Raw genomic sequence first — 113,823 nt, 5'->3', positions numbered from 1 at the left:
GCGCGGCATCTGCAAGGGTCGTGGCGTCGCGACGGTCGACGGCGAGATTGCTTGCGAAGCCGACATGCTGATCACCATTCCGCAAATCCTCGAACAATATCTGCCGAAGAAAAAAACGCCGGTATGAAAGACGTCGCGGACATTGTGATCATTGGTTCCGGCGCGAGCGGTGCTGCCGCCGCCTGGAGCCTGAGCCTCGACCGCTCGTTGCGCATTGTGTGCCTCGAGCAGGGCTCGGTCGCGCAACCGTCCGATTACCCGTCGACGTCCGTCGATTGGGAACTGAGCCGTTCCGCAGCGTATAGCTCCAACCCGTCCGTGCGGCGCAACCCCGCCGACTATCCGATCGACGACTCGGCCTCGCCGATTTCCATCGCCAATTTCAATGGCTTCGGCGGCAGCACGATTCTGTATTCGGCGCACTTTCCGCGCTTTCATCCGTCCGACTTTCGTACCCGCAGCCTGGATGGCGTGGGCGACGACTGGCCCCTCGGCTACGACGAACTGAAGCCGTTCTTCGCCGAGAACGAACGCATGATGGGCGTGGCCGGATTGGTGGGCGATCCCGCCAATCCCGACTACGAGAGCTTGTTGCCGCCCGTGCCGCTCGGCCCCATGGGACGCACGATGGCGACGGCGTTCAACGAATTGGGCTGGCACTGGTGGCCCTCGTATAGCGCGATCAATACCCACAAGCATGGCAACCGTGGCACGTGCATCAATCTCGGTCCTTGCAATACGGGTTGCGCGCAGAGCGCCAAAGGCAGCGTGGATGTCACCTATTGGCCGGTTGCGCGCCGCCAGGGCGTCGAGGTCATGACGGAATGCCGCGTCCGTGAAATCACGCTCGATGGGCGCGGTCTTGCAAACGGCGTGATCTATCTGGATGCGAAAGGCGCGCAGCATCGTCTCGATGCGCGCGTCGTGGTGGTGGCGTGTAGCGGCATCGGTACGCCGCGGTTGCTGTTGAACTCCAGGTCGAGCGCGTTTCCCGACGGCCTGCTGAACGAGCAGGGACTGGTCGGCCGTAATCTGATGCTGCATCCGCTCGCGTACACCGAAGGCGTATTCGAACAGGATTTGCGCTCCAGCATCGGGCCGCATGGTTGCAGCATCCTCAGCCAGCAGTTCTACGAGACGGCAAAGGAGCGCGACTTCGTACGCGGTTACACGATGCAGGTGTTACGCGGTGCGCCTCCGGTCGAGACGGCGGTGTCCGGCTACTTCATGCGCCAGGTGTCGATCGGTGCGGACCATCACCAGAAATTCAATCGCCTCTTCAACCGGACAGCCGGCATCGCGGTGATTTCTGAAGATCTGCCGGAGCTGGACAATCGCGTCGAGCTTGATACCGAGCACTGCGATTCGAGCGGCATGCCGGGCGTCAAGGTTTTCTACAAGCTCAGCGACAACACGAGCCGCATGCTCAAGCACGGTCTGGAAATGAGCAAGCAGGTATTTGCCGCAGCGGGCGCGAATGTCACGGCGTCGTTCGCTCCGGTGAAACATACCGGCTGGCATCTGATGGGGACGGCCCGCATGGGCAACGATCCGGCCAGTTCGGTGGTCAACAGATTCGGTCAGGCACACGCGGTGAAAAATCTGTTCATCGTCGACAGCAGTATTTTCGTGACCTCGGGTGCGGTCAATCCGGTGGCGACGGCCCAGGCGCTGACGCTGATGGCGTGTGATCATCTGCGCCGCAATCTGCCTCAACTGGTGAGTTGATCATGCTCGAACTCATTCTCGACACGATGCTGCCGGGCGACGCCGCCCTGGATATGCCGCCGGCTTCGGCGCTGGATTTCGAGGCCTACCAGTTGCGTCATCATGCGTTCGACCAGGTCGAGGCCTTCGTGACGATGCTTGGCGGTGTGGCCCAGGAGAGGTTCGGTCAGCGGTTCGATCAACTCGACGCAACACAGCGGCTTGCCGCGATCAACGCTTGCAAGGTGGTGAACGTGCGTGTCTTTTCGAGTTTCCTCACCCACGTGATGCGGGCCTATTACACCGACCGGCGCGTCCTGAAGCAGGCCTCGGCGGGCGCCGTGCCGCCGTTTCCCGCCGGCAATGAACTCGACACCGACGACTGGACGATACTCGAACCGGTCTACCTGCGCGGCACGATCTGGCGCAGCACCGATTCGCTGTGAAAGCGGATCAACGTACGACAAGCAGGGATTTGCAATGTTGCTAAAAGACAAGGTGGCTGTGATTACCGGTGCGAACCGGGGCATCGGCCGGGCGATTACCGAAACCTTCGCGGCTCAGGGCGCGGGTGTGATCGCTTGCGTGCGTGAGACGAAACCCGAGACGCTCGACTGGTTGGGCTCGCTTGAACAGGAACATGGCGTCACTGCGCAAGCGGTGAGCGTGGACCTCGCCGATGAAGCTTCGGTGAAAACCGCGGTCCGGCAAATCATGGCCGTCGCGCCGCGCGTCGACGTGCTGGTGAACAACGCCGGAGTGGCGAGCGGTGCGATCTTCCAGATGACCTCGATGACGGAATTGCGGCGTCTCTTCGAGATCAACTTCTTCAGCCAGATCCTGTTGACCCAGGGGCTCGCTCGTTCGATGGCGCGCAACAAGGCCGGTTCGATCATCAATATCGCGTCGACCGCCGCGATGGTCGCCGATCCTGGCACGTTGGCTTACGGCTCCAGCAAGGCCGCTTTCGCGCGGGCCACCCAAAGCATGGCGACTGAACTCGGCGCGTCGGGTATCCGCGTCAACGCCATTGCGCCCGGCGTGACCCGCACCGACATGTTCGACCAGATGTCGGAGGCGGCGCGCGACAAGTTGATCGCATCGGCCGCGCTCAAGCGCGCGGCCGAACCCCAGGACATTGCCAACATGGCGCTGTTCCTCGCATCGGATCTCTCCTCCTTCGTCACCGGACAGATCATGCGAGTGGACGGCGGCATGGTTTGAATCAAGGACACGACACTATGAATTATTCCGACATCGAAAATATGGCGCTCGTCATGCGCCAGAAAATCCTTGAGGTCAGCCATCACTGCAATCTGAGCGCTCACCTGGGCGGCGGCTTGTCGATGGTCGAAATCATGGCGACGCTGTACGCGCGTCAATTGCGCTATGACAAAACGAATCCGCGCTGGGTGGAACGCGATCGCTTCATCCTGAGCAAGGGACATGGCGTGCTCGGCTATTTTTCGGCGCTGCGGGCGGCGGGCGTCATCGATGAAACCGTGTTCAGTAGTTTTCAAACGAACGACAGCGACCTGATCGCTCATCCGGTCATGAACATGGATCTGGGTATCGAGTCTTCGAACGGCAGCCTCGGGCAGGGCCTGTCGATGGCGATCGGCATCGCGTTGGCAGCGAAGAAGAAGCAGCGTCCGTACAAGACTTACGTGCTGCTCGGCGACGGCGAGTGCAACGAGGGCTCGGTGTGGGAAGCGGTGATGTCGGCCGCGCAACTGCGCCTCGACAACCTCGTCGCGATGATCGACTACAACAAACTCCAGAGCGATGGCGACGCGACCCAGATCATGGATCTGCAAGACCTCGCCGGGAAATTCCGCAGTTTCATGTGGGACGTGCACGAAGTGGACGGCCATGACATCGGCCAACTGCTGGCCGCTTTCGAAGCGCCGCCGGTGCCGGGCCGTCCGCGCGTGCTGGTTGCGCATACCGTGAAGGGCAAGGGCATCTCGTTCATGGAAAACAATAACGAGTGGCATCACAACCGGCTGACGAAGGCGAATTACGACCTGGCGCTCGCCGAGTTGACGGCCACGGTGGAATGAACGGAGACGCGAAAATGCTGGAAATCAACGCAAGCAATGCACGTCAGTGGTCGCGGCTCGGTTCGCGCGGCGTGTTCGGTATGGCCGCTCTGTCGGTCGGCGAGAAGTACGACGATCTGATGGTGATGTCGGCCGATCTGGGTAACTCTTCGGGTCTGGATCGCTTCAAGAAGGCCTACCCCGAGAAATTCCTGAACATCGGCATCGCCGAGCAGAACATGATCGGTGTCGCCGCCGGCCTCGCTAAAGAAGGCTACAACGTGTTCGCGACGTCGTTCGCGCCGTTCATCTCGATGCGCGCGGCCGAACAGATCCGCATGAATCTCGGCTACATGGAAATGAACGTCAAGGCGGTGGCGATCGGTAGCGGCGTGTCGATGGCCTTCCTCGGCAACTCGCACTACGGCATCGAGGACGCGGCGGTGATGCGGTCGATTCCGAACATGACGGTGGTCTGCCCGGCCGACTGCGTGGAGATCGTCAAGACCGTGCAGGCCGCGGCCGAATTCAAAGGCCCGATGTACATCCGCCTGACGGGCGCGGTAAATAACCCGTCGGTCTATACCGAAGACTACGACTTCCAGATCGGCCGCGCGATCACGCTGCGCACCGGCTCGGATGTGACCATCATCGCCAACGGCACGATGGTGCACGAGTCGCTCGAAGCCGCGAAGTTGCTGGAAGCCGAGGGCAAGTCCGTCGGCGTGATCAATATGCACACGCTCAAGCCGCTCGACACGGCGGCGATCGATGCAGCGATGGCATCGTCGAAGGTGCTGGTCACGGTAGAAGAGCATTCGGTGATCGGCGGCCTCGGCAGTGCGGTCGCCGAATACAAGGCGGCAAAGAAATCGGCGCCGCCGCAACTCCTGCTCGGCTTGCCGGACCGGTTCGACAAGGCCGGTGAGTATCGGTATCTGCTGGAAAAGAATGGCCTCGTCGCGGCGAAGATTGCTGCGCGTGTTACCGGCTTCATGAACGAGTGCGCGGAGTAAAGCATGAACGTTGTTACATCGGACGACAGCATCGGCGTTTTGCCCTTACATCCTCTCTCGAAGCAGTTCATTGTGATCGGCTACAAGGACGGTGCGTTTTCGACGATCCCCAACAACTTCTTCAAAACCTGGCTTGACGAAGAGGCCACGGTGGGCACCTTTCATATCGGCCGTTGCTCAGGATTAGGCGTCGGCTCGGTCGTCAAGTACGACAGCGAGGCCCAGAAACTGATCGTGGGAAAAAACGTTGCGGGTGGCCAGCGGCTGAAGTTCGTGCTGAACGGCCAGCACGAGATGCGGTCGATATCGACGACCATGTTCAGCATATACGGCAACGGTCTGCTGAATCCCGGCAGTCCGCAATACGGCGATACGGTGATTCACAACGATGTGTGGATCGGCGACGAGGCCATGTTGCTGGGTGGTAGCGTCATTGAAAGTGGATGTGTTATCGGTGCGCGTTCCTTGATACCGCCCAACTTCCGCAGCGAACCCTACGGCATTTATGTCGGCTCACCGGCAAGGTTGGTGCGATTCCGCTTCCCCGAGAAAGTACGGGAGCAGTTGCTGAAGCTCGCGTGGTGGGACATGCCGCTGTCGTGGATCAAGGTCAACAACGAGGCTTTTCTCGTCGACCTCGCGGCTGACGAGGGCCGCGCACTCGAAATACTTGCAGAGCTTCAACACGCAAAAAACAACGCGAAAGCGGACGCCCGCGCGGATGCCGCGCAGCCGTCGTGACATTCGAATCACGCTATTCACTCAATTGATTATTTGCCGTGCCAACGGCACAGGTAGGAATGACCATGGAAAAGACACAGCAAACTTCGCGCCCTTCGATCGTCCCGCAAAATCAGGCCCAGCCCAAGCGCATCAGCGCGATGACAGCGTTGATCCAGACGGCGTTTGCCGGCAAGATCAAAGCGCTGGAAATCGGCGTGTGGTATGGCATCGGCTCGACCAACATCTGGTTGAACAATTTGCAAGCGGGCTCGGAACTGACGCTGGTCGACGCGTGGCGGCCTTATGCTTCGCAAGCCGATGTGAGTGGCGTGGATTTTCGGCCCTCGCACTGGGATTACGCGAAAATGGACAGCCTGTCGACCGAAGCTTTTTTGTCGGCCTTTTTGAACGTCAAGAAATTCGAGAACGAATGCGGTGACCGTGATATCGACGTTTCTCTGATCCGCGGAAACTCGGGCAAGTTGCTCTCGAGATTCAAGGACGAATCGTTCGACTTCATCTACATCGACGCCGATCACAAGTACGATTCGGTCAAGCGTGACATCGTCAACGCCAAGCGGTTGATCAACAAGGAATACGGGATCATCTGTGGGGATGATCTGGAAAAGCTGCCGACGCCGGGATTGGTCGAGCTTGCCAGGCAATACAAGGATCGCGACTTCATCAAGGGTGACTATGGTTACCACCCAGGCGTGTGCCTGGCGGTTGCCGAAGAGTTCGAGCAGGTCAGCATGATCGACGGCTTCTGGTGGGTGGTGTGCAAGAACGGAAGCTATAGTCACGATGCGCTGGATCTGGGTGCCGCGCAACTTTGATAGTCCGGCAGTCTGGGGTTAGGCGTACGGTTTAGCCCCGGAAATCAGGCGAGCGGCGTGAGACGAATACCGCTCACGCTTCTGGCATCGATAAAAAAAGCACTTAACCGACCCCGCCTGTGCGAGGAGCGTTAAGTGCTTTTGTTGATGAGCGCGCGAATCTGGCGTGCCAGATTTTTTAGCAGGTCCGGATGATATCCACGATCCGTTCGACGTTGTCCGCCGACAGCGCTGGATAAATGGGGAGGCACAGCACTTTCCTCGCGGCGTCGGCGGCGACCGGCAGGTTGGACGGATTGGCGCTGACGAGGCCACGGTACATCGGGAAGTCCGAAATCAGCGGGTAGAAATAGCGACGCACGATGACGTTGTGCTGGCGGAATTTCTCGTACAACGCATCACGGCTACACGGAAAGTTCTCGTCGACCAGAATCGGGAAGTAGGCGTGATTTGAAATCGGGCCTTCGCAGGCGGGCAGACAGCGGATTCCCGGCACGTCGGCCAGCAGGGCGCACAATTGCGTGGCGATCTCACGGCGGCGGGCCAGCGCTTCGTCGATATGTTTCAGCTGGAGAAGCCCGAACGCCGCATTGACTTCGCTCATCTTGCCGTTGATGCCGGGCGCTACGACCGTTGTTTCATCCACGAATCCGAAATTTTTCAGATGATTGACGCGCTGTTTGGTCTTCGCGTCTGGGCAGATGATTGCGCCGCCCTCGAAGGTATTGAAGACCTTGGTCGCGTGAAAACTCAGAACCGAAAGGTCGCCATGGCGCAAGACGCTGGTGCCGCCGGTGCGTACGCCGAAGGCATGCGCGGCGTCGTAGATGACCTTCAGGTTGTAGTTGTCGGCGATCTTCTGGATCGCGTCGATGTCGCAAGGGTAGCCGTAGCAATGTACCGGCAGAATGGCCGTAGTCTGCGGCGTAATCGCGGCTTCGATCCTGGCCGGATCCATATTGAGCGTGCGCGGATCGACGTCGACAAAGACCGGCTTGATGCCGTTCCACAGCAACGAGTGCGCGGTTGCGACGAACGAGTACGGCGTCGTGATCACTTCACCGGTCACACGCAATGCCTGCAATGCGGTGACGAGCGCCAGCGTGCCGTTGGAGAGCAGCGCCAGGTGTTCGACGCCCAGATACTCTTCAAGCGCGGCTTCGAGGCGCTGGTGAAACGGACCGCCGTTCGTCAGAATCTTGCTTTCCCATATCTCCCGAAGATACGGAATGAAGTCGTCAAGCGGCGACAGGTGAGGCTGCGTGACAAAGATGGTTTCCTCAGTCAGCGCCGAAACTGCTTCTGCAGGTAGGCTCGCGTTCATGATCTGTTCTTCGGTAGTTATCGCAGTGTGCAGACGGCCGTTCAGGCTGCAACGGGTACAACCGGCGGCGGACACCAGTCGGCCGGCAATGTCGCTTCAAAGGCCGTCGGCGCTTCATCGCCGCACCAACGCTTCCACATGGTGCGCAGTGCGATCGAGAGGCCGCCCGCTACCTTTTCAGGCTGGAATGGAACGGAGTCGAGGCAGCGCTCGCGCATGCCGATGCGAAGGCGATTCAACTCATCCAGATCGCGCGTCAGTTCGAGACTTTTCCGAACAAATTCGTCCTTGTCCTGCGCGATGAACTGTTGGAGTCCGACGTGTTCGAGCCAGCAAGCGCCGCAGCGGCTCGGCATGGACGTGCCGGGCATGGTAATGGTCGGCACACCCATCCACAGCGCATTGAGCGTGGTGGTCGAACCCGTGTATGGGAACGTATCCAGACAGAGATCGACCTGATAGTGCTGCTGCATATAGACGGGCAGCGACGCACGCTTACAGAACGTTAGCCGATCCGCGGAAATGCCCTGCGCGCTGAACCACTCGAGATAGGTTTCTTCGTCCAGCTTGCTCGAGACCGCGCCAATCACCATGCGTGAAGTTGGCTCCGCTCGCAGAATCTCACTCCAGACCGCGATGACTTCCTGGCTGAGTTTGTTGAGCCGGTTGAAGCTGCCGTAGGTGATGTAGCCTTTGTGAAGTGCAGGCAGCGCATTGACCGGCGGACAATTCGGCGGCGGCATGTAAGGCGTTGCCGACGGCAACAACGCGAGTTTTTCGACGAACTGATCTTCGAACTGCGCGAGCGGAGTCACGTAGCGGTCCGAGATGTAGTAATCGAATGCGGTCATCCCGGTCGTGGCCGGATAGCCGATCCACGATACCTGGATGGGGGCCGGCTTGCGCGCCAGTCCTACGATCCGCGAATGCGCCGTATGTCCCGACAGGTCGACGACGATATCAATCTGATCTTCGACGATCTGCTTGTCGAGCAACGCGTCGCTCATATTCGCCACGACTTGCCAGGAGCTGGCATGTGAGCGAAGCTGCTCCGTGATGTGGTCGTTCATCTCGAAGTTGTAGTAGAAATGGAGCGACAGGCTGGGGTCACGGCTCAAATTCCGCACAACCGGCAGCAGGTAGTAAGACGCTGCGTGGTTGCAAAAGTCACCGGATATGAATGCGATGCGCAGCTTGCGCTCCGGGTCACGCGCGTTGGTGTAGCGTCGGCTTGCCGCCGCGGCGGGAGCGTCGTGCAATTCGCCGAACCGGCGGTGCTCCTTGAAGAGCGCGGCCTTGTCGATCTTGCTGCTGTGCATGAGACAGAACAGCAGATTGGTTCGCGAGTTGATGTCTACCGGGTCGATTTCCAGGGCGGTGCGCAAGGCGTGTTCCGCCTCCGCGATTGCGCCTATGCCGAGATAGACATTGCCGAGCGCACTATGTACGGCGGAAGAGCGCGGCGCGAGTTCTGCGGCACGCTTGCACGAAGCGATTGCCTCTGCGCGTCGCCCAAGCGCGATCAGCGTGAGGCCCAGAACCCGATGCGTTTCCGGGTGATCAGGGGCATACATGAGCAGTTGCCGCGATTGGCTTTCAGCTTCCTGCAGGGCGCCAGCATGGCGCAACGTATCGGCGAGCAACAGTCGGCAGATCACGTCGCTCGGATCCACTTCTACGCCCGCGCGCGCCACTTCGATTACCTCAGTGAACTGATTGTTTTTTTGAAGTGAGATCGCGAGTGCGCGCCAGCTCTGAATGTCTTTCGGATAGCGCGCGGTCAGCTTGCGCGCGAGGGCAATCGCCTCTTTGAAGTGGCGCTTGTGCAGCAGCGCGTTCTGCTTTTGAATCTCCGGCGCCGGAGCCTGGCGGTGTTGGACCGTCTTCAGCGATACCGTGGCTTTATTGGCGGGCGCTGTGACAGGCTGCGCTTCGATTGTCTCGACGGTGATCAGATTGATATCGCGCGAGCCTTCCGGACCGGCATTCAATTTGACTTCTAGTCGCCTCTCGGGCTGGGCCAGCTGATGAATCAAGCTGTTCAACGCAGGGCCTTGAACACCCTGTTGCTGGGCCAACTCGACAGCAGTCCATCCAGCGGCCATCTGGCCGCTTTCAAAGAGAGCATTGATATAGCTTACCCAATACTGGCCGTTAGCCGGGCTATTGCCCAAGGCCACTTCGAAGTGCGGCAGCGCTTCGGCCGGGTGTCCGGTCTGCACCTTGACAACGGCAAGGTTGTAGTTGGCATCCGCATGCATCGGCATCGTCTCGAGAATCGCCTCGAAAAGGGCCTGGGCATCGGCGAACTCACCCTTGTGGTACTGCTCGATGGCGCTCTGCATGACGAGCGCAATGTCCTGAGCGAGTTGCTGTTCAGGTGAGAGAGCCCGCGGGGCCGATAAATCGATTTGTGTAGACATGATGCTCGCACGAGGAAGCTGTACGTTGGATTATCAAGTCGGAGTTCGCAGCCTTAAGGGTGGAAGTGACGCCAAAATGACGGCTAATTCATCTGATCGCGCGTCCCGTCGGCGTTAGGGCAAAAAAATGCCCGCACAAGGCGGGCATGAGTTAAACGAGCACACCCTGACTTCGGTGCGTATGTTGTTGTTGGTTATACGGCCGGCACGCTTAGCGCGCGGCCATCAGTGCTGTCTTGTGATACTGACCGACTGCATTCACACGGCGAATCGCAGAGTTGAACTCGCTCTGCAACTCGGCTTGAGTAGATTGCGCGTCGGCAAAGATCACGGCGTCGCGCGCGACGACCGAGCGGATCGCGTCAAGCGACCCTTGCACCTGCTGCGCGTCCAGCGACATGATCATCGGCGAACGGACTTCCACCAGACGAGCGGCTTCGGGCCAGTCGGCCAGCGCCGCTGCATGCTCGATTTCGCGCGTGAGTGCGAGGATTTGTTCAACTTGGGTAGCTTGTTCCACGAGAGGATCTCCGTGCGTTAGCTCTTGTTCGTCGCCAGTGCACCGGCGCTATCGGTACCGCCGAACAGTTGCGTCAGATAGGCCGCGTTGTTGGACGTCGTCGCCATCAGCGTGTTGAGCGCGGTGAATTGCGCCGAGTACTGGCTCGTCAATTCGGCGGTGTAATCGCTCAGGTTCGATTGCTGCGTCGTGATGCTCGTCAGATCGCTGTTCAGTGCGGTGGTCCGCACGTCGATCATGCCGCCGGTTTCGGTGAAGTTGTTGACGCTGGCGTTGAGCTGCTCGCCGATACCGTTGGTCGAATTGAACAGCGAGGCAACCGTCGACGAGTTATTCTGCAGCGCCGAAGTGAGCGTCGTGCTGTCCACCGACAACGTGCCGTCCGCGCCGAGCGTAATGCCGATCGACGCCAGGCTTTGCGACGCGCTGCCGTTCTTCACGCCGCCTGCAACGATCGAAGCGAGCGTGTTGTTGATCGTATTGAGCGTGGAGTCGCCGAGCAGTGGCCCTTGCGTTGTCGAAGTGGAGCTGTACTGCGTGAGCGTGCCCATCGTCGTCACGAGCGTGTTGTACAGCGTGACGAAGTTGTTGATCGCAGCGGCCTGCGCAGTCGTGTCCGCGGCGATCGTGAGCGTTTGCGTGCTGGCCGGCGTGGTGACGGCGGCGGAGGTCAGGTTCAGCGTTACGCCCGAAATCGCGCTCGTGACCGTATTGGTCGAACTCGACGCGGCAATACCGTTGATGGTGAATTCCGCGTCTTGCGCCGCAGTGCTCTGCGTCCAGCCGGTACTCGTGCCCGGCACCGCCGAGGTGATGCTCGATTGACCGCCCGTCGTGCTGGGGGTCGTAGAAACGCCCAGGTCCGAGAGGCCGTTGTCGCCGCTCAGGTCGTTGACCGCGACGCCGATCGTGTTGGACGCGCCGGTTGTCGTGGAAGCCAGCACGAGGTGAGCGCCGGTGCTGCCGTTGACGACAGTTGCGGTCACGCCCGGATTACCGGTTGCGCCGTTGATGGCTGCGGCGATGCCCGCAATCGTGTTGTTGCTGCTGTCGATCGATACGTTGAACGACTGGCTACCCAGCGAGATGGCCAGCGTGCCGCTGCCGAGTTGCTGGGTCGAGTTGAATGCCGCCGACGACAGCGCCTGCGCGGTAGCGACCTGCGAAACCTGCACGCTGTAGCTACCTGCCACCGCGCCGCTGGCCGCCGTTGCGGTGATGCCGGTGCCGCTCATCGTGGCGCTGAAGGTCGACTGCAGCGTGCCGTCCGACAGCGAGCCCAAGCCGGTCTGCAAGGCGCTCAGGGCGGCGGAAAGCGCGCCGTAGGCCGAGATCTCGGTGGTGTCGCTGCTTTGCTGGTTCGCGAGCGCTGCAACCTGTCCGGCCGTCTTCGAATTCACGAGCGCCGTGACGAGGGAATTGACATCCAGCGACGAGTTGCCGGTCGCACCGCTGACGACCGACTGCATCGCCTCCTGGAGGGCTGTCTTGTCGGCTGCGACACTGGCTGCTGCTGCGCTCGATGCGGATGAAGACGATACCGTTGACATCGAAATGCTCCGTGCTTTTGTGATGATGCTTGAAGGGCGTAACGATACTGCAAGATGTCAGACGAAGCTGTCATCCAAAGCCAAAAAACCGGACAACGCGCGATGACGCGCGCTGTCCGGTCAAACTCCGCTAACTATTACTGCAGGAGCTTCAGAACTTGCTGCGGCTGCGAGTTTGCTTGAGCCAGAACCGAAATACCAGCTTGTTGCAGCACTTGCGCCTTGCTCAGGTTCGCCGTTTCCTCTGCGAAGTTCGCGTCGGTGATTTGCGACTGGGCCGACGACAGGTCGGTCGACTCAGCTTGCTGCGACGTTGCAATCGCGGTGAAGCGGTTTTGTGCCGCACCGAGGCTTGCTTGCAGGTTGTTGACAGCGGTCAGCGCGTTGTTGATTGCGACCATTGCCACGTTTGCGCCGGACACCGTGCTGATGTTCAGGTTCGAGACCGTGGTGTTCGATGCGTTGACCGCACCGATTTGCGCCGTTGCTGCAGCAACCGCCGAATCCAGAGCAGCGTTCGTCTGGTCGAATGCAGCCGTGTTCATCGTCAGCGTGGTAACCGGTGCGCCCGTCGTTGCGGTCGTTTGCGCGCCTGCCGAGAAGATCGTGCCGGCAGCTGCCGAGCTCAGAGCCGTGCCGTTCTGGTCGGTGAACGTGAAGCCACCATGACCATCCGACAACACGTTGATCGACGTGACGAGGTTGGAAGCCGATGCAGCCGAAGTTGCAATCGCGCCAGTCGACTTGTCGATGTTCAGGCCGCTGATCGTGCCAGCCAGCGTGCCAGTCGTCAGCGAGCCGTTACCCAGCTTGGCAGCGGACATCGAGCTGCTCAGGTCGAGGTTGATCGTCTGACCGACGTTCGCGCCAACCTGGAAGCCGACGATGCCAGCCGAACCGTCCAGAATGTTCGTGCCGTTGTACGTCGTTTGCGACGCGATACGGTTCACTTCCTGGATTTGCTGTGCAACTTCTTTTTGCAGAGCGGCCTGGTCCGACGACGACATCGTGCCGGTCGAAGCTTGCACTGCCAGTTGGCGAATACGTTGCAGGCTCGAGGTCAGCGACGACAGTGCGCTCGATGCCGTTTGGATCAGCGAAACGCCGTCGTTTGCGTTCGACACGCCTTGGTCCAGACCGTTGATCTGGGTTTGCATACGCGTCGAGATTGCCAGACCTGCTGCATCGTCCGCTGCGCTGTTGATGCGCTTGCCCGACGACAGGCGCGTGATGGCTTGCGAGAGGGCGCTTTGCGAGCCATTAAGGTTTTGCTGTGCAACCAGCGAGTTGATGTTGCTATTGATTCCGAGCATGAAAATCTCCTAAATAAGCCTTGAGCCCAATACGCCACGTTGGCATCGGCGGAAGCACTCGTTCATTGCTGGCCGCCTCAGTGAAGGTTGACGGCGGGCCTGAAAAAAACTTGAGGGACTTTGTGCAATGTCTTCCCAATTGTTTTTCGCGGATTACGGTCGGCAACCTGTCTGGAAGCCTTTCGCAGCCTTGATCGGCGGACTCGCTGCAGCTATTGAACGGACGGCGTATTCTGTTTTCTCCCGTAATAAAACCGTGGGGAAATCATGCAGAAACGCCGGATTGGACGTTCGGAATTGGAAGTGGCGCCGCTAATGTTCGGCGGCAATGTATTCGGCTGGACAGCGGATGAAGCCACCTCGTTTTCGATTCTGGACGCGTTCGTGGACGCCGGTCTGGACTTTATCGATACCGCCGACGTCTATTCCGCATGGGTACCGGGCAACCAGGGCGGCGAGTCGGAAAGCATCATCGGCAAGTGGTTTCGTCGCAGCGGCAAGCGCGACAAGATCGTGCTGGCCACCAAGGTCGCGAAGCATCCGCAGCGCAAGGGGTTGTCGGAGGCGAACATTCTCGCGGCGGCCGAGGATTCGCTGCGGCGCTTGCAAACCGATTACATCGACGTCTACTTTTCTCACGACGATGAAGACACAGCGACACCGCTGGCTGAAACGCTCGGCGCCTATCAGAAGCTGATCGACGCGGGCAAGGTGCGGATCATCGGCGCCTCGAACTATAGCGGTGCGCGGATTGAGGAGGCGCTGGCGGTTTCGCGTCGGCATGGACTGCCCGAATATCAGGTCCTGCAGCCCGAATACAACCTGTATGATCGCGCCGAGTATGAGCGCGATATCGAACCGGTCGCGCTTGCCAACCAGCTTGGCGTCGTCGTGTATTGGAGCCTCGCGAGCGGCTTTCTGTCCGGGAAATATCGCTCCAAGGCGGATCTTGCCGGCAAGGCGCGTGGCAGCCGGGTCGAGAAGTATCTGAACGAGCGTGGTTTGCGCATTCTGGACGCACTCGATCAGGTCGCGGAGCGCCATGGCAGCACACCGGCCACCGTCGCTCTGGCATGGCTGATTGCGCGGCCCAGCGTGACGGCTCCGATCGCGAGCGCGACTTCGGTCGATCAGCTGAAAAGCCTTGCTGCCGCAGTCCATTTGATGCTGACTGGCGCCGATATTCGCGAACTCGATGAAGCGAGCGCGTGAAGCCCCAGCGACCTGGTGTTTTCGCCAAACCCCTGGTAGGATGGGGAGTTTCCTGATATCATCGGGAGTGAATTGAGATCTTTGCCTGTTTCGTCAATGTTTTTCATTGATGAAAGGTTGGCGAAACGGCAACAGGCGCGGCTTTTTTACTCTGCGTCTGTCCGCGTTCCGCGGTGAACTCCCCACCTCTCTTTTCCGGCCTCCGTGGCCGTTGAGCCTTCGTTTCGTTCGTGGTTTGGCCGGGTTCTGCCCGCGTTTGCCTGTTACTGGCCATGAATTGAAACGACCGGAGGGCCGGCGCGTGAGCGGTTTCCCGCCACGAAATTAACCCGTATCAAGTGATTGAGTTAGGAATTACATGACGACGATTCTTCTGAAGGAAAACGAGCCGTTCGAAGTGGCGATTCGCCGCTTTCGTCGCGCAATCGAAAAGAATGGCCTGATCGCTGAACTGCGTGAGCGCCAATCGTACGAAAAGCCGACTACGGCACGTAAGCGCAAGAAGGCTGCTGCTGTGAAGCGCCTGCACAAGCGCCTGCGCAGCCAGATGCTGCCGAAAAAGCTGCACTAAGCAGGCGTTTTCAGCACGGCCGAACGGCGGTGTGAGCTTCGAAAGAAGCCACACCGCCGTTTTGCTTTTGGGTCAAGCGGCGCTTTTTAGCCGCTCTATCGACAGATCGAATTGACGTGCAATCGATTTCAGCCGTTCGTGCCACTCCCATGTGCCGAAGACATCGTGCACATTTTGCAGGCAACTGAGCAGATCGACGGTCGCGGAATCATAGACATTGATGCGGGCGCGCAGTAGCGCCTTCTTGAGTGCGGATACACCGACATCCATATACGCCGGCACCGCGAGCGGCGTTTTGCCGATGTAGCGCACGGGAATGCCTTCCATCGCCGTCATGTAATCGCGCGGTTTGATGAAGTTGCCGATCGGGCAGCCGCCACAATAGCCCCGATAGGCGCCGCCTCCGCGCGGCAGCAACGCAGCGCGCTTCTGGCCGAGCAGATGAGCGACTGCCTGGTCGAAAATGTCCTGATGCGTCAGGAAGCTAAGTGTTTTCATGGTTGGTCTCCCATGCGTTACGCAGCGGTTATTCGTTGTTTGAGCGCATGACACCTAGTATCGACCGCGAGTCGGAGGATGAAGCCCGGACTAGCGCCGCGAAACGCCTTCAATTCCGCGCTTTAAAGGTTTTGGCAGGTCGACAGTTGCTGCGCCTCTTTCTCTATAACGACCGATTTGAGCGAGAAGTGAAGCCGGCCGTCACCGGCTTGCCGCGACCAACGCGCGAGCGTCTCAACTCGCCTTGCGATTACGTTCCTTCTTGCCGAGCGCCGCGCAGCGCGCACGGCACATGCAACTTGCCTCGTGGTCGTTGACCATGCCGACCGCCTGCATGAACGCATAGCAGATCGTCGAGCCGACAAACTTGCAGCCATACCGCTTCAGGCCTTTGCTTAGCGCATCCGAGATGTCGGTGGAGGCAGGCGCCTGCTTGTATGAGGTCCAATCGTTCTGGATCGGTGTCTGGTCGACGAAAGACCAGACGAAGTTGGCCAACGATCCGTGCTCGGCCTGGATCTGCTGCACAGCGCGGGCATTCGTAATGGCGGCCTCGATTTTGCCGCGATGGCGCACGATGCTTTCGTCCGTGACTAGCGCTTCCACGTGCTTCGGCGTGAAGCGCGCGACCTTGTCGATCTCGAAGCCGGCAAACGCCTTGCAGTAGCCGGCCCGTTTGTTGAGAATCGTCGACCACGACAAGCCCGCCTGCGCGCCTTCCAGCACCAGCATTTCGAACAGATGCTGGTCGTCGCGCGAGGGCACGCCCCATTCGCTGTCGTGATAGTGTGCGAGCGCTTCGCTCGATACCCAGTTGCACCGCTGTGTCACTGTCGCGCTCCCGCGTTGTCATGTCGCCCGTCAGAATAGCCGATGCGCGGCGCGCCGCAAGCTGGCCATTCAGCCGATTGCGGGATTGAAACTGACCTGCCACGCTATGGCTTATTCACCCACGAAACTCACCGGACTCGATGAACCACGACTTCTTTCTGATCGGTATTGACGGCGGCGGCAGCGGCACGCGTGTCGTGCTGGGCGACGCGCACGGACGCGAGTTGGCGTTGGCCGCGAGTGGGCCGTCCGGCTTGGGCCTCGGCATCGCGAACGCCTGGCAGTCCATCGCGGCAGGCTGCGCGGACGCCTTTGCGCGCGCGGGTCTCGCGCTGGACTGGTCCCGTTGCGTGCTCGGCTGCGGGTTGGCGGGCGTGAACAACCGCGACTGGTTGGCAGACTTTCAAGCGAAAGCGCCCGCTCTGGCCGGGCTGGCCGTGGAAAGCGACGCCTACACCACCTTGCTCGGGGCTCACGGCGGGGCGCATGGCGTCATCGTCGCGCTAGGCACGGGCAGCGTGGCGGCCGTGCTCGATGGCGCCGATCAATGGCGCCTGGCGAGCGGCTACGGCTTCCCATCCGGTGACGAAGCGAGCGGCGCATGGCTGGGTCTGCGTGGCATTGTCCACGCGCAGCAGGCGCTGGACGGCCGCGAGCCGCACGACGCGTTCGCGCAGGCGTTGCTCGATCACACCGGCGCGCACGACCGCGACAGCCTCGTCGTGTGGCTGTGCGAAGCCAATCAGACCGCTTACGCGAAGCTCGCGCCGATCGTCATCGAACACCGCGCTCATCCTTTCGCGGCCCGTCTGCTTGGCGAGGCCGGCGTACAAGTGGGTAAGATGATCGCCGCGCTCGATCCTACGGCCGCCTTGCCGGTTGCCTTGTGTGGCGGCCTCGGCGTGCCGCTGCGCGACTACGTGCCACAGAGCTTTCAGGGTCGACTGCGCGAGCCGCTGGCGGGTTCGGCGCACGGTGGCTTGCAGTTGGCCCAGCGGGAAGCGACGCGTATCGCCGGCTGAACGGGGCGCGGACCTACGTGGCAAAAACTCGACGCGGCGGCGCCAGGACGTCGCCCGCCAGCATGCAGCCGAGCGTGCCGCAAGTGATCGCGCGGTAAAATACGCGCTTTGACGCTGCTAACACGCCTACACCATGTACAAAGTCATTGCCACGGACCTCGACGGCACGCTGCTGAACGCCAACCACCAGGTGGACCCGTTCACGATCGCCACCGTGCGCAAACTGGAAAGCGACGGGCTGCAGTTCGTGATCGCCACGGGCCGTCACTATTGCGACGTCGCGGGTATCCGCGACGTACTCGGCATCAGCCCGTACCTGATCACGTCGAACGGCGCGCGCATTCATGCGCCCGACCATACCGTGATCCATGCCGACGACCTGCCTCCCGCCATCGCGCAACGGCTGGTTCTGCCGGAGATCGTCGGCACGCACGGTCGCGTGATCGTCAACCTGTTCGAGGACCAAGCCTGGTTGATCGACCGTGATGCACCGGAACTGCTGAAGTTTCACCAGGATTCGGGCTTCACCTACGCAGTGACCGATCTGCCGGCGCACAGCGGCGCCAACGTCGCGAAAGTGCTTTATATCGGCGAGCCTGCCGATCTCGCGCAGATCGCAGCGAATCTGGAGCGTGAATTCGGTGATGCGCTTTACGTGACCTATTCGCTGCCCGACTGTCTGGAAGTGATGACGTCGACTGTGTCGAAGGGACGCGCATTGCGCGTTGTACTGGATCTGCTTGGCGTCGATGCCTCGCAGTGTGTCGCGTTCGGCGACAACATGAACGATATCGACCTGCTGGAGACGGCCGGCCATCCATTCATGATGAATAACGCGAATCCCGATCTGATGACTCGCTTGCCTAACGTGCCGCGCATCGGCAATAACTTTGAAGCAGGCGTCGCGCATCATTTGCGCAAGCTGTTCTCGCTCGACGACGAACTCACTTCCTGAGTCCAAACTGAACTGGCCCGCGTCCATTCCGGTGGACGCGGGCCAGTGTCTGCGGATATCTCGAGCACGCGGTACCCGAGTTACGTATTAGCCGTGCCATCCGCCTCGACGGTCGCCGTGATCGTCGTGACCCCCGCGATGATCGTCGTGGTTCCAGCCGCGATCGTAGCGATGGTCATTGCGATAGTAGCCGCCGCGGTCGTCGCGATGGCCCCAGCCGCCGTACCCGTAATACACCGGCTGAGGCGCCGCATAGACGGGCGCCGGTGCGCCGAGCGACAGGCCGATGTTCAGATCCGTATGTGCTTGCGCGACGCCGCATGCGCCTGCTGCGAGTCCTGCGGCAACCAGCAAGTGAGTGACGATGCGTTTCATGTTGTTCTCCTGTGAAGCGACGTTGGGTGTCGCACAGGATCAATTTACGCATTCCATACGGCGGCGACTGCGACGAAGTGTTACGGACTGCAAGCATCGTCGCAGTGAATTGAAAGCGTTAGAGTCGCGCTTCAATTTTTGGCTTTGTCCGGCCGACACCCCGCTGTGAAAGGGTTTCAGGAATTCTAGCCGTCACTATGGCGTGAGCTGTTTCGCAAATTCCTTAGTTCGGGCAACACGGCAAGTAATCACGCCTTACATCTGTATTGCCGAATTAATTCGCCGGCGTGGCTAAAGCACCCGAGGCACCTGCCGCCGATGCACCCGGCAGCGCCGCGCAAGGGCAATCGCTCGCGCGTCCATCCAGTCCTTGGCGATCATGCTTGAAGCTGGCATGCGCCGCGCCGTTCTGCCAGTCAAGTCGAACGATATAAATGCTGTCGAAATCGTCGCTCTGCCATTTCGGGATATCCGCCGCGTTGCCGCCATGCGCGGTCATCATCTGGCGCAGTAATTTCTCGATCAGCTTGTGTTCCCACGCAATCACAATGAGCTTGCCGCGATTGGCGGGATTGACAAGCGCGGCGCTCAGCTGATCGATTTGCGCAAAGCCGTAGGGCGTTTGCACCGGCATTCCGAATTGGATCGCGGTCGGTTCGATCGTTGCCAGTGGCCGGATGTAGTAATAGGGATGGCCGCTGTCGTTTTTCTGCTGTCCAGGGTCGGGCGCGTAAATCGCATCCGGTTTGCCGAACTTGGCTGCGATCACGGCAGGCAACGCCAGCGCGCGGTTGAGCCCTTGGCAATTGAGCTGGCCGTAGCCCTGCGCCGGCTTCTCGCCATGCCGCACGAAGACGAGTGTTTCGGTCTGGCCGTCGGCCGCCTGCGCGGCAGGTAACGCCACCAGGCCCGCACACAGGATAGCGGCGCCGGGTGCGACGCGCCGTAGAAATCCGCGAAGACGGTTCATCGCTGGCACCTGTGCGAGTTGGGAAAGTCGCACGATTCTAGCAGCGGACCCTCGGGGCTCGGCGCGCCACTCGCACGTTCCCTGCGCATCGCATCAAATCGGAGTGGGCGCCACGGCGCCCACCTGAACGACGGAGCAACCGCGTCAGCCAATCAGTCCAGCGCCAGCTTCTGCGCGCCCATACGGTTTTCAGCGAGGAGCGGATACAGCACGCCCGCGATCACGGCGCCGAGAAGGGGCGCGACCCAGAACATCCACAACTGATCCATCGCCGCGCCGCCGACGAACAACGCCGGCCCGGTCGAGCGCGCCGGATTGACCGAGGTGTTCGTGACCGGAATCGAAACGAGGTGAATGAGCGTGAGGCAGAAGCCAATGGCGATCGGCGCAAAACCGGCCGGAGCGCGCTTGTCCGTCGCGCCAAGAATGACGAACAGAAAAAAGCCGGTCATGACGACTTCGCAGAGAAACGCCGCGCCCAACGAGTAATGACCCGGCGAGCGTTCACCGTAGCCGTTGCTGGCGAAACCGCTGGCGACCAGGTCGAAGCCGGGTTTGCCCGATGCAATCAGCGACAGCACCAGCGCACCGAGCACCGCGCCGATCACCTGAGCGACGATGTACGGCAGCAGGTCGCGAGCCGGAAAGCGCCCGGCGACGGTGAGTCCGACGCTCACCGCAGGATTCAGATGGCAGCCGGAAATGTGGCCGATGGCAAAGGCCATGGTCAGCACAGTCAGGCCGAACGCGAGCGACACCCCCACGAAGCCGATGCCCAGACCGTGAGCCGGGCCGGCGAAGCTGGCGGCGAGGACGGCACTGCCGCAGCCCCCGAGCACGAGCCAGAACGTGCCGAATAGTTCGGCGGCGAAGCGCTTTGATAAACGCATGGTTGGTAATCCTAAAAAAGTTGACGCTTTGCGTAGCACGCACGGCTAAGTACCGGGCTGCCTTGAGCGCGCAATTCTAGGGAAAGAATGTCAAAACGGGTGTCAAGAATTGTCATCGACGAGCGGCCTTTACCTATTATTTCCAGATAAAGATGCGGCTTTGAATTTCACCGTTGCTTAATAATTATCAGAGGATATCCTCCTAAATCGGTATTATTGGCCATTGCGAATTTTTATAATTGCAGTTAGTCTGCGAGCCAATGAGTTCTAGAAAAGGGGAGAACCGGAATGTCTCAATATGCAGACCTCAAGGCGCAGATCGCCAAATTGCAGGCACAAGCAGAAGAAGCCCGGCGTACTGAAATTGACAATGTGATCGCCGACATCCGCCAAAAGATCGCTGAATACGGTCTGAGCGCGCAGGACCTCGGTTTTGCCGTGGCCGCCAAGCGCGGACGCCCGCCGAAGAAGGCGCCGCTGCCCGCGAAATATCAGGATCCGAAATCGGGTAATACGTGGAGCGGGCGTGGCAAGCCGCCTAAGTGGATTGTCGGCAAGAATCGCGAACGCTTTCTTATCGGCGCCGCGTGATCCGGCGGCGCGAATGGCGAAAGCGAACTGAAGGTTTTATCGCACCAGGCGTTATTCGCCATCTACTTGGCCGTTATGGAAGCGTAACCACCCCGGCAATGAAAAAGCCGCCTTTGAAAGGCGGCTTTTTCATTTGATGCGCGGGGAAAGTCTGATTCGAAGCTTGCGCAAACGATTCACGTGGAAAATTTACCGCTCATTGCCAGGCAAATCGGCCCGCGCGTTGCCATCGAGGTACACCACTTAAACGGCCGAATGAAAAATCTCCAGCCGTTTAAGCGTGCCCTTTAGCCGACGGCGACCTGGCGCAATACCGGACGACGCGTGGCTTCGATCAGCGTCGAGTAACCGTCGACGTAATTCTGTGCCATCGTCTTCGAGCTGAAACGGCGTTCGAATTGTGCGCGGATCTCGGTGCGCGACAACTCGTCAAGGCGCTGCAGCGCGGCGACCGCGCCTTGCACGTCTTCGACGATGTAGCCGGTCACGCCGTGGTCGATCACTTCCGGTACCGAGCCGCGGTTGAACGCGATCACCGGTGTGCCGCAAGCCATTGCCTCGATCATCACCAGACCGAACGGCTCCGACCAGTCGATCGGGAACAGCAGCGCCTTGGCGCCCGACAGGAACTCCGACTTCTGCGCCTCATTGATCTCGCCGACGAACTCCACGTGCGCCATCGACAGCAACGGCTCGATTTCGCGCTTGAAGTATTCCTGGTCGACCTTGTCCACCTTGGCGGCGATCTTCAGCGGCAAACCGCTCTGTGCAGCGATCTTGATAGCTGTATCGACGCGCTTCTCCGGGCAAATGCGACCGAGGAACGCCAGATATTCCGGCTTCTTGTGCGTCTGCGGCGTGAGTAGCTGCTCCGGCAGGCCGTGGTAAATCGTGTTGAGCCAATTTGCCTGCGGCAGCGGCAAGCGTTGCGAGTCCGAAATCGACACGACCGGTACATTGGAAAACGCGTCGAATACCGGTTGCAGTTCCGGCAAGTCGAGACGGCCGTGCAGCGTCGTCACAAAGGGCGTGTCCATCGTCGTGAAGAGCGGGAACGGCATGTAGTCGAGGTGAAAGTGCAGCACGTCGAACTCGTGAGCGACTTTGCGCACTTTTTCCATCATCAGGACGTGCGGCGCCAGTGCGTCGCGAATCGTCGGATCGAGGCGCAGCGCACGCGGCCAGCACGCGTCGAGGTTGGCCGAGGTGACCGAGTCGCCGCTCGCGAACAGCGTGACATCGTGGCCCAGATCGACCAGCGCTTCGGTCAGATACGACACGACGCGTTCGGTGCCACCATAGAGTTTGGGCGGGACGGCTTCGTATAACGGCGCAATTTGTGCGATTCGCATGCGGTTTCTCCTATTCATAACGGCTTCGCACAACGGCGCTCGAGTAGAGCGAGGAGCGAATGCCTGTCGGACGGTTGGGCGCGGTAGGCCGCCGCCCGGGGGTGTTCCGAACCTGCATCGGGTAATCCCTTAGCGTTCATTATCGGGATCGGCCGGGCTAATTCGAGTTATTTTTCAAACGCTTAATGTTGTTACAGCGCGAAACATGGTGCGTTACAGGTCGTCTGGACGGCCGTCCCGATAGTCGGGAAAGCCGGAGAACCGCATATCCAAACGCGCACAGCCCTTCAGCAAGACATGCGCCCGACCTGCCGAGGGAGGTTCCTAATCGCCAAGTGTTACGTAGAAGTGAAAACGTCTTATAATTCTTTCTCACCGCAGCGAAGGTGCGGATCGTGAGGCAACTCAAGCTCACCGTTTGCCCTGCTGGCGCGTCAATTGGCATTCAAGCCGTATAGCGAGGCCTTCTCGCCGGTCTCCGTCGGCGACATTTCAGGCCTCTCTCCAATCGCTCTTGTAGGAAAAATTCCTACACAAATGACGGATTTATCCGTCAGACAGGCTGGGTGTCTGTCCGATTTTCGTCCGCTCCCCCTTTCGACACAATGCAGCAAGACCAGAAACGAGCCGATTCGTGCGGTTTAAGCGCGCGCGTTCGAGCAAACGTTTTCGCAACGGCCTGACCAGCCAGATATACCCGGGGGAATCATGAGCGCGACAAGCGAAATGCTCAATGAGATCAGAGAAGTCAATCTGTCGTATCTCCTGCTAGCGCAGCGTCTGCTGCGCGAAGACAAGCCGATGGGCATGTTCCGCATGGGGATTTCGGACCAGTTAGCCGATGTGCTCGCCAACCTGTCGTTGGCGCAGACCGTCAAGCTGGCGGCGTCCAATCAGGTGTTGTGCCGTTTCCGTTTCGACGACCATGCCGTGCTGTCCGCTCTGGCGGACAAAGGCAAATCCAGCGCTGTGGCTCAGGCGCATTCCGCGATCCTGATGGCAAGCCAACCGGTCGAGCAACTCGGCTGAGAAGGGCAGGCTGTACCTTTAAATAAAGCGATCAGGACCGGGGAAAGCCAAACGGATGGCCTATAAAAGTGTGGTGCTAGAAGTCAGGGAAATCACTCTGGCCATCGAACTGATCGAACTTGGCGCGCGTTTGCAACTGCTGGAAGCTGAAACCAGCCTGTCGCGCGACCGGCTCATCAGGCTGTACAAGGAGCTGAAAGGGGTGTCGCCGCCCAAGGGCATGCTGCCGTTTTCGACCGACTGGTTCATGACCTGGCAGCCGAACTTTCACTCTTCGCTGTTCTACAACATCTACCGTTTCATGGCCGGCCACGGCGGCTGCCTGACCATCCAGTCGATCGTGAAGAGCTACCGGCTCTATCTCGAACACGTCCAGTTGCACGACGACGAACCCGTGCTCAGCCTGACGCGCGCGTGGACGCTGGTGCGCTTTTTCGACTCCGGCATGCTGCAGATGACCACCTGCGTGCGCTGCGGCGGGCATTTCGTTGCGCATGCGCACGATCCTCAGCATTCGTTCGTCTGCGGGCTTTGCCAGCCGCCATCGCGCGCCGGTAAGACCCGGAAAGTCGCCGACGCCCGGGCTCGCGAGAGTCTCGCCGCGCTCGCCGTCTGAACTGCGCGCCACCCGCGCCGTGCGGGCCGCCGTCCTTATTTGCCAATCGGCCGCCTTGGCGGCCATGCCGGTTATATCCACCTCTGGTTTACGAGCCGCCTTTTCCGCCAAAGTTTTCTGCTCCGTTGCCGTAAACCAGATTAACGACGGTCACCGTCGCTTCTTTGTGAGGGCTCGGCAGTGCTGATTTTCGTGGGAACACTCGTGACGCTCTTGTCCGTTTTCGGCGGTTACGCGCTGGAAGGCGGCCATCTCGGCGCGCTGCTGCAGCCCGTTGAAGTGCTGATGATCGTCGGCGCGGGCGTCGGCGCGTTCATTCTCGGTAACGGGATGAAGACGATCAAGGCGACGCTGCGCGTCATTCCAACCCTGTTCAAGGGCGCGAAGTACAACAAGGATGTCTACATGGAGCTGATGGCGCTCCTGTACGTTCTCCTCGCCAAGGCGCGTAAGGAAGGCACGCTGACGCTGGAGGCCGACATCGACGACCCGTCGAAGAGCCCGATCTTCACGCAATACCCGAAGATCCTCGCCGACCATCACATCATCGAATTCCTGACCGACTACCTGCGTTTGATGGTGGGCGGCAACATGAATGCGTTCGAGATCGAAAGTCTGATGGACGAGGAAATCGAGACGCATCACCACGAAGGCGAAGCGCCCGCGCATGCGCTGAACAAGGTCGGCGACGCGATGCCGGCGTTCGGTATCGTGGCCGCGGTGATGGGCGTGGTGCACACCATGGCCTCCGCCGACAAGCCGCCCGCCGTGCTCGGCGAGATGATCGCCCAGGCGCTGGTCGGCACCTTCCTCGGCATTCTGCTTTCGTATGGCCTCATCGGGCCGCTCGCGAGCGTCGCCGAACAGCGCGTGACCGAGTCGACCAAGATGTTTCAGTGCATCAAGGTGACGATTCTGGCCAGCCTGAACGGTTATGCACCGGCGATCGCCGTCGAATTCGGCCGCAAGGTGCTCTTCTCGACCGAGCGCCCGTCGTTCGCCGAGCTCGAAGAGCACGTGCGCCGCGTCAAGGCCAAGTAAAGGGCGCCGGGAACCGAACCGATGAGCAAGGATAAAGACCGCGCCATTATCGTCAAGCGCGCCGCGCCGAAGAAGGCCGGCCACCATGGCGGCGCGTGGAAGCTCGCGTATGCGGACTTCATGACCGCGATGATGGCGTTCTTCCTGCTGATGTGGCTGCTGAGTTCGGCGTCTACGGTGCAGTTGAAGGGCATCGCCGACTACTTCAACCAGCCGTTGAAGGTCACGCTGTGGGGCGGCGATCGCAGCGCCGAGGATTCGAGCATTCTGAAGGGCGGCGGCCGCGATATCTCGACCGACGCGCAAGGCATCACGCGCACCACCGACGGCACGAACAGCCGCTCCGAGCGCACCGCCGCGCGCAACGACGAGCAGTCGGTGAAGCAGATGCAGGGTGAGCTGGAGCGCCGCGAACAGGTTCGCCTGCACGACCTGCAGGTCAAGCTGATGGCGGCGATCGAAGCCAATCCGGTGCTGCGCCAGTTCAAGCAGCAGATCCGTATCGATTCGACGCTGACCGGCTTGCGCATCGAGATCGTCGATTCGCAGAAGCGGCCGATGTTCGCAACCGCCAAAGATCAGGTCGAGCCGTACATGCGCGACATTCTGCGCGAAATCGGCCACACGCTGAACGACGTGCCGAACCGCATCATCGTTCAGGGACACACCGACGCCGCGCAGTACGCGGGCGGCGAGAAGGGTTACAGCAACTGGGAACTGTCCGCTGACCGCGCCAACGCGTCGCGTCGCGAGCTGATCGGCGGCGGCATGGACGAAGCGAAGGTGATGCGCGTGCTCGGCCTCGCCTCGACGCAGAACCTGAACAAGGCGGACCCGATGGATCCGGAAAACCGCCGCATCAGCATCATCGTGCTGAACAAGAAGTCGGAGGAGGCGCTGGACCATGACGACTCCACCACGACCACCTTGTCGGACGACGCAGCGGGTTCGAAGCCGCTGCTGCAAAAGATTGCGCCGTCGGTGACGGTGGCGCCGAAGTTGCCGGCGGCAGTGCCGCCGGCCCAGTAACAGACAGCGGTCGCCAGGCCGACGCCTGCGCCTTGGTGGCGCGCGCGGCCCAGCGATCCATAGCGTAAGTGCAGCGAGGTTTTCATGATCAGGCACATCCTGGCAGTCGACGATTCGGCATCGATGCGGCAAATTCTTGCCGCGACGCTGACGACGGCCGGCTATGAGGTGACGCTCGCGGCGGACGGCGACGAAGGGCTCGAAAACGCCCTCGCGATGTCGTTCGACCTCGTGCTGACCGACCAGCACATGCCGGGCAAGACCGGCCTCGATCTGATCACCGCGCTGCGCGGCAATCCGGCCTATCAGGCGACGCCCATCCTCGTCCTCACGACGGAATCGGGCGAGCCGTTCAAGGCCGCGGCACGGGCGGCAGGCGCGACCGGCTGGATCGAAAAGCCGCTCGACCCCGACATGCTGACCGAACTGGTGGCGGCGCTGGCCGAGCCGGATCACGCTTAAGCACGACCCATAGACAAGTTATAGAAGCTCTCGACGCGGCGGCACGGCAGCCCAAGCCTAGACAGGAACTCTCGCGGTGACCCAGGCATGACACTCGACATCACTCAGTTCTATCAGACGTTCTTCGACGAAGCGGATGAACTGCTCGCGCAGATGGAGCAGTTGCTGCTCAATCTGGATATCGCCCATCCGGACCCGGAAGACCTCGCGGCCATTTTCCGCGCGGCGCATTCGATCAAGGGCGGCGCGGCGACTTTCGGCTTCACCGCGCTGACAGAGACGACTCACATTCTGGAGTCGCTGCTCGATCGCGCGCGCAACAACGAACTCGTGCTCCGCAAGGACATGATCGACACGTTCCTCGAAACCAAGGACGTGTTGTCCGGCCAGCTCGCCGACTATCGGGCGAGTGCCGAGCCGGATGCAGCCGTCGCCAAGGCGATCTGCGCGAAGCTCGAACGCCTGCATGCGGAAAGCCTGGCCGGCGGAGCGCCGGCGCCGGCCGCCGCAGCGCCGGCCGCGGCACCTGCAGCACAAGTTACTCAAGTAGTACAAGGCGGTACCCCGCCCGAGCACGTCGTCGAACAGGCGGTGCAGGCGGCGGGTGAATGGACTGACGGCGACCCGGCACAGACCGGGCAGGCCGCGGGTGACAGCGGTGCCGATGGCACCGGTCCCCATCTGAAAATTACGCTACGGGGCGTGGGTGAGAAGGACCAGGAACTGCTGGCCGAAGAGCTCGGCAACCTGGGCAGCATCGTCGGGCAGGTCAAGAGTGGCGGCGACTTTACGCTGTGGCTCCAGACCGATGTGACCGCCGACGACATTATCGCCGTGTGCTGTTTCGTGATCGACGAAAGTCAGATCTCGATCGGTCGCGGCACCGCACCGGTGGACGACACGCAGCAAGGCGAACCTGGAACGCCCGACGCTGCCGAGTCGACCCCGGCGCAAGCAGTACCGGCCGCTCAGGCGGAGCAGGCAGCATCGTCGGCAACGGCCGACCCCGCTGCTTCCGCCAGCACGGCCAAACACGGCCTGTTCGACGCACCGGCGGCAACGCCGGCTGCGCCGCAAGCCGCGTCGCAACCTGCCGCGGCGGCCAGCGCACCGGCCGCCAGCCCGGCACCGGCAGCCAACGCTGCCGCGCCGGCCGAGCAGGATCGCAAGGCAGCGCGTCCGGCGGCCGCCGCCGGCGGCGCGGAAGGCAGTTCGATTCGCGTCGGCGTGGAAAAGGTCGATCAGTTGATCAACCTGGTCGGCGAACTGGTGATCACGCAGGCCATGCTTGCGGAAACCACCAGCACGTTCGATCCGGCGCTGCACGATCGCCTGTTCAACGGTATGGCTCAGCTCGAGCGCAACGCGCGCGATCTGCAGGAAGCGGTGATGTCGATCCGCATGATGCCGATGGATTACGTCTTCAGCCGCTTCCCGCGTCTGGTGCGCGATCTGGCGGCCAAGCTCGGCAAGGAAGTGGAACTCGTCACCTTCGGTCAGGCGACCGAACTCGACAAGAGCCTCATCGAACGGATCATCGATCCGTTGACCCACCTCGTGCGCAACAGTCTCGACCACGGCATCGAAACCGTGGAAGCGCGACGCGCGGCGGGCAAGGATTCGACCGGCCAGCTGGTGCTGTCGGCGGCCCACCATGGCGGCAACATCGTCATCGAGGTGAGCGACGACGGTGCCGGTCTGCGGCGCGACAAGATTCTCGCGAAAGCGGCCAAGCAGGGCATGTCGGTCAGCGACACGATGACCGATGAAGAAGTCTGGAACCTGATTTTCCTGCCGGGCTTCTCGACGGCGGAACAGGTCACGGACGTCTCCGGCCGTGGCGTCGGCATGGACGTGGTGAAGCGGAACATCCAGTCGATGGGTGGTCACGTGGAAATCACCTCGCACGCCGGCAAGGGCAGCACGACACGCATCGTTTTGCCGCTCACGCTGGCGATTCTCGACGGCATGTCGGTCAAGGTCGGCAGCGAGATCTTCATTCTGCCGCTGAACTTCGTGATGGAGTCGCTGCAGCCGCAAGCCGAGGACATCTACACGGTCGCCAACGGCGAGCGCGTGGTGCGCGTGCGCGGCGAATACCTGCCGCTGGTGGCGCTGCACGAAGTCTTCAACGTCGAAGATGCGAAGCAGGAACCGACGCAGGGCATCGTCACCATCATGCAGACCGAGGGGCGCCGCTTTGCGATGCTGATCGACGAGCTGGTGGGCCAGCAGCAAGTGGTGGTGAAGAATCTCGAAACGAATTACCGCAAGGTGCACGGCATTTCCGCCGCGACCATTCTGGGCGACGGCAGCGTCGCACTGATCGTGGACGTGGCGGCACTGAACCGCGAAACGCGCCACGCGCATGGCGCGATGAGCCTTGCATGAAACGCGTAACACTTACTCTTACTCAATCTGAATCATCCCAACCGTTTGGGGGCTAATGTGGCAGAAGTCCAATCCAACAATTCGAGCGTCGCGAACGCAAGCGGCACGAGTGGCCGCCGCGCTGCGCAGCAGGCAGACGCCGGCGGTCAGGAGTTCCTCGTCTTCACGCTCGGCGCCGAAGAGTACGGCATCGACATTCTCAAGGTGCAGGAAATCCGCGGCTACGACAACGTCACGCGGATCGCCAATGCGCCGGAGTTCATCAAGGGTGTGATCAATCTGCGCGGCATCATCGTGCCGATCGTGGATATGCGCATCAAGTTCCATCTGGGCCGGGTCGAATACGACCACCAGACGGTGGTGATCATCCTGAACGTCGCGCATCGCGTGGTCGGGATGGTGGTGGACGGCGTGTCGGACGTGCTGACGCTGGCCACCGACCAGATCATGCCGGCACCGGAATTCGGCGCCACGCTCACGACCGAGTACCTCACGGGTCTGGGCACCGTCGACGGCCGCATGCTGATCCTGATGGACATCGAGAAGCTCATGACCAGCCGCGAAATGGCGCTGATCGAAACGCTCGGCGCCTAAGGGCAACGGCTTTAACGCAAGACTGGGACAGGGAGCATCGAGATGCTGAGCAGGTGGTCGATTCGCACGTCGCTGACGATGGTGGGGATCATTCTGGTCGCGCTGACCATCGTGGTCGGCGCGCTTGGGCTTACCGCGCTGAATGGCGCGAGCCAGTCGCTCGAGCGCATTGCGCGCGGCGACCTGGTCGCCATTCACGCAATCGACGATGCGTCCGCCTACCTGTTGCGTTCGCGCCTCGCGGTGGACCGCTTCAATACGCTCTCGGCCGCGGGCAATGCGGACGAAGCGAAGAAGGCGATCGACCGTGCGCAGGAGTTGCTCACCAAGGGCAACCAGAGCTGGCAGGCGTATCTCGATGCACCGAAGAGCGGCATCGATCAGGCGCTGCTCGACGACGCGCTCGCCAGGCACACGGCGGTGATGCGTGACGGCGTCGATCCGGAGTTCGCAGCGCTGAACGCTAACGACATGGCCGCCTATCATGCGGTCGCCGATACGAAGATCAGCCCGATGTTCATCGCCTACGACGGCGCGGCATCGGCGGTCATCAAGGCGTTGCAGCAGCACGCCGTGGATCAGCAGGCGAGTGCGCAAGCGAATATTTCGCTGATGACTACGCTCATCATCGGGGTCTCGGCGATCGCGTTGCTGCTGGTGGTCGGCATCCGCTTCGCGCTGCGTGGCCTGATCGTGCAGCCGCTCGCCGACGCGACCGCCTGTTTCGAACGCATCGCGGCGGGCGATCTGTCCGAACAGATTCAGGTATTCAGCACCAACGAGATTGGACGACTTTTCGGCGGCATCAAGCACATGCAGGAGAGCATGTCGACGATGGTCAAGGCCGTACACAGCAGCGCCGAGTCGATCGACACCGGCGCGCGTGAAATCGCCATGGGCAACACCGATCTCTCGCAACGCACCGAGCAACAGGCCGCTTCGCTGCAGGAAACCGCATCGAGCATGGAGCAGCTCACCGGCACCGTGCGGCAAAACGCCGAGAACGCGCGTCAGGCGAGCCAGCTGGCCGTCAACGCGTCCGACATCGCCACACGCGGCGGCGACGTCGTGAGCCAGGTGGTCACGACGATGCAGGGTATCGCGACCAGTTCGAACAAGGTCGTCGACATCATTGGAGTGATCGAAGGCATTGCCTTCCAGACGAACATTCTCGCGCTCAACGCGGCGGTCGAAGCCGCGCGCGCCGGCGAACAGGGTCGCGGTTTCGCGGTCGTGGCCGGCGAAGTGCGCAGTCTCGCGCAACGCAGTGCGAGCGCCGCGAAGGAAATCAAGGAACTGATCGGCGACTCCGTCGACAAGGTGCAAAGCGGCTCGACGCTGGTAGGCCGCGCCGGCACGACGATGGACGAGATCGTGCAGGCCGTGCGTCGCGTGACCGACATCATGGGCGAAATCAGCGCGGCTTCCGAAGAGCAATCGGGCGGCATCGAACAGGTGAATCGCGCGGTCGTGCAGATGGACGAAGTCACGCAGCAGAACGCTGCGCTTGTCGAGCAGGCAGCTGCAGCCGCGGCGTCGCTCGAAGATCAGACACGTCAGTTGCAAGAGGTGGTGGGTGGCTGGAAAGTAGCCGGTGCCCAAGGGCGTGGCAACGCGTCCGCCGCCCCTCGCGTGACGGGCAGCAAGAGCAAGCCGGCAGCGAAGGCCGCGCCGCAGGCGGCGGTGAAGGGCGTAGCGCACGCAGCCGGCAGCCAGGCGGCGGCAACGAATGCCGCGCCGGCTTCGGCCAATTACGACGCAGGCGCAGGACGCGCCGAACCGGCGCTCAGGCCGAAACCGGCCCGCGCGGCAACCGATTCCGCAGCAGCACGTCCGGCCGCGCCAGTCGCGATCCCGGCGGGCTCCGAGGCGGATTGGGAAACGTTTTAAGGCAGTGGCACAGAGACATGCAGTCATTCGGCATCTCGCTCCATGAGGAGCGAATCATCGAAGCACGCTTACCAGGCGTGTCGCGGGCCGACTGCAGGTTGGCAGAACTCGCGGGCGGGCGCGACCCCGCGAAAAGAATCCCTTCTGTTCAAGGAAACCCCTTGCGCGGAAAGCGGGATGGCTCGTATTGCAGGCAGGAACCTTGATGATGGCAACGCGCGCACAGCAACGGCCCGAACGGGCAAGTCCCGAGAGGGCGGAACCGGCTAGATCCGGCGAACAGGGACGGGATTTCGAATTCACGTCCGCGGATTTCGCTCGCATTCGCGATCTGATTCATCGCAGCGCCGGTATTTCGCTGTCGGATCACAAGCGCGATATGGCCTACAGCCGCCTCGCGCGGCGCTTGCGGGCACGCAGCCTCGACACGTTCAAACAGTATCTCGATCTGCTCGAAGCGGAAAACGATCCGGCCGAGTGGGAAGCCTTCACCAACGCGCTGACCACCAACCTGACCGCGTTCTTTCGCGAAGCCCATCACTTTCCGATCCTCGCCGATTTCGTGCCGCGCCGTGCGCAGCCGGTTTCGGTGTGGTGCTCGGCGGCTTCGACCGGCGAGGAGCCGTATTCGATCGCGATGACGCTTATCGAAGCCCTCGGCGACAGCGGGGCGCGCCAGGCGTCGGTGCTCGCCACCGACATCGACACCCAGGTGCTCGCCAAGGCGGCCGCGGGCATGTATCAGTTCGACCAGGTGAAACATCTCTCGCCGGAACGCCTGAAGCGCTTCTTCCTGAAGGGCACCGGCGCGCATGCGGGCATGGTGAAGATTCGCCCGGAAGTGCGCGCGCTGGTGCGCTTCGAGCAATTGAATCTCACCGATCGCGATTACCAGTTGCGCACGCAGTTCGACGCGATCTTCTGCCGTAACGTCATGATCTATTTCGACAAGCCGACGCAGGCGCAAGTGCTCGCGCGTTTCGAGCCGCTGATGAAGTCGGGCGGCCTGCTGTTCGCCGGCCACTCGGAAAACTTCACCTACGTGACGCAGGCATTCAAGCTGCGCGGCCAGACCGTCTACGAACTGACGCGCGACGCAACCGGCGTGCGTACGCCGGCGACGCGCACTTCTGCATCGGCCGCGCATCACACCACGAATGGGGTGACGGCATGAGCACGAGACTACCGATCGCCACCAATCTGTATTTCGACAACCACTTCCAACGCCCCGGCGTGAAGCTGTTGCCGAACGAGTTTTACACCACGCACGAGGACATGGTGCTGGTCACTGTGCTCGGGTCCTGCGTGGCCGCCTGCATTCAGGATCGCACGGCCGGCATCGGCGGCATGAATCACTTCATGCTTCCCGACGACGGCGCGGACGCCGGCCACGCGGCGTCGGATTCGATGCGCTATGGCGCCTATGCGATGGAAGTGCTGATCAACGAGTTGATCAAGGCGGGCGGCCGCCGCGAGCGTTTCGAAGCCAAGGTGTTTGGCGGCGGCGCAGTGCTCGCGGGTATGACCACGATGAACATCGGCGACCGTAATTCGGAGTTCGTGCGGCGCTATCTCGCGCTCGAAAAAATCCGTATCGTCGCCGAAGATTTGCAGGGCTCGCATCCGCGCAAGGTCGCCTTCATGCCGCGCACCGGCCAGGTGATGGTCAAGAAACTGCGTCTGCAGCAGGAAGCCGGCGTGGCCGAGCGCGAACAGGCGCTGGTGAGTCAGAACGCCGAAGCACGCGCCGAGCGTCTCGCGGCGGCGCGCAAGCGCGTCGAACTGTTCTCGACTCCGGCTGCGTCCAGACCCAAAGTGGAACTGTTTTCGTCGCCGGGCGCCGCGCGTCCGAAGATCGAATTGTTCGGCTCGAATGGCGGCGCAGCAGCGGGCACGGGCACCGGCGCAGCGGCAACGAAGCCGCGCATCGAACTGTTCGGCGCGAGCGCCCGCCCGATTAATTCAAACAACGCCAGAACTACAGAGGAGGCGTGAGCGCTGTGCAAAAGATCAAAGTACTGTGCGTCGACGATTCGGCGCTGATCCGCAGCCTGATGACGGAAATCATCAACGGCCAGCCGGACATGACGGTCGTGGCGACCGCACCCGACCCGCTGGTCGCGCGCGACCTCATCAAGCAGCACAATCCCGACGTGCTGACGCTCGACGTCGAAATGCCGCGCATGGACGGCCTCGACTTCCTCGAGAAGTTGATGCGTCTGCGGCCGATGCCGGTCGTGATGGTGTCGTCGCTGACCGAGCGTGGTAACGAAATCACGCTGCGTGCGCTGGAACTGGGCGCGGTCGACTTCGTCACCAAACCGAAGGTCGGCATTCGCGACGGCATGCTCGACTACTCGGAAAAGCTTGCCGACAAGATTCGCGCGGCAGCCCGCGCGCGCGTGCGCCAGGCTGCGCCCGCGCAACATGCCGCGGCCCACGCCGCGCATGCGCCGGTCGGCGCCGCGCCGCTGTTCAACAATCCGCTGCTCAGTACCGAGAAGCTGATCATCGTCGGTGCCTCGACGGGCGGCACCGAAGCGATCCGCGAAGTGCTGGTGCCGCTGCCGCCGGATGCACCCGCCGTGCTGATCGCGCAGCATATGCCGCCGGGTTTCACAAAATCTTTTGCACAACGCCTCAATGGTTTGTGCCGGATTACCGTTAAAGAGGCAGAGCACGGCGAACGCGTGCTGCCGGGCCATGCTTATATCGCGCCGGGCCACGCTCATCTGTTGCTCGCGCGTAGCGGGGCGAACTATATTGCTCACCTGTCGGATGAACCGCCGGTGAACCGGCATCGCCCGTCGGTAGATGTGCTGTTCCGTTCGGCCGCGCAGCATGCGGGTAAGAACGCGGTCGGGGTAATTCTGACCGGGATGGGGCGCGACGGCGCCGCCGGACTGCTGGACATGAAAAAAGCAGGGGCGTACACCCTTGCGCAGGACGAAGCGAGCTGTATCGTATTCGGCATGCCGCGTGAAGCCATTGCGCTGGGCGCGGCCGACGAAATCGCATCGTTGCCGGAAATGAGCCGACGCGTCATGGCGCGTCTCTCGTCGATGGGCGATCGCGTTCAGCGGGTATGATGCTGGCCGGACAGAATTGAGGCGCAAATTCGAGGCGATTGAGCGCCGCACCGTGGATCAAGCAAAGGGAATGAAATGGATAAGGGAATGAAGATTCTGGTAGTTGACGACTTTCCGACGATGCGCCGGATTGTTCGCAACCTCCTCAAGGAACTCGGTTACTCGAACGTCGACGAAGCCGAAGACGGTCAGGCTGGCCTCGCGCGCTTGCGCAGCGGCACCTACGACTTCGTGATCTCCGACTGGAACATGCCGAACCTCGACGGTCTGGCCATGCTCAAGGAAATCCGCGCCGACTCGCACCTCACGCACCTGCCGGTGCTGATGGTCACGGCCGAGTCGAAGAAGGAAAACATTATCGCGGCGGCCCAGGCCGGCGCGAGCGGCTATGTGGTCAAGCCGTTCACGGCCGCCACGCTCGACGAGAAACTCAACAAGATTCTCGAGAAGATGGCCAAGACCGGGAGCTGATGTGAATCTGCCGACCAATGCGCAAGGCGCCGAAGCGGTCAATGAGAGCGGCGACTTTGCGTCCGACCGTATTCTTGCCCGCATTGGGGCACTGACCCGCACGCTGCGCGACTCGATGCGCGAGCTTGGACTCGACAAGCATGTCGAGCGTGCGGCGGAAGCCGTACCCGATGCTCGCGACCGTTTGAAATACATCGCAACGATGACGGAGCAGGCGGCTGAGCGCGTGCTGTCAGCGATCGAAATCGCCAAGCCGATCCAGGTGCAACTGCAGCAGGACGCGGCCGTACTCGACGCGCGTTGGGAGCAGTGGTACACGGCGCCGATCGATCGCGAGGAAGTGCGTGCGCTGATGAACGACACGCGCACCTTCCTGCGCGGCGTGCCCGACGTGACCGGCGCGACCAACTCGCAGCTGATGGAAATCATGCTGGCGCAAGACTTCCAGGATCTGACCGGTCAGGTCATCAAGAAGATCACGGACGTCGTGTACCTGATCGAGCAGCAACTGCTCGGCGTGCTGGTCGAGAACATCGCGCTCGAGCGGCGCGAGCAGTTCGCGGCGAACGCGGCGGCGCTGGCCGCATCCGAAGTCTCGCCGACCGGCAGCCCGGAACATCTGCTGAATGGTCCGCAGATCAATCCGGAAGGCAAGGCCGACGTGGTGCAGGATCAGTCGCAAGTCGACGACCTGCTGGCGAGCCTCGGCTTCTGAGGCACGCGTCGCCCGTCGTCAGGGCGGCCGCCCCGACGCGCATCGTCCGGTGCGCGTCGCGGTCGGTGTAGCAAGCCGCGCTTGCGCGTGCGCTTGCTGTCTACCGACACAAACCACAGGCATACTACGATCTCAAGCAGCGACACGGCTTTCCGGCCAGTACAGCGGCCGACCGGTGGCACGGTGAGGAACTCCTTCAACGTGTGACCGCAGCGGTGCCGTATGATCTGCATACATGCGGCCAGTTCGCCCCTTTGGCGCACTGAGCCACAGATCGGGAGGAGCCTCGTTATGTGGAGTCGTGTACGCCGCGCCGGGATCGTTTCGGCGCTCGCTTTATCCTGTTCCCTCGCGGCCGTGCCGGCCGCCCACGCAGCGCTAGGCGGCGCACCCATGACGCCGCCTACCGACGCTTCCGTCTCTTCCCGCACCGTCCAGCCCGCCAGCAGTGCCGTCAGCGCTGCGCAAAGTGTGATGCGCTCCGCGTCCAGCGCTGCGTCCTCCGCTTCCGCTTCTTCCTCGTCCACCTACACCGTGCGTGAAACCGCGCTCGGCAATGGCACCGTGGTGCGCGAGTATCTGGCCGCCGACGGCGCCGTCTTCGGCATCGCATGGCGCGGTCCGCAAATGCCGGACCTTAACGATCTACTGGGTAGTTATTTCCCGCAGTACGTCGCCGGCGTGAAGGCCGTGCGTGCCGCACGCGGCGGTGCCCGTGGCCCGGTTGCCGTCGACCAGAGCAGTCTCGTGGTGCGCTCCGGCGGACACATGGGCGCGTTCAGCGGCCAGGCGTGGCTACCGCCCGCGCTGCCCGCCGGCGTCAGCGGCTCCGACATCCAGTAACGGCGAGGACAAAACCATGCGGACCATGCGGATTGCTTCGAAGCTCACGGGCTGGATGCAGGTTGCCGGCGCACTGGCGTTGGTGTCGGTGCTCGTCGCGTGCGGCGGCGGCAGCAGCGACTCCAGCAACAATTCGTCGACCACGCTGAACGGCGGTTCGCTGCCGGCCAGCCCCACCCAGCAGCCGATCGCGGCAGGCGCCGCGAACACCGTGCAGATCACGGTCGGGCCGGGGGTCAACAACGTCGTCAATATTCCGACCGTGAGCGTGACGATTTGCGCGCCTGGCTCGAGTTCGAATTGTCAGACCGTCAACAACATCCAGGTCGATACCGGGTCGTTCGGTCTGCGGGTGGTCAATACCGCGCTAAACAGCTCGGTGCTCAACGCGCTACCGGTCAGCACGCTTTCGGGCGGCGCTCAACTGGCCGAGTGCGCGACCTTTGCCGACGGCTACACGTGGGGCACGGTGCGGACCGGGACGGTCACCATCGGCGGCGAAACGACGACCGCCGCAATCCCGCTGCAGATCATCGGCGACCTGTCCGCGAGCAGCGTGCCGACACGCGGTTGCGGCAGCGGCTCGGCGGAGAACACGGCGAGCGATCTCGGCGCTAACGGCATTCTCGGCATCGGCACCGCGCCGAACGACTGCGGCTCGACTTGCGTCAACGCGGCGACGGCCTCCAACTACAGCAACTACTTCGCCTGCCCCGGTGGTACCTCGTGCACGCGCACCGCGGTGCAGCTCACACAGCAGGTCGCCAACCCGGTCGCCTATTTTCCGACCGACAACAACGGCGTGATCGTGCAGATGCCGCCGATTTCGAACACCGGCGCCCCATCCGCGACTGGCACGCTGGTGTTTGGGATCAACACGCAGTCGAACAATGCGCTCGGTTCGACGCAGACCTACACCACCGACACCTACGGCGACCTGAACAACAGTGTCTTCAACGGCACGACGGTGCAGGCGTTCCTGGATTCCGGCTCGAACGGCTACTTCTTCGCCGACAGCTCGATCACGCTATGCGGCAGCAACTTCCAGGGTTTCTATTGCCCGACGGCGGCCCAGACCCGCTCGGTCACGCTGGTCGGCCTGAACAACGCCAGGACCGGCGCCAGCATCGGCATCCTGAACGCGAGCACGCTGTTCGGCAACGGCGGCAACTTTGCGTTCAACGACCTGGGCGGACAGATCGGCGGCAACAGCAGCTTCGACCTGGGCTTGCCGTTCTTCTATGGCCGCCACGTTTACTACGGCATCGACCAGACCGCGAGCAACGGCCAGCAGCCCTACGTCGGGTTCTGACCGGGCCGCATGAGCCTCGTCCGCGCGCGCCAGGCTCGTGCGGACGAGCGTCTCCAGAGCCGGCCGCCAGGGCCCGCCGCCAGCTGTTCCATCCCTTGAAATACCCCCCTTTCTCCGCCCTTATCCGCCGATCGGTGCTTGCGTCGAGCGGGAATAATCGCTCTCACTGGAAAGAGGCGTCGTGCCTCGGCCGAACGGAGAGCTTTTGTGGCAGAGGATAGCGACCTCGAAAAAACCGAATCAGCCACTCCCCGGCGTCTGCAGAAGGCGCGCGAGGAAGGGCAGATTGCGCGTTCGCGGGAGCTGTCGACGTTCGCGCTGCTGGCGGCAGGCTTTTTCGGCGTCTGGGGCATGTCCGGCAGCATCGGCGAGCATTTGCAGGGCATGCTGCGCACGTCCCTCACATTCGACCATAGCGCGCTCGAAACCCGCCGCATGCTGATCGGCGCGGGCGTGGCGAGCCGCGAAGGTTTCTACACGCTGTTGCCGATTCTGGTCTTCACGGGACTGGCCGCCTTGCTCGCGCCGTTGGCGCTGGGCGGCTGGCTGCTGTCGGCCAAGGGGCTCGAGCCGAAGTTCGACCGGCTCAATCCGATCACCGGTCTCGGCCGCATTTTTTCGATCAACGGACCGATCCAACTGGGTTTGTCGGTGGTGAAGACGCTGGTGGTGGGCGTGATCGGCGGTACGGCGATCTGGAATCGCCGCGAAGAGATTCTCGCGCTGGCAACCGAGCCGTTGCAGCTCGCGCTCGCCAACACCATGCATCTGATCGCCGTGTGCTGCGGCATGACGGTGGCGGGTATGTTCGTGGTCGCCGCGCTCGATGTGCCGTACCAACTGTGGCAGTTCAACAAGAAACTGCGCATGACGAAGGAAGAAGTGAAGCGTGAACACCGCGAGAGCGAAGGCGATCCGCACGTCAAAGGCCGGATTCGTCAGCAGCAGCGCGCGATTGCCCGCCGTCGCATGATGACCAACGTGCCGAAGGCCGACGTGGTGGTCACCAACCCGACGCACTTCGCGGTCGCGTTGCAGTACGCCGACGGCGAGATGCGCGCGCCGAAGGTGGTCGCCAAGGGCGTGAACCTGGTGGCCGCGCGGATTCGCGAAATCGCCGCCGAGAACAACGTGCCCTTGCTGGAAGCGCCGCCGCTGGCGCGTGCGCTGTATCACAACGTCGAACTAAATCGCGAGATTCCGGGGCCGCTCTATGGCGCGGTTGCCGAAGTGCTCGCGTGGGTTTACCAGTTGCGACGTTTCAAGACCGAAGGCGGCGACGTGCCGCTCGCGCCGACCGACCTCGACGTGCCGGCCGACCTCGACCAGGGCGGCGTGCCGGACGACGAGGCGGATCAGGAAGCCGCCGACGTGCTCAATCCCGCTAACAACCCCGATAAAGACGACGTCTCAGGAGCCTCCGCATGAACGCTCGCGCCGGTTTCCTCGCTCGACGGCCGGATGCCTTGAGCAGCACCAATTTGCGCGCCCTCGCCGGGCCGGTGCTGATCTGCATGATCCTCGGCATGATGATTCTGCCGTTGCCGCCGTTCCTGCTGGATCTGCTGTTCACCTTCAACATCGCTTTGTCCGTGATGGTGCTGCTCGTCAGCATGTACACGATGAAGCCGCTCGACTTCGCCGCCTTCCCGAGCGTGCTGCTGTTCTCGACGCTGCTGCGCCTCTCGCTGAACGTGGCGTCCACCCGCGTGGTGCTGCTCGAAGGCCACACCGGCCCGGATGCGGCCGGTCAGGTGATCGAGTCGTTCGGCCACTTCCTGGTGGGCGGTAACTTCGCGGTCGGTATCGTCGTCTTCATCATCCTGATGGTCATCAACTTCATGGTGATCACCAAGGGCGCGGGGCGGATCGCGGAAGTGTCCGCGCGCTTCACGCTCGACGCGATGCCCGGCAAGCAAATGGCGATCGACGCCGATCTCAACGCCGGTCTCATCAACGAAGACCAGGCCCGCAAGCGGCGTCTCGAAGTCTCGCAGGAAGCCGAGTTCTACGGTTCGATGGACGGCGCGAGCAAGTTCGTGCGCGGCGATGCGATTGCCGGCTTGCTGATCATGGTAATCAACATCATCGGCGGCCTGATCGTCGGGATGGTCCAGCACGGCATGGACTTCGCGTCCGCGGGCAAGAACTACACGCTGCTGACGATCGGTGATGGTCTGGTTGCACAGATTCCGTCGCTGGTGATTTCGACCGCCGCCGGTGTGATCGTGTCGCGCGTCGCGACCAACGAAGACATCGGCACCCAGCTCACCGGACAGTTGTTCAGCAATCCCCGCGTGCTGGCAATCACCGGCTGCATTCTCGTGCTGATGGGGCTGATTCCGGGCATGCCGCACTTCGCGTTTCTGATTCTCGGCGGCGGTCTGATCCAGCTCGGCCGAACGATGAAAAAGCGCACCGAAGAACGCAAGAACACCACCGCGCTGGTCGACATCGCACCGGCTGCGATTGCGCCGGTCGAAAACACCGAAGCCAGCTGGGACGACGTGACGATGATCGACACGCTCGGCCTCGAAGTCGGCTACCGGCTGATTCCGCTCGTCGACAAGAATGCCGACGGCGAACTGCTCAAGCGGATCAAGAGCATCCGCAAGAAGTTCGCGCAGGAAATCGGCTTCCTGCCGCCGGTCATTCATATCCGCGACAACCTCGAACTGCGACCGAACGGTTATCGGATCGCGCTCAAGGGCGTCGAAGTAGGGGTCGGCGAAGCGTATCCGGGGCAATGGCTGGCGATCAATCCGGGCCAGGTGTCCGCCGCACTACCAGGCACGCCGACGCAAGACCCGGCGTTCGGCCTGCCGGCTATCTGGATCGATACGAATCTACGCGAACAGGCGCAGGTGTATGGCTACACGGTGGTCGATTCGAGCACGGTCGTGGCGACTCACCTGAATCACCTGGTGGTGACGCATGCGTCCGAACTGCTGGGCCGCCGCGAAGTGCAGGCGCTACTCGAACGGATGCAGAAAGACACGCCGTCGCTGGTCGACGATCTGGTGCCGAAGAGCCTGCCGCTCACCACGCTGCAAAAGGTGCTGCAGAACCTGCTGGAGGAAGGCGTGCCGATTCGCGACCTGCGCACGATTCTCGAAGCACTGTCCGAACACACGCCGAAGATCACCGACGCCCACGATCTCACCGCCGCCGTGCGCCTCGCGCTGGGCCGCGCGATCACGCAGCAGTGGTTCCCCGGCACCGGCGACATGCAGGTGATGGGCCTCGATTCGAATCTGGAACGGGTGCTGTCGCAGGCGCTGTCGACCGGGACGAACCCGGGCCTCGAACCGGGTCTCGCGCACACGCTGCTCACGGAAACCCAGAAAGCGATGACGCGTCAGCAGACCATTGGGCTCGCGCCGGTGCTCCTCGTGCAGCACGCGTTGCGGCCGATGCTCGCGCGCTTCCTGCGCCGCAGCCTGCCGCAACTGAAGGTGCTGTCTTATGCCGAAGTACCGGACACGCGCAATATCAAGGTGGTCAACCTGATTGGGGCGCACAACTAGTCCGTCTGGTTGAACGCGGCCTCGAAACGTAGGCCAACGTCTTCTCGCCGGCGCTCCTCGAGCGCCGGTTTTCATTTCGGCGCCTGACTTTTCATACTGCGAGGCGCGGACAGGGCGCACACTGCGGCCCGCGTCACCGACCCTGGGCCGCCCTGAAAACGGCGTTTGAAACCGGCGTGCGCGTGAATTGCAGCACGTTTCCATCGCCCGAATTGCCCACCTTTAACGGTCTTTATCCATCGATCGTCAGGTAGCGCCTTTCGCAATAATGATCTCAATGGGAAGCGGTATGTTGCCGGTCCGTTAGTCCGTTCACCTCATCGGGGGTCCAGCTTGAACATTCGTAAATTTGTCGGTGCAACCAGTCGCGACGCCTTGCGTCTTGTACGCGAAGCCTTGGGCGCGGACGCGGTCGTACTGTCCAATCACACGATGGACGACGGCAGTGTCGAGATCGTCGCACTGGCCGACCGCGACCTCGCCGCGATTACGCCGAAGGCGCCGCGCCCTGGTCCGATGAGCGGAGCAAGTGGACACCCCGCGCTGGCCGCACCGCGCGCCCCGACCATGCAGATGACGCAAGCCAATCCGTATGCGAGCGGCATGCCCGACGTGTTTTCGTCAGTGTTCGGTGCAAGCCCGGAAGCGGGCGCGGAAAACCTGAGCGGCAACGCCGGCCAGACCCACGCCAGCGACGACGAACTGAACGACGAGCCGGCCGTGGCGCCGCAACTTGCTTCGAAAACTGCTTTGCCGAAGGTCTCGCTGCCGGGCGCATCGAGATTGCCGCAGGGCTCGTCGGCTAGAAGCGCCGCAGGCTCACAGGCACAAGCACAACCGCAGGCCGGCCACGAACAGGCCGTCGCCCGCACGCGTTCCAGCGACGACATCCGCGCGGATTTGCTCAAAGCCGCTGGCGTGCCGGCTGCGCCGATCACACTGCCGGCCGATTCGCAGACGCCGCGCACGATGGCCGAATCGAATCCCTGGTTGATCGACCACGCTCGCCGCATTGCCGCCGAGGCGCAAGAACAAGGCACGTATAGCGCACGCCCGGCGTCGATGACGCCGGCCGCCGCGATGGCCAAGGGCCTGGGTACGGCAGTCGAAGCTCCGGCGAATGCGCCGCATGACATGAACAAGCCAGAATGGGCCCGCGAAGCTGCGCAAGTCGCCGCTCGCCGTGCCGCACAGAAAAACGCCCCGCCAGCCGCTTCGAGCGACGACGCGCGCACGCCGTCGGCAGTCGCCGAAGCGATCAAGTTGCGCATGGAGCAAGTGGTCAACGACACCGTGATGAGCGAACTGTCGTCGATGCGCGGGATGATGGAAGAGCACTTCGCCGGCCTGCTGTGGGGCGATCGCCAACGCCGCAGCCCGACGCGTGCGGCACTCACCAAGCATCTGTTCGCCGCGGGTTTCTCCGCGCAGCTCGTCCAGATGATGGTCGACAACCTGCCGGACGACGTCGACAACCTCGAAGGCGGCATGGATTGGGTGCGCTCCGTCCTCGAATCGAACCTGCCGGTGATCGAAGACGAAGACGCGTTGATGGAGCGCGGCGGTGTGTTCGCGCTGATGGGACCGACGGGCGTCGGCAAGACCACGACCACGGCCAAGCTTGCCGCGCGCTGCGTGATGCGCTTCGGCGCGAGCAAGGTGGCGCTGCTCACCACCGACAGCTACCGGATCGGCGGCCACGAACAGCTGCGCATTTTCGGCAAGATTCTCGGCGTGTCGGTGCATGCGGTGAAAGACGGCGCCGATCTGCAACTCGCCCTCTCCGAACTGCGCAACAAGCACATCGTGCTGATCGACACGATCGGCATGAGCCAGCGCGATCGTCTCGTCTCCGACCAGATCTCGATGCTGTGCCGCGCCGGTCAGCCGGTGCAGCGCCTGCTTCTGCTCAACGCAACGAGCCACGGCGACACGCTCAATGAAGTCGTTCAGGCCTACCAGCGCGGCCCGGATCAACAACCGCTCGCCGGCTGCATCCTGACCAAGCTCGACGAAGCCACCAATCTGGGCGGCGTGCTCGATACGGTGATCCGCTACAAGCTGCCGGTGCACTACGTGTCGACCGGTCAGAAAGTGCCGGAAAACCTGTACGTCGCCACGAAGAAATTCTTGATCAAGAGCACCTTCTGCATCCCGCGCGACAACTCGCCGTTCGTACCGCACGACGACGACATTCCGGGCTTGCTGTCGGCCTTGTCCGCCCGTTCGACGGCTGAACTTCACGAGGTCCGCTTTGGATAAGCTCATCTCCGATCAGGCAGAAGGACTGCGGCGCCTGCTGGCGCCAAGCGGCTCGCGCGTGATTGCGGTGACGGGTGGCTCGGCCGGCGCAGGCTGCACGACGACCGTGGTGAACCTCGCCGCCGCGCTCGCCCAACAGGGCAAGGACGTGCTGGTGGTGGACGAATGCCTCGGCGACAGATCGGTGAGCGCGATGCTCGGCGGCATGCGCAATGCGGGCAATTTCGTCGCCGTGATGCGCGGTCAGATGTCGGTGGACGATGCCGCCGCGCGTCATCCGCTGGGTTTTTCGGTGCTGGCCGCGTCGCGGGCGAATCGCGAAGGCCAGAGCTCCGCGCAGTTGGGTGTGGTGTTGCACGGCTCGGCGGACATCGTGCTGATCGATGCGCAAGTCGATCAACAGGGCCATCTTTCGCCGCTCGCCATGCAGGCGCACGACGTAATGATCGTCACGCGCATGGCGGCTCAGGCGATCACCGAGGCCTACGCGTGCATGAAGCGCCTGCACTACGCGCATGCCACCGCACAGTTTCGTGTGCTGGTGAACAACGCGCAAAGCGCCGCCGATGCGCGCACCGCCTTTGCCAATCTTGCCGGCGTGGCCGGGCGCTACCTGACGGTGGCGCTGGAAGACGCTGGTTGCATTACCGCCGATGCGCGGATGGCACGAGCCCTGGAGTTGTCGCGTTGTGTCGTCGATGCGTTCCCATCGACACCGGCTGCGCGCGACTTCCGGCAGCTCGCCGCCGAATTGCAGTACTGGCCGATGCGGTCAGCGATGTCGTCGCACACGCCTTATCTGGCGCCTGCGACAGTTACAGCGGCGCAACACGCCGACCAACCGTCTGCGCAGCACGCCTGAGAGGCGGCACAAGGACAAGGGGAGCACGATGTATAACGCTCAGGGAAAGATTTCCCAAGCCGAAGTTCTGACCAAGTACGCACCACTCGTGCGTCGACTCGGCTTGCAGCTCGTCGCCAAAATGCCGGCGAGCGTCGATCTGGACGACCTGATTCAGGCTGGCATGATCGGGCTGCTGGACGCGGCGAGCCGCTACAAGGAAGACCAGGGCGCGCAGTTCGAGACCTATGCCAGCCAGCGGATTCGTGGCGCGATGCTCGACGAGTTGCGCAGCAACGACTGGTTGCCGCGTAGCCTGCGACGCACGTCACGCGAAGTGGAAACTGCGGTGCATAAGGTGGAGCAGAATCTGGGCCGCTCGGCGAGCGAAACGGAGATCGCCGAGCACCTGCAAATGCCGCTCGACGAGTATCAGTCGATGCTGCAGGATCTGCACGGCAGCCAACTGATCTATTACGAAGACTTCGACCGTTCGGCGGATGACGAGCCGTTCCTCGACCGCTACTGCGTCGATCATTCGGATCCGCTGTCGGCGCTGCTCGACGACAGCCTGCGCTCGGCGCTGGTGGAGGCGATCGATCGCCTGCCCGAACGCGAAAAGCTGCTGATGTCGCTGTACTACGAACGCGGCATGAACCTGCGCGAAATCGGCGCGGTGATGGAAGTGAGCGAATCGCGTGTGTGCCAGCTGCACAGCCAGGCGGTGGCCCGTTTGCGCACCCGCCTGCGTGAGATGACCTGGGCCAACGCCGAGGCAACCTGACGTTTTCAGTCAGTCACCGCGTGGACGAGCGGGAGCGCCGCACGGCGCTTTTGCCTCACGCGTCTGCCATTTCATGTTCCGCGGCCAGCGCGAGAAACGCCGAGCGCGACATGCCGCGTGCCCGCGCATAGACGTCGATGTCCTGAACTAGCGCTTCAGGCAGCGAAATATTGATACGCACCGCCTTCTTGAGCGCGGGAATATTCCGGGTGGTCACGAAACCCCAGGTGAAGCCCGCGAAGTCCGGATTGCTCCGATGCTCCTCGAGTGTGAGCCGTTCGGGAATCGGCATACCCTCGTCGAGCAACGTGTCCAGATGCGACTCGATGGCCTCTTTCGCATTCGCGTAGGCTTCTTCCAGCGTGTCGCCCGCAGAAAAACAACCGGGAATGTCGGGCACGACGACGCCGAACGCCTGCTGCGAATCGCCCGGCTCGATCGCGATCGGGAAAATCAGATTTTTCATTTCAGACCTGCCTGTTTCAGGATGCTGTTCAGCGTGCCGGGCGGAAGATCTTTCTTTGGATGCGGGATGGTCACGAGACCGGACCGCGTGGCGAAAATGATGATGGCTGCCCGTGACGCGGACCAGCTGCCAACCCTTCCGCATGAATCCGTTTGATGACTTCGGCACTGTTCATATTGCATTCCTCGAACTGTACACACGATTACACAACCTTGCTAGTGGAAGCTTCCTGGCTCCTCAATGCAGCGTTGACACGCGGCTCGCGGAGGGCGGAAAACCTCAGTGGGGGAAACGAGATTTGATCGCGGCGTGGCGCTGCGCGCCACCTGGCCGGATGGCTAAGGCGGCGATGGTGGCGATGGAGGCGATGGAGGCGATGGAGGCGATGGAGGCGATCTGCGGGGAGTGAAAAGCAGGCGGGGAAAAGCAAAAGGGCTCGTCGATGACGAGCCCTTTTTCAATGCAATCAGTCAGCAATACCGCGTCGTTTTACAAGGCGGGTTGCGCCGGAATACGGCCGTCCGGTCCATAGAAGCCGGCCCTTTTGGGCACGGTCACTTGCAGCGCCGTCAGCGCTCGCTGGTTGTAGTCCATCCGCACGCGGATCAGTTCACCGTTGCTGGTATTGAAACGGCGCGCGCGTTCGGCGGCCTTCTGCAGCAACGACCACTGGCCTGACAGACGCGCGTCGGTACTGGCCGCGAGTTCCATGCCGGACCAGCCGGCCGGAAAGCCCATCTGGGCCAACTGTTCGTCGCGGGTGGCTTCGAGCCTGGCGAGCGTGCCGATCAGTTCGGTTTTCTTCTCGACGATTGGCGGCAGCAGTTCCAGCGGAGACAAGGCGGTTAATGCCTTGGTCTCGAGCGTGAGGATCGAGGCGAACGCCTCGACGGCCGAATATTCTTCGATGAGGGTGGCAAGCAGGGCGTCTTTCATCTCAACAACTCGCTGAACACGACGGCTCGCGCATGATTCGCGAGCCGGGTTTGTCGAATGCCGCCCGGCACTTCACCGTACTTCGATGCGTCGATCAGTTGCCGGTCGACGAGGTTTTGCTTTGCAACAGGTCGCGTGCGGTATTCAGCACGCCGTCGGCGATCTTGCTCGAGTCGATCGTCAGCGTGCCATCCTTGATGGCCTGCTTGATCGACTCGACGTGCGCCGTGTCGATATCGGCCGAACCGGACGCCGCGAGGCTGCGCAGATGCTGCGACAGACCCGACAGGCTGACGCTGGCGTCGCCCGAACCGCTGGTGGTCGGTTGCGAGGCACTGCTCGCACTCTGCGTGCTGCTGGTCGCGTTCGTCGTCGCGTCGCCTTGTTGCGAGCGGGACAGGGCGTCTTTCAACGTCGGCAGATTCGAATTGGGTGTGGAATCGATTTTCACGATGGGCTTCCTGAACGATTTGATTCTGATAACGGCAAGCGTTGATCAAAACTTTAGCGCAATCGCTCCAGTTCCTGCCCTGCCTCACAAGTCGGTCCGGCCCTGTCACGGGTCCGGATCGGTGTTCTACGACCGTGTTCACAACTGAATCTCCACGGTCGCGCCGTCTTTCACGATGCCGGAAATGATCTGCCCGTTGGGCGTCTTGACCCGCACCTGCTGTCCCGGCGACGCGTTATTCATCGCACTGCCCTCGGACGAGATCGAAAAACCGTCGCCGGCCGCGACCACCCGCACCGTCTGCCCGATCGACACCGACGAGGCGCTGCGCAGCATGTCGCGGCGCAACGGCATACCGCCGGCGACGCGCGTCAGCGTGACCGAGCCGACGGCCTGCGACGGGTCGGTCACGATCGCTTGCGGCAGTCCGGTGAGGTCGCCATCGCGTGCAACCAGGTCGGCCGCGGTGAGGACTTCGCCGGGCGACATCGCGCGGGCGGCCAGATAGTAGGTGGCCCGCAACGCGATGCGCGCTTGCAGGTAAATGGTCCACGGCCGCTCGCCCGCGCAACGCACGCCGACGGTCATGCGGCCCCAGAGGCGCGAGCCGCTCGGCATGAACGGCTCGAGCACCGTACAGGCGGCGAGCCCGCGCGGAAATGCCGGCGCGACGGTGATGTCGATCTTGCCTGGCAAGCCGGCGGCTTGCTGCTGCAGGAAGGCGAGAGCGGTGCTGCGAATCTGCTCTGGGTCCTGCTGGCCGGCGAGTGGGACGGGTTGAGCGAGTGCGGCGGGGTGCAGGTTCTGCTGTGCCACCGCCGTTGCAACCGGCCGGACGGCGGATACGCGTGAGATCGTCGCCGGCGTCGGCGCGGCCGCCTGGATGGCGGCGGGCGCGGGCGTGGGGGCCGAAGCTGCGGCGGCCACCCGTGCGGCCACGGGCCGCGTCGCACTTGCCCGGGCGGCGACAAGTTTGCCGTTCGCATCCAGTTGCGGTGGCTCGCCGCGCGAGGCGAGGCTGTCGAAACCGCTCGCGGCGGAGGCGCCAGCGGATGCATCCGCCGGCCCATTCGCCACCACCGTCTGCACGCCTGATGTTTGCCTTGCGTTATTCACTTGCGCCGCTGGCGTCACCACGACCGGCACCACCTGGCGCGAACCCGGCACGAGATTGACTCGCGCAGGCGGACTCGTCGCATTGGCGGCGCTGGGCGCCGGAATCGTCACGACGCCATTGGCGTCGGGTCTGAAGCTGGTACGGATCATCTGCGGCGCGGCCGGCGGCTCGTCCGCACCCGGAATGACGATCGAGCCGCTCGCGTTGGCGGCGCGTGTGAACTCATCTGCGCCGCGTGCGACCGGCCCGGGCGCGATCGATTGCGCGGTGGCCGCGGCAAGCGTCGCCGGCGAGCCCACGCGTTTGGCGGGCGCCGCCTGCATCTGCGCGGCAAGATCGGCGAGCGCGGCCGGGTTCTTCTCACCGGGGCCGGGAATCACGATCGGGCCGCCTGCCTCGTCGGCCTGCGCGGCGCACGCGAACAACAGGGCGCCGGCCGGCACGCACAGTGCCGAGCTCAACAGCAGCCGGCTCGCCAGACGCGCTGCGCGCCTACCCACGCGACGCGTCGCCGCGCGTTGGGCGCGGTGCGTCGGCTCGAAAGTGGGTTGGTCCATCGCGGTTCTCCATCGAATGCATCGGTACGCCTTGCATTCTAGTGAGCGCCCCCTTTGCGCAAACGTTGAATAGAAGCCCCCTTTCCCGGTTATTCGTCCGATTGCCACTTGCGTTCGGCCCATAAGATGCACCTCATGCAAAAAGGTCTTCCCGTCCGCTGCAATCCTCACACGAGGTGCACGGGAAGCCTCGGGAACGTTCTCCGGAGATTCATATGCTGGACAAACTCGATGCCGAATTCGCCTTTGGCCGCCAGGCGCTCGATGTACGCGCCTACCGCCAGGAGTTGCTGTCGTCGAATATCGCCAACGCCGATACCCCCGGGTACAAGGCGCGCGACGTCGACTTCGCTTCGTCGCTGGCCGGTGCGCTGAAGAAGAGCGACGGCACCACCGGCACGGCCGCGTCGAACAACTCGACGCTCGGCATGACGCAGCCCGCAGGGGTGACGAGCGGCATGTCGATGGTGTCGACCGCGCCGGGCCATATGGCCGGCAAGGCGACGCTGACGCCCACGGGCGGCGCGTCGGACGACTACGGCAACCTGCAATACCGCATTCCGACGCAACCCGCGCTCGACGGCAACACGGTCGATATCGATACCGAGCGGGTGCAGTTCGCGGATAACACGCTGCACTTCGAATCGGGCATGACGGTGTTGTCGAACCAGATCAAGTCGATGTTGTCGGCGATCCAGTCGGGCTCGTAAAAAGCCGGCGGCGCGAACGCAACAGCTACAGCAGTACGCAAGAACAATCGCTACGGGAATTAACTTGAAGCCGGGTCGAACCGGCAGGAGAGGTGGGACAGATGCCATCGCTGATGAACATTTTTGGTGTTGCAGGCTCCGCGATGTCGGCGCAGTCGCAACGGCTCAACGTGACGGCGTCGAATCTCGCCAACGCGGACAGCACGACCGGCCCGGACGGCCAGCCGTACAAGGCCAAGCAGGTCGTGTTCGCGGTCAGCCCGCTGGGCGGCGCGCGGACGGCGTCCGGCCAGCAGGTCGGCGGCGTGCAGGTCACCGGCGTGGTCGATGACCCGACGCCGATGAAGACTGCCTACGACCCCGGCAACCCGGCGGCCAATTCGGACGGTTACGTCACGCTGCCCAACGTCGACCCGGTGCAGGAGATGGTGAACATGATCTCGGCCTCGCGCTCGTACCAGGCCAACGTCGAGACCCTGAACACCGCCAAGACACTGATGCTGAAAACGCTCACGATCGGAACCTGAGGAGACTTTCCTTGACCACCAGCACCACCATCGGCAACAACGGCACGACCGTGTCGCAAACGTTGCTCGACACGATGAACGGCACGAGCAGTGCCTCGAGTTCCACGAGTTCGAGCGGCAGCACCTCGGGCACGTCGGCGACCGATCTGCAGAACACCTTTTTGCAACTGCTCGTTGCGCAGTTGAAGAACCAGGACCCGACCAACCCGATGGACAGCTCGCAGATGACTTCGCAGCTGGCGCAGATCAACACGGTCTCGGGCATCAGCCAGCTGAACACGACGCTGAGCTCGCTCGCCACGCAGATGTCGGCGGGTCAGCAGTCGCAAGCGGCTTTGCTGATCGGCTCGACGGTGCTCGCCCCCGGCAGCTCGGTGGCGGTTGCGAGCGGCAAGGCCGCTGCGTTCGGCGTGCAGCTCGCCAACGCGGTGGGCGACCTGCAGGTCGTCGTGAAGAACTCGGCGGGCACGATCGTCAACACGATCGACCTCGGCCAGCAGGCGGCAGGCACGGTTCCGGTGGGCTGGACGCCGACCGACACCGCCGGCAACACGCTGCCCGACGGCAATTACACGATCAGCGCGGTCGGCACGATCAACGGCCAGCAGGCGACGGCCACCACGCTCACGGGTGCGACGGTGCAAAGCGTCGTCATGCAGAGCAACGGTACACCGGGCCTCGTGCTGTCGAACGGTTCGACGGTCGGCCTGACCGGCGTCGCCGCCATCCTTTGATTCAGATTCAGTCAGTTACGACTTTCCAGATACGGAGACCGTCATGGGTTACCAGCAAGGTTTGAGTGGTTTGTCCGCGTCGTCGAGCGACCTCGACGTGATCGGCAACAACATCGCCAACGCGAACACGGTTGGCTTCAAGAGCGGCGCGGCGCAATTCGCCGACATGTATGCGAATTCGGTGGCGACTGCGGTGGGCAACCAGGTCGGTATCGGTACCAAGCTCGCCGACGTCCAGCAGCAGTTCTCGCAAGGCACGATCACCAGCACCAATCAGGCGCTCGACGTCGCCATCAACGGCAACGGCTTCTTCCAGCTGTCGAACAACGGCTCGTTGGTGTACTCGCGCAACGGTGTGTTCCAGCTCGACAAGAACGGCTACATCACTAACGCCGAAGGCCTGCAACTGATGGGCTACGCCGCGAACGCCTCGGGCATCATCAACACCGCGCAAACCGTGCCGCTGTCGGTGCCGACCGCGAACATCGCGCCGCAAGCGACCACCAAGATCGTCGCCGGCCTGAACCTGAACGCGCAGGACGCGCTGATGCTCGGTACGCCGACGGTCACGGCCGGCACCACCAACAGCACCGGCCTGACCACGGTCGGCGCCACGATCACGAATACGGCGTCGGGCACGAACAACGACAACTACACGGTCACGTTCGACGCCACGACCACGCCGCCCACGTACACGGTCAAGGACAACACGCTCAACACGACGACCGCCGCCGCGCAGTACACGGCAGGGTCGGCGATTTCGCTCGGCAACGGCCAGACCATCACGTTCAACGGCACGCCGGCGACCGGCGACAACTACACGATCGCGCCGACCGCGGTGGCGTTCAACCAGAACAGCTCGACGACCTACAACTACTCGACGAGCACGACGGTGTACGACTCGCTGGGCGGCTCGCAGACCGTCAACATGTATTTCGCCAAGACGTCGGCGGGCACGTGGAACGTGTATGCAGGCACGTCGACCGGCACGGCGCAACTGGTCGGTCAAGCGAACTTCAATTCGTCGGGCACGCTGCTCGGCACGACCGACGCATCGGGTGTCGCCACCGCGACGCCGTTCGCCTACAACTTCAGCATCCCGACCACCGACGGTTCGTCGACGCCGCAAAACCTGACGCTGAACATCGCCGGCACGACGCAGTACGGCGGCAAGGACGGCGTCAACTCGCTGCAACCCGACGGCTACGCGGCCGGTACGCTGACGAGCTTCACGATCGGCGCCGACGGCACCCTGACCGGTAACTACTCGAACCAGCAAACCGCTGCGCTCGGCCAGATCGTGCTCGCCAACTTCTCGAACCAGAACGGTCTCGTGAATCTCGGCAACAACGAATTCCAGCAGACCTCGCAGTCGGGCGTCGCGCAGATTTCGGCACCGGGCTCGACCAACCACGGCGTGCTGCAAGGCGGCGCGGTGGAAAACTCGAACGTCGACCTGACGAGCGAACTGGTGAACCTGATCACCGCGCAACGCAACTATCAGGCGAACGCGCAGACGATCAAGACCCAGCAGACCGTCGACCAGACCCTGATCAACCTGTAAGCGACCGGGACCTACCCATCATGGATCGGCTGATCTACACCGCGATGTCGGGCAGCACGCAAGCGCTCGAACAGCAGGCAATCGTTGCCAACAACCTGGCAAACGCCTCGACCACGGGATTTCGCGCGCAACTCGCGACCTTCCGTGCCGTGCCGATGTCGTTCGGCGACGGCAGTTCGGTCAACGACGACACTACGCGCACCTTCGTGCTGTCGTCGACGCCGGGCGCCGACTACACGCCAGGGCCGATCCAGCAAACGGGTAATCCGCTCGACGTGGCTATTCAGGGTCCGGGCTGGCTGGCAGTGCAAACCGCCGATGGCAATGAGGCTTACACCCGCGCCGGCAATCTGCACGTCGACGAGAACGGCCAACTGGTGAACGCCATGAATCAGACCGTGCTCGGCAACGGCGGTCCGGTATCGGTGCCGCCCGGCGCGGAAATCACCATCGGCAAGGACGGCACGATCACGGCGCTCACGCCGGGCGATCCGCCGACCGCCGTGGTGACGGTCGATCAGCTGAAGCTGGTGAATCCGGATCCGCAAACCATGACGCGTGGCGACGACGGCCTGTTCCGTACCGCCGACGGCAACCCGGCCGACGCCGATCCGACCGTCACGGTGGCGCCCGCGTCGCTGGAAGGCAGCAACGTGAATCCGGTCTCCGCGATGGTCTCGATGATCACCAACGCGCGCCAGTTTCAGATGCAGACCAAGCTGCTGGAGAACGCCGACAAGAACGATCAGGCCGCCAACCAGCTGCTCAGTTTTAGCTAACGGCAATGGCGTAAGCCTTGCATGGGATCGGAGTAAGCGCTGAAGCGCCAACTCCGACCGACACAGGAGAACACTTGTGAATCGCTCACTCTACATCGCCGCCACCGGCATGAATGCGCAACAGGCGCAGATGGACGTGATTTCGAACAACCTCGCGAACGTCAGCACCAATGGCTTCAAGGGCTCGCGCGCAGTGTTCGAGGATCTGCTGTACCAGACCGTCCGCCAGCCGGGCGCCAACTCGACGCAAAACACCGAACTGCCGTCCGGCATCCAGCTCGGCACGGGTGTGCAACAGGTCGCCACCGAGCGTCTCTACACGCAGGGCAACCTGCAGCAGACCGGCAACTCGAAAGACGTCGCCATCAACGGTCAGGGCTTTTTCCAGGTGCAGATGCCCGACGGCACGACCGCCTACACCCGCGACGGTTCGTTCCAGACCAACGCGCAAGGCCAGCTCGTGACGTCGAGCGGCTATCAGGTGATTCCGGCCATCACGATCCCGAACAACGCCACCTCGCTGACGATCGGCAGCGACGGCGTGGTGTCGATCACTGTCGCCGGCTCGACCAACAGCCAGCAGCTCGGCTCAATGCAGATCGCGACCTTCATCAATCCGACCGGTCTGGATGCGAAGGGTGAAAACCTGTTTTCGGAAACCGCATCGTCGGGTGCGCCGAACGTCGCGCAACCGGGCCTGAACGGCGCCGGCACGCTGAATCAGGGCTACGTGGAAGCATCGAACGTGAACGTGGTGCAGGAACTGGTGAACATGATCCAGACGCAACGCGCTTACGAAATCAACAGCAAGGCCGTGACGACCTCCGACCAGATGCTGCAGACCCTCAGCCAGATGCAGGTTTAAGGCTCGAAGGACTGGCAATAAACAGGCGGTAATCAAGATGTCGCACTTCACTCGTACTCCGGTTCATTCGCGCACCGCTCAGGCGCTCGTGCAGCTCACGCTGCTCGCGGCCCTGGGGGGGTGCGGCCTCGTGCCGAAGCAGCCGATCACGCAGCAGCCGATGACAGCGGTGCCGCCGTTGCCGCCGCAGATGCAATCGCCGGGCTCCATCTATAACCCGGGTTACGCGGGCCGACCGTTGTTCGAAGATCAGCGGCCGCGCAATGTGGGCGACATCCTGACCATAGTGATCCAGGAAAACGTCAACGCGACGAAGTCCTCGGGCGCCAACGCGAACCGCTCGGGCAGCACGAACTTCAGCGTGCCGACCGCAGGTTTCCTCGGTGGACTGTTTGGCAAGACGAACCTGAACGCGACGGGCGCCAACGTCTTCGCGGGCACGGGCGGCGCGAACGCCTCGAACACCTTCAACGGCACGATTACCGTGACGGTGACGGGCGTGCTGCCGAACGGCAATCTCGCGGTGAGCGGCGAGAAACAGATGTTGATCAACCAGGGCAACGAGTTCGTGCGTTTCTCCGGTGTCGTGAACCCGAATACGATTTCCAGTCTGAATGCGGTGTATTCGACCCAGGTGGCCGACGCGAAAATCGAATACTCGGCCAAGGGCTATCTCGACGAGGCCGAAAACATGGGCTGGCTGCAGCGCTTCTTCCTCAACGTGTCGCCGTGGTGATCATGCGTACCGCCTTCTCCCACACCCGCCTCGCGCGCCTGGTCCGTCTCGACCGCTTCGGCCAGTTCGGCCAGTTCGGCCGCGCGCTGGCGTTGGTTGCGCTCGCTTGTGCCGCTCTGCCGGCTGCAACGCCCGCTCATGCCGAACGTCTGAAGGACCTCGTGCAGATCCAGGGCGTACGGGACAACCCGCTGATCGGCTACGGCCTGGTCGTCGGTCTCGACGGCACGGGCGACCAGACCACGCAGACGCCGTTCACCACGCAGACGCTCGCCAACATGCTGGCGAACCTCGGTATCTCGATCAATAACCAGGCGGCCGGCTCGAGCAATTCGCAGTCGTCGCTGTCGAACATCCAGTTGAAGAACGTCGCCGCAGTGATGGTGACGGCGGTTCTACCGCCGTTCGCCCGTCCGGGTGAGGCGATCGACGTGACGGTGTCGTCGCTCGGCAATGCCAAGAGCCTGCGTGGCGGCACGCTGCTGCTCACGCCGCTCAAGGGCGCCGATGGACAGGTGTATGCGCTCGGCCAGGGCAACCTCGCGGTCGGCGGTGCGGGCGCGAGCGCGAACGGCAGCAAGGTGCAGGTCAACACGCTGGCCGCGGGCCGCATCGCCGGCGGCGCGATCGTCGAACGCGCCGTGCCGACCACGGTCTCGCAAGCCGGCACGATGCAGCTGGACCTGAACGACATGGACTACGACACCACGCAGCGCGTGGTGGCGGCGGTCAACAACGCGTTCGGCAGCGGCACGGCCATGGCGCTGGACGGCCGCACGGTGCAGCTGCGCGCGCCGGCCGATCCGGAGCAGCAAGTCGCCTTCATGGCGCAACTGCAGAACCTCGAGGTCAAGCCGGCGCAAGCCGCTGCGAAGGTGATCCTGAACGCGCGTACCGGTTCGATCGTGATGAACCAGATGGTCACGCTGCAGAGTTGTGCGGTGGCGCACGGCAATCTGTCGGTGGTGATCAACACGCAACCGGTCGTGAGCCAGCCGGGCGCGTTCTCGAACGGTCAGACGGTGGCGGCCAAACAGTCGCAGATTCAATTGAAGCAGGACAACGGTGCGCTCAAACTGGTGACTTCCGGCGCGAATCTCGCGGAAGTCGTCAAGGCGCTCAACGCGTTGGGTGCGACGCCCGCGGATCTGATGTCGATCCTGCAGGCCATGAAGGCGGCGGGTGCTTTGCGCGCCGACCTGGAAATCATCTAAGGAAGACAGCAGATGAATTCGGATACGACCAATTCCGCTACGGCGGCGAACGACCTGACCCAGCGCTTCGCGCTCGACGTGCAGGGTTTCGGCAAGCTGAGTGCGCAAGTCAAGGCATCGCCGCAGGCCGGCATGAAGATGGCTGCGCAGCAGTTCGACGCGGTCTTCACGCAGATGATGCTCAAGAGCATGCGCGATGCGACGCCGCAAGACGGCCCGTTCGACTCGCACGACAGCGCCACCTTCACGTCGATGATGGACCAGCAGATGTCGCAGCAGATGTCGCAACGCGGCATCGGCGTGGCTGACGCGATGCTCAAGCAGTTGATGCGCAATCAGGGTATGCAGGTGGGCGGCGGCGCTGGCGCGGGCGGCCTCGCCGGGATGGCCAACGCATTGGGCGGCGGCACCGGCGGTGGTGGTGGCGACGAAGGGCAGACCGCGGCGCTCAACGCGCTCGCGAAAGCCTATGGCAATGCGCAAGCCAACGGCCAGTTGGCGATGGGCCGCGGCTACTCGGCCAACAGCGCGCTGACGCCGCCGATCAAAGGCGACGGCACTTCGCCGAAGGTCGACGCATTCGTCGACAAACTCGCGGCGCCGGCTCAGGCGGCCAGCGCGGCGACCGGGATTCCGGCGCGTTTCATCATCGGTCAGGCTGCGCTCGAATCGGGCTGGGGCAAGAGCGAGATCAAGAAGGCCGATGGCTCGACCAGTCACAACGTGTTCGGCATCAAGGCGACCAGGGACTGGACCGGCAAGACGGTCTCCACGGTGACGACCGAATATGTGAACGGCAAGCCGCAGCGCACCGTCGAGAAATTCCGCGCGTACGACTCGTACAAGGAAGCCATGACCGACTACGCGAGCCTGCTCAAGGACAACCCGCGTTATGCGCAGGTGATCAATTCCTCGCGTGACGCCAACGGCTTCGCCACCGGCATGCAGCGCGCCGGTTACGCAACCGACCCGCACTACGCGAAAAAATTGATGTCCATCATGCAGAAGATGGGCTGAGCTGCCGTTAATACGGTGACGCGGCGCGATTCGGCGCCGGTCGATGCAGTGTGATTCATCCCATTCAAACCATGCACGCGACGGGGCCAGGTGCATAACAAGACGGACGAGGCCGGCCGCCCACGGGCGGTCGGTCCACCCGCATCAGACGGTTCGTGTTTAACGTTTGCGGCAAAAAATTCATTACAAGCCCCTAAATTTTGGCCGGATGCTGCCGCTAATGAGTTAGACCCGATACCGGAATAGCGCTGTAGCGTCCGGTTGAAGCGCGTGCTGCGGCTTCGAGGAAGACCGCGCGAAAGCCCCGGCAGGAGCCCTGGCACGCGACCGCAAGAACATGCATACCGGCAAGCCCATGGATATGAACCAGTCGAATGGCCAGACCAACGCGCCCGGCCAGCCGCACGCACAGCACGATGACGACGCTCCCGATTTCGGACGTCGCAACCCGCTTGAGATCGGCGTTCAGTTACGCAATCTCGTCAATCGTGGCGATTTCCTCACCGTCGAATACGCCGGTGGTCAGCTGGTGACACGCCTGCTCGATGTGGACGTGCGCGAACGCACCTTCACCTTCGATTGGGGTGCACTCTCTGAACAGAACAAAGGCCTGCTGGCCGCACCGCGCTGCCAGTTCCACGCCACGCCAGACGGCGTGCGCGTCGAGTTCGTCACGGGCTCGCCGCGCGAGACCCGCTACGAAGGCATGCCGGCGTTCGAGGCCGACTTCCCCGAAGTGCTGTTCTACGTGCAGCGCCGCGAATACTTCCGCGTCGACGCGCCGATTCTCGATCCGTACATGTGCACGGGGCGTCTGCCTGGCAGCGACACGTTCCGCTTCGAAGTGCACGATCTGTCGCTCGGCGGCGTCGGCATGCGCACGTCGGATGAGCGTGTAGCCGAATTGCCGATGGGCACGCGCCTGATGGATTGCGAACTGTTGCTCGGCACACTCGGCCGGCTCTCGCTCGATCTGCAACTCGTGTCGCACCGCGCGATCGCGTTGCCGAACGGCACGCAGCGCTATCAACTCGGCTTCCGTTTTCTGACGCTGCCTGGCAGCGCTGAAAACACGCTGCAGCGCCTGATTACGCAGCTCGAAATGAAGCGCCGTTCACTCGCGCGTTAATTGCACCAGAACACAGGGATGGCCTCAATTTTTCCCTATTGGGGCCGTTAAACAAGATGTTCAAGTAACGTGGCGACAGGTGTTCGGTGTCGCCCTTCAGGATGACGCATGTCGAATCTCATCAATCTCGGCCTCAGTGGACTGAACGCAGCCCAGTGGGGACTCACGACGACCGGCCAGAACATCAGCAACGCGTCGACCCCCGGCTATACGATCGAAACGCCGGTCTACTCGGAAACGGGTGGTCAGTACACGGGTTCGGGCTATCTGCCGCAAGGCGTCTCGACGACCACCGTGACGCGCCAGTACAGCCAGTATCTGACCACTGAACTGAACAACGCACAGTCGTCGAGCAGCTCGCTGTCGACCTACAACACGCTGATCTCGCAGCTGAACAACCTGATCGGCAGCCCGACCGCCGGGATTGCGACCGCCATCACCGGCTACTTCACCGGTTTGCAGAACGTCTCGAACAGCGCTTCGACGCAGGCGACGCGTCAGACCGCCATGAGTGGCGCACAAACGCTTGCAAACCAGATCAACGCCGCGGGTCAGCAATACGATGCGCTGCGTCAGAGCGTCAACACGCAGCTCAGCAACACCGTTTCGCAGATCAACAGTTACTCGGCGCAGATCGCCCAGTTGAACGGCCAGATCGCCGCAGCCAGCACGCAAGGCCAGCCGCCGAACCAGTTGATGGATCAGCGCGATCTCGCCGTGTCGAATCTGTCGCAACTGGTCGGCGTGCAGGTGGTCAACTCCAACGGCAGTTACAGCGTGTTCATGGGTAACGGCCAGCCGCTCGTGTCGTCCACCAATAGCTATAACCTGGGCACCACGCCTTCCAGCGGCGACACCAGCGAACTGTCCGTCCAGTATCTCGGCCAGGCAGGTGCGAACCCGGCGGATACGCCGCAAACGCTGCCCGACAGCAAGATCACCGGCGGTACGCTCGGTGGCCTCGTCGCGTTCCGCAGCCAGACGCTCGATCCGGGCGAGGCGCAACTCGGCGCGATCGCGGTGAGCTTCGCCAGCCAGGTCAACGCGCAGAACTCACTGGGTATCACGCTCGCGGGCGCCAAGGGCGGCGCGCTGTTCTCGGTGGGTAGCCCGACGGTCTACGCCAACTCGCAGAACACCGGCAACGCTTCGCTGAACGTGTCGTTCGCGGATGCGACCAATCCGACCTCCGGCGACTACACGCTGGCGTACAACGGCACGACCTACACGTTGACCGACAACTCGACCGGCAGCGTGGTGGGTTCGGCGACTAACCTGAGCCAGCCGATCAACGGCCTGAACTTCTCGACCACCGGCACGATGAACGCCGGCGATTCGTTCACGGTCGAACCGACCCGTGGCGCGCTGAACAGTTTCTCGACCGCCACCACCGATGCATCGGCAATCGCCGCTGCGGCGCCGGTGCTGGCCTCGGCCACCACGACGAACACGGGTACCGGCCAGATCTCGCAGGGCTCGGTGACGGCCGGCTACAGCATGCCGACGTCGAGCACCACGCTGTCGTACAACGGCACGGGACTGACCGGTTTCGCGGCAGGCTCGACGGTGACGATCGCAGGCACACCGCCGGTTTCCTATCCGATTACGAATACGAGCACCGTGGTGCCGTATTCGGCGACCAACGGCGCGACGCTCACGATCACCAATCCGGCCGTCACGCAGATGAACAACGTGACCGTGACGCTCAGCGGCACACCGGCTGCCGGCGACACCTTCACGATCGGCCCGAACACCGGCGCGACCAACGACGGCCGCAACGCGCTGGCGCTGTCGAATCTGTCCACCGCGAAAGCGATGGGCGGCGGCACGATCACGCTGACGGGCGCCTATGCGAACTACGTCAACCAGGTCGGCAACCAGACCAACCAGGTGCAGACCGCCAGTACGGCACAGGCGTCGCTGGTAACGCAGATCACCACGGCGCAGCAATCCGTTTCGGGCGTCAACATCAACGAGGAAGCAGCCAATCTGCTTCAGTACCAGCAGCTCTATCAGGCGAACAGCAAGGTCATTCAGACCGCTCAGACCCTGTTCCAGACGTTGCTTGGCATCTTCCAGTGAGGCATTGAATATGCGTATCTCCAGCGCGCAGTACTTCACGATGAACGTGTCGTCGATGAGCGATCAGCAGGCTCAGTTGTCGCAGCTGTATCAGGAACTTTCGAGCGGCGTCAGCCTGGCCACGCCGTCGGACAATCCGCTCGGCGCGGCGCAGGCCGTGCAACTGAGCACGACCGCGACGACGTTGTCGCAGTACACGACCAACCAGAGCACCGCGCTTTCTTCGCTACAGGCGGAAGACTCGACGCTCGGCAGCGTCAACTCCGTGCTGCAAAGCATCCACACGCTAGTGCTGCGCGCTGGCGACGGTTCGCTGAACAACGGCGACCGCGGCTCCCTCGCCACGCAGTTGACGAGCTTGCGCAGCCAGTTGATGACGCTCGCCAATTCGACCGATGCGCAGGGCAACTACCTGTTCGCCGGTTATCAGAGCCAGTCGCAACCGTACTCGACGAATTCCGCAGGCGCCGTGACGTACTCCGGCGACGCCGGCGCGCCATCCGTGCAAGTGACCGATTCGCACAACGTGCAGACCGGCGATAACGGCACGTCCATCTTCAACAGCGTGTCAGCGATCGGTACCAGCGCGGTGCCGGCCGGCTCGTCGAGCAATACCGGCACGGGTGTGATCGGCACGGTGAGTCTGAACAACCCGACCGATCCGACCAACGCCGATACGTACGCGCTGAATTTCACATCCAGCACGACCTACACGATCAGCCAGACCGACCCGGCGACCGGCACGACCACGGTGGGCGGCCCGCAGGCCTTCAGCTCCGGCACGGCGATCACGCTCGGCGGCCAGTCGGTCACGATCAGCGGTCAGCCGAATGCCGGCGACAGCTTCTCGGTCACGCCGGCCACGCAAGGCAGCATGGATGTGTTCGCCAACCTGAGCCAGCTGATCACCACGCTGCAAACGCCGATTTCGAGCGGCTCGACGACGGCGAATTATCAGAGCGCGCTGACCACCAGCATGACCCAGCTCGAAAACACCATGAACAACGTGGTGACGGCGCAGGCAGCCGTGGGCGGCCGCGAGACGGAAGTGCAGGCTTTGCAGACGGTCACGCAGACCAACACGCTGCAGACCTCGAGCAACCTCGCGGATCTGACGCAAGTCGACATGGTCAAGACGATTGGTCAGTACACGTTGGAACAGAACGCCCTGCAGGCAGCACAACAGGCGTTCGTGAAGATTCAAAGCGTTTCGCTGTTCCAGTACCTGAGCTGATCGGCCGGGGTAGTCTGAAACGAAGAAGGGCGGATGCCGGTGTGAACCGGCTCCGCCCTTTCTGTTTTTGCGTGACGTGCCGCGCCGATCGCGCGGCGGGACGCTATCTGAATCCCATCGCCACACGTCCCATCTCATCGATGCCGACGGCGAAAAGCCGCGAAAAGAACGGGATCATGTTCGGGATCATCAGTTGCAGAAGCAGCATGCCCATCAGCATGGTGAGCGGGAAGCCGATCTGGAACACGCCGATTTGCGGCGCTGCGCGGTTCAGGATGCCGAGCGCCAGATTGGTGATGAGGAGCGCCGCCACCACCGGCAGCGACAGCAGCAAACCGGCCGAGAAGATCATCCCGCCGAAATTTGCCAGCGTGCGCCAGCCGGGCGCGCCGAGAATGTTCGCCGCGACCGGGACGGACTGGAAGGTGGCGAGCAATGCACCGATCATCTGCAGGTGACCGTCGATCACGAGGAACACCAGCATCGCTATCGTGTTCATGTAGCTGGCGAGCACCTGGCTCGTACTGCTGGCCTGCGGATCGAAGAAGGTTGCAAAGCCCAGACCCATGCCGAGGCCCACGAAGTCGCCGGTCGCGGCCACCGCCTGGAAGACGATCTGCATGGTCAGGCCGAGCGCGATCCCGATCAGAAACTGGTTGACGATGATCCACACGCCCTGGGCGGAGAACACGGTGACCTGCGGCATGGCACCGAGCGTCGGCGCGACGATGATCGTGATGAAGGCCGACAGGCCGATCTTGACGCGCAGCGGCAGCGAGCGGTTGCCGAGCACCGGCGCAGTGGCCATCAGCGCAAGGATGCGCACGAAGGGCCACAAAAATGCGGTGAGCCAGCCGTTCAGTTGCGCGTAGGTGACGGAGAACATGACGGCGGGGGCGGCCTATCGTGGGCTGACGGAGAGCGAAGCGAGGTGACCAGGCGCCAAGTGGCGCCTAGTTGACGAGCGTCGGAATGTTGGTGAGCGTCTGGCGCAGATAGTCGAGCATGGTCGTCAGCATCCACGGCCCGGCGATCACCATCGTGATCGCGATGGCGAGCAGCTTGGGAATGAACGACAGGGTGGTTTCGTTGATCTGCGTAGCGGCCTGGAACAGGCTCACCACCAGACCGACCACCAGCGCGACCAGCAGCAGCGGCGCGGCGAGCAACAGGCCGACGTACATGGCCTGGTGCGCGAGTGTCATGACGGATTCTTGATTCATGGCAATAGAACCGGAAGCGGGAAGGGCGCGCGGACGCGGTCGAAGAACGCGATTACACGAAGCTTTGCGCGAGCGAGCCGAGCAGCAGTTGCCAGCCGTCGACCAGCACGAACAGCATCAGCTTGAACGGCAAGGAGATGGTGGCAGGCGACACCATCATCATACCCATCGACATCAGCACGCTCGCCACCACCATGTCGATGATGAGGAACGGAATGAAAATCGTGAAGCCGATCTGGAAGCCGGTTTTCAACTCGCTGGTGACGAACGAAGGCACCAGCAGCGACAGCGGCACGTCTTCCGGGCCTTGCATCGGCGCCGCGTGCGAAATGCGCGCGAACAGCGCGAGATCGGTCTCGCGGGTCTGGCGCAGCATGAAGGTCTTGAACGGCGCGAGGCCTCGATTGACGGCGGTTTCCATCGGAATCGTGCCGTCTGAGAACGGTTTGTAGCCGTCGTTGTAGGCCTTGTCCAGCACCGGCGACATGACGAACAGCGTGAGAAACAGTGCCAGTCCCACGAGCACCTGGTTCGGCGGCGTGGTGGTCGTGCCGAGCGCCTGGCGCAGCAGCGACAACACGATGATGATGCGCGTGAAGCTCGTCATCATCAGGACCATCGCCGGCAGGAACGACAGCATCGTGAGCAGCAGCATCGTCTGCACGCTCAGCGAGTAGGTCGTACCGCCGTTCGGACCGGGGCTCGTGTTGAAGGCCGGCAAACCGGCGGCTTGCGCGAACGACAGGCCAGGCAGCGCGAGCATCAGTGCCGGGACGGCGACTGGCGCCACGCGGCGCAAAACTGAAGTGACTTTGGAGACAGCGCCGGACACGCGGGCGGATTGCGCGTGACGCGCCGAAGGAAGACTGAACTGCATTACCGAACCCCGTTGCCTTGCCCATTGAAACGTTTGCCAACTTCGCCTTTCAATGCATCGCGAAAGCGCTGGCCGAAGGTGCCGGGCAGTGCGGTGCCCGTGTTTTGCGCCGCCGCTGCCGGTTGCGTGCCGCCAACCGCATCGACGGAGGTCGAACCGGCCGGCATCGTATGAAGCAGCCGTACGTTGCCCGGCGCCGTGCCGAGCACGAGCCACGTATCGCCGATCTCGACCACCGCGACCCGCTCCTTGCCGCCGAGCGAAGCGCCGCCAATCGTCTTCACGAGGCCGCCGCGATTGGCGGGCTGCAAGCCGAAGCGGCGCGCGAGCCATGCGCAGGCGAACACCAGACCGATCACGACCAGCAGGCCGACGATCGTTTGCAACACCGCGCCGACGCCGAGCGACGGAACCGCTGTGCCGGCGCCGACACCCGAGGCGATCTTCGCCGCGTTGTTGACCGCGTTCATGTCCGCCGCGTGGGCGGCGAACGTGACGATCGAGGCGATGGCCGCGAGTGCGGCGCGGCCGGCAATGCGTTTCATCGATTCAGCTTCCGGATGCGTTCGGACGGCGTGATGATGTCGGTCAGACGGATACCGAACTTGTCGTTCACCACCACCACTTCGCCCTGGGCGATCAGACAGCCGTTCACCAGCACGTCCATCGGTTCGCCGGCCATGCCGTCCAGTTCCACCACCGAACCTTGCGCGAGTTGCAGCAGGTTGCGGATCGCGATCTTGGTGCGGCCGAGTTCGACGGTCATCTGGACGGGGATGTCCAGAATCATCTCGATGTCGTTGCGCGTCGAGGTCGGCTCGACGACCTTCGAGAGCGGCTGGAACACGCCGGCCGTGGTCGCGCTGACTTCCGTGTTGTCGTTCTGTTCGGCCAGGGCGCTCGCCCAGTCGGCCATCGCCGCTTCGTCTTCGGTGCTGGCTGCGTCGGCGGCCAATTGCGGCTCGCCGCCGGCCAGTTCGGCCTCAGGCTTTGCGTTCACGTCACTCATATCCACCTTCCTTCATCGTGTCGGCTGCGCTGATCATTTTCTGGACCCGCAACGCGTACTGACCATTGAAAATTCCGTAGCCGCACTCCATCACCGGCACGCCATCGACTTTCGCCGTGATGTGTTCGGGGATGTTGATCGGCAGAACATCGCCCTTGCGCATGTTCAGGATCTGTTCGAACGTGATGGGCACCTGCGCGAGGTCTGCCGTCAGTTCGACTTCCGCCGCTTGCACCTGCTGCGACAGCACGCGAACCCAGCGACGGTCGACTTCGAGCGCCTCGCCCTGGATCGGCGAGGACAGGATGTCGCGGATCGGTTCGATCATCGAATACGGCATGCAGATGTGCAGCGTGCCGCCGGTCGAGCCGAACTCGATCGAGAACTGCGTGACGATGACGATTTCGTTCGGCGTCGCCACGTTGGCAAACTGCGTGTGCATTTCCGAGCGCACGTATTCGAACTGCAGCGGACGCACGCTCTTCCACGACGCCGTGTAGTTGTCGAACACCAGGTTCAGCAACTTGTTGATGATGCGCTGTTCGGTCTGCGTGAAATCACGGCCTTCGACGCGGGTATGGAAACGCCCGTCGCCGCCGAACAGGTTGTCGACCACGAAGAACACCAGATTCGGGTCGAACACGAACAGCGAGGTGCCGCGCAGCGGCTTCACGTGGACCAGATTCAGGTTCGTCGGGATCGGCAGGTTGCGGGTGAATTCGCTGTACTTCTGCACCTTCACCGGACCGACGGAGATTTCCGCCGAACGCCGCATGAAGTTGAAAATGCCGACGCGCAACAGGCGCGCGAAGCGGTCGTTGATGATTTCGAGGCCGGGCATCCGGCCGCGTACGATGCGTTCCTGCGTCGCGATGTTGTACGGGCGTACGCCCGAACGGTCGCTGTTATCCGCTTCTGAGTCGGACTCGCCGGTTACGCCCTTGAGGAGGGCATCGACCTCCTCCTGGGACATGAACTCTTCGTGGCCCATTCCTTATTCCTCGTGCGTCCCGTGGCGGTTAATGATGGCTGCGCTGAATGACGTCACGTCACTGCACGACAAATTCGGTGAACAACACATCCTGAACGTGGATCGGTGCATCGGCCTTGTCGGTCGGTTGCTCGATCAGCGTCTTGAGTTCGGTGGCGAGCGCGCGTTTGCCGTCGAGCGGCGCGAGTTCGTCGGGGTGCTTGTTGGACAGGGCGAGCAGGATACGGCTGCGCACTTCCGGCATATGGTCGGTGAGTTGCTGCTGGGTCTTGGCGTCGTTGAGCTTGAGCGTCAGGCCGATGCGCAGGAAATGCTGCTGGCCGTCGTCCGATTGCAGGTTGACGGTCATCGATTCGAGCGGGAAGAACAGCGGCACCGCGGCGGGAGCGGGCGCGGCTTCTGCCGACGAGGCCGCGGCGGGCGCGCGTTTGGACATGAAGAACCACATACCCGCGCCGGCTGCGCCTGCGGCGATGATCGCGATGAGGACGATCAGGATGATGCGCTTCAAGGGGCCCGGCGATGCCGGTGCGGCTTGCTGGTTTGCGGTTGTGGTTGCCATGAGGTTTGCTTTGCTTGCCTTTAGTGCTGGTGATGGTGATTGTTGTTGATTTGCCTGCGATGCGATGGGTCGAAAAGAAGGGTTATTGTTGGCTATCTCTGGTTATTAAGGTTTTCTCTCGTTGTCTGGATATTGCCTGGTCTTTGGTTTTTGGCCTTTGGCCTTTCCTTGAGGTCACGGTGGTCTATTGGCGTTGCCCCTGTGCGGGGCGGCACTCACTTTCTTTGCGGCCGCAAAGAAAGTAAGCAAAGAAAGCGGCTCACACCGCCAGCTCATGAGCGGGGCCCTCGCACCGTCGCGGTAGCGGCCCATCTGGAATCCGTGTTGTCGCGCACTTCGCGCTCGTGACAAAGCAGTCATTCTTCCGGCGGCGCTACGCGCGCCCCCGGGGACATCCCCAAACCGTGGTTTTTGGGGCGACCCGGCCGCTGCGCGCGGAGCGCGGGGCGGGATGGATGACTGCCTTGTCACTAGCGCGAAGTGTGCGAGGTGACGGACTCCAGATGGGCCACTACCTCCTCCGAGCCAGGGGCTCCCACTTATGAGCTAGCGGTGTGAGCCGCTTTCTTTGCTTACTTTCTTTGCGGCCGCAAAGAAAGTGAGTGCCGCCCCGCACAGGGGCAACGCCAATAGACCACCGCGAATTCAAGGAAAGGCCAAGAACCGTCCCTTAACCAGCAAAACCTCAAGCAAACGTATCCACCAACCCAACCGTCCGCCGAACCGGCACCTCAGCCACACTGGAAACCGAATCCCCCCCAGCGCCACCGGCAAACGAACTCCCAGCGCCACCAGAGCGCCCGCCCGACCCCTGAGACCCGGCATTCTGTTGACCGCTACTCTGGCGAGCAAACCCATCACTCACGCTAGCGCTCCCCAACCCGATCCCGTTCGACTCCATCGCCTCGCGCAACTTCGGCAGGGCCGCCTCGACGGCCTCCCGCACCGACTGATGCTGCGAAACAAACAACGCATGTGCATGGTTATCGGCAACCTGCAACACAACCTGTAGCGGCCCCAGATCCTTCGGGTTCAAAGTCAGCTCGGCACTCTGCGTATGCGCATTCGACAGAAACACCACCTTCTGGCCCAGCGCATCCTCCCAGTCAGACGTGCCGACCTGCGGCGCCAACGCATTCGCCGCTTCCGCCGCGCCCGCATTGCCCGTGGTCTGCGCCGCCGCCGTCGTGCTCGCCGCACTCGCCGCCGCTTGCGATGCCGCAAGCGCTGCCGTCGCCGCATCGGCCGCCGTTTTGAACGACGCCAGATCGTCAGCCTGCGCGCCACCGGCTGCCGACGCCGTCAAGGCATCTGCCGCCGCCTGGGACGCAGCGGACGGGTCGGCCACCGTCGTCGTGGTTGCCGTCAAACTGGTTTTCGCTGCGTTGGAGCCCTTGCCGTCGCCAAACAAACCCGTCCCCAGCAACTTGCCGTCCGACGTCCCGTTCAGCCCCGTGCCCGTGCCGGATTGACCCGTCGCAGCCGCCGCATTGGCCGCCGCGCCGCTGGCCAGCGCCTGCGCCGGAACCATGCCCTGCGCGTTCGCCAGCGCGGCCAACGCCGCCTGCAAAGCGTCCTGCGCCGACTTCGAATCGGTCGACGTAGCTTTCTTGCCCGTGGTGGTGCCGCTCGTACCGTCCGTGCCCGTACCCGTCAGGTCGGTTGTCGCGTCAGCCAGCGCGGCGGCCGGATCGGTGGTGGCCGGCGTCGTCGCGCTGGTCGCGTCGGCTTGTGCCTGAGCTTGTGCCTGGGCTTGCGCCGCGGCTGCCGCAGCCGCCGTAGCCGTAGCCGTCGTGGTCTGGTTAGCGCCATTGGCGGACTTCGACGTCGCGGCGCTCGTGTTGCTGCCGCCGTTCGACGCCTGCTGCGCATTGCCCGACGACGACGACGCCGAGGACGCGCTGTTCGTCGAACTGCTGCCGTCCTTGCTGCCACTGGTGCTGTTGCTCGCGTCGCTCGGGCTCTTCGTCGACGGATCGGCCGGCGGCGGCGCGTCATGCACGCTCGACGAAGACGCGGAGGAGGGCGCCGGAGCCGGCGCCGGCGTCGCTGCTGCCGCCTGCTGTTGTTGCTGTTGACGCGCGGTTTGCGCGGCCACGCTGTTTTGCAGGGCGATGCTCTGCTGCAAGGTCTGCGAGAACGGCGCAGCGTTCGCCGCGGCAGCCAGCGCCGCGGTGGTGGACGTGCTGCTGGCGTTGCCGAGCAGCGAACCGATCTGTGAAACAAGCGACATAGGAAATCCCGTCAATCCGTCAAACGATGTGTTCAGTCAATCGAGGCGGCGCTCATGCGCCTCACACGCCTTCGGCGCGCATCCTCAGGATTCGTGCGGCGTGTTCGTCGGCGTCGCGTTGATCGCGCCGCGCCACGGTTTTCGCTTCGGCTGCCTCGCCGCGCGCCTGCAGCACTTCATACGAGCCGAGCTTCTGCTTCTGGCGTTGCCAGTCGGGCTTGGCGGCTTCGACGCGCGCATCGGCGATTTTCAGCAGGTTGCGCTGCTGGTCGATGGCGGCGTCGAGCGTGTCGATGAATGCCTGGAAATTGCGCATGTTGCCGGCCGGCATGCCCGTCTGGGCCGTGGCCGTGAAACGCGCGTGGTATTCGTCGCGGTACTGCACGAGCGATTCGAGCTGCCCGTTCACGTCGTTGCGCTCGCGCTGCGCGCGGCCCAGACGTTGGGCGGCGGCGTCGACATCGTCCTGCGCCAGACCAATGAGTGTCTTGATCGGAAAGTGTTTCGCCATCGTCAGCCTCCCTGGGCAAACAGCGCGTCCAGCATCTCGATACTCGGTTCAAAGTTCGCGCATTCGCGAAAACCTTGCTGCAAAAATGCTTCCATCCGCGGATACAGGGCGATCGCCCGGTCGAGCAGCGCGTCGCGCCCGCTCGAATACGCGCCGACGTTGATCAGATCGCGGTTGCGCTGATAGCGCGACAGCATCTGCTTGAACATACGCGTCTTGTCCAGATGGTTGTCGTCGATCAGCGCGGTCATTGCCCGGCTAATCGAGGCTTCGATGTCGATCGCCGGATAGTGGCCGGCCTCGGCGAGCGAGCGCGACAAGACGATGTGACCGTCCAGAATCGCGCGCGCCGAGTCGGCGATCGGATCCTGCTGGTCGTCGCCTTCGGTCAGCACGGTGTAGAACGCGGTGATCGAACCGCCGCCCGCCCGACCATTGCCGGTGCGCTCGACCAGCGCCGGCAGCTTGGCGAACACCGAAGGCGGATAGCCCTTGGTCGCCGGCGGCTCGCCCACGGCCAGCGCGATCTCGCGCTGCGCCATCGCGTAGCGGGTCAGCGAATCCATCAGCAGCAAAACGTGCTTGCCCTGATCGCGGAAATATTCGGCGAGCGAGGTCGAGTACGACGCGGCCTGCATCCGCAGCAGCGGCGAGACGTCGGCGGGCGCGGCGATCACCACGGAGCGCGCGAGACCTTCCTCACCGAGAATCTGTTCGATGAATTCCTTCACTTCGCGGCCGCGTTCGCCGATCAGCCCGATCACGATCACTTCGGCGCTGGTGTAGCGCGCCATCGTGCCGAGCAGCACCGATTTGCCGACGCCCGAACCGGCGAACAGGCCCATACGCTGGCCACGGCCCACGGTCAGCAGCGCGTTGATGGCGCGCACGCCGACGTCGAGCACCTTGTGAATCGGCTCGCGATGCAGCGGGTTGATGACGGGCGACGACAGCGGCGCATCGGCGTGCGTGCCGAGCGGGCCGAGTCCGTCGAGCGGACGGCCGGATGCGTCGAGCACGCGGCCGAGCAATTCCCAGCCGACCGGCAGGCGCTTGGCGCCCGCCATCGGATCGGCGATCGGCGCGCTTTCTAGCGGATACACGCGCGCGCCGGGCAGGAGGCCGATCACTTCGGTGGTCGGCATCAAAAACAGTTTGTCGCCGGAGAAGCCTACGACTTCAGCTTCGGCCATCGACAGCGAACTGCCGGGCGGCAATTCGATCATCACTTCAGCGCCCACCGACAGGCGCAGGCCGACCGCCTCCAGCACCAGACCGGCGGCGCGCGTGAGGCGGCCGCAGGCGCGCATCGGCTTGGCGATCGCATTGCGGGCGCGCAGTGCGTCGAGCCGGCCGCGCCAGGCTTGCATGTGCGGGTTGCTGTCGAGGGCGGGATCGTAGGGCGGGAAGGAAGCAGGCGTGGCAGCAGGACTCGAAGTAGCCGGCTCGCGATTCGCGGCGGCCGCCGATTCACGGCTGGCGGCTGCGCCGCTGGCCGGATGCGGCTGGCTCGGCGAGCGCGGCGCGGCGGTTGCCGCAGTTGCCGCAGCCGCCTCGGCTGCCGGCACATCGGCCAGCGCTTCGGCGCCGAACGAGGCCAGCGCCAGCTCGCGTTCGAGCGGCGTCAGATCGCTGGCGCGGATTTCTTCGAGCGTCGGCTTCACCATGTGCTCACCTTGCCGAGAGCGGCGGCGACGCGCTCCCAGCGCGTGTCGATACCCGCGTCCACTTCACCGGTGCTGGCTTGCGCGCGGCAGCCGCCGCGCTCCACCGCCGGATCGGTACGCACGGTCCAGCCGCGCGTTTGCAGTTCTTCCATCAGATAGGCTTCGACCACCGGCAGATCGGCGGGACTCACGATCAGGGCCGGCGCACCGATCAGCGTCGGCTCGCTCGCGAGCACCTCGCGCGCGGCGGCGATCAGTGCCGTCGGATCGTGCTGCACGTGCTGGCGCACCACCTGATGGGCGATGTCCAGCGCCAGTGCGACCAGCGTCTCCGAAATCGCGCCCTGGGCGCCTTCGAGCGCATCCTTGAACGTCACGGCGAGCGCGGCAAGCCGCGCCGCTTCTTCGCGTGCTTCGGCCTGACCTTGCTCGAAACCTTGCGCATGGCCCTGGTCGTAGCCGGCCTGATAGCCGAGCGCCTGACCGGCCACGTGGCCGGTCGCCACGCCCTGGGCGTGGGCGGCGTCGCGCAGGCGTTCGAGTTCGGCTTCGAATGCGCCGTCGTCGACTTCGGGTTCGGGCGGCGGCGGCGGGGGTGCCGGATCGAACGAGGCCATCTCCCAGCGCTGGTAGGCCGAGAGGCTTTCCTTCGCCGCGGAGTTCTGATCAGACATAAGCATCTTCGGCCTTGCCGCCTAGTGCGATCTGGCCGCCTTCCGCCAGATTGCGCACGATCTGCAGGATGCGGCGCTGCTGCGTCTCGACTTCGGAGACGCGCACCGGGCCGCGCGCATCGAGGTCTTCGGCGAGCAGTTCGGCAGCACGCTGCGACATGTTCGACAGGAACTTCTGACGCAGCGCGGGCGCGGCGCCCTTCAGCGAGATGATCAACGCCTCGGACTCGACTTCCTTCAGCAGCAGCTGGATCGCGCGGTCTTCCAGGTCGAGCAGGTTCTCGAACACGAACATCTGATCGATGATCTTTTGCGCGAGTTCCGCGTCGTACTGGCGGACATTCTCGATGACGCCTTCTTCATGGTTGCTCGACATGAAGTTGAGAATTTCGGCCGCCGTGCGGATACCACCCATCGGGCTGCGTTTGAGGTTGTCGCTGCCCGACAGAAGGCCGGTGAGCACGTCGTCGAGTTCGCGCAGCGCAGCCGGCTGGATGCCGTCGAGTGTCGCGATGCGCAGCAGCACGTCGTTACGCAGTCGCTCGGTGAAGCAGGCGACGATTTCCGAAGCCTGATCCCGGTCCAGGTGAACCAGGATGGTCGAGATGATCTGCGGATGCTCGTTCTTGATGAGCTCCGCGACCGCGGCGGAGTCCATCCACTTGAGACCCTCGATCCCGCTCGTATCGCTGCCCTGCAGAATCCGGTCGATGATCGCGCCGGCCTTGTCGTCGCCGAGCGCCTTGGTCAGCACCGAGCGGATGTACTCGTTCGAATCGAGCGACATGCCGGTGTGCGTTTCCGCTTCACGCACGAACTCCTGCAGAACTTCGTCGACCTGCTCGCGGGTCACGTTCTTCAGTGCAGCCATCGCGACGCCGATCTTCTGGACTTCGCGTGGCCCGAGGAACTTGAACACCTGCGCGGCTTCTTCCTCACCGATCGACATCAGCAGGAGCGCGCTCTTCACTACGCCTTCAGCGCTCATCAGACACCCAATTTTTCACGACGGTTGCAACGATCTTCGGATCCTGGCGCGCGATGTTGCGTGCGAACTCCAGGTTCCGCTCGTATTTGTGCTTGGCACTATCCAGCGCCAGCAATTCGGAGTCGGTTTCCAGTTCTGCGACCGACTGCGCGCCCGCCCGCTCGGCAGCCGGAATGCCATCCAGCAGGATCGGCTCTTCCGAGGACAGCAGTGCCTCGGCGGTGATCGGCTCCGGCGGCGGCGGGAAGGCGCGGCGCAGCGCCGGCTTCACCATCACGAAGTAAAGGAACAGGGCGACGAGGCCGATACCGACGTAGGTCGCGATCTGCTTGGCGAGCGCGATCATGTCCGGCGTGCGCCACCACGGCACATCGGCGTTCGGGTCGACGTCGGCGGTGAACGGGCTGTTGACCACGTTGACCGAGTCGCCGCGCGCGGCGTCGAAGCCCATCGCGTCCTTCACCAGCTGGTTGACTTGCGCGAGCTTGTCGGCGGTCACCGGCTGCATCGTGGCGTGGCCCTTGGCGTCGACCACGCGCATGTAGTTGACCACCACCGCGACCGACAGACGCTTGATGCCGCCCATCGGACGTTCGATGTGGCGCACGGTCTTGTCGAGTTCGTAGTTGGTGGTCGAATCCTTGCGGTCGCTGACCGGCGTGGTGGTCACGCCGCTTGCGCCGTTCGGCGCGTTGATCGGTGCCGAGGCCGGCTGCGGCGGCTGGTTCGACAGCGCGCCCGGCACGCCCGAAGCGCCGCCCTGCGACATTTCGGTGGCCGTGCTCGATTGCTGGCTGCGGATCGCCGCCTGTTGCGGGTTGCCGTTGGGACCGTAGTTCTCGGAGGTCTGCTCGCTGTTCGAGAAGTCGACATCGGCACTGACCTGCGAATGGGCGTTGCCCGAGCCGAACAGCGGCGCGAGGATCGCGTCGACGCGCTGCTGGGTGTTGCGTTCGATCTGCTGACGATACTTCAGTTGCGAGGCATCCAGGCCGCCGCCGGTGGACGGCTGCGTGAGCAGGTTGCCGTCCTGGTCGAGAATGGTCACGCCCTTGACCGGCATATCCGGCACCGCCGACGACACCATATGGGTGATCGCCGACACCTGACCTTCGTCGAGCACGCGGCCCGGATACAGATTGACCAGCACGGAGGCGGACGGCGCTTCCTTGTCGCGCACGAACACGGAGGGCTTCGGAATCGCCAGATGCACGCGTGCCGATTTCACCGTGGAAATCGATTCGACCGTGCGTTCGAGTTCGCCTTCCAGCGCGCGCTGGTAGTTGATCTGCTCGGCGAACTGGCTGATGCCGAACTTCTGGTTGTCCATCAGTTCGAAGCCGACCGAGCCGCTCTTGGGCAGACCTTGCGAGGCGAGGCGCAGACGCATTTCGTGCACCTGCTCGGCCGGCACGAGGATCGCGCCACCGGCGTCGGAGAACTTGTAGGGGATGTTGGCGGCCTGCAGCGCGGTGATGATGGCGCCGCCGTCGCGATCCGACAGGTTGCTGTACAGCACCTTGTAGTCCGGCGCCCTCGACCAGAGGAACAGGCCCGCCACCACGGCGACCAGCAGCGCGACCGCGAAGATCAGCGGGGCGCGCGGGTTGCCGCGCATTTGCGCGAGACCCGTCAGACGCTGGCCGAAGTTGCCACCGAAGTTGGCCCCGAGACCGCCGAGGTCCGCTGCGCCGCCGGCCTGGCCGGCACCAGCCGCACCGGCGCCGGGCTGCGCGCCGGCGAGGCCCATGCGGGCGTCGGGGTTAATCAAAGAGTTGGCTGACGAATCCATGCGTCGGGTTTCTCCGGAATGCTTTTGCGTTCTGCCGCCTGCCGCCGCACCGAGGGTCGGCGGGCGTACGGACAGAGACTTTCACCATTGAAATTATCCGCAGGGCGGGCAAACCCGATTGCTTGAATAGAGCCGGGTTTTCCCCCTACTTTCGGGGCTTTCCCGCATGCGCCGCTGCTATGCTTTCGTCCAGATCGGTACGGTTATGACATGCCGGTCGTTAATTCTGGAGAGAACATGACTATGCCCGTGAACGCGCTGACGTCGGCGCTGCAACAGATGCAGTCGATGGCGGCGCAAGCGGCCGGCGGCACCAGCCCGGCGGTCGACCAGTCCGGCGCGGCGACGGCGAGCGGCTTTGCCTCGGCACTGAAGGCGTCGCTGGACAAGATCAGCACCGACCAGACCAAGGCGGTCGGTGAATCGCAGGCGTTCGAGCTCGGTTCGTCGAATGTGTCGCTGAACGACGTGATGGTCGATATGCAGAAGGCCAACGTCGGCTTCCAGTTTGGCTTGCAGGTCCGCAACAAACTGGTGTCGGCTTACAACGACATCATGCAGATGCAGGTTTGAGCGCGGTTCGGGCGGCAAGGCAGGTCTGCCCGCCCGAACACGTGCATGCCGGTGGCCCGTGCGGGCTGTGCCAACTGACGCCTTAATCCTCCTTACACTGGCCTAAAGCTTTTCCGCTGCCTATCCGATAACCAGGTACAGGCAAAAATCGCGGCGCGGCAACGTGCCCGGTGGGAAGCCACGACCAACCGCAGTGCAAGAGAGGAGGAGCGCCGATGTTTTCCCCAGGACACTCTGGAGCCAACGCATACGCACGCGTGGGCGTCGAGACAGGGGTGATGGGCGCGAGTCCGCATCGTCTGATCGTCATGTTGTATCAGGGCGCCCGGCAGGCAATCGCGCAAGCGCGCATGCATTTGCAGATGGGTAATGTGCCGGCTCGTGGAGAGGCGATCGGCAAGGCGATTCAGATCGTCGAAAGCGGGCTGCAGCAGTCGCTCAACCTGGAAGCAGGCGGAGAGATTGCAGAGCGGTTGAACGCGCTGTATAGCTATATGTCGCGCCGGCTGCTCGAAGCCAACATAAAACAAAGCGAGGCGATGCTGGTCGAGGTCGATGGCCTGCTGTCGACACTCGAAGAGGCATGGATCGGGATTGCCCCGGAAATCGCGCGGATGGCAGCCCAGCCAGCCGCGGAAAGCATGAGATGACATCGAACGCAGAATATTTCGCCCGCTACGAGGCGATTGCAGCGATTTCCTGCCGCATGTTGATGGCTGCCAGGCGGGCACTGTGGAACGATCTGGTCCACTTGCAAGAGGAATACCGGCATCTGGTGGACGCGTTGAAAGACGCCGAGACGGGCGTCAAGCTCGACGAGTCCGAGCGCTTGCGCAAGTACGCGCTGATCCGGCAAATCCTCGCCGACGACGCGGCTATCCGCGATCTGGCGAATCCGCGCATGGCAACGCTGTCGGCGCTGTTCGCCGGGCGGCCGACGCGCGTGCTCAAGGAGCTGTACGGGGCGCGCTGAGTTTGGCTTGCTTGCGAGCCGCGTCGCCACTAATCGCCTGACTGATTGTATTTGAGCGCGCTGCCGCCAAAGTGACCAAGGAACCGGCATGAACGGAATCGACACGGCCGTCGCTTCGCTGCTAGCGAACCGCGTTGACAGCCTGCTCAACATCGGGCCGGGCGGGGCGACCGCGTCGCAGACCGGCGCGGCGGATATCGACACCGCGCCGATCACGATGCCCTCGGTCACGCCAGACGCCGTGCCGCAGGCCTCCGCGCAAACCGCGCTGTCCGCCGTCGCGCTGACGCTCAACGCGATCGTGACCTCGGGTGGCGAAGCGACGCCTGCGGTGCTGGGTCAGTTGCCCATCTGGCCGGCGGCCCCAGCGCTGGATATCGAAATCGGCGATCTGCCGCTCTTCGACGATGCGCCCGCCGCATCTGCAGCCAACCCCAATTCCAGTTCGACGACTGCCGCTGCCGGCACGACGGCCACCGCCAATATCGCGGCGGCCCAGTTGCCGGTTGCCGCGCTCGCGGCGGCGCTCGAACAGACGGTCACCGACAGCGGCCTGTTCTACGAGGCGCATCTTGCTCAATGGCTGGCCGGTCAGCGCTCGCCAACGGATCTTGCGAGCGAGGCACAGAACAAGCTGGTGGCCGCTGCCGCGCAACTACCGCTGGACTGGGCGAGCGACGCCGGCGATGCTTCGGGCGCCAACGCGTCACCGCGTCAGGGCATGGGGACCACGCCGAACGGTCCGAACAGCGGCGGGGCGGACGTGAACCCGGCCAACCGTGCGATGCCCTCGATCCAGACCGCTCAGGCCGCGCGCTTCGTGGCGGGCGAGGTGCTCGCCGATTCTTTATCCGACCTGAACGGCCAGACCGCGCATGCCGGCTTGCATAGCGCGGCGGCGCAACTGGCCGACGGCGGCACGACACAGGGCACGCAGTCGATGGCCGCCGCGGTCCATCCGGCGACGGTGCCGCTGGTGCGTCAGCAACTCGATCTGCTCGCGACTGGCCAGTTTCGCTGGACCGGCGAAGCGTGGCCGGGCGCCAAGCTCGACTGGACGATCGAACAGGAAGGCGACGAATGGGACCGCAGCGGCGGCGGCGCCGCCAGCGAGGACGACCAGCCGTGGCGCACGCGTCTGACGCTTTCGTTGCCGACGCTCGGCACGGTCGACGCGGATCTCACATTGACGGGCAACCGGCTCGTCGCGCGTGTCCAGGCCAGTCCGGGCGGCGCGTCGCGTCTGGCGATGCAAGGTGAGAGCTTCCGCCAGCGGCTGGCGGCGGCGGGCATCGAATTGAACGGTTTGACGATTCGCGAGATCGGCGGCGGTGCGCCGGCTACCGGGACCCATGCAGCGGGCGCGGCGGCGGCTCAAGCCGCGGCGTCGGCGTACGCGCGCTCGGCCTCGGCGGCGAATTCAGCGAGCGCCAGCAATGCGGCGACATCGACCGCGCGGGCCGCCAGGTCCGGCCGCCGTGCGGACGGCACCTCGCTCGACGACTTCGATTGGGACATGTGATGAGTCGCAAACATCGCCGCAGCGCGGCAGCACTCGTCTACGACGCGCAGGGTGGCGACCCCGCGCCGCGCATCGTCGCCAAAGGCTACGGCATGCTTGCCGAGATGATCGTGCAACGGGCCAAGGAAGCAGGCCTGTATGTTCACGAGGCGCCGGAGATGGTCTCGTTGCTGATGCAGGTCGACCTCGACGCGCGGATTCCGCCGCAGCTTTATCAGGCGGTGGCGGAACTGCTGGCGTGGCTGCATCGGCTGGAAAGCGGCGCGGAAACCGAGCCTGCGCAAGGCGGCGACGCGCATGCGCAGGACGTGACCGACGTGGTCGCCGTGGAAATCGAAGGCGGCACGGCCGGGCGTTGAGCGGCGGCCGCCGCCTCAGAACCGCATCATCAGCTTCAGCAGTGCATTCACCCGCTTGCCGTACGGCGGCGAGATCCAGCCGCGCATATTCAGCCGCGCCTGCGTCAGCACCGGCTTCATCTTCGAGAAGGTCACGAAGCCTTCGTAGCCGTGATACGCCCCCATCCCGCTGGCCCCAACGCCGCCGAACGGCAGGCTTTCGCACGCCAGATGCATCAGCGTTTCGTTGATCGCCATGCCTCCGGCGATGGTCTCGAGCGTGACCCGCTCGATGGTGGCCGAGTCGTCCGCATACAGATACAGCGCTAGCGGACGCGGCCGGGCGTTGATCCATGCGATCGCGTCGTCGAGCGTGTCGTACGGGATGATCGGCAGCAGCGGCCCGAAAATCTCCTCCTGCATCAACGCACATTCGTCCGGCGCATTCGTGATGGCGACGAGCGGAAAGCGGCGGCTCATCGGATCGGGGGCGGCGTCGGTGAGTGCGTGCAGTTGCGCGCCGGCGGCCTGGGCCTCGTCGGCGAGGCGCTGCAGACGCGCGAAGTGGCGCTCCGAAATGATCGACGTGTAATCGGGATTGCTGGCGAACCCCGGATACATCTTCGCCATGCGCGCGCGCGCCCGTTCGACGAAGGCCTGCTCCTTGCCGCGCGGCACCAGCACGTAGTCGGGCGCGACGCAGGTTTGCCCGGCATTGAGCGTCTTGCCGGCGATCAGGTTATCCACCGCATTGTCAAAGCGCGCGTGCGCACCGATCAGCGCCGGCGACTTGCCGCCAAGCTCGAGCGTGACGGGCGTCAGATGCTCGGCAGCGGCGCGCATCACTTCATGGCCGACCTTGGTCGAGCCGGTGAACAGCAAGTGATCGAACGGCTGCGCGCTGAACGCGGCGGCAAGTGCGGCGTCGCCATTGACCACCGCGACGTGATCGCGCGCGAACGTCTGGCCAATCAGCTGCTCGAACAGCGCCGAGGTGCGCGGCGTGAGTTCCGACATCTTGATGATCGCGCGGTTACCGGCCGTGAGCGCGCTGATCAGCGGACCGGCCGCGAGCAGCACCGGATAATTCCACGGCACGATGATGCCGATTACGCCAAGCGGCTGCGGCACAACCTTGGCGCGCGCCGGCAGCAGCCATTTGTTGGTGCTGCGGCGTTGCGACCTCATCCAGCGTTTGCCATGCCGTAGCGCGCCGTCGATTTCTTCTTTCACCAGCAGGAATTCCGCGAGCAGCACTTCCTGTTTCGCGCGATTGCCGAAGTCGGCGTTCATCGCGTCGGCGAGGGCGTCGCGATTGTCGAGCAGGACTTGGCGCAGCGCCTTCAGATGCGTGGCGCGCGTGTCCCACGACGGATACGGCGCGCGCAGATAAGCGTGGCGTTGGTCGCGCAGCAGCGCTTCGAGGGCGGCGACCTCGGGCAGATCGTTCTTCATGTGGTTCATCTCCCTGATGGATATCGGTGCGCGTTGTCTCGCGCTTATTGGTGTGCGGTTTTTTTCGGTTTTTGCTTCAGACCGGGAACGCCCGCTCGATGATCGCCGCGTGATCGAACGTGGCCGGCAATGTGCCGTACACGCGACCGCTCTCGCCGCAGCCATCGCCAAGCCGCGTCGCAATGAATGCCTCGGCGACCTCGGCTGGCGCGTGCTTGAGCAGTAACGTGGCCTGCGCGATCAGCACGATCTGCTGGGCGATGCGCCGCGCCGACGCTTCACGCTGATCGACCGGTCCGTTGAGTGCAGCGGCGAGTTTGCCGAGGGCGGCGCTCAAGGCCGGATGCCCCTGGGCGTCGGCTTGCCACGCGGCGAACAAGGCCTGCGCGGCTTCCGGCTCGCGCTCCATCGCGCGCAGCACGTCGAGACACATCACATTGCCCGAGCCTTCCCAGATCGAATTCACCGGTGCTTCGCGATAGAAGCGCGCCATCGGACCGGTTTCGACGTAGCCATTGCCGCCCCAGACTTCCATCGCCTCGCCGGTGAATTCGAGCGTGCGTTTGCAGACCCAGTACTTCGCCGCCGGCGTGACGATACGCCGCCACGCGCGCTCGGCCGACGAACCCGACGATGCATCGGTCGACGCTTCGAACGCGCGCGCGAGCCGCATGAACAGCACGGTAGCGGCTTCCGACTCCAGCGCGAGATCGGCGAGCACGTTGCGCATCAAGGGCTGCTCGGCGAGATGCCGACCGAACGCGCTGCGATGTCGCGCGTGATGGATTGCCTGCACCAGCGCCGCGCGCATCAAGGCCGCGCTGCCGATCACGCAATCGAGCCGCGTGTAATTCGCCATTTCGATGATGGTCGGCACGCCGCGTCCTTCGTCGCCGATCATCGTGCCGATTGCGTCGAAGAACTCGACTTCGCTGCTCGCATTCGAGCGATTGCCGAGCTTGTCTTTCAGGCGCTGGATCTGCACGCCGTTCTTGCGGCCGTCGGGTGCCAAGCGCGGGACGAAGAAACACGAGACGCCTTCGTGGTCGTCGGTGCGGGCGAGCACGAGGTGCGCGTCGCATTGCGGCGCGGAGAAAAACCACTTGTGACCGACCAGCCGGTATTGCGCGCCACGGCCGCTGCCGCCCAACGCATGCGCGAGCGTTTGATTGCTGCGCACGTCCGAGCCACCTTGCTTCTCGGTCATGCCCATGCCGATCATCGCCGAGGTCTTCTGCGTGAGCGGCAGATCGCGCGGATCGTGTTCGCGTGCGTAGAGCTTGTCGCGCAGCGTCTCGAACAGGGCAGGTTCGCGCTGCAAAACCGGAATGCTCGCGAAGGTCATGGTCAGCGGGCAGAGCGAGCCGGATTCGAGTTGCGCATGCAGAAAGTAGCCCGCGCAGCGTGCGACCATCGCGCCACGTTGCGGGTCGGAAAACGGCAGCGCATGCAGGCCTTCGCCGCGTAGCAGCGCCAGCAAAGCATGCCACGACGGATGAAATTCCAGCGCGTCGATACGCTCGCCGCGCGGGTTGTGCGTGAAGAGTTCGGGCGTGTGACGGTTGGCGAGTTCGGCGAGTTCGAGGACGTCGGGCGTGGTGAGCGCCGCGCCGTGCCGCAGCAACGCGTCGCGATGCCAGGCCGCGCCGTCGCGTTCGAGGGCGGCGCTCAGGGCGGCGTCGCTGGAAAACAGGTTGTAGTTCGCGAGAGGCGGGACCTGATTCGTCACCTCGTGAGTCTGGCCGAAGCTGTGCCGTTGCATCTGCTGTCTCCGTTGAACGCAGGCTCGCCGACCAGGGTCGACGACGGTGCCGTTTGAGCGCCGCGTGTCGTGCCGCACGCTTGACGCAAAGGACGCCCGGCGTCCTGTTTGAATGTCGTGCGCGGCCGCCCGGCGGGCGCTGGCGCGTCTTTCATCATAGGGTCGGGCGACGCCTTCCGTTTAGAGGAATCGCTCTGGCGTGAACCCGCCGCGGCTCGGGAACGCTCCCTACAATGCCGTAAAACGCACGTAGACAAGTGTGCACGAGACAGGGTTCGCGGGCACCGCGACCCACAAGGAGGCGCGGATGCAATACGACTACATCATCGTCGGTGCAGGCTCGGGCGGTTGCTCGCTGGCGAGCCGCCTCGCGGATAGCTGCCCGGACGCGACGATAGCCCTGATCGAAGCCGGGCCGCATACGGGCCGCAATCTGTTCGTCAACATGCCGGTCGGCGTCGCGGCCGTGGTGCCGCATAAGCTCAAGACCAATTACGGTTATCTGACCACGCCGCAGCCGGGGCTCGCCGGCCGCCAGGGCTATCAGCCGCGCGGACGCGGCTTCGGCGGATCGAGCGCGATCAACGCGATGATCTACACGCGCGGTCATCCGCTGGACTACGACGAATGGGCGCAACTCGGCTGTGAGGGCTGGTCGTGGGCGGAGGTGCTGCCGTATTTTCGCCGCGCCGAGGGCAACGAACGCGGCGCGGATTCATGGCATGGCGACGCCGGCCCGCTCACGGTGTCCGATCTGCGGTATCAGAATCCGTTTTCGAAGCGGTTCGTGAAAGCCGCCATCGAAGCCGGCTACCCGCCGAATAGCGACTTCAACGGCTTGGACCAGGAAGGCGTCGGCTTCTATCAGGTGACGCAGCGTGACGGCCGCCGCTGCAGCGTGGCGCGCGCTTACATCTACGATCGCGAGCGTCCGAATCTGCATACGATCGCCGACGCGACGGTGCTGAGCGTGACCTTCGATGGCAAGCGGGCTAACGGAGTCGAAGTCGTGCGCGGCGGCCGTACCGAGATGCTCGAAGCGCGTGCCGAAGTCGTGCTCGCGGCGGGCGCGTTCAATACACCGCAACTCTTGATGTGCTCGGGCATCGGGCCGGCCGCGCATCTGCGCTCGCACGGCATTGCCGTGCTGCACGACGCGCCCGAGGTTGGCCAGAACCTGATCGATCACGTCGATTTCACGATCAACAAGCGGGTGTCGTCGATTGAGCCGACCGGTTTTTCGCTGCGTGGCATTGCGCGCATGCTGCCGCAGTTCGCCACCTTCATGCGGCATGGGACCGGCATGTTGTCGAGCAATGTGGCCGAGGCCGGCGGTTTTCTGAAGAGCCGCCCGACGCTCGATCGGCCTGATCTGCAACTGCACTTCTGCGCGGCGCTGGTCGACGATCACAACCGTCGCATGCACTGGGGCCACGGTTATTCGCTGCACGTGTGCGTGTTGCGTCCGTATAGTCGCGGCACTGTGACGCTCGCGGGCGCCGATGCGCGGACCGCGCCGGTGATCGACCCGCGCTTCTTCAGCGATTCGCGCGATCTCGACCTGTTGGTCGAGGGCGCGCAGATGGCGCGGCGCATTCTCGACGCGCCGTCGCTGGCGCTGTGCGGCGGCCGCGAGTTGTACACGCACTCGGGGCAGTCGCCGGCGCAATTGCGTCAGACCATCGCCGAGCATGCGGACACGATTTATCACCCGGTGGCGACCTGCCGGATGGGCGGCGATGCGCGCTCGGTGGTCGATCCGCAGTTGCGGGTGCGGGGCGTGACGAACTTGCGGATCGTCGATGCGTCGGTGATGCCGACGCTGATCGGCGGTAACACGAACGCCCCGACTGTGATGATCGGCGAGCGGGCGGCAGAGTTGATCGCGGCAGCGCGTCGAGACGCGCCGGCGGTTTCGGTAAAGTTGCCGGCTACTGCTTGAATGAAGCTTGCAAAGGATCGAGCGATTCGCCGCCCGGTTCGTCGCCGGGCGGCATAGGGGTCATTTCGCGGACGGCGTCTGCGCTGGCACGGTAATTCCATTCACGCCGATACCCGGCCCGAGCATGAAATCGTCGCCGGCTTGGCCCGGTAGCGCCTCGCGCGCGACTTCGATCCAGGCGCGCGCCGCATGCGACAGATAGCCATTGCGGCGCCAGCCGATCGCCATTTCCCACGGAATCTCGGGTTCCACGACCGGTCGGCAGGTGAACTGCGCGGGGTCGAGCCGCCGGCAATACGGCGCAGGCAGCAACGCGATGCCGACACCGGCCAGCACCAGCGCCGCCATGAAATCCCAATGCCCGCTGCGTCCGACGATGGTCGGCGCAAACCCCGCCGCGCGGCATGCGTTCAACACCACGTCATTGAGCGCGAGACTCTCGCCGTAAAAGACGAACGGTTCATTGGCCAACTGGGCGAGCGGCACCTCGTGTAGCTCGTCCCAGCGCGACCCCTTGCGCGCGACGAGCCATAACAACTGGCTCGTGATCGGCAGCACCTCGATGTTTTCCGGGTCGACCGGTTGCAGCACCCCGCCCAGTTCCAGCTCACCGTTGATGAGCGCCGTTTCGATCGCGCGTGAACCTTGCTCGAACAACTTCAGTTCGATTTTCGGATAGCGCTGACGGAACGCGGCGATAGCCGGTGTAAAGAGCGAGCCGCCCATCGGCGGAATGCCGATGGTCAGTTCGCCGCGGCCGAGCGTGTCGAGATCGTTCAACTCGGCCTGCAGCCGCGCGTGCGCCGCAAGCACGTCCTGGCCGCGCTGGTAGACGATCCGTCCGGCGTCGGTCAACACCATCTGACGGCCGTCGCGCAGCAGCAGCGGGGAGCCGATTTCATCTTCGAGCGACTTCACCATCTTGCTGATGGTTGGCTGCGTGACGAACATCTGCTCGGCGGCCACGGTGAAACTCTGCTGACGCACCACTTCGACGAAATACCGCAGCGCACGTAGTTCCACGATCTCAAGCTCCAGAATTCCAAATTGGAATGTTTTGGATGATTGTAAGTCATTATATTTATGCTGCAGTGCAACCTATACTGCCTTTCATCCAAAGTCACCTAGGGATTGCCATGACGACGCGACTGCTGACCCGCTTCGCCCGCGCCGGCCGCGCGAGCGGCGCCCTGCGTGTCGCGCGGATTGCCGTGCAGAGCGCGGCGCTGTGCGGTCTCTGGTTCGTCGCCGATTACGCCGCGCGCATGCTGCACTTGCCGGTGCCGGGCGGCGTCGTCGGACTGGTGGCGTTGCTGGCGCTGCTGTTTTGCGGCGGCGTCGCGCCGCGCTGGGTGAAAGCCGGCGCTGACTGGTTGCTGTCCGACATGCTGCTGTTCTTCATTCCGGCCGCAGTCGCCGCCGTGCAGTACGGCGGCCTGTTTCGCGAAGACGGCTGGCGGCTCGCCCTGGTGGTGGTCGCCGGTACGCTGATGGTGATGATCGCCGTGGCGTTTGCCGTCGAGCAGGCGGCGCGCCTCGAACGACGCCTCGCGCTGCGTCGCGTGATGATTGCGCGGCACACGGCGCGGGCCTGATCTTTCCCGCCGCACATTGCTTTCCCGCCGCACATCGACGTCCGAAATCCGCCCATGAACTCGCTCTATTCGTCCCTCTTTGCCGACGACGCCTCGCGGCTGATCGCGGCGGCCTGCTTCGTGGCGACCGTCGCGCTGTATTTCGCGTCGAAGGCGCTGTACGCGCGTTTCAAGTCGCCGTGGCTCACGCCGCTGGTCGCCGTGCCGGCCGTGCTCGCCGCGATCGTCGTGCTCGCGCACATTCCCTATCCTGTCTACTTTCAGGACACGCGCTGGTTGATGTGGCTGCTCGGGCCCGCCACGGTCGCGTTCGCCGTGCCGATCTACGAGTACCGCGCATTGCTCCGGCGCCACTGGATTTCGTTGACCGTCGGCGTGACGGTGGGGATCGTGGTCGCCGTCGGCGGATCGCTGATGCTCGCTAAGCTGCTGCATCTGTCACCGGAGTTGCAGCGCAGTTTGATGACGCGCTCAGTCTCCACGCCGTTCGCGCTGGCCGTGTCCGACAAGATTCATGCGCCGAAGGATTTGACCGCGCTGTTCGTCATTGCGACCGGGGTGTGCGGGATGCTGTTCGGTGAGTTGGTGCTCGGGCTCGTGCCGTTGCGCACGCGCCTCGCGCGCGGCGCATTGTTCGGCGCGGCGGCGCACGGGGTGGGCACCGCGAAGGCGCGCGAACTCGGCAGCGAAGAAGGCGTGGTTGCCAGTCTGACGATGATGATTGCAGGTGTGGTGATGGTGCTGCTCGCGCCGATGCTGGGGCTGTTGCCGATTTAACGGCGCATCGACGCCATGTTCGAGCGCGCTATAAACGACGCGATTTGCGGCGCAATTTTACGCCGCGATCACGCACCCGCTCGACGCGCGTGACCTCCAACGGGCCGCGCCATTTCAGGATGAGCGCGTCCGCAAGCGGGCTACCATCGCCGGTTCTCCACCGGCCGCCCGCTTCGTTCGCTTTCCAACATGACGCCCATTTCGATCATCATTCCCTGCTACAACGGCGCGGCGACGCTCGCGCGCGCACTACAAAGCTGTCTGATTCAGCCGCAAGCCGCCCAGATCATCGTCGTCGACGATGGATCGGGCGATGCGTCGGCGGACATCGTCACGTATTGCAAGACGGTCGACCCCCGTGTGGACCTGCTGAAAATGCCCTCGAACGGCGGCGCAGCGCGGGCGCGCAACTGGGGCGCGATGCATGCGAGGCACGATCTGCTCGCCTTCCTCGACGCCGACGACGAATACCTGCCCGGCGCTCTAGCCGCTGCGAGTGCTTTCCTCACGCAAAACCCCGCGGAAATCTCGGTACGGCTCGATGTCGAGTACACGGATTTCCCCGCCGAACTCACCGGCCACCCCGATTTCGCAAAGCACGCGGCGACACTCAGCAACACCGTGCCGAGCAGCTTGATCATCCGTCGCGCGGGGTACGCGGCACTCGGCGGTTTTCCGATGGACGATGCGTTTCGCCGCATCGGCGGAGAAGACGGCGCGTTTTCGTGGGCGTTGCGCGAGATCTTCGGCAACCGCCGCCTCGCCGACGCGAAACGCGTGCGTATGCACTACCACGCCGGTATCCACGCCGAACGTTATTTCCGCATCGCCCTCGGCTTACAAAAGCCGTCACCTGCCGATGTCGCCGACGCATTCCATGTGTCGAAGCAATTCCTCGACACCGCGCGGGCGGGCATCGCGCACTTGCGCGCGGCCAACGTAACGGCCTGAACGACCGCGCCTGGCTAGCTCTCACGAAACGCCGCCCACACCCCGAAGCCATCTCGATTTGCTACAATCGCCGTTCTTCTTCGAGGAGCGTTGCGACGGGTACCGCGAATCAGTATTCGCCGGCCGCCCGCCAGGCTCGAAGATTTCAATCGGAGGACCCGGATGCGCTTCGCGCTTTCCCATCCAACCGCATCGAACCGCGCTCACGTCAAATTTCTAGTCAATTTTTTAGAAAGGAGGGCGTGATGAACGCCGCAGTCATGGATTCCAAAAATTCGCAGGACTTCGTTGTTGCCGACATGTCGCTGGCCGACTGGGGCCGCAAGGAACTGAACATCGCCGAGACCGAAATGCCCGGTCTCATGCAAACGCGTGAAGAGTACAAGGCGCAGCAACCGCTCAAGGGCGCGCGCGTCGCAGGCTCGCTGCACATGACGATCCAGACCGGCGTGCTGATCGAGACGCTGACGGCGCTCGGCGCGGACGTGCGCTGGGCATCGTGCAATATCTTCTCGACGCAGGATCACGCCGCTGCCGCGATCGCCAAGGCCGGCGTGCCGGTGTTCGCGTTCAAGGGCGAATCGCTCGACGAATACTGGGAATTCTCGCACCGCATTTTCGAATGGCCGAACGGCGAATTCGCCAACATGATCCTCGACGACGGCGGCGACGCCACGTTGCTGCTGATCCTCGGCGCGAAGGCTGAGAAAGACCGTTCGGTTATCTCGAAGCCGACCAACGAAGAAGAAGTGGCACTGTACAAGTCGATCGCTTCGCACCTCGATGCCGACCCGACGTGGTATTCCACGCGTCTGTCGCACATCCAGGGCGTGACGGAAGAAACCACGACTGGCGTGCACCGTCTGTATCAGATGGAAAAGGAAGGCCGCCTGCCGTTCCCGGCTTTCAACGTCAACGACTCGGTCACCAAGTCGAAGTTCGACAACCTGTATGGCTGCCGTGAATCGCTGGTCGACGGCATCAAGCGCGCCACCGACGTGATGATCGCGGGCAAGATCGCGGTCGTGGCCGGCTACGGCGACGTGGGCAAGGGCTGCGCGCAATCGCTGCGCGGCCTGGGCGCAACCGTGTGGGTCACCGAAATCGATCCGATCTGCGCACTGCAGGCGGCGATGGAAGGCTACCGCGTCGTGACGATGGAATACGCCGCGGACAAGGCCGACATTTTCGTGACGGCCACCGGCAACTTCCACGTGATCGGCCACGATCACATGAAGGCGATGCGCAACAACGCGATCGTCTGCAACATCGGTCACTTCGATTCGGAAATCGATATCGCGTCGACCCGCCAGTACGAGTGGGACAACATCAAGCCGCAAGTCGACCACATCATTTTCCCGGACGGCAAGCGCGTGATCCTGCTGGCTGAAGGCCGCCTCGTGAATCTGGGTTGCGCCACGGGCCACCCGTCGTTCGTGATGTCGAACTCGTTCACGAACCAGACGCTCGCGCAGATCGAACTGTTCACGCAGGGCGACAAGTACGAGAACAAGGTGTACGTGCTGCCGAAGCATCTGGACGAGAAGGTCGCACGCCTGCATCTGGCGCGCATCGGTGCGAACCTGACGGTGTTGTCGGACGAACAGGCCGGCTACATCGGCGTGGACAAGAACGGTCCGTTCAAGCCGAACCACTACCGCTATTAAGCTTGCGGGCGGTTTGACAGCATGAGAGTTTGACGACAGGGCGGCGCTTCATGCGCCGCTTTGTTCGCCATGCCCGCTTTCTACGCCGCCTGCTTGGCTTTCCCGTTACTGGACATCCTGCGTACAAGGAGCTCTACATGACCGTGCTGCTGACCTGGCTGATCAATGCGCTTGCGCTCCTGATCATCACCTATCTCGTTCCGTCGATTCATATCCGCAGTTTCGGCACGGCCCTGATCGTCGCGATCGTGCTCGGGTTGATCAATACGATCCTGCGTCCGGTGCTGATCCTGCTGACGCTGCCCGTCACGATTCTCACGCTCGGGCTTTTCATTCTGGTGGTCAATGCGCTGTGCTTCTGGCTGTGCGCGTCGCTGCTGAAGGGCTTCGAAGTGTCGGGTTTCTGGTCGGCGTTCATCGGCTCGATTCTGTACAGTATCGTGTCGTGGCTGCTGTCCGCGATCATTTTCGGCAACCGCAGTCTCGGTTGACCTACTGAATCATGAACCCCATCGAACTTTCATTCGAATTCTTCCCGCCGAAAACTGCGGAAGGCGTCGACAAGCTGCGCGCCACGCGGGCGCAGCTCACGCCGCTCAAGCCCAAGTTCGTGTCCGTCACGTTCGGCGCTGGCGGCTCGACGCAGCAAGGCACGCTCGATACCGTCGTCGATATGGCGAAGGAAGGGATCGAGGCTGCGCCGCACGTATCGTGCATCGGTTCGTCGAAAGAGAGCCTGCGCGCGATTCTCAACGAGTACCGCGCGCATGGCATTCGCCACATCGTCGCGTTGCGTGGCGATCTGCCGTCCGGCATGGGCGAAGTCGGCGAGTTGCGTTACGCGTCGGAACTGGTGAGCTTTATCCGCGCCGAATTCGGCGACTGGTTCTGGATCGAAGTGGCCGGCTACCCGGAATACCATCCGCAGTCGCGCTCGCCGCGCGTCGATATGGAAAACTTTGCCCGCAAGGTGAAGGCCGGCGCCAACTCGGCGATCACGCAGTATTTCTTCAACGCGGACGCGTATTTCCGTTTCGTCGACGACGCCCGCAAGCTCGGCGTGGACGTGCCGATCGTGCCGGGCATCATGCCGATCACGAACTTCACGCAGCTGATGCGCTTCTCCGAAATGTGCGGCGCCGAAGTGCCGCGCTGGATCGCGCGCCGGCTGGAAAGCTTCGGCGACGACCGCGAGTCGATTCGCGCGTTCGGCCTCGACGTGGTGACGGACCTGTGCGAGCGGCTGATCGATGCCAAGGTGTCGGGTTTGCACTTCTACACGCTGAACAGCGCGGCGGCGACCAAGGCGATTTGCGAGCGGCTGAACGCTTAAGGTCTGGATTGCCGCATCGACGAGAAAACCGCGTGGCCGGGCAATCGGTCGCGCGGTTTTTTTTGCGCCGCCGACGTCAAGTGGCGCACGCCGCGCCACCGGCGGTTGCTGCGATGCAACAGGCGCCGGGACTGTCCGACCAGCTTGCAACGCGTAAGCCCGCATTGAACCCGATTTTTGTGCTGTCTATGATCGAAGCGCAGCTGACGTGGCTGCTGTGCGGAGAACGTGATGACGGTATCCCAGTTGCTGTTTGCGGTTCGCCATACCTGCCTTCCAGTTTTGAGCGCATGTGCCGTCCTGGCCGCCGGCCTCGCGCCTGCCGCCGCTGACGCGGCCGCCTTGCCCGACAAGACCCTCGTGTTCTGCTCCGAGGGCAGCCCAGCCGGCTTCGACACCGCGCAATACACCACCAGCGTCGAATTCAGCGCGGGCTCGTACACGGTCTATAACCGCCTCATCGAGTTCGCGCACGGCAGCACGGACATCGAGCCGGGTCTCGCCGAGAAGTGGGATGTATCGCCGGACGGCCTGACGTACACCTTTCATTTGCGGCACGGCGTGAAATTCCAGACCACGTCGTTTTTCAAGCCGACGCGCGAATTCAACGCCGACGACGTCGTCTTCACCTATCAACGGATGCTCGATCCGGAGCAACCGTTCCGCAAGGCGTACTCGGTGCCGTTCCCGTACTTCACCGATCTGGGCCTTTCCAAAAACATCGTCAAGATCGAAAAAATCGATCCCTATACAGTCCGTTTCACGCTCAAGGACGTCGACGCGCCGTTTTTGCAGCAGATCGCGATGCCGTTCGCGTCGATCCTGTCGGCCGAATATGCCGACCAGTTATTGAAAGCAGGGAAGGCCTCCGATATCAACCAATATCCGGTCGGTACCGGCCCATTCATTTTCCGCAGCTATACCAAGGACGACCAGATTCGCTTCGACGGCAATCCGGATTATTGGAAACCGGGTGTCGTCAAAGTGAGCAAGCTGATATTCGCGATTACGGTCGATCCTGCGGTGCGTCTGCAAAAACTGAAACGCGGCGAATGCCAGGTCATGGCTTATCCGCGTCCCGCCGATATTCCTGCGGCGAAAGAGGACGCCTCGCTCGTGGTGCCGAGCCAGGTGGGTTTCAACCTCGGCTATATCGCCTATAACACCACCAAAAAACCGCTCGACAATGTGCTGGTGCGCCGCGCGCTCGATATGTCGGTCAATAAGAAAGCGATTATCGAATCGGTCTACCAGGGCGCTGGACAGCCCGCCACCAACCCCATGCCGCCAACCCAATGGGGCTACGACAAGAATCTGAAGGACGCGCCGTACGACGTCGACAAAGCGAAGGCGTTGTTGAAACAGGCGGGTTATCCGGATGGCTTCGACCTGACTTTGTGGGCCATGCCGGTTCAACGACCCTATAACCCGAACGCACGTTTGATGGCCGAAATGCTGCAGTCGGATTGGGCCAAAATCGGCGTCAAGGTGAAGATCGTCACGTATGAGTGGGGTGAATACATTCGCCGCGCGCACGCGGGCGAACATGAAGCGATGTTGATCGGCTGGACCGGCGATTATGGCGATCCGGATAACTGGTTGGGCGTACTGCTGGGCTGCGACGCGGTGAACGGCAGTAACTTTTCCAAATGGTGCTACAAACCTTACGACGACCTGATCAAAAAAGGCCGCGGCACCACGGACCTGGCTGCGCGCACCAAGGCTTATACCGAAGCCCAGGAAATCTTCAAGGATCAGGTCCCGTTCACGCCGATCGCCCACTCCACGGTGTATCAGCCACTCAGCAAGAACGTCACCGGCTTCAAGGTGGACCCGTTCGGTCCGACGCAATTCATGGACGTCGGTCTGAAATAAACGCAGCGGGCCGTTTTTTTGCTGAAACCGCACCTTACATCCGCACGCTCCGGCCCGCGCCGGCGTGCGGTCGCTGCGTTGCACAATCCGTTTCCGATCGTCAATCAGGGTTTTTTCCTCCGCTTGGTGCTGTGAGCCAAGCTCAAGTAAGATCGCGCTACGCCGGCGGGAGCCGGCCACGAACCTGGAGGAAACATGAAGCAAAACAATCTGTTGCGCGCCGCGCGTGTTACGACGCTCGTCGCCGCTGCAGCGGCATCGCTGGTGGGCGCCAATGTCGCGCGCGCCGAGATTCCGAATAAAACCCTGGTCTACTGCTCAGAAGGCAGCCCCGCGGGTTTTGATCCGGCCCAATACACGACGGGCACCGATTTCACGGCTAACACGTTCACCGTCTATAACCGTCTCGTCGAATTCGAGCGCGGCGGCACCAAGGTCGAGCCGGGCCTCGCCGAAAAGTGGGAAGTCTCCGCGGACGGCAAGACGTACACGTTCCATCTGCGTCATGGCGTGAAGTTCCAGACCACGTCGTTCTTCAAGCCGACGCGCGAATTCAACGCGGACGACGTCGTGTTCACGTTCCAGCGCATGCTGGACCCGAACTCCGCGTTCCATAAGGCGTACCCGGTCCAGTTCCCGTACTTCACGGATATGGGCCTCGACAAGCTGATCACCAGCGTCGAAAAGGTCGACCCGTACACGGTCAAGTTCACGCTGAAGGAAGTCAACGCACCGTTCATCCAGAATCTGGCGATGGAATACGCGTCGATCCTGTCGGGTGAATACGGCGACCAGTTGATGAAGGCCGGCAAAGCCGCCGACATCAACCAGTACCCGGTCGGCACGGGCCCGTTCATTTTCCGCAGCTACACGAAAGACGCGACGATCCGCTTCGACGGCAATCCGGATTACTGGAAGCCGAACGCAGTGAAGATCTCGAAGCTGATCTTCTCGATCACGCCGGACGCCGGCGTGCGCGTGCAGAAGATCAAGCGCGACGAATGTCAGGTGATGAGCTATCCGCGTCCGGCCGACATCGCGCCGCTGAAGGCGGAATCGAGCCTCGACATGCCGTCGCAACCGGGCTTCAACCTGGGCTACCTGTCGTACAACGTGACGCACAAGCCGGTCGACAAGCTCGAAGTGCGTCAGGCACTCGACATGGCGATCAACAAGAAGGCGATCATCGACTCCGTGTATCAAGGCGCAGGCCAGGCCGCCACGAACCCGATGCCGCCGACGCAATGGTCGTATGACAAGAACCTGAAGAGCGCATCGTACGATCCGGAGAAGGCGAAGGCATTGTTGGCCAAGGCCGGTTTCCCGAACGGCTTCGACATCAGCCTGTGGGCGATGCCGGTGCAACGCGCGTACAACCCGAACGCCCGTCTGATGGCGGAAATGATCCAGGCCGACTGGGCCAAGATCGGCGTGAAGGCGAAGATCGTCACGTACGAATGGGGTGAGTACATCAAGCGCGCTCACGCCGGTGAAGACGACGCGATGCTGATCGGCTGGACCGGCGACAACGGCGATCCGGACAACTGGCTCGGCACGCTGCTCGGCTGCGAAGCGGTGAACGGCAACAACTTCGGCAAGTGGTGCTACAAGCCGTTCGACGATCTGATCCAGAAGGGCCGTGTGACGTCCGACGTGGCTGCACGCACGACGGCGTACATGCAGGCGCAGCAGATCTTCGCGCAGCAACTGCCGTTCTCGCCGATCGCTCACTCGACTGTTTACCAACCGGTCAGCAAGAAGGTGGTCGACATGCGTATCGAACCGCTCGGTTACGCGCGTTTCGACGGCGTCAGCGTCAAGTAAAGACGTCAAGTCATTCGTAAAGCTCACGCAGTACGCTTTTCGCACGGTTAGAAAACTGGTCGAAATGGTCCGGCGACCGGGGTCACAAGCCCTCGTCGCCGGTTGCGTTTTTTCTTCATCAAGACCATAGGGACGAACCATGTTCCGCTTCGTTTTGCGCCGCATCGGCATGGTGATACCGACTTTCATCGGCATCACGATCCTCGCGTTCGCGCTGATTCACCTGATCCCGGGCGACCCCATCGAAGTGATGATGGGCGAGCGCGGCGTCGACCCCGCCATGCACGCGGCGGCGATGCACCGCCTTGGACTCGACGAGTCCTTGCCGATGCAGTACATCCACTACATCGGCCGCGCCGTGCACGGCGACCTCGGCACCTCGATCATCACCAACACCAGCGTGATGGGCGAATTCCTCGCACGCTTTCCCGCTACGGTCGAACTGTCGATCTGCGCGATGCTGTTCGCGCTGATCGTCGGCCTGCCGGCGGGCGTGTTCGCCGCACTGCGGCGCGGCACGGTCGTCGATCACGGCGTGATGGGCACGGCCCTGACCGGCTACTCGATGCCGATTTTCTGGTGGGGCTTGATTCTCATCATGGTGTTCTCGGTCAAGCTTGGCTGGACGCCGGTGTCGGGCCGCATCGCGGTCGAATACGACATTCCGCACGTGACCGGCTTCATGCTGATCGACGCCATGATGTCCACCGACGAAGGCGCGTTCAAATCCGCGCTTAGCCACCTGATCCTGCCGGCCATCGTGCTCGGCACGATTCCGTTGGCGGTCATCGCGCGCATGACGCGTTCGTCGATGCTCGAAGTGCTGCGTGAGGACTACATCCGCACCGCGCGCGCCAAAGGTTTGTCGCCGGGCCGCGTGATCGTCGTGCATGCGTTGCGCAATGCGCTGATTCCAGTGGTCACCGTGATCGGTCTGCAGGTGGGCACGCTGCTCGCCGGCGCCGTGCTGACCGAGACGCTGTTTTCGTGGCCGGGCATCGGCAAATGGCTGATCGACGCGATCGGCCGACGCGACTATCCGGTCGTGCAGGGCGGTATCCTGATGATCGCCACGCTGGTGATCGTCGTGAACCTCGTCGTCGATCTGTTGTACGGCGTGTTGAACCCGCGCATTCGCCATACGAGGTAAATCACTATGGCTGACATACAAAATACAGTCCCCCAGTCCGTTACGCCCCCCAGCGGCCGCGCGATCGCCGTCCGTGAATTCTGGGCGAATTTCTCGCGTAACCGTGGCGCGGTCGGCGCCGGCATCATCGTGCTGGCGCTGATCATCATCGCGATCTTCGCGCCGCTGATCGCGCCGCACAGCCCGATCGAGCAGTACCGCGACAACGTGAAAATCCCGCCCGCCTGGCTCGACGGCGGCAACTGGAAGTTCATTCTCGGCACCGACGAAGCGGGCCGCGACATCCTCTCGCGTCTGATGTACGGCGCGCGGCTGTCGTTCTGGATCGGCTTCGTCTCGGTGGTGCTCGCGCTGATTCCGGGCGTCGTGCTCGGGCTGATCGCCGCCTTCTTCGAGAAGTGGGCCGACACGCCGATCATGCGCATCATGGACGTACTGCTCGCGTTACCGTCGCTGTTGCTGGCGGTGGCGGTGGTCGCGATCATCGGCCCGGGTCTCGTCAATACGATGCTGGCCATCGCGATCGTCGCATTGCCGGGCTATGTGCGTTTGACGCGCGCCTCGGCACAAGGCGAGTTGCAGAAGGAATACGTGACGGCTTCGCGTGTGGCGGGCGCCAGCACCTTGCGTCTGATGTTCTCGCAAGTGCTGCCGAACTGCACCGCGCCGCTGATCGTGCAGGCCACGTTGGGCTTTTCGTCGGCGATTCTCGATGCCGCCGCGCTCGGTTTCCTCGGCCTCGGCGTGCAACCGCCGTCGGCGGAGTGGGGCGCGATGCTGGCCTCGGCGCGCGACTACATCGACAGCGCATGGTGGATCGTCACGATGCCGGGTCTGTCCATCCTGATCTCGGTGCTCGCGATCAATCTGCTCGGCGACGGGCTGCGCGACGCACTCGATCCCAAACTGAAGCGGATGGCCTGAATGAAACAGCCCCCACACTCACTTCATTCCTTGCCCCCCGAGGGGGCAGGTCAGCACGCTTCGGGCGGCCTCGCGCGTACTGACAGCAACTTATTGACCATCCGCAATCTGGCGGTGAACTTCAACGGCCTGCCTGCGGTCGACAGAATCAACCTCGACGTCGCGCCGGGCGAAGTGGTCGGCGTGGTCGGCGAATCGGGCTCGGGCAAGAGCGTGACGATGATGGCGCTGATGGGCCTGATCGACGCGCCGGGCAAAGTCACCGCCGACGAAGTCACCTTCAACGGCAAGAGCTTGCTGAAGGCGTCGGCGAAGGAGCGCCGCAAGATCATCGGCAAAGACATCGCCATGGTGTTCCAGGACGCGCTCACCAGTCTCAATCCGAGCTACACGGTCGGCTATCAGATCAAGGAAGTGCTGAAGCTGCACGAAGGCCTGCGCGGTAGCGCGCTGGATAAACGCGCGCTCGAACTGCTCGATCAGGTCGGCATTCCCGATCCGAAGGGCCGCATCGGCTCGTTTCCGCATCAGATGTCGGGCGGCATGAACCAGCGCGTGATGATCGCGATGGCGATTGCCTGCAACCCGAAGCTGCTGATCGCCGACGAACCGACCACCGCGCTCGACGTGACGATCCAGGCGCAGATCATGGAGTTGCTGATCAAGCTGCAGAAGGAACGCGGCATGGCGCTCGTGCTGATCTCGCATGATCTGGCGGTGGTGTCCGAAGTCGCCCAGCGCGTCGCGGTCATGTACGCTGGCGAAGTGATCGAGACCAACAAGGTGCCGGATATTTTCGCCGCGCCGCATCATCCGTATACGGAAGCGTTGCTGGCAGCGATCCCCGAACACAATGTCGGCGCCGTGCGGCTGGCCGCGTTACCGGGCATGGTGCCGGGTCGCGACGACCGTCCCAAAGGGTGTCTGTTCGCACCGCGTTGCAAATACGTGGTCGACGATTGCACCAAGGCACGGCCCGCGCTCGCACCATTGCAAGGTCACGCAGAAGTGGCGCGCGTGCGCTGCATCAAACCCTTGAACCTGAGCGGCGACGCCAACGTTCACACTCATGGAGGCGCACGATGAACGCAGTACCCGAAACGCGGCGCCAGTCGGACCATGTGGGCGATCACGTGCTGGTCGCCGACCAGCTCGCGCGCTACTACCAGGTCAAGCGCGGCATGTTTTCCTCGGGCACGGTCAAGGCGCTCAATGGCGTCTCGTTCGCGCTCGAGCGCGGCAAGACGCTGGCGGTGGTCGGTGAATCCGGCTGCGGCAAGTCGACGCTCGCGCGTCAGCTGACCATGATCGAAGCCCCCACCGCCGGCCGTCTGCTGGTCGACGGTGAAGACGTGGCCGGCGCGGATCACGCGAAGATCGCGGCGCTGCGGCGGCGCGTGCAGATGGTGTTCCAGAATCCGTTTGCCTCGCTCAATCCGCGCAAGACCGTCGAGCAGACGCTCGGCGAACCGCTCGCGATCAACACGCAACTCAGCGCGAGCGAACGTGCCGAACGGATCGCGCAGATGATGCGCACCGTCGGTCTGCGTCCGGAACACGCCAAGCGCTATCCGCATATGTTCTCCGGCGGCCAGCGTCAGCGTGTGGCGATTGCGCGCGCGATGATTCTCGACCCGCAGATCGTGGTCGCGGACGAACCCGTGTCGGCGCTCGACGTGTCGATTCAGGCGCAGATCCTGAACCTGTTCATGGACTTGCAGCAACAGTTCAAGACCAGCTACGTGTTCATCTCGCACAACCTGTCGGTGGTGGAGCATATCGCCGACGATGTGATGGTGATGTACTTCGGCGGCGTCGCCGAACTCGGCGACAAGAAACGGATTTTCTCGAATCCGCGTCACCCGTACACGCGCGCGTTGATGTCGGCGACGCCCTCCATCTTCGAAGCGGACCGCACGATCAAGATCAAGCTGCAGGGCGAAATGCCTTCGCCGCTGAATCCGCCGTCGGGGTGCACGTTCCATCAGCGCTGCCCGTACGTGATCGACCGCTGCCGCAGCGAGGAACCGAAGCTGCGTGAAGTGGATGGCCGCCAGGTGTCGTGTCACCGCGCCGAGGAGGTGGGGGACGTGAATGCCTGATGGTGTGGCGGCGCGTCGTCTTACGCGCCGCTTGCGTGATGGCGGTCGCAGCGCCGCTTTCTCGTGGCGCTGGAGAGCGCGTGCACGGATCGGTGCCGCGCTCCTCGGCGTATGTTGGGTTTTATGTCTGGGCAATGGCGGTCTGATCGGCGCGGCGTATGGCGCCGGTGCGGCCGCCAACACGCCCGCTCAGGCGGGGCGTCCGGCGGTGCCGGTGCCCAGTCTGCCGGCGCCGCCGCGCGCCACCGTTCCCGGCTTCAATCCGCCGCCCGCTGCGCCGGGCACCACCGCGAGCGGTCCAGTACGGCAGCAGCCTGCACGCATGCCGTTCTATGTCGCGACGCGCGGCACGACCACCATCTACGTACTGGGCACGCTGCACGTGGGCGATCCCGTCGACTATCCACCGCAGCAGCCGTTTCGTGCACCGATTCTCGGTGCCCTCGCCGCGTCGCCGACTCTGGCGCTCGAACTCTCGCCCGACGAATTGCTGGTCTCGCAAGACGATGTGTCGAAGTACGGCGTGTGCCGGCGCGATTGTCTGCCCGGCTTATTGCCCGAGCCTTTGTGGCGCAAACTGGCCTTGCGACTGCACGGCAATCCCGCGGCACTGGATGCGATCAAGAAGATGCGACCGTGGCTCGCATCGCTGGTAGTCGAGACTTACGATTCGCTGAGCGCCGGCCTGCAGACCGAGTACGGCACCGAAGCGCAGTTGCAGAACGTGTATATCCGCACGCGCGGCAAGATCGTCGGCCTCGAAACCCTGCCGCAGCAGATGCGCGCGTTCACCGGGCTCACGCTCGCGCAGCAACGCGAAATGCTGGCGCAGGATCTGGTGCAGACGCCCACGGAAAACGTCGATGATGTGAAGACCTTGCATCGACTGTGGCGGGTGGGTGACGCCGACGCGATCGCCGCCTGGCAGGCCGCGAAATCCGAAAAACTCGCGCGCGATCACCGCATTTCCGATTCGATCGACAACCGGATCGTCTATGACCGAAACCGGCGCTTCGTGTCGCGTATGTTGCTGATCGCCGCGCCGAACAAACCGGTATTCGTGGCGATCGGCGCGTTGCATCTGGGCGGCCGCAAGGGCGTGCTGCAGTTGTTGCGGCAGCGCGGCTTCATCGTGGAAGCGGGGTGAGGTTAGCGGCCGCCCAGTGCGGCGACCACCTCGGCGACGACGCTCGTCCAGTCGCCCAGCACGCGCTGGCGGAACAGCTTCATGCCTGGGTACCACGGCGAATCGCTGCGTGTTTCGAGCCAGCGCCAGTCGGAGTTGGCGGGCAATAGTAGCCATACCGGTTTGCCGAGCGCCGCTGCGAGATGCGCGACGCCCGTGTCGACGGCGATCACCAGATCGAGGTTCATGATGAGCGCGGCGGTGTCGTCGAAGCTGGCTAGCTCGCCGGTGAAATCGTGCGAGCGGAAAGCCGGCGGTGCGCCGCTCAGTTGCGCGTGCGCGGGGCCCTTCTGCAACGCGCACCAGCTTACGTTGCGCACCTCGCTCAGCGGGTTGAGATCGGCGAGCGTGATCGAGCGATAACGGTCGTTGCCAAAGGTGGGACTACCAGCCCACACGAGGCCCACCTTGCGCGTCTCAAGGGCGGTAGCGTTCAACCGCTTGTGCCATGCCGCGATCTTCATCGCGTCGGCGAACAGGTAAGGCACGTCGGCGGCGAGCGTGTCGAGTTGCGTACCGAGGCAACACGGCACACTCATCATCGGCACCCAGAAATCGTATGGGTCGCGTGGCGTGCCACTGAAGGCGCGGTGCACGCCGGGTATGCGCCCGACCAGCGGCAGCAACGGTTCGCGCACACGGAGATCGATCGTCGCACCGCGTTGTTCGAGCACGCGGGCAAAGCGCAGAAACTGGAAGTGATCGCCGAATCCCTGTTCGCCGACCACCAGCAGACGACGCCCGTCGAGCGGTTCACCCCGCCATTCCGGGACGCCCGGAATCGCGAGCGCCTCGTAATCGCTCTTGCGCCAGCGTTGCGCAAACTCGGCCCAACCCTGCTTGTAATCGCCACGCTTGAGCAACAGCCACGCAAGATTCTGATGCGCGTCCGCATAGTGCGGATCGAGCGCCAGCGCGCGCCGATAGAAGCCTTCTTCTTCGTCGAGCCGCCCTTGCGCGCCGAGCGATCCACCGAGACACACGAGATTGGTCGGATTCGGTTTGAGCGCGACTGCACGCCGATAGTGCGATTCGGCGTCGGCATAGTGGCCGCGCTTGCCGATCAGACTGCCCAGATTGACGTGGGCTTCCGCGTAATCCGCGCGCAGCGTGAGCGCCTGCTCGAAACTGGCGATGGCCGCCCCGTGATCGTTCAGTGCGCTGTGCGCGTTGCCCGCGTTGAAATGCGCTTCGGCTGAATTCGGTTCGAGCGCAAGGGCGGCGCAATAGCTCACGAGGGCTTCCTGGAAACGGCCGAGCCTTGCCAGCACCGTGCCCAGGTTCAGATGCGCATCTGCCATCGCGGGGTTCGAAGCAAGCGCCAGCCGATACTGATCGAGTGCCTCGTTGCAGGCACCCTGGGCCTGCAAGGCCACGCCGAAGTTATTGCGTGCGTCGGCGAAATCGGGCTGAAGTTGCAGCGCCTGGTCGTAGCAGATCATGGCTTCTTCGAAGTGACCGAGCGCGGCGGCCGCGAGGCCGCGATTGCTCCAGCATGCGGCGTCGTAGCGGTCGAGCTTGAGCGCCTGACTCATCAGATCGGCAGCGACCTCGGATTGGCCGCGCTGATAGTGCAGCACGCCGAGGTAATGCAAGGCCTGAGCGTGGGTGGGATCGAGTGCGAGGATTTCGCGGTAGAAGGGTTCGGCGGCGTCGAGTTGGCCGGCCTGATGCGCTTCGAGCGCGGCGCCGATCAGTGAGGCGAGGTAGGCGGCATGCGGGGCGGCGATGCGCACGCTGTCAGGCGGGGAAGACTGGGCCATGGGAAACCTGCTGAAGGGCGCCGGCGGCGCGCTACATGCGCCGGCACGTGTGGAAGAAGAACCGTCCACTATCTTATTTTCAGCACCGTCTCCCGACGATCGGACGCATCCTAATTCGGCTGCGTTTCTGGCGCACAGTGAGGCCATTTCTCCGACGCAGCGCAGGGATTTCTCGCGCCGCGTCGGGGTACTTCATTTGGGAATCCGGCAGTCTTACAGGAACATCAGGAAATTCAGCAGGAAGATGTTCACGACCAGCATGGTCAGCGCGGTCGGCACCTGCACCTTGATCACCGCATTCTTGTCCGGCAACTCGAGCAGCGCAGCAGGCACCATGTTGAAGTTCGCGGCCATCGGCGTCATCAGCGTGCCGCAGTAGCCGGAGAACATGCCGATTGCGACCATCACCGCCGGATTGCCGTGGAACACGCCCACCAGAATCGGCACGCCGACGCCGCCGGTCATCACCGGAAAAGCGGCGAAGCCGTTGCCCATCACCATGGTGAAGAGCGCCATGCCGATGCAGTACACGGCGACCGCGATGAAGCGATAGTCGAGGCTGATGTAGGCGGTGGTCACATGCGCGACGGCCTTGCCGACGCCGGCGTCGGAGAACACCAGACCGAGCATGCCGAGCATTTGCGGCAGCACCGCGGCCCACGACAGCGCATCGACCAGGCGGCGTGCTTCTTTCATCGACTGGCCGACGGTGTCGCGCGTCATCACGCAGGCAATCGCGAGCGCGATCACGCAGCCGATGCCGAAGCCGATCAGCGTGACGTTCGCCTTCTCGATCAGCGGCATGCCGCCGAAGACCAGATGGCTGGCCGCAAGCGTAATGATCACCGTGACGACCGGAATCGTCAGCGCGGGCACGAACAGTTTGTTACCCAGACGCGCGGCGCTCGCCAGGCGTGCCTCGAGCGACAGCACCTTCGGCTTGGCCGCGGTCACGCCGCCGAAACCCGCAATCAGCGCCATCACGATCACAGCGAGGCCGACCACGGCGGGCGGCAACTTGTCGCCGATCAGGAAGATCAGCGCGTAGAGAATCCAGAAACCGCCTGCGCTGAAGCGGCGCGGATGGTCCTTGTCCGTCAGGATCATGCCGCCGATGATCAGCAGCACGACGCCCAGCAGCCAGAACAGATAGGTAATCGTGATCGTCATGCTTTGTCTCCAGCAGCGGATTGCGACGGTGCGACAGTGGCGCTGCTCGTCGCGGCCTGGCTAGTCGGCACATTGCTGCCGCGCAGTTCGCGCTCGAGCTTGCGATCGAGCAGATACAGTCGGAAGCCGTGGACGAGGAAGGCGCAGATGGCGGTCGGAATGCCCCAGACGGCCACGTGAATCGGCTCGACGACGATGCCGGCTTCCTTCAGGAAGGTCGTCATCAGTACGATCGCGCCGAACGCGACGAAGATGTCCTCACCGAAGAACAGGCCCACGTTGTCGGTGGCGGCGGAGTACGCGCGCAACTTGAAACGCACCGCGTCGCTGAGCTTGCCGAAGCGCTTTTCGGCTGCGCCTTCGGCCATCGGCGCGATCAGCGGACGCACCATCTGCGGATGGCCGCCGAGACCGGTCAGGCCAACCGCCGCGGTCAATTCGCGAATCAGCAGATAGACGATCAGCAGACGCCCGGCAGTCGCGGCCTTGATGCCGCCGATCCACGCCTGGGCGCGCTCGCGCAAGCCGTGCCGTTCGAGCAGGCCGATCACTGCGAGCGGCAGAAAAATGATCAACGGAATGTTGCGGGTCTTGATGAAGCCGGTGCCGATTTCGGCGAGGATCTTTTCAGGCGGGAAGTGCGCGGCCAGGCCGGTGACGATGGTGGCGGCCGCCACGATCAGCATCGGATTGAACCGTAATAAAAAGCCGACGATGATGACGGCCACTCCAATGAGCGGCCATAGACTGACGGTGGTCTGCATCTGGATCTCCAAACAGTGTTTCAACCTTGCCGCTTGTGACGGCTAACGTGGGCCGGCGCATGGATGGCTATGCGCCGTCTGTATGCCGCGGCTCTTGCTGGCCGCGTTGCTTCGACTACACCTGCATCTGCCTGTCCATCTACTGATCGACTGCGGGTACGGCAATGTGTCCGGTACCAGGCGTTCGCCCCGCGTGGAGCGGGGCGTTCGTGGCGTGGCAAGGTTGGCTACGCGTCTGCCGAGGTGGCGGACGCCGGCTTCAGACGCGCGCGGCGCCGGCCGCGTGAACTTCGATACCCGCCTGTTCGAGCGCACTGCGGATGCGCCGCGCGAAGGCCAGCGCATGCGGGCCGTCGCCGTGCAGGCAGATGGTCTGCGCATTCAGCGACACCCATTGACCGTCCACGGCCTGGACGCGCTGTTCGCGAACCATCGCGAGCGTGCGCTGCAGGACTTCTTCTTCATCCTCGAGCAGCGCGCCGGGTTCCTTGCGCGGCACGAGCGAGCCGTCGGCGCGATAGCCGCGGTCGGCGAATACTTCTTCGACGGCGCTCAGGCCGGCGTTGCGCGCGGCCGTCACCAGTCCGCTGTTGGCAAGCGCGAAGACGGCGACCGTGGGATCGAAATCGTGCACCGCCGAAACGATCGCATCGGCGATCTTCGCGTCGCGCGCGGCCTGGTTGTACAGCGCACCGTGCGGTTTGACGTGCGCGATACGGCCGCCCTCGGCCTGCGCGATCGCCGACAGCGCGCCGAGTTGATACAGCACGCCCGCGTAGATGTCGTTGGCCGGCAGATCCATTTCCTTGCGGCCGAAATTCTCCGGATCGTTGAAGCTCGGATGCGCCCCGATCGACACGCCTTTTGCCACTGCCCAGCGCACGCAGTCGCGCATCGCATTGGCGCCGCCCGCATGCCAGCCGCACGCGATGTTCGCCGAGCTGACGAGGTCGAGCAGCGCTTCGTCGGACCCGCAGCCTTCGCCGAGGTCGGCGTTCAAATCGATTTCCATGGTGTTCCCCTACTCAGCGTACTCAGTGTTACAGCGCCGCGACAGCCGTCTGCCGCTCGCAGCGTTCTTCGTGCATTGCAATCGCGGCGTCGATCTGCCGCAAGTACGTGCGTTCTTCCAGCAAAGCCTGGCGGGCCTCGTAAGGCGTCGTCGGGATAAAGCGGACGGCGGCGTTCAGGCGCACCTGGGCGAGCTTCCACATGTCCGCCTGGATCACCGCGCCGATCTTCGGATAGCCGCCGGTGGTTTGCGCATCGCCCATCAGCACGATCGGCTGGCCGTTCGGCGGCACCTGGATCGTGCCCGGCAGCACTGCGTGCGAAAGCAGATCGGCTTTGTGCGTGCGTTTCAGCTCCGAACCGGCGAGCCGATAACCCATGCGGTTGCTGTTCGGCGTGACGAGCCACTCGTCGGACCAGAACGACTCGTGTGCGTCTTCCGTGAAGCTGTCGTATTCCGGGCCGCGCAACACGCGGATCGGCACGGCCCACGGCACCCCCGACGGATGACGGCCGCGTCGCAGCGGCTCGTGCACCAGCACGAACTTGCACCACGCGGGCGCCTTTACGCCGAATTCCGGCGCTTCGGGCGTGAAGCCGACGTGGCCGCGCTGCGGCGGCGCGCCGACCGGCAAGCGGTCGCCGTCGCGCAAGGCCCGGCCGCCGAGGCCGCCGAAGTGGCCGGCGAGGTCGGTACTGCGCGAGCCGAGCATCGGCAGGACATCGACGCCGCCCGCCACGCATACATAGCCGCGCATGCCGCGCTTGGCCGCATTCAGCACCAGCTCCTGGCCGGCTTGAACCGGCAGACTCCACCACGAGTAGACCGGCTTGCCGTCGAGCGTCGCGCCGAATTCCGTGCCCGTGATCGCCACTCGCGTGGCACGCAAAAAGCGCAGTACGGTCGGGCCGAAGGTAATTTCCAGACCGGCGGCGTCGGGGCGGTTGCCCACCAGCCGGTTGCCGACTTCGAGCGACAGGCGGTCGAGCGCTCCGCCCATCGCCACGCCCAGATGCCGGTAGCCGTGTCGTCCGAGGTCCTGAATGGTGGTCAGCAGACCCGCGCGAATCACATCGATCATGCGTGTATCCCCGCGATGGTGAAGCGCACCCGGTCGCCCGGCTGCAGCAGCGTGGGCGGACGGCGCGCCGGATCGAACAGCGGTGACTCGGTGCGGCCGATCAACTGCCAGCCACCGGGCGAGGTGGCCGGATAAATCCCCGTCTGCTCCCCGCCGATGCCCACCGATCCCGCCGGCACTTCAAGGCGCGGCGACGCGCGGCGCGGCGTGTGCAGCGCAGCTTCGAGCCCGCCCATGTAGGCGAAACCCGGCTGGAAGCCGAGGAAGAACACCACGTACTCGCCATTCGAATGACGCTCGACGACTTCGCGCACGCTCAAGCCCGTGTGGCTGGCGACCGCCTGCAGGTCCGGGCCGAACTCGCCGCCGTACTGGACGGGAATCTCGACCTCGCGGCCCGTCGCGGATACCTCGTCCGCTGCGTCCCAGGCGGCCTGCAACTGGTGGGCGAGCGCCTCGCGGTCGGCTTCCAGCGGGTCGAAGACGATCGTCAGATTGTTCATGCCCGGCACGACCTCGAGCACATGCGGCCAGTCGCGCGCGGCTTCGGCGACCGCCCACACGCGCCCCTGGCAGGCCAGCGTGGCGGGCGGCGGCGCTTCGCAGACCAACGCTGCGTCGCCGAGCGGGAAGATTCTTGGTTGGCTCATTGAATATAAGGCCCAGTTCGAATCGAAGGTTTCGGGCATGGCGCGCCTTGTCTGCACAATTAACGGCATCGGCTCGCGATGTTTGAAGCGTACATTATCAATAAAATATCAACAATTTCTCAATAAGCGTTTTTGCCAGGCTCCCTGGGATCGGGCGCGCGTCGTACACTCCCGACACCTTCCCAATCTGTTGCCGAGAATCGTCATCATGTCGCGTCACCCCACCAAGATCGTCTCCTCGGAACACCTCGTGTCCGCCACGAGCGCGGAACTGTCCGAACTCGAGTACGCGCTCATCATGGCGGGCAATGCCTTCAACCGATGGATGGTGCGCTGCATGTCCGCAGCGGGCGACAAGGACATGACCGCGATCGAAGTGTCGTTGCTGCACCACGTCAGCCATCGCGAGCGGCGCAAGAAACTGGCGGATATCTGCTTCGTGCTGAACATCGAGGACACGCACGTCGCCACCTACGCGCTGAAGAAGCTCGTAGCTAGAGGGTATGTAAAAAGCGAAAAGACCGGCAAGGAAGTGTTCTTCTCGGCGACCGAAGCGGGGCGGGAGTTGTGCCTGAAGTATCGCGAGGTGCGCGAGAGCTGCCTGATCTCGACCTTGAAGGAGAGCGGCCTGACCAACGAGCAGATCGGCGAGGCGGCGCAGTTGATGCGCAACGCCTCGGGGCTGTACGACACGGCCGCGCGGGCGGCGGCCTCTCTATAACGGGCGCGCTAACGGGCGCGCTGCCGCGATGGGCAGGCGCTCGCCGTGCATTCAATCCGCCGTTGCTTGCGGATAAAGCCCAGCCTCGGTGACGATCAGGTCGAGCGGCACGTCGTGGGCTTCGTGCTGCAAGGCGGAAGTGCGGCACGCCTCATAGGCGATACCGACGGTCACCGGCTTCTTCGCACCGGGCCAGTTGGCCAGCGTGCGGTCGTAGTAGCCACCGCCGTAGCCGAGCCGATAGCCGGCCGCATCGAAACCGACGCACGGCACGAACAGCAACTCGGGCACCGCCACGCGCCCGGAACTCGGCTCGGCGATCTTGTGATGACCGATCTGCATCGGCGTGGCGGGCGTCCATGCATGAAACTCGAGCGGGACACCGCGTTCCTTGACGACCGGCAAACTTGCTTCGCGTTGCGGGTCGGACGCGAGCCAGATCGAGATCGCGGCGCGGGCGTCGAATTCACCCGCAAGCGGCCAGTAGAAGCCCACGCTGCGCACGCCATAGCGCTTTAACGCATCCAGCACGCGGCGCCCGAGCGCGGCATTGTGCGCCGGCTCGGAAGCCGCATGTAGCCTTGCTTCCAATAGCATTTTACGCAGCGCCTTTTTCGATTCCGCCACGGGGTTGCATGCTATGCTTGAGTTCAATTCGCGCTCCAGAAACAACGATGTCAAAACGCCTTTACCGAGTATATCGCGCGGCCGGTCTGGCGCTTGCCGCAGCGGCACTCGTTGCGTGCAGCACGGCCTCAGCCGTCAAGCCCATTCCCATTTCGCAACTCACCAACGACGACCAGACCTTCGTCCAGCTTCGCGAGGCCGCGCGTAATAACGACGCAGCGCGCGCGGCGCAGTTGGCGAGCATGATCCCGGACTACCCGGCGCCTTCGTATCTGGCGTACTTTCAGCTCAAGCCGCAATTGTTCGATTCGAGCGGTCACGCGCGGGTCGACGCGCCCGATGCGCCGGTGCTGGCGTTCCTGCAGAAGTACGACGGCCAGGCCATCGCCGACCGTCTGCGTAACGACTACCTCACGGTGCTCGGCGCGCGTCACGACTGGCGCAACTTCGATCAGCAATACGCCCGCTTCGTCCTGAACGACGACACGCAGGTGAAGTGCTACGCACTCGAATCGCGCGCCTCGCGCGGCGAAAACGTCGCCGACGCGGCGCGTGCGCTGCTGGTCGATCCGAAGTGGTACGGCGACGGTTGCGTCGATCTGATCACCTCGCTGGGCATGAGCCGCCAGTTCAGCGCCGACGACATCTGGCAACAGATCCGCCTCGCCTACGAGCAGAACTACACCAACACCGGCAGCAAGCTGGTCGACGCGTTGAGCAATCAGCCGCCCGATCCGGTGCTGTTCAACCAGGCCACCACTACGCCGCCGTTGTTGCTGGCGCGCGGCGTCGGCCCGGATACGCAGTCGCATCAACTGGCTTTGCTGGCGATCACGCGCATGGCGCGCAACGACCCGGCCACGGCGGCGGCCATGTTCGCGTCGGTCGCGCCGTCGTTGAGTTCACCCGAGCGCGCCATCGGCTGGGGCACGATTGCTTATCAGGCGGCCGCCAAGCAGATGCCGAGCGCGGTGGACTGGTATCGGCTCTCGGTGAATGCGCCGCTGTCGAACCCCGCGTATGAATGGCGCACCCGCACTGCGCTGCTCGCCGGTGACTGGACGATGGTGCGCTGGTCGATCGAACAGATGCCGGTGGCGCTGCGCAATCAGCCGTCGTGGGTGTACTGGCATGCTCGCGCGCTGAAGCAGGCGGGCGACACGGCCACCGCCAACCAGGAATTCGAATCGATCTCGCAGGGCTACAACTTCTACGGCCAACTGGCTGCGGAAGAGCTCGGCCAGAAGATCACCGTGCCGCCGAAAACCATGGTGACCGACGCCGAAGTCCAGCAGGCCGGCAACACGCCGGGTTTCGATCTGGCGCAACGTTTCTACGCGCTGAATCTGCGGCTCGAAGGCAATCGCGAATGGAACTGGCCGCTGCGCAACATGAGTGACCGGCAACTGATCGCCACCGCCGAATACGCGCGCCGTATTCAATTGTATGACCGCACGGTCAACACGGCGGATCGCACGAAGACCGAGCACGATTTCTCGCTGCGTTATCTGTCGCCGTTCCGCGATATCGTCGAGCGCGATTCGCAGTCCAATGGGCTGGATGTGGAATGGGCCTACGGGCTGATTCGTCAGGAGTCGCGTTTCATCATGAATGCGCGCTCGGAAGTCGGCGCGAGCGGCTTGATGCAGTTGATGCCGGGCACCGCGCAACTGGTGGCGAAGAAGATCGGTCTTGGTCCGATCTCGCGTGACCAGATGAACGACATCAACACCAACATCCTGCTCGGCACGAACTATCTGTCGATGATCTACAATCAGTTCGACGGGTCCGCCGTGCTGGCCACCGCGGGTTACAACGCCGGCCCGGGCCGTCCGCGCAACTGGCGGCAGTCGCTGCAACATCCGGTGGAAGGCGCGATCTTCGCCGAGGCGATTCCGTTCCAGGAAACGCGCGACTACGTGAAGAATGTGTTGTCCAACACGGTCTACTACGCGGCGTTGTTCGAAGGCCGTCCGCAATCGCTGAAGGCGCGTCTGGGTTATATCGCACCGTAAGCGCCGTGCCGCCGCAGCCCCAGTTCCGGGGCCGCGGCGCGCCACGCCAGCCGTTGCCGCGGCTTCCACCAGGGAGTCGAAAATGCGACATCAAGCCATTGCGATCATCGGCGGGTCCGGTTTTATCGGCAGCCATCTCGTCAACGCCCTGGTTGAAATGGGCAAAGACGTGCGTATCGCCACCCGGCGGCGCTACAACGCCCGCCATCTCACCCTGCTGCCCATCGACGTGATCGAAACCGACGTGTTCGATCCGGTTCAGCTCGCGCGTTTTGTCGAGGGTGCGGATTGTGTGATCAATCTGGTGGCCACGTTGAATGGCAAACGCGGCAAGCCGTATGGTCCCGAGTTCGCGCGCATGCATGTCGAACTGCCGACCAAAATTGTCGCGGCGTGTGAAAGCAAGGGCGTGCATCGGCTGATTCATGTCAGCGCGCTCGGCGCAGACTCGAATGGTCCGAGCATGTATTCGCGCTCGAAGGGCGACGGCGAGAAAGCCGTGCACGCAGCGAACCTCGCGTGGACGATTTTCCGGCCGTCCGTGGTGTTCGGGCCGGAGGATCAGTTCCTCAACAAATTCGCGTTTCTGCAGAAGGTGTTTCCGGTGATTCCGCTCGCCATGCCGGACGCGAAGTTTCAGCCGGTGTATGTCGGCGATGTCGGCAAAGCGATCGTCAACACGATCGATCTCGATGCCGCGAGCGGGCATACCTACGAGTTGGGCGGCCCGACCGTCTATACGCTGGAAGACCTCGTCAGCTATTGCGGCGATGTGATCGGCAAGCATGCGCGCATCATTCGGCTGCCGGAAACCCTGGCGCGTTTGCAGGCGCTGAGTTTTGAAATGGCGCCCGGAGAAACCGTGATCTCGCGCGACAATCTTGATTCGATGAAAGTCGACAACGTGCTGAGCGGGCCGCTTGCGCCTGAACTCGGCATCGAGGAGCCGGCCAGCATCGAAACGATCGCGCCGGTCTATCTGACGGGTGCGTCGACCCGCTCGCGCTTCGATACGTTTCGCGCGAGCGCGGGGCGCTGAACCGGCTTTTCCTTTTCCTCACCTCTCTATCTATACCCGGCATGAAGCTGCTCATTGGTGACAAGAACTATTCGTCGTGGTCGATGCGTCCGTGGCTGCTGCTTAAGCATTTCGGCATTCCGTTCGAAGAAGTGTTGATCCATCTGAATCGGGCCGAGACGACGGCGGAAGTCCTGACACATGCACCGAAAGGGCCGGGCAAAGTCCCGTGTCTGATCGACGGCGACATGCTCACGTGGGATTCGCTGGCGATTGCCGAAACGCTGGCCGAGCGCTTCCCACAACATGCGTTGTGGCCGCGCGATGCGGCGGCGCGCAGTCACGCGCGTAGCGTCAGCGCCGAGATGCATTCGGGCTTCGGTGAATTGCGCTCGAATATGTGGATGAACATTCGCGCGTCGTTCCCGGGCAAGAACGCGACACCCGGCGCGCTCGCCGACATCGCGCGCATCGACACGCTATGGCGCGATTGCCTCGACACCTACGGCGGACCTTTCCTGTTCGGCGAGTTCTCGATTGCCGATGCGATGTACGCACCTGTCGCGATGCGCTTCAACACCTGGCAACCGGCGTTGTCCGAAGCGGCATCCGCGTACGCGAACCGCTTGAGCGCAGTCCCCGCCGTGAAGGCATGGATCGACGATTCGCTCAACGAGACCTACACGATTCCGTATCAAGACGTATGCCCATGAATATTTACGCGGTAGGCGGGGCGATTCGCGACGAGTTGCTGGGCGTGCCCGTGCAGGACCGCGATTACGTTGTGGTCGGCTCAACGCCCGAACAGATGGTGGCGCAAGGCTACCGGCCGGTGGGCAAGGATTTTCCGGTGTTCCTGCATCCGCAGACGCACGAGGAATACGCACTCGCACGCACGGAGCGCAAGACGGCGGCGGGCTATCACGGCTTCCAGTTTTTCTACGCGCCGGACGTGACGTTGGAGGAAGACCTCGCACGCCGTGATCTGACGATCAATGCGATGGCGCGCGAAGTTCGCCCCGACGGCGAGTTGACGGGACCGGTGATCGACCCGTTCAACGGCCGTGGCGATCTGGACGCGCGCCTGTTTCGTCATGTGAGCGACGCGTTTCTCGAAGACCCCGTGCGGATCTTGCGGATCGCGCGGTTCGCGGCGCGCTTCACGGATTTCACCGTCGCGCCGGACACGCTGACGCTGATGCGCAAGATGGTCGCCGACGGCGAAGTGGATGCGCTCGTCGCCGAACGCGTGTGGCAGGAAGTCTCGCGTGGTCTGATGGAGAAACAGCCGTCGCGCATGTTCGCGGTGCTGCGCGAATGCGGCGCGTTGGCGCGGATTCTGCCGGAGATCGACGCGCTGTTCGGCGTGCCGCAGCGCGCCGACTATCACCCGGAAGTGGACACCGGCGTGCACGTAATGATGGTGCTGGACCACGCCGCGCGGCAAGGCTACACGCTGCCCGTCCGGTTCGCCGCGCTCACGCACGATCTCGGCAAGGCGACCACGCCGGAAGACGTATTGCCGCGCCACATCGGTCACGAAGAGCGCAGCGTGGCTCTGCTAAGGCCTTTATGCGAACGTCTGCGCGTGCCGAACGAGTGCCGCGATCTGGCGCTGCTGGTGGCGCGCGAGCATGGCAACATTCATCGCGTGATGGAGTTTGGTGCGGCCGCACTGGTGAGGTTGCTCGAACGCAGCGATGCGATTCGCAAGCCCGCACGCTTCGCCGAAGCCTTGCAGGCTTGCGAGGCGGATGCGCGTGGGCGCCTGGGCTTCGAGATGCGGGACTATCCGCAGGCTGAGCGCTTGCGCGTGGCGCTGGTTGCCGCTCGCGGTGTGGATGCCGGCGCGGTGGCGAAGCGGCTAGCCGATGCGCCAGCGGGCATCAAGGACGCGGTGCATCAGGAACGCGTCCGCGCCGTGGAAGCGGCGATGGGCTGACGTCGTGCAGGCCGCGCAGCGCGCTTAAAGCATCCGGGCGACGAGCGAGAGGATCATCGACAGCACCAGCGTCGACATGAACGGAAACGGATACTCCCGGCCGAACAGACGCAAGGTGACGTCGCCCGGCATGCGCCCGATGCCGATTTTCCTGAGCCACGGCCAGCAGGCCGACAGCACGGCCACTGCCACGAAGGTCGTCAACAGCCAGCGGATCATCGCGCTTTCCTGAGCCTGCAAGGGCAAAAAATCACAGCGTGTGCGAGCGGTCGCCGCTCGAAAATGCCTGCAACGTGTCATCCAGACCGCGCGAAAACGCGATCACCTTGAACAGTTCGCCCATTTCCGCTTCCGACAACAACTTCTGCACCGCATTCGAGGCGGGCATGAAACGCTTCGTGTCGGTGGGATCGATCTCGGCCAGTGTCTCGGTAATCCCGGCGTTCAGCAGAAAGCGCGCTTGTGACGTGAAGCCGAGCAGATCCGCGCCCGTCTCCACACCGGCCTCGGCGATGCCGGTGAATTCGACGTGCGCGGTGATGTCCTGCAAGCCCGGATACAGGAACGGATCGGCGTGCGCGCGGTGGCGGTAATGGCACATCAGCGTGCCTTGCACGCGCTGCGCATGGTAGTACTCGTGCCGCGGAAAGCCGTAGTCGATGAAAAACGCCGCGCCGCGCGTCAGCATCGTGCAGATGGTGCGGGTGAACGCGCGCGCGGCGTCGTGCGTCTCGGTGACATAGTCGTCGCCGGCACTGTCGATTTCACCGATGGATTCGATTTCCGACAACAACGCCAGATCCGCGGCCGCCGACACGGGGCGATCCTCGAACGCGAAGGTTTCGGCTTGCGTGCCGCGCCAGACCACGCCGCGCTCGTACCAGACACCGCCCGTCGACGCGAACAGTCGCACGGGCATCGCGTCCAGCACCTCGTTGCCGATCACCACGCCTTCGAAGTGTTCCGGCAAGGCGTCCAGCCAGCGCACCTTGGCGGCGAGCGCCGGTGCGGCCGCTTCGATCGTCTCGCGTTGGCGCTCACGCAGTTCGCCTGACAGGTCCACGATCGAATAGCTGTCGAACTCCGCGCCCAACGCGTCGAGCGCATTGAGCAGGCCGGCCGCCAGCTTGCCGGTGCCGGCGCCGAATTCCATCACCTCGCGCGTGCCGCTGGCCTGCAGCGCCTCGGCCAGCGGCCGGGCGAGCGTCGCGGCGAAGAGCGGCGACAGTTCCGGCGCGGTCACGAAGTCGCTGCCGTCGTCGCCGCGCAGGCCGAATTTGCGCGCTCCACCGCTGTAATAGCCGAGTCCCGGCGCGTACAGCGCGCGTTCCATATAGCGGTCGAACGGCAGCCAGCCGCCGGCGTTTTCGAGTTCCGTGCGCAGTTGCGCGACGAGCGCTTCCGACTGCGCCAGCGCGCTTGGGCCGGGAGCAGGTAAACTGTCGGGTTGGTGAGCTTTCGGATTCATCCCCCCATTGTAAATGACCGACTCTCTGGACACTGCTGCCTTCCGTGCGCCTGAAGCGCCCCGTGTCGTGCTGATTACCGGCGCCGCCCGGCGCATCGGGCGCTCGCTCGCGCTGGGTTTTGCCGCGCGTGGCTGGGACGTGGCGGTCCACTATGGCAGTTCGCGCGAAGACGCCGATCAGGTGGTCGCCGACATCGTGGCCATGGGTCGCCGGGCGGTCGCCTTGCAGGCCGAATTGGCCGACGAGGCGCAGGTCCAGCAGCTCCTGCCGGCCTGCATCGCCGCGCTGGGGCGGCCCGCGTGTATCGTCAACAACGCGTCGCGCTTCGAAGAAGACACGCCGCGCGACGTCGGTTACGAACTGCTGCTGAAGCTGACCGCGATGAACCTCGGCGCGCCGCTGGTACTGGCGCGTATGCTGTACGAGGCGACACCGGAGGCCGCGCGCAGCGACGAAAGTCAGCGTGGGGTCGTCATCAACGTGCTGGATCAGAAGCTGTACAACATGAATCCGGATTACCTGTCGTACACGCTGTCGAAGGCGGCGTTGCAGACAGCCACGGTCGCCTTGGCGCAGGCGTTGGCGCCGAAAGTGCGGGTGGTCGGGCTGGCGCCCGGCCTGACGATGCAATCCGGCGATCAGACGCCGGACGGTTTCGCCGCCGCTCACCGAATCACGCCTTTGGGCCGCGCGTCGCGACCCGAGGATATTGTCGCCGCCGCGTTGTATCTCGCCGATGCAGCGGGCGTCACCGGAACGACGCTGGTGGTCGACGGCGGGCAGCACCTGGTGCCGCTGCCGCGCGACGTAATGTTTTTGACGGGCGCCTGAAGCGCCCTTTGCGTGCCCCGCACGCTTTTTTCGACTGGAACGAACATGTTTGCCGCTCTTTCGCATCCCCGGCTCGCCGATTGCCGCCGGCTCTTTCTGCGCAATTACGAAGTGCACATCAACATCGGCGTGCACGACTTCGAAAAGCGCGGCGAACAGCGCGTCGTGATCAACGTCGAACTGTTCGTGCCGCTGGCGCTGTCCACGCCGCTTCTGGACAAGCTCAACGAAGTGGTCGACTACGACTTCATGCGTTCCACCATCGCGCGACGCGTGGAGCAAGGTCACATCCACTTGCAGGAAACGCTCTGCGACGACCTGGTCAAGACCATGCTCGAACATCCGCTGGTGCGTGCCGCGCGCGTATCGACCGAAAAGCCGGACGTTTATCCGGACTGCGACGCGGTGGGCGTCGAAGTCTTCCGTATCAAGGAGGATTGAGCCATGAATGCGCCCGAAATCCTCAACGACGCCGCGCCTGCCGCGAAGGTCAAGGTGCCGCTCACGCGCCGCGAGCAGAAAGAAGCGTACGAGAACAACAAGCTGTTC

113 protein-coding genes, 1 pseudogene and 1 riboswitch (2 of these 115 running past the window's edge) are annotated in these 113,823 nt (G+C 63.3%); of the genes and pseudogenes, 72 read left to right on the top strand and 42 right to left on the bottom strand.

The genetic code is table 11. The annotated features are described in order from the left end of the window. From fabZ to FQ705_RS19640, 8 genes are all read left to right on the top strand, one after another. A protein-coding gene (gene fabZ, locus FQ705_RS19675; RefSeq protein ID WP_144143736.1) for a 3-hydroxyacyl-ACP dehydratase FabZ crosses the window boundary here: on the top strand, positions 1-127 show its 3' end. It extends 347 nt beyond the left edge of the window; the window shows 127 of its 474 coding nt (coding positions 348-474); the start codon falls outside the window, past its left edge; its stop codon occupies positions 125-127. Continuing rightward, entirely contained in the window at positions 124-1,728 is a 1,605-nt protein-coding gene (locus FQ705_RS19670) for a GMC family oxidoreductase (protein WP_144143735.1), read from the top strand. The genes fabZ and FQ705_RS19670 overlap by 4 nt, the downstream gene beginning before the upstream one ends. Before the next feature lie 2 nt (positions 1,729-1,730). Further along, positions 1,731-2,153, top strand: a complete 423-nt coding sequence (locus tag FQ705_RS19665; RefSeq protein WP_186307922.1) for a hypothetical protein — start codon at positions 1,731-1,733, stop codon at positions 2,151-2,153. A gap of 34 nt (positions 2,154-2,187) precedes the next feature. Beyond that, the gene (locus FQ705_RS19660; protein WP_144143733.1) at positions 2,188-2,931 is read left to right on the top strand and encodes an SDR family NAD(P)-dependent oxidoreductase; all 744 of its coding nucleotides are present in this window, start codon (positions 2,188-2,190) and stop codon (positions 2,929-2,931) included. Between the two features lie 17 nt (positions 2,932-2,948). Then, positions 2,949-3,770 carry a transketolase gene (locus FQ705_RS19655; protein ID WP_144143732.1) on the top strand — a complete coding sequence of 274 codons (822 nt, stop codon included), beginning with the start codon at positions 2,949-2,951 and terminating at the stop codon, positions 3,768-3,770. A gap of 14 nt (positions 3,771-3,784) precedes the next feature. Beyond that, entirely contained in the window at positions 3,785-4,765 is a 981-nt protein-coding gene (locus FQ705_RS19650; protein ID WP_144143731.1) for a transketolase family protein, read from the top strand. Positions 4,766-4,768: 3 nt separating this feature from the next. Next, positions 4,769-5,506: an acetyltransferase gene (locus tag FQ705_RS19645; protein ID WP_144143730.1), complete on the top strand. Its 738-nt coding sequence runs from the start codon at positions 4,769-4,771 to the stop codon at positions 5,504-5,506. Positions 5,507-5,571: 65 nt separating this feature from the next. Next, complete coding sequence (locus FQ705_RS19640; RefSeq protein WP_186307921.1) at positions 5,572-6,324, top strand: class I SAM-dependent methyltransferase; 753 nt, start codon at positions 5,572-5,574, stop codon at positions 6,322-6,324. Positions 6,325-6,502: 178 nt separating this feature from the next. Here FQ705_RS19640 and FQ705_RS19635 read toward each other — a convergent pair whose 3' ends face one another. The 5 genes from FQ705_RS19635 to FQ705_RS19615 form a co-directional block, all read right to left on the bottom strand. Then, a complete protein-coding gene (locus tag FQ705_RS19635; RefSeq protein WP_144143728.1) occupies positions 6,503-7,648 on the bottom strand; it encodes a DegT/DnrJ/EryC1/StrS family aminotransferase in 1,146 nt (381 codons plus the stop codon). 41 nt (positions 7,649-7,689) lie between these two features. Beyond that, on the bottom strand, positions 7,690-10,071 hold the full coding sequence (locus tag FQ705_RS19630; protein ID WP_144143727.1) for a tetratricopeptide repeat protein: 2,382 nt from the start codon (positions 10,069-10,071) through the stop codon (positions 7,690-7,692). Between the two features lie 211 nt (positions 10,072-10,282). Beyond that, positions 10,283-10,591, bottom strand: coding sequence for a flagellar protein FliT (locus FQ705_RS19625; RefSeq protein WP_144143726.1), 309 nt, complete (start codon positions 10,589-10,591; stop codon positions 10,283-10,285). Between the two features lie 17 nt (positions 10,592-10,608). Continuing rightward, entirely contained in the window at positions 10,609-12,141 is a 1,533-nt protein-coding gene (gene fliD / locus FQ705_RS19620) for a flagellar filament capping protein FliD (RefSeq protein ID WP_144143725.1), read from the bottom strand. Between the two features lie 137 nt (positions 12,142-12,278). Beyond that, complete coding sequence (locus tag FQ705_RS19615; RefSeq protein ID WP_144143724.1) at positions 12,279-13,454, bottom strand: flagellin; 1,176 nt, start codon at positions 13,452-13,454, stop codon at positions 12,279-12,281. Positions 13,455-13,721: 267 nt separating this feature from the next. Between FQ705_RS19615 and FQ705_RS19610 the strand changes: the two genes are divergently transcribed. Together FQ705_RS19610 and rpsU are read left to right on the top strand one after the other, a co-directional pair. Further along, positions 13,722-14,666, top strand: a complete 945-nt coding sequence (locus tag FQ705_RS19610; RefSeq protein ID WP_144143723.1) for an aldo/keto reductase — start codon at positions 13,722-13,724, stop codon at positions 14,664-14,666. A 358-nt stretch (positions 14,667-15,024) separates the two neighbouring features. After that, entirely contained in the window at positions 15,025-15,237 is a 213-nt protein-coding gene (rpsU, locus tag FQ705_RS19605; protein ID WP_006050883.1) for a 30S ribosomal protein S21, read from the top strand. A gap of 72 nt (positions 15,238-15,309) precedes the next feature. On the opposite strand, the gene FQ705_RS19600 is transcribed toward rpsU, so the two are convergent. After that, positions 15,310-15,735: a hypothetical protein gene (locus FQ705_RS19600; RefSeq protein ID WP_144143722.1), complete on the bottom strand. Its 426-nt coding sequence runs from the start codon at positions 15,733-15,735 to the stop codon at positions 15,310-15,312. 234 nt (positions 15,736-15,969) lie between these two features. Next, positions 15,970-16,566, bottom strand: coding sequence for a DNA-3-methyladenine glycosylase I (locus FQ705_RS19595; RefSeq protein ID WP_144143721.1), 597 nt, complete (start codon positions 16,564-16,566; stop codon positions 15,970-15,972). Between the two features lie 140 nt (positions 16,567-16,706). Here FQ705_RS19595 and FQ705_RS19590 point away from each other — a divergent pair, with 140 nt between their 5' ends. Continuing rightward, complete coding sequence (locus FQ705_RS19590) at positions 16,707-17,588, top strand: BadF/BadG/BcrA/BcrD ATPase family protein (protein WP_144143720.1); 882 nt, start codon at positions 16,707-16,709, stop codon at positions 17,586-17,588. A gap of 133 nt (positions 17,589-17,721) precedes the next feature. Beyond that, positions 17,722-18,543: a Cof-type HAD-IIB family hydrolase gene (locus FQ705_RS19585; RefSeq protein WP_144143719.1), complete on the top strand. Its 822-nt coding sequence runs from the start codon at positions 17,722-17,724 to the stop codon at positions 18,541-18,543. Between the two features lie 87 nt (positions 18,544-18,630). Here FQ705_RS19585 and FQ705_RS19580 read toward each other — a convergent pair whose 3' ends face one another. From FQ705_RS19580 to aqpZ, 3 genes are all read right to left on the bottom strand, one after another. Next, positions 18,631-18,918 carry a PXPV repeat protein gene (locus FQ705_RS19580; protein WP_144143718.1) on the bottom strand — a complete coding sequence of 96 codons (288 nt, stop codon included), beginning with the start codon at positions 18,916-18,918 and terminating at the stop codon, positions 18,631-18,633. A gap of 274 nt (positions 18,919-19,192) precedes the next feature. Beyond that, a complete protein-coding gene (locus FQ705_RS19575; RefSeq protein WP_144143717.1) occupies positions 19,193-19,888 on the bottom strand; it encodes a histidine phosphatase family protein in 696 nt (231 codons plus the stop codon). 152 nt (positions 19,889-20,040) lie between these two features. Further along, the gene (aqpZ, locus tag FQ705_RS19570) at positions 20,041-20,778 is read right to left on the bottom strand and encodes an aquaporin Z (protein ID WP_144143716.1); all 738 of its coding nucleotides are present in this window, start codon (positions 20,776-20,778) and stop codon (positions 20,041-20,043) included. A 288-nt stretch (positions 20,779-21,066) separates the two neighbouring features. On the opposite strand from aqpZ, the gene FQ705_RS19565 reads away from it, so the two are divergent. Next, positions 21,067-21,369: an H-NS family nucleoid-associated regulatory protein gene (locus FQ705_RS19565; protein ID WP_064267064.1), complete on the top strand. Its 303-nt coding sequence runs from the start codon at positions 21,067-21,069 to the stop codon at positions 21,367-21,369. A gap of 287 nt (positions 21,370-21,656) precedes the next feature. On the opposite strand, the gene FQ705_RS19560 is transcribed toward FQ705_RS19565, so the two are convergent. Then, positions 21,657-22,721: a glycosyltransferase family 4 protein gene (locus FQ705_RS19560; RefSeq protein ID WP_144143715.1), complete on the bottom strand. Its 1,065-nt coding sequence runs from the start codon at positions 22,719-22,721 to the stop codon at positions 21,657-21,659. Between the two features lie 708 nt (positions 22,722-23,429). Between FQ705_RS19560 and flhD the strand changes: the two genes are divergently transcribed. The 20 genes from flhD to FQ705_RS19460 all read left to right on the top strand — a co-directional run bounded on the left by flhD (position 23,430) and on the right by FQ705_RS19460 (position 45,617). Further along, entirely contained in the window at positions 23,430-23,750 is a 321-nt protein-coding gene (gene flhD, locus FQ705_RS19555) for a flagellar transcriptional regulator FlhD (RefSeq protein WP_006050893.1), read from the top strand. A 55-nt stretch (positions 23,751-23,805) separates the two neighbouring features. Next, on the top strand, positions 23,806-24,366 hold the full coding sequence (flhC, locus tag FQ705_RS19550; protein ID WP_144143714.1) for a flagellar transcriptional regulator FlhC: 561 nt from the start codon (positions 23,806-23,808) through the stop codon (positions 24,364-24,366). A 180-nt stretch (positions 24,367-24,546) separates the two neighbouring features. Beyond that, entirely contained in the window at positions 24,547-25,407 is an 861-nt protein-coding gene (motA, locus tag FQ705_RS19545; protein ID WP_144143713.1) for a flagellar motor stator protein MotA, read from the top strand. Between the two features lie 21 nt (positions 25,408-25,428). Beyond that, complete coding sequence (motB, locus tag FQ705_RS19540; protein ID WP_144143712.1) at positions 25,429-26,436, top strand: flagellar motor protein MotB; 1,008 nt, start codon at positions 25,429-25,431, stop codon at positions 26,434-26,436. Between the two features lie 84 nt (positions 26,437-26,520). Further along, positions 26,521-26,898 carry a response regulator gene (locus tag FQ705_RS19535; protein ID WP_144143711.1) on the top strand — a complete coding sequence of 126 codons (378 nt, stop codon included), beginning with the start codon at positions 26,521-26,523 and terminating at the stop codon, positions 26,896-26,898. Positions 26,899-26,985: 87 nt separating this feature from the next. After that, entirely contained in the window at positions 26,986-29,289 is a 2,304-nt protein-coding gene (cheA, locus tag FQ705_RS19530; RefSeq protein WP_144143710.1) for a chemotaxis protein CheA, read from the top strand. Between the two features lie 57 nt (positions 29,290-29,346). Further along, positions 29,347-29,883: a chemotaxis protein CheW gene (gene cheW, locus FQ705_RS19525; protein ID WP_144143709.1), complete on the top strand. Its 537-nt coding sequence runs from the start codon at positions 29,347-29,349 to the stop codon at positions 29,881-29,883. 42 nt (positions 29,884-29,925) lie between these two features. Then, complete coding sequence (locus FQ705_RS19520) at positions 29,926-31,773, top strand: methyl-accepting chemotaxis protein (protein ID WP_144143708.1); 1,848 nt, start codon at positions 29,926-29,928, stop codon at positions 31,771-31,773. Between the two features lie 205 nt (positions 31,774-31,978). Further along, positions 31,979-32,947: a CheR family methyltransferase gene (locus FQ705_RS19515; protein ID WP_144143707.1), complete on the top strand. Its 969-nt coding sequence runs from the start codon at positions 31,979-31,981 to the stop codon at positions 32,945-32,947. After that, positions 32,944-33,768, top strand: coding sequence for a chemoreceptor glutamine deamidase CheD (gene cheD / locus FQ705_RS19510; protein ID WP_144143706.1), 825 nt, complete (start codon positions 32,944-32,946; stop codon positions 33,766-33,768). Before FQ705_RS19515 ends, cheD begins: the two co-directional genes overlap by 4 nt. A 5-nt stretch (positions 33,769-33,773) precedes the next feature. After that, positions 33,774-34,862 (top strand): chemotaxis response regulator protein-glutamate methylesterase, encoded by a 1,089-nt coding sequence (locus FQ705_RS19505; protein WP_186307944.1) that lies wholly within the window; start codon positions 33,774-33,776, stop codon positions 34,860-34,862. A 75-nt stretch (positions 34,863-34,937) separates the two neighbouring features. Beyond that, on the top strand, positions 34,938-35,333 hold the full coding sequence (gene cheY, locus FQ705_RS19500; protein WP_144143704.1) for a chemotaxis response regulator CheY: 396 nt from the start codon (positions 34,938-34,940) through the stop codon (positions 35,331-35,333). 1 nt (position 35,334) lies between these two features. After that, on the top strand, positions 35,335-36,048 hold the full coding sequence (cheZ, locus tag FQ705_RS19495) for a protein phosphatase CheZ (RefSeq protein WP_144143703.1): 714 nt from the start codon (positions 35,335-35,337) through the stop codon (positions 36,046-36,048). 291 nt (positions 36,049-36,339) lie between these two features. Beyond that, a complete protein-coding gene (locus FQ705_RS19490) occupies positions 36,340-36,891 on the top strand; it encodes a DUF2844 domain-containing protein (RefSeq protein WP_144143702.1) in 552 nt (183 codons plus the stop codon). Positions 36,892-36,907: 16 nt separating this feature from the next. Further along, entirely contained in the window at positions 36,908-38,203 is a 1,296-nt protein-coding gene (locus FQ705_RS19485) for a DUF3443 domain-containing protein (RefSeq protein WP_144143701.1), read from the top strand. 207 nt (positions 38,204-38,410) lie between these two features. Continuing rightward, positions 38,411-39,631 carry a flagellar biosynthesis protein FlhB gene (flhB, locus tag FQ705_RS19480; protein ID WP_144143700.1) on the top strand — a complete coding sequence of 407 codons (1,221 nt, stop codon included), beginning with the start codon at positions 38,411-38,413 and terminating at the stop codon, positions 39,629-39,631. Next, on the top strand, positions 39,628-41,730 hold the full coding sequence (flhA, locus tag FQ705_RS19475; protein ID WP_144143699.1) for a flagellar biosynthesis protein FlhA: 2,103 nt from the start codon (positions 39,628-39,630) through the stop codon (positions 41,728-41,730). The genes flhB and flhA overlap by 4 nt, the downstream gene beginning before the upstream one ends. Positions 41,731-42,063: 333 nt before the next feature. Beyond that, positions 42,064-43,992: a flagellar biosynthesis protein FlhF gene (flhF, locus tag FQ705_RS19470; RefSeq protein ID WP_144143698.1), complete on the top strand. Its 1,929-nt coding sequence runs from the start codon at positions 42,064-42,066 to the stop codon at positions 43,990-43,992. Next, on the top strand, positions 43,985-44,854 hold the full coding sequence (locus FQ705_RS19465; RefSeq protein WP_144143697.1) for a MinD/ParA family protein: 870 nt from the start codon (positions 43,985-43,987) through the stop codon (positions 44,852-44,854). The genes flhF and FQ705_RS19465 overlap by 8 nt, the downstream gene beginning before the upstream one ends. 28 nt (positions 44,855-44,882) lie before the next feature. Then, positions 44,883-45,617 carry an RNA polymerase sigma factor FliA gene (locus tag FQ705_RS19460; protein WP_144143696.1) on the top strand — a complete coding sequence of 245 codons (735 nt, stop codon included), beginning with the start codon at positions 44,883-44,885 and terminating at the stop codon, positions 45,615-45,617. Positions 45,618-45,672: 55 nt separating this feature from the next. On the opposite strand, the gene FQ705_RS19455 is transcribed toward FQ705_RS19460, so the two are convergent. The 6 genes and pseudogenes from FQ705_RS19455 to flgA all read right to left on the bottom strand — a co-directional run bounded on the left by FQ705_RS19455 (position 45,673) and on the right by flgA (position 49,144). Continuing rightward, the gene (locus FQ705_RS19455) at positions 45,673-46,083 is read right to left on the bottom strand and encodes a type II toxin-antitoxin system HicB family antitoxin (RefSeq protein ID WP_144143695.1); all 411 of its coding nucleotides are present in this window, start codon (positions 46,081-46,083) and stop codon (positions 45,673-45,675) included. Beyond that, positions 46,080-46,258, bottom strand: a pseudogene (locus tag FQ705_RS19450) (type II toxin-antitoxin system HicA family toxin). Before FQ705_RS19450 ends, FQ705_RS19455 begins: the two are co-directional and overlap by 4 nt. A gap of 104 nt (positions 46,259-46,362) precedes the next feature. Then, positions 46,363-46,560, bottom strand: a complete 198-nt coding sequence (locus tag FQ705_RS34140; protein WP_186307920.1) for a hypothetical protein — start codon at positions 46,558-46,560, stop codon at positions 46,363-46,365. A 12-nt stretch (positions 46,561-46,572) separates the two neighbouring features. Beyond that, positions 46,573-47,019 (bottom strand): flagella synthesis protein FlgN, encoded by a 447-nt coding sequence (locus FQ705_RS19445; RefSeq protein ID WP_144143694.1) that lies wholly within the window; start codon positions 47,017-47,019, stop codon positions 46,573-46,575. Positions 47,020-47,113: 94 nt separating this feature from the next. Next, entirely contained in the window at positions 47,114-47,470 is a 357-nt protein-coding gene (flgM, locus tag FQ705_RS19440) for a flagellar biosynthesis anti-sigma factor FlgM (protein WP_144143693.1), read from the bottom strand. Positions 47,471-47,608: 138 nt separating this feature from the next. Continuing rightward, the gene (flgA, locus tag FQ705_RS19435; protein ID WP_144143692.1) at positions 47,609-49,144 is read right to left on the bottom strand and encodes a flagellar basal body P-ring formation chaperone FlgA; all 1,536 of its coding nucleotides are present in this window, start codon (positions 49,142-49,144) and stop codon (positions 47,609-47,611) included. Positions 49,145-49,359: 215 nt separating this feature from the next. On the opposite strand from flgA, the gene flgB reads away from it, so the two are divergent. The 12 genes from flgB (at position 49,360) to flgL (ending at position 61,735) form a co-directional block, all read left to right on the top strand. After that, a complete protein-coding gene (flgB, locus tag FQ705_RS19430) occupies positions 49,360-49,854 on the top strand; it encodes a flagellar basal body rod protein FlgB (RefSeq protein WP_144143691.1) in 495 nt (164 codons plus the stop codon). Between the two features lie 101 nt (positions 49,855-49,955). Beyond that, on the top strand, positions 49,956-50,381 hold the full coding sequence (flgC, locus tag FQ705_RS19425) for a flagellar basal body rod protein FlgC (RefSeq protein ID WP_012434707.1): 426 nt from the start codon (positions 49,956-49,958) through the stop codon (positions 50,379-50,381). An 11-nt stretch (positions 50,382-50,392) separates the two neighbouring features. Next, the gene (locus FQ705_RS19420) at positions 50,393-51,115 is read left to right on the top strand and encodes a flagellar hook assembly protein FlgD (protein ID WP_144143690.1); all 723 of its coding nucleotides are present in this window, start codon (positions 50,393-50,395) and stop codon (positions 51,113-51,115) included. A 43-nt stretch (positions 51,116-51,158) separates the two neighbouring features. Further along, entirely contained in the window at positions 51,159-52,679 is a 1,521-nt protein-coding gene (locus tag FQ705_RS19415; RefSeq protein WP_144143689.1) for a flagellar hook protein FlgE, read from the top strand. A 20-nt stretch (positions 52,680-52,699) separates the two neighbouring features. Beyond that, positions 52,700-53,458 carry a flagellar basal-body rod protein FlgF gene (flgF, locus tag FQ705_RS19410; RefSeq protein ID WP_144143688.1) on the top strand — a complete coding sequence of 253 codons (759 nt, stop codon included), beginning with the start codon at positions 52,700-52,702 and terminating at the stop codon, positions 53,456-53,458. 76 nt (positions 53,459-53,534) lie between these two features. Continuing rightward, positions 53,535-54,323 carry a flagellar basal-body rod protein FlgG gene (flgG, locus tag FQ705_RS19405; protein WP_144143687.1) on the top strand — a complete coding sequence of 263 codons (789 nt, stop codon included), beginning with the start codon at positions 53,535-53,537 and terminating at the stop codon, positions 54,321-54,323. 37 nt (positions 54,324-54,360) lie between these two features. Next, positions 54,361-55,059: a flagellar basal body L-ring protein FlgH gene (gene flgH, locus FQ705_RS19400; RefSeq protein WP_144143686.1), complete on the top strand. Its 699-nt coding sequence runs from the start codon at positions 54,361-54,363 to the stop codon at positions 55,057-55,059. 2 nt (positions 55,060-55,061) lie between these two features. Next, positions 55,062-56,273, top strand: a complete 1,212-nt coding sequence (locus FQ705_RS19395) for a flagellar basal body P-ring protein FlgI (protein ID WP_260854566.1) — start codon at positions 55,062-55,064, stop codon at positions 56,271-56,273. Positions 56,274-56,285: 12 nt separating this feature from the next. Then, positions 56,286-57,290 carry a flagellar assembly peptidoglycan hydrolase FlgJ gene (flgJ, locus tag FQ705_RS19390; protein ID WP_144143685.1) on the top strand — a complete coding sequence of 335 codons (1,005 nt, stop codon included), beginning with the start codon at positions 56,286-56,288 and terminating at the stop codon, positions 57,288-57,290. 355 nt (positions 57,291-57,645) lie between these two features. Further along, positions 57,646-58,419, top strand: a complete 774-nt coding sequence (locus tag FQ705_RS19385) for a flagellar brake protein (RefSeq protein WP_186307919.1) — start codon at positions 57,646-57,648, stop codon at positions 58,417-58,419. 108 nt (positions 58,420-58,527) lie between these two features. Continuing rightward, positions 58,528-60,501: a flagellar hook-associated protein FlgK gene (flgK, locus tag FQ705_RS19380; RefSeq protein ID WP_144143683.1), complete on the top strand. Its 1,974-nt coding sequence runs from the start codon at positions 58,528-58,530 to the stop codon at positions 60,499-60,501. A 10-nt stretch (positions 60,502-60,511) separates the two neighbouring features. Next, a complete protein-coding gene (flgL, locus tag FQ705_RS19375; RefSeq protein WP_144143682.1) occupies positions 60,512-61,735 on the top strand; it encodes a flagellar hook-associated protein FlgL in 1,224 nt (407 codons plus the stop codon). Positions 61,736-61,838: 103 nt separating this feature from the next. On the opposite strand, the gene fliR is transcribed toward flgL, so the two are convergent. The 13 genes from fliR to fliF form a co-directional block, all read right to left on the bottom strand. Beyond that, positions 61,839-62,621 carry a flagellar biosynthetic protein FliR gene (fliR, locus tag FQ705_RS19370; protein ID WP_144143681.1) on the bottom strand — a complete coding sequence of 261 codons (783 nt, stop codon included), beginning with the start codon at positions 62,619-62,621 and terminating at the stop codon, positions 61,839-61,841. A gap of 67 nt (positions 62,622-62,688) precedes the next feature. Then, complete coding sequence (gene fliQ / locus FQ705_RS19365; RefSeq protein ID WP_144143680.1) at positions 62,689-62,958, bottom strand: flagellar biosynthesis protein FliQ; 270 nt, start codon at positions 62,956-62,958, stop codon at positions 62,689-62,691. Positions 62,959-63,010: 52 nt separating this feature from the next. Then, positions 63,011-63,835, bottom strand: coding sequence for a flagellar type III secretion system pore protein FliP (gene fliP, locus FQ705_RS19360; protein ID WP_144143679.1), 825 nt, complete (start codon positions 63,833-63,835; stop codon positions 63,011-63,013). Continuing rightward, complete coding sequence (gene fliO / locus FQ705_RS19355) at positions 63,835-64,380, bottom strand: flagellar biosynthetic protein FliO (protein WP_144143678.1); 546 nt, start codon at positions 64,378-64,380, stop codon at positions 63,835-63,837. Before fliO ends, fliP begins: the two co-directional genes overlap by 1 nt. Then, the gene (gene fliN, locus FQ705_RS19350; RefSeq protein WP_144143677.1) at positions 64,377-64,844 is read right to left on the bottom strand and encodes a flagellar motor switch protein FliN; all 468 of its coding nucleotides are present in this window, start codon (positions 64,842-64,844) and stop codon (positions 64,377-64,379) included. The genes fliO and fliN overlap by 4 nt, the downstream gene beginning before the upstream one ends. After that, positions 64,837-65,835, bottom strand: coding sequence for a flagellar motor switch protein FliM (gene fliM, locus FQ705_RS19345; protein ID WP_144143676.1), 999 nt, complete (start codon positions 65,833-65,835; stop codon positions 64,837-64,839). Before fliM ends, fliN begins: the two co-directional genes overlap by 8 nt. Positions 65,836-65,893: 58 nt before the next feature. Next, positions 65,894-66,397, bottom strand: a complete 504-nt coding sequence (gene fliL / locus FQ705_RS19340) for a flagellar basal body-associated protein FliL (RefSeq protein ID WP_144143675.1) — start codon at positions 66,395-66,397, stop codon at positions 65,894-65,896. Between the two features lie 685 nt (positions 66,398-67,082). Continuing rightward, positions 67,083-68,630 (bottom strand): flagellar hook-length control protein FliK, encoded by a 1,548-nt coding sequence (locus FQ705_RS19335; RefSeq protein WP_144143674.1) that lies wholly within the window; start codon positions 68,628-68,630, stop codon positions 67,083-67,085. A 61-nt stretch (positions 68,631-68,691) separates the two neighbouring features. Then, positions 68,692-69,141 carry a flagellar export protein FliJ gene (fliJ, locus tag FQ705_RS19330; protein WP_144143673.1) on the bottom strand — a complete coding sequence of 150 codons (450 nt, stop codon included), beginning with the start codon at positions 69,139-69,141 and terminating at the stop codon, positions 68,692-68,694. Between the two features lie 2 nt (positions 69,142-69,143). Continuing rightward, positions 69,144-70,808 carry a flagellar protein export ATPase FliI gene (gene fliI, locus FQ705_RS19325; protein ID WP_144143672.1) on the bottom strand — a complete coding sequence of 555 codons (1,665 nt, stop codon included), beginning with the start codon at positions 70,806-70,808 and terminating at the stop codon, positions 69,144-69,146. Beyond that, positions 70,802-71,488 carry a flagellar assembly protein FliH gene (gene fliH, locus FQ705_RS19320; RefSeq protein ID WP_186307917.1) on the bottom strand — a complete coding sequence of 229 codons (687 nt, stop codon included), beginning with the start codon at positions 71,486-71,488 and terminating at the stop codon, positions 70,802-70,804. Before fliH ends, fliI begins: the two co-directional genes overlap by 7 nt. Next, the gene (gene fliG / locus FQ705_RS19315) at positions 71,475-72,470 is read right to left on the bottom strand and encodes a flagellar motor switch protein FliG (protein WP_144143670.1); all 996 of its coding nucleotides are present in this window, start codon (positions 72,468-72,470) and stop codon (positions 71,475-71,477) included. Before fliG ends, fliH begins: the two co-directional genes overlap by 14 nt. Next, positions 72,460-74,262: a flagellar basal-body MS-ring/collar protein FliF gene (gene fliF, locus FQ705_RS19310; RefSeq protein ID WP_144143669.1), complete on the bottom strand. Its 1,803-nt coding sequence runs from the start codon at positions 74,260-74,262 to the stop codon at positions 72,460-72,462. The genes fliG and fliF overlap by 11 nt, the downstream gene beginning before the upstream one ends. Before the next feature lie 237 nt (positions 74,263-74,499). Here fliF and fliE point away from each other — a divergent pair, with 237 nt between their 5' ends. The 5 genes from fliE (at position 74,500) to FQ705_RS19285 (ending at position 77,689) form a co-directional block, all read left to right on the top strand. Beyond that, a complete protein-coding gene (gene fliE / locus FQ705_RS19305; protein ID WP_144143668.1) occupies positions 74,500-74,835 on the top strand; it encodes a flagellar hook-basal body complex protein FliE in 336 nt (111 codons plus the stop codon). A gap of 215 nt (positions 74,836-75,050) precedes the next feature. Then, positions 75,051-75,485: a flagellar export chaperone FliS gene (gene fliS / locus FQ705_RS19300; RefSeq protein WP_144143667.1), complete on the top strand. Its 435-nt coding sequence runs from the start codon at positions 75,051-75,053 to the stop codon at positions 75,483-75,485. Further along, positions 75,482-75,808, top strand: coding sequence for a flagellar protein FliT (locus FQ705_RS19295; protein ID WP_144143666.1), 327 nt, complete (start codon positions 75,482-75,484; stop codon positions 75,806-75,808). Before fliS ends, FQ705_RS19295 begins: the two co-directional genes overlap by 4 nt. An 88-nt stretch (positions 75,809-75,896) precedes the next feature. Beyond that, positions 75,897-77,330: a flagellar hook-length control protein FliK gene (locus FQ705_RS19290; protein WP_144143665.1), complete on the top strand. Its 1,434-nt coding sequence runs from the start codon at positions 75,897-75,899 to the stop codon at positions 77,328-77,330. Further along, positions 77,330-77,689 carry an EscU/YscU/HrcU family type III secretion system export apparatus switch protein gene (locus FQ705_RS19285; protein WP_144143664.1) on the top strand — a complete coding sequence of 120 codons (360 nt, stop codon included), beginning with the start codon at positions 77,330-77,332 and terminating at the stop codon, positions 77,687-77,689. Before FQ705_RS19290 ends, FQ705_RS19285 begins: the two co-directional genes overlap by 1 nt. 15 nt (positions 77,690-77,704) lie before the next feature. Here the strand turns inward: FQ705_RS19285 and FQ705_RS19280 are convergent, their stop codons facing one another. Both FQ705_RS19280 and FQ705_RS19275 read right to left on the bottom strand, forming a co-directional pair. Continuing rightward, positions 77,705-79,123 (bottom strand): coniferyl aldehyde dehydrogenase, encoded by a 1,419-nt coding sequence (locus tag FQ705_RS19280; RefSeq protein WP_144143663.1) that lies wholly within the window; start codon positions 79,121-79,123, stop codon positions 77,705-77,707. A gap of 76 nt (positions 79,124-79,199) precedes the next feature. Beyond that, positions 79,200-80,885, bottom strand: a complete 1,686-nt coding sequence (locus FQ705_RS19275; RefSeq protein WP_144143662.1) for an isovaleryl-CoA dehydrogenase — start codon at positions 80,883-80,885, stop codon at positions 79,200-79,202. 307 nt (positions 80,886-81,192) lie between these two features. Here FQ705_RS19275 and FQ705_RS19270 point away from each other — a divergent pair, with 307 nt between their 5' ends. Then, a complete protein-coding gene (locus FQ705_RS19270; RefSeq protein WP_144143661.1) occupies positions 81,193-82,827 on the top strand; it encodes a GMC family oxidoreductase in 1,635 nt (544 codons plus the stop codon). A 60-nt stretch (positions 82,828-82,887) separates the two neighbouring features. On the opposite strand, the gene FQ705_RS19265 is transcribed toward FQ705_RS19270, so the two are convergent. Then, entirely contained in the window at positions 82,888-83,850 is a 963-nt protein-coding gene (locus FQ705_RS19265) for a LysR family transcriptional regulator (protein WP_144143660.1), read from the bottom strand. Between the two features lie 113 nt (positions 83,851-83,963). On the opposite strand from FQ705_RS19265, the gene FQ705_RS19260 reads away from it, so the two are divergent. From FQ705_RS19260 to FQ705_RS19200, 13 genes are all read left to right on the top strand, one after another. Then, positions 83,964-84,422, top strand: a complete 459-nt coding sequence (locus tag FQ705_RS19260; RefSeq protein ID WP_144143659.1) for a CidA/LrgA family protein — start codon at positions 83,964-83,966, stop codon at positions 84,420-84,422. Positions 84,423-84,476: 54 nt separating this feature from the next. Then, positions 84,477-85,199: an LrgB family protein gene (locus FQ705_RS19255; protein ID WP_144143658.1), complete on the top strand. Its 723-nt coding sequence runs from the start codon at positions 84,477-84,479 to the stop codon at positions 85,197-85,199. A 189-nt stretch (positions 85,200-85,388) separates the two neighbouring features. Beyond that, positions 85,389-86,150, top strand: a complete 762-nt coding sequence (locus FQ705_RS19250) for a glycosyltransferase family 2 protein (RefSeq protein WP_144143657.1) — start codon at positions 85,389-85,391, stop codon at positions 86,148-86,150. Between the two features lie 76 nt (positions 86,151-86,226). Continuing rightward, a riboswitch (S-adenosyl-L-homocysteine riboswitch) is annotated at positions 86,227-86,362 on the top strand. A 33-nt stretch (positions 86,363-86,395) separates the two neighbouring features. Further along, on the top strand, positions 86,396-87,817 hold the full coding sequence (ahcY, locus tag FQ705_RS19245; protein WP_144143656.1) for an adenosylhomocysteinase: 1,422 nt from the start codon (positions 86,396-86,398) through the stop codon (positions 87,815-87,817). 137 nt (positions 87,818-87,954) lie between these two features. Then, the gene (locus FQ705_RS19240; RefSeq protein WP_144144330.1) at positions 87,955-88,308 is read left to right on the top strand and encodes a phage holin family protein; all 354 of its coding nucleotides are present in this window, start codon (positions 87,955-87,957) and stop codon (positions 88,306-88,308) included. An 11-nt stretch (positions 88,309-88,319) separates the two neighbouring features. Continuing rightward, positions 88,320-89,150 carry a methylenetetrahydrofolate reductase [NAD(P)H] gene (metF, locus tag FQ705_RS19235; RefSeq protein WP_144143655.1) on the top strand — a complete coding sequence of 277 codons (831 nt, stop codon included), beginning with the start codon at positions 88,320-88,322 and terminating at the stop codon, positions 89,148-89,150. Between the two features lie 231 nt (positions 89,151-89,381). Then, positions 89,382-91,025, top strand: coding sequence for an ABC transporter substrate-binding protein (locus FQ705_RS19230; RefSeq protein WP_144143654.1), 1,644 nt, complete (start codon positions 89,382-89,384; stop codon positions 91,023-91,025). A gap of 195 nt (positions 91,026-91,220) precedes the next feature. After that, positions 91,221-92,849 (top strand): ABC transporter substrate-binding protein, encoded by a 1,629-nt coding sequence (locus FQ705_RS19225; RefSeq protein WP_144143653.1) that lies wholly within the window; start codon positions 91,221-91,223, stop codon positions 92,847-92,849. Between the two features lie 139 nt (positions 92,850-92,988). After that, entirely contained in the window at positions 92,989-93,999 is a 1,011-nt protein-coding gene (locus tag FQ705_RS19220; protein ID WP_144143652.1) for an ABC transporter permease subunit, read from the top strand. A gap of 6 nt (positions 94,000-94,005) precedes the next feature. Next, entirely contained in the window at positions 94,006-94,923 is a 918-nt protein-coding gene (locus FQ705_RS19215; protein ID WP_144143651.1) for an ABC transporter permease subunit, read from the top strand. 93 nt (positions 94,924-95,016) lie between these two features. Further along, on the top strand, positions 95,017-96,009 hold the full coding sequence (locus FQ705_RS19210; protein ID WP_186307941.1) for an ABC transporter ATP-binding protein: 993 nt from the start codon (positions 95,017-95,019) through the stop codon (positions 96,007-96,009). After that, on the top strand, positions 96,006-97,025 hold the full coding sequence (locus tag FQ705_RS19205) for a peptide ABC transporter ATP-binding protein (protein ID WP_144143650.1): 1,020 nt from the start codon (positions 96,006-96,008) through the stop codon (positions 97,023-97,025). The genes FQ705_RS19210 and FQ705_RS19205 overlap by 4 nt, the downstream gene beginning before the upstream one ends. Beyond that, positions 97,018-98,172 carry a TraB/GumN family protein gene (locus FQ705_RS19200; RefSeq protein ID WP_144143649.1) on the top strand — a complete coding sequence of 385 codons (1,155 nt, stop codon included), beginning with the start codon at positions 97,018-97,020 and terminating at the stop codon, positions 98,170-98,172. The genes FQ705_RS19205 and FQ705_RS19200 overlap by 8 nt, the downstream gene beginning before the upstream one ends. 2 nt (positions 98,173-98,174) lie before the next feature. On the opposite strand, the gene FQ705_RS19195 is transcribed toward FQ705_RS19200, so the two are convergent. The 6 genes from FQ705_RS19195 to pxpB form a co-directional block, all read right to left on the bottom strand. Beyond that, a complete protein-coding gene (locus FQ705_RS19195) occupies positions 98,175-99,974 on the bottom strand; it encodes a tetratricopeptide repeat protein (protein WP_144143648.1) in 1,800 nt (599 codons plus the stop codon). A 213-nt stretch (positions 99,975-100,187) separates the two neighbouring features. Further along, the gene (locus FQ705_RS19190; protein WP_144143647.1) at positions 100,188-101,144 is read right to left on the bottom strand and encodes a DUF979 domain-containing protein; all 957 of its coding nucleotides are present in this window, start codon (positions 101,142-101,144) and stop codon (positions 100,188-100,190) included. Next, on the bottom strand, positions 101,141-101,908 hold the full coding sequence (locus FQ705_RS19185; RefSeq protein WP_144143646.1) for a DUF969 domain-containing protein: 768 nt from the start codon (positions 101,906-101,908) through the stop codon (positions 101,141-101,143). Before FQ705_RS19185 ends, FQ705_RS19190 begins: the two co-directional genes overlap by 4 nt. A 259-nt stretch (positions 101,909-102,167) precedes the next feature. Next, positions 102,168-102,920: a 5-oxoprolinase subunit PxpA gene (gene pxpA / locus FQ705_RS19180; RefSeq protein ID WP_144143645.1), complete on the bottom strand. Its 753-nt coding sequence runs from the start codon at positions 102,918-102,920 to the stop codon at positions 102,168-102,170. Between the two features lie 28 nt (positions 102,921-102,948). Beyond that, a complete protein-coding gene (locus FQ705_RS19175) occupies positions 102,949-104,001 on the bottom strand; it encodes a biotin-dependent carboxyltransferase family protein (protein WP_144143644.1) in 1,053 nt (350 codons plus the stop codon). Further along, positions 103,998-104,651 carry a 5-oxoprolinase subunit PxpB gene (pxpB, locus tag FQ705_RS19170; protein WP_144143643.1) on the bottom strand — a complete coding sequence of 218 codons (654 nt, stop codon included), beginning with the start codon at positions 104,649-104,651 and terminating at the stop codon, positions 103,998-104,000. The genes FQ705_RS19175 and pxpB overlap by 4 nt, the downstream gene beginning before the upstream one ends. A 208-nt stretch (positions 104,652-104,859) precedes the next feature. On the opposite strand from pxpB, the gene FQ705_RS19165 reads away from it, so the two are divergent. Further along, on the top strand, positions 104,860-105,372 hold the full coding sequence (locus FQ705_RS19165) for a winged helix DNA-binding protein (RefSeq protein WP_144143642.1): 513 nt from the start codon (positions 104,860-104,862) through the stop codon (positions 105,370-105,372). A 51-nt stretch (positions 105,373-105,423) separates the two neighbouring features. Here the strand turns inward: FQ705_RS19165 and FQ705_RS19160 are convergent, their stop codons facing one another. Continuing rightward, positions 105,424-105,969: a 5-formyltetrahydrofolate cyclo-ligase gene (locus FQ705_RS19160; protein ID WP_260854565.1), complete on the bottom strand. Its 546-nt coding sequence runs from the start codon at positions 105,967-105,969 to the stop codon at positions 105,424-105,426. 77 nt (positions 105,970-106,046) lie between these two features. On the opposite strand from FQ705_RS19160, the gene FQ705_RS19155 reads away from it, so the two are divergent. The 4 genes from FQ705_RS19155 (at position 106,047) to FQ705_RS19140 (ending at position 110,974) form a co-directional block, all read left to right on the top strand. Further along, on the top strand, positions 106,047-108,014 hold the full coding sequence (locus FQ705_RS19155; protein WP_144143641.1) for a lytic transglycosylase domain-containing protein: 1,968 nt from the start codon (positions 106,047-106,049) through the stop codon (positions 108,012-108,014). Between the two features lie 82 nt (positions 108,015-108,096). Beyond that, positions 108,097-109,053 carry a complex I NDUFA9 subunit family protein gene (locus tag FQ705_RS19150; protein ID WP_144143640.1) on the top strand — a complete coding sequence of 319 codons (957 nt, stop codon included), beginning with the start codon at positions 108,097-108,099 and terminating at the stop codon, positions 109,051-109,053. Between the two features lie 41 nt (positions 109,054-109,094). Then, positions 109,095-109,745, top strand: coding sequence for a glutathione S-transferase family protein (locus tag FQ705_RS19145; RefSeq protein ID WP_144143639.1), 651 nt, complete (start codon positions 109,095-109,097; stop codon positions 109,743-109,745). Continuing rightward, positions 109,742-110,974: a multifunctional CCA addition/repair protein gene (locus FQ705_RS19140; RefSeq protein ID WP_144143638.1), complete on the top strand. Its 1,233-nt coding sequence runs from the start codon at positions 109,742-109,744 to the stop codon at positions 110,972-110,974. The genes FQ705_RS19145 and FQ705_RS19140 overlap by 4 nt, the downstream gene beginning before the upstream one ends. Before the next feature lie 24 nt (positions 110,975-110,998). Here FQ705_RS19140 and FQ705_RS19135 read toward each other — a convergent pair whose 3' ends face one another. Then, positions 110,999-111,193, bottom strand: a complete 195-nt coding sequence (locus FQ705_RS19135) for a DUF2905 domain-containing protein (protein ID WP_144143637.1) — start codon at positions 111,191-111,193, stop codon at positions 110,999-111,001. Positions 111,194-111,224: 31 nt separating this feature from the next. Beyond that, positions 111,225-112,442, bottom strand: a complete 1,218-nt coding sequence (locus FQ705_RS19130) for a class I SAM-dependent methyltransferase (protein ID WP_144143636.1) — start codon at positions 112,440-112,442, stop codon at positions 111,225-111,227. 13 nt (positions 112,443-112,455) lie between these two features. On the opposite strand from FQ705_RS19130, the gene FQ705_RS19125 reads away from it, so the two are divergent. The 3 genes in view from FQ705_RS19125 to ttcA are tightly spaced (at most 45 nt apart) and all read left to right on the top strand, a layout consistent with a single transcriptional unit that may run on beyond the window. Continuing rightward, positions 112,456-113,274, top strand: a complete 819-nt coding sequence (locus tag FQ705_RS19125) for an SDR family oxidoreductase (RefSeq protein ID WP_144143635.1) — start codon at positions 112,456-112,458, stop codon at positions 113,272-113,274. 45 nt (positions 113,275-113,319) lie between these two features. Continuing rightward, the gene (locus FQ705_RS19120) at positions 113,320-113,715 is read left to right on the top strand and encodes a dihydroneopterin aldolase (RefSeq protein ID WP_144143634.1); all 396 of its coding nucleotides are present in this window, start codon (positions 113,320-113,322) and stop codon (positions 113,713-113,715) included. A gap of 3 nt (positions 113,716-113,718) precedes the next feature. Continuing rightward, positions 113,719-113,823 carry the 5' end (the start) of a tRNA 2-thiocytidine(32) synthetase TtcA gene (gene ttcA, locus FQ705_RS19115; RefSeq protein ID WP_144143633.1) on the top strand. The gene runs 870 nt beyond the window's last position, so 105 of the gene's 975 nt are visible here — the first part of the coding sequence; its start codon is at positions 113,719-113,721; its stop codon lies off the right edge, out of view.

This window comes from Paraburkholderia sp. BCC1884, assembly GCF_900996225.1.
Classification (GTDB): domain Bacteria; phylum Pseudomonadota; class Gammaproteobacteria; order Burkholderiales; family Burkholderiaceae; genus Paraburkholderia.
The sequence above is the reverse complement of the archived record's forward strand: the minus strand, read 5'-3'. Positions and strand labels throughout refer to the sequence as shown.

Excerpts from the sequence above, each read along its gene's own strand:
- FQ705_RS19125 (WP_144143635.1), top strand. The coding sequence starts at position 112,456 with ATGACCGACTCTCTGGACACTGCTGCCTTCCGTGCGCCTGAAGCGCCC.
- FQ705_RS19455 (WP_144143695.1), bottom strand. The coding sequence starts at position 46,083 with ATGAAAAATCTGATTTTCCCGATCGCGATCGAGCCGGGCGATTCGCAG.
- flhC (WP_144143714.1), top strand. The coding sequence starts at position 23,806 with ATGGCCTATAAAAGTGTGGTGCTAGAAGTCAGGGAAATCACTCTGGCC.
- FQ705_RS19335 (WP_144143674.1), bottom strand. The coding sequence starts at position 68,630 with ATGTCGCTTGTTTCACAGATCGGTTCGCTGCTCGGCAACGCCAGCAGC.
- FQ705_RS19515 (WP_144143707.1), top strand. The coding sequence starts at position 31,979 with ATGATGGCAACGCGCGCACAGCAACGGCCCGAACGGGCAAGTCCCGAG.
- FQ705_RS19200 (WP_144143649.1), top strand. The coding sequence starts at position 97,018 with ATGCCTGATGGTGTGGCGGCGCGTCGTCTTACGCGCCGCTTGCGTGAT.
- FQ705_RS19395 (WP_260854566.1), top strand. The coding sequence starts at position 55,062 with ATGCGTACCGCCTTCTCCCACACCCGCCTCGCGCGCCTGGTCCGTCTC.
- fliJ (WP_144143673.1), bottom strand. The coding sequence starts at position 69,141 with ATGGCGAAACACTTTCCGATCAAGACACTCATTGGTCTGGCGCAGGAC.
- flgB (WP_144143691.1), top strand. The coding sequence starts at position 49,360 with ATGCTGGACAAACTCGATGCCGAATTCGCCTTTGGCCGCCAGGCGCTC.
- flhA (WP_144143699.1), top strand. The coding sequence starts at position 39,628 with ATGAACGCTCGCGCCGGTTTCCTCGCTCGACGGCCGGATGCCTTGAGC.
- FQ705_RS19290 (WP_144143665.1), top strand. The coding sequence starts at position 75,897 with ATGAACGGAATCGACACGGCCGTCGCTTCGCTGCTAGCGAACCGCGTT.
- cheD (WP_144143706.1), top strand. The coding sequence starts at position 32,944 with ATGAGCACGAGACTACCGATCGCCACCAATCTGTATTTCGACAACCAC.
- FQ705_RS19590 (WP_144143720.1), top strand. The coding sequence starts at position 16,707 with ATGAACCACGACTTCTTTCTGATCGGTATTGACGGCGGCGGCAGCGGC.
- FQ705_RS19600 (WP_144143722.1), bottom strand. The coding sequence starts at position 15,735 with ATGAAAACACTTAGCTTCCTGACGCATCAGGACATTTTCGACCAGGCA.
- FQ705_RS19585 (WP_144143719.1), top strand. The coding sequence starts at position 17,722 with ATGTACAAAGTCATTGCCACGGACCTCGACGGCACGCTGCTGAACGCC.
- cheY (WP_144143704.1), top strand. The coding sequence starts at position 34,938 with ATGGATAAGGGAATGAAGATTCTGGTAGTTGACGACTTTCCGACGATG.
- FQ705_RS19130 (WP_144143636.1), bottom strand. The coding sequence starts at position 112,442 with ATGAATCCGAAAGCTCACCAACCCGACAGTTTACCTGCTCCCGGCCCA.
- FQ705_RS19415 (WP_144143689.1), top strand. The coding sequence starts at position 51,159 with ATGGGTTACCAGCAAGGTTTGAGTGGTTTGTCCGCGTCGTCGAGCGAC.
- fliF (WP_144143669.1), bottom strand. The coding sequence starts at position 74,262 with ATGGATTCGTCAGCCAACTCTTTGATTAACCCCGACGCCCGCATGGGC.
- FQ705_RS19205 (WP_144143650.1), top strand. The coding sequence starts at position 96,006 with ATGAACGCAGTACCCGAAACGCGGCGCCAGTCGGACCATGTGGGCGAT.
- FQ705_RS19165 (WP_144143642.1), top strand. The coding sequence starts at position 104,860 with ATGTCGCGTCACCCCACCAAGATCGTCTCCTCGGAACACCTCGTGTCC.
- FQ705_RS19140 (WP_144143638.1), top strand. The coding sequence starts at position 109,742 with ATGAATATTTACGCGGTAGGCGGGGCGATTCGCGACGAGTTGCTGGGC.
- flgK (WP_144143683.1), top strand. The coding sequence starts at position 58,528 with ATGTCGAATCTCATCAATCTCGGCCTCAGTGGACTGAACGCAGCCCAG.
- FQ705_RS19610 (WP_144143723.1), top strand. The coding sequence starts at position 13,722 with ATGCAGAAACGCCGGATTGGACGTTCGGAATTGGAAGTGGCGCCGCTA.
- FQ705_RS19145 (WP_144143639.1), top strand. The coding sequence starts at position 109,095 with ATGAAGCTGCTCATTGGTGACAAGAACTATTCGTCGTGGTCGATGCGT.
- FQ705_RS19645 (WP_144143730.1), top strand. The coding sequence starts at position 4,769 with ATGAACGTTGTTACATCGGACGACAGCATCGGCGTTTTGCCCTTACAT.
- fliD (WP_144143725.1), bottom strand. The coding sequence starts at position 12,141 with ATGTCAACGGTATCGTCTTCATCCGCATCGAGCGCAGCAGCAGCCAGT.
- flgJ (WP_144143685.1), top strand. The coding sequence starts at position 56,286 with ATGAATTCGGATACGACCAATTCCGCTACGGCGGCGAACGACCTGACC.
- FQ705_RS19580 (WP_144143718.1), bottom strand. The coding sequence starts at position 18,918 with ATGAAACGCATCGTCACTCACTTGCTGGTTGCCGCAGGACTCGCAGCA.
- fliL (WP_144143675.1), bottom strand. The coding sequence starts at position 66,397 with ATGGCAACCACAACCGCAAACCAGCAAGCCGCACCGGCATCGCCGGGC.
- flgC (WP_012434707.1), top strand. The coding sequence starts at position 49,956 with ATGCCATCGCTGATGAACATTTTTGGTGTTGCAGGCTCCGCGATGTCG.
- FQ705_RS19195 (WP_144143648.1), bottom strand. The coding sequence starts at position 99,974 with ATGGCCCAGTCTTCCCCGCCTGACAGCGTGCGCATCGCCGCCCCGCAT.
- fliR (WP_144143681.1), bottom strand. The coding sequence starts at position 62,621 with ATGTTCTCCGTCACCTACGCGCAACTGAACGGCTGGCTCACCGCATTT.
- flgH (WP_144143686.1), top strand. The coding sequence starts at position 54,361 with ATGTCGCACTTCACTCGTACTCCGGTTCATTCGCGCACCGCTCAGGCG.
- fliP (WP_144143679.1), bottom strand. The coding sequence starts at position 63,835 with ATGCAGTTCAGTCTTCCTTCGGCGCGTCACGCGCAATCCGCCCGCGTG.
- metF (WP_144143655.1), top strand. The coding sequence starts at position 88,320 with ATGAACCCCATCGAACTTTCATTCGAATTCTTCCCGCCGAAAACTGCG.
- FQ705_RS19220 (WP_144143652.1), top strand. The coding sequence starts at position 92,989 with ATGTTCCGCTTCGTTTTGCGCCGCATCGGCATGGTGATACCGACTTTC.
- FQ705_RS19575 (WP_144143717.1), bottom strand. The coding sequence starts at position 19,888 with ATGAACCGTCTTCGCGGATTTCTACGGCGCGTCGCACCCGGCGCCGCT.
- flgF (WP_144143688.1), top strand. The coding sequence starts at position 52,700 with ATGGATCGGCTGATCTACACCGCGATGTCGGGCAGCACGCAAGCGCTC.
- FQ705_RS19565 (WP_064267064.1), top strand. The coding sequence starts at position 21,067 with ATGTCTCAATATGCAGACCTCAAGGCGCAGATCGCCAAATTGCAGGCA.
- FQ705_RS19185 (WP_144143646.1), bottom strand. The coding sequence starts at position 101,908 with ATGCAGACCACCGTCAGTCTATGGCCGCTCATTGGAGTGGCCGTCATC.
- FQ705_RS19670 (WP_144143735.1), top strand. The coding sequence starts at position 124 with ATGAAAGACGTCGCGGACATTGTGATCATTGGTTCCGGCGCGAGCGGT.
- FQ705_RS19560 (WP_144143715.1), bottom strand. The coding sequence starts at position 22,721 with ATGCGAATCGCACAAATTGCGCCGTTATACGAAGCCGTCCCGCCCAAA.
- FQ705_RS19225 (WP_144143653.1), top strand. The coding sequence starts at position 91,221 with ATGAAGCAAAACAATCTGTTGCGCGCCGCGCGTGTTACGACGCTCGTC.
- FQ705_RS19285 (WP_144143664.1), top strand. The coding sequence starts at position 77,330 with ATGAGTCGCAAACATCGCCGCAGCGCGGCAGCACTCGTCTACGACGCG.
- FQ705_RS19160 (WP_260854565.1), bottom strand. The coding sequence starts at position 105,969 with ATGCTATTGGAAGCAAGGCTACATGCGGCTTCCGAGCCGGCGCACAAT.
- FQ705_RS19230 (WP_144143654.1), top strand. The coding sequence starts at position 89,382 with ATGACGGTATCCCAGTTGCTGTTTGCGGTTCGCCATACCTGCCTTCCA.
- fliE (WP_144143668.1), top strand. The coding sequence starts at position 74,500 with ATGACTATGCCCGTGAACGCGCTGACGTCGGCGCTGCAACAGATGCAG.
- FQ705_RS19250 (WP_144143657.1), top strand. The coding sequence starts at position 85,389 with ATGACGCCCATTTCGATCATCATTCCCTGCTACAACGGCGCGGCGACG.
- FQ705_RS19120 (WP_144143634.1), top strand. The coding sequence starts at position 113,320 with ATGTTTGCCGCTCTTTCGCATCCCCGGCTCGCCGATTGCCGCCGGCTC.
- fliH (WP_186307917.1), bottom strand. The coding sequence starts at position 71,488 with ATGCTTATGTCTGATCAGAACTCCGCGGCGAAGGAAAGCCTCTCGGCC.
- FQ705_RS19270 (WP_144143661.1), top strand. The coding sequence starts at position 81,193 with ATGCAATACGACTACATCATCGTCGGTGCAGGCTCGGGCGGTTGCTCG.
- fliG (WP_144143670.1), bottom strand. The coding sequence starts at position 72,470 with ATGAGCGCTGAAGGCGTAGTGAAGAGCGCGCTCCTGCTGATGTCGATC.
- FQ705_RS19445 (WP_144143694.1), bottom strand. The coding sequence starts at position 47,019 with ATGAAAGACGCCCTGCTTGCCACCCTCATCGAAGAATATTCGGCCGTC.
- FQ705_RS19275 (WP_144143662.1), bottom strand. The coding sequence starts at position 80,885 with ATGCAACGGCACAGCTTCGGCCAGACTCACGAGGTGACGAATCAGGTC.
- FQ705_RS19150 (WP_144143640.1), top strand. The coding sequence starts at position 108,097 with ATGCGACATCAAGCCATTGCGATCATCGGCGGGTCCGGTTTTATCGGC.
- fliN (WP_144143677.1), bottom strand. The coding sequence starts at position 64,844 with ATGAGTGACGTGAACGCAAAGCCTGAGGCCGAACTGGCCGGCGGCGAG.
- fliO (WP_144143678.1), bottom strand. The coding sequence starts at position 64,380 with ATGAAACGCATTGCCGGCCGCGCCGCACTCGCGGCCATCGCCTCGATC.
- pxpA (WP_144143645.1), bottom strand. The coding sequence starts at position 102,920 with ATGGAAATCGATTTGAACGCCGACCTCGGCGAAGGCTGCGGGTCCGAC.
- FQ705_RS19260 (WP_144143659.1), top strand. The coding sequence starts at position 83,964 with ATGACGACGCGACTGCTGACCCGCTTCGCCCGCGCCGGCCGCGCGAGC.
- fliQ (WP_144143680.1), bottom strand. The coding sequence starts at position 62,958 with ATGAATCAAGAATCCGTCATGACACTCGCGCACCAGGCCATGTACGTC.
- FQ705_RS19520 (WP_144143708.1), top strand. The coding sequence starts at position 29,926 with ATGCTGAGCAGGTGGTCGATTCGCACGTCGCTGACGATGGTGGGGATC.
- FQ705_RS19255 (WP_144143658.1), top strand. The coding sequence starts at position 84,477 with ATGAACTCGCTCTATTCGTCCCTCTTTGCCGACGACGCCTCGCGGCTG.
- FQ705_RS19295 (WP_144143666.1), top strand. The coding sequence starts at position 75,482 with ATGACATCGAACGCAGAATATTTCGCCCGCTACGAGGCGATTGCAGCG.
- FQ705_RS19485 (WP_144143701.1), top strand. The coding sequence starts at position 36,908 with ATGCGGACCATGCGGATTGCTTCGAAGCTCACGGGCTGGATGCAGGTT.
- FQ705_RS19635 (WP_144143728.1), bottom strand. The coding sequence starts at position 7,648 with ATGAACGCGAGCCTACCTGCAGAAGCAGTTTCGGCGCTGACTGAGGAA.
- FQ705_RS19665 (WP_186307922.1), top strand. The coding sequence starts at position 1,731 with ATGCTCGAACTCATTCTCGACACGATGCTGCCGGGCGACGCCGCCCTG.
- FQ705_RS19640 (WP_186307921.1), top strand. The coding sequence starts at position 5,572 with ATGGAAAAGACACAGCAAACTTCGCGCCCTTCGATCGTCCCGCAAAAT.
- ahcY (WP_144143656.1), top strand. The coding sequence starts at position 86,396 with ATGAACGCCGCAGTCATGGATTCCAAAAATTCGCAGGACTTCGTTGTT.
- rpsU (WP_006050883.1), top strand. The coding sequence starts at position 15,025 with ATGACGACGATTCTTCTGAAGGAAAACGAGCCGTTCGAAGTGGCGATT.
- flgL (WP_144143682.1), top strand. The coding sequence starts at position 60,512 with ATGCGTATCTCCAGCGCGCAGTACTTCACGATGAACGTGTCGTCGATG.
- FQ705_RS19490 (WP_144143702.1), top strand. The coding sequence starts at position 36,340 with ATGTGGAGTCGTGTACGCCGCGCCGGGATCGTTTCGGCGCTCGCTTTA.
- cheA (WP_144143710.1), top strand. The coding sequence starts at position 26,986 with ATGACACTCGACATCACTCAGTTCTATCAGACGTTCTTCGACGAAGCG.
- FQ705_RS19650 (WP_144143731.1), top strand. The coding sequence starts at position 3,785 with ATGCTGGAAATCAACGCAAGCAATGCACGTCAGTGGTCGCGGCTCGGT.
- FQ705_RS19630 (WP_144143727.1), bottom strand. The coding sequence starts at position 10,071 with ATGTCTACACAAATCGATTTATCGGCCCCGCGGGCTCTCTCACCTGAA.
- motB (WP_144143712.1), top strand. The coding sequence starts at position 25,429 with ATGAGCAAGGATAAAGACCGCGCCATTATCGTCAAGCGCGCCGCGCCG.
- FQ705_RS19655 (WP_144143732.1), top strand. The coding sequence starts at position 2,949 with ATGAATTATTCCGACATCGAAAATATGGCGCTCGTCATGCGCCAGAAA.
- fliI (WP_144143672.1), bottom strand. The coding sequence starts at position 70,808 with ATGGTGAAGCCGACGCTCGAAGAAATCCGCGCCAGCGATCTGACGCCG.
- FQ705_RS19135 (WP_144143637.1), bottom strand. The coding sequence starts at position 111,193 with ATGATCCGCTGGCTGTTGACGACCTTCGTGGCAGTGGCCGTGCTGTCG.
- FQ705_RS19535 (WP_144143711.1), top strand. The coding sequence starts at position 26,521 with ATGATCAGGCACATCCTGGCAGTCGACGATTCGGCATCGATGCGGCAA.
- flhD (WP_006050893.1), top strand. The coding sequence starts at position 23,430 with ATGAGCGCGACAAGCGAAATGCTCAATGAGATCAGAGAAGTCAATCTG.
- FQ705_RS19215 (WP_144143651.1), top strand. The coding sequence starts at position 94,006 with ATGGCTGACATACAAAATACAGTCCCCCAGTCCGTTACGCCCCCCAGC.
- fliS (WP_144143667.1), top strand. The coding sequence starts at position 75,051 with ATGTTTTCCCCAGGACACTCTGGAGCCAACGCATACGCACGCGTGGGC.
- flgA (WP_144143692.1), bottom strand. The coding sequence starts at position 49,144 with ATGGACCAACCCACTTTCGAGCCGACGCACCGCGCCCAACGCGCGGCG.
- FQ705_RS19460 (WP_144143696.1), top strand. The coding sequence starts at position 44,883 with ATGTATAACGCTCAGGGAAAGATTTCCCAAGCCGAAGTTCTGACCAAG.
- FQ705_RS19385 (WP_186307919.1), top strand. The coding sequence starts at position 57,646 with ATGGATATGAACCAGTCGAATGGCCAGACCAACGCGCCCGGCCAGCCG.
- FQ705_RS19190 (WP_144143647.1), bottom strand. The coding sequence starts at position 101,144 with ATGACGATCACGATTACCTATCTGTTCTGGCTGCTGGGCGTCGTGCTG.
- pxpB (WP_144143643.1), bottom strand. The coding sequence starts at position 104,651 with ATGAGCCAACCAAGAATCTTCCCGCTCGGCGACGCAGCGTTGGTCTGC.
- FQ705_RS19240 (WP_144144330.1), top strand. The coding sequence starts at position 87,955 with ATGACCGTGCTGCTGACCTGGCTGATCAATGCGCTTGCGCTCCTGATC.
- fliM (WP_144143676.1), bottom strand. The coding sequence starts at position 65,835 with ATGGGCCACGAAGAGTTCATGTCCCAGGAGGAGGTCGATGCCCTCCTC.
- FQ705_RS19155 (WP_144143641.1), top strand. The coding sequence starts at position 106,047 with ATGTCAAAACGCCTTTACCGAGTATATCGCGCGGCCGGTCTGGCGCTT.
- aqpZ (WP_144143716.1), bottom strand. The coding sequence starts at position 20,778 with ATGCGTTTATCAAAGCGCTTCGCCGCCGAACTATTCGGCACGTTCTGG.
- FQ705_RS19615 (WP_144143724.1), bottom strand. The coding sequence starts at position 13,454 with ATGCTCGGAATCAATAGCAACATCAACTCGCTGGTTGCACAGCAAAAC.
- FQ705_RS19175 (WP_144143644.1), bottom strand. The coding sequence starts at position 104,001 with ATGATCGATGTGATTCGCGCGGGTCTGCTGACCACCATTCAGGACCTC.
- FQ705_RS19660 (WP_144143733.1), top strand. The coding sequence starts at position 2,188 with ATGTTGCTAAAAGACAAGGTGGCTGTGATTACCGGTGCGAACCGGGGC.
- FQ705_RS19280 (WP_144143663.1), bottom strand. The coding sequence starts at position 79,123 with ATGAAGAACGATCTGCCCGAGGTCGCCGCCCTCGAAGCGCTGCTGCGC.